A 102392-nucleotide genomic window follows, 5' to 3' on the forward strand; every position below is an offset into this window, starting at 1 on the left:
ATTCTCCGTTGCGGTTCAGGATCGGCACTGCTGTATAGCGGTGAAACTCCATCCGTTCCAGGGTCTGCCGCAGCGTCGAATCCATGGTAACACATGCGACCTCCTGCTTCGGAAGTAAAAAAAACGCAATGTTCATCTCTTAATCCTCCTCAAAGAATTCCGAAGGAATGCTACTTTACCTTCCTTGCACTAAAGCCCACCGTAGTTATACGTCTGCCCTCAGCAATAAGTTCCATTCCATTATAGCATGAAGACAGTAAACAGCAGCCATTAACCTTGAGGGAATGGCTGCTGTTTTTATAACGGGTCAAGAAAATCGGTTCTGATCCTTATTGTACTGCAGGTGTGGCCGAAGGCTCAAGCGCATTGCCGGCCTTGCCTGGCTCAATCAGCTGGTCAACCGGTGTGCTGGGGTTCATCCAATTGTCGATCAGCGCCTTGGCTTTATTCAGATCCTCTTCGTTCACTATATCGTAGTAGACCCCGTCCATCCGTTTGCCTTCCCCCATCACCGTGAAGCTGGAGATATCCATGTCCTTGCCGCCCATGAACTTCTTGGCGAGACTGATGATCATCGAGGGCTGAATATCCGTTTTGAAGTTGTCGCCCATGATATCCAGGAGCTCAGGAATATTGCCGATCTGGCTGATCGATAACATTTTATTCGCTACGACATCAATAAAGACCTGTTGACGTTTGGTCCGGTTGAAGTCGCTATCCTCACGGTAACGGGTATAGTTAAGTGCCTCTTCGCCGCTATAATTCGACTTATTGGCCTTAATGGTGAATTTCTCATGGTCTTTGCCTTTGTTGACAATATCCTTCTTGATCGGGAGCGGCACACCGCCAATGGCATCGACAGCATCCTTCAGCCCCTGAAAGTTGATGGTGGCATAATATTGAATATCATGGCCGAGGAGCGCTTCCAGTGTGTCCTTAGACATTTGCTGCCCGCCGAATGCATACGCATGTGTAATTTTATCCTTCTTATTGTCCTTGTATCCGATAATTTCCGTGTAGGTATCCCGGGGAACGGAGATCAGCAGAATTTTATAATCCTCCGGCCGGATCACCGCATACATCATGGTATCTGAGCGTGCGGTTTCATTCTTCCGCTGATCTGTACCAAGAAGCATCAGAGAGAACGGGTCGCTTTTGAGTGCCACGGGTTCAGCCTTAACGGAAGTCGGTGTCTTGCTGGTGTTATTCTCCAGAGGCACATAGGATGCATCCGTCAGCTTCTGCTCCACCTGATCGGATAAAAAGAGGTCGAATGCCAGCACAGCCAGCGGCTTCTGGAACAGAAACCCTCCGGCTGCAATCACCAGTACCAGAATGAGCGCAATGTATCTTTTTTTTATTTTTTTAAGCTTATTCATCATTTTTGATTCCTTCTTTATGGTGGAATGTACATATTATGAACGTAATCTATTTACAATGGCCGCCTGGGCTTCCAAGGCAGTCATGAGTGGGCTGTTCTAGCTGCTGTACGCCGCCCTGCTTCAGATGGTATTATTCCCCCTTTCCGGGATTCGGGTCGTTCTAATTGTAGAATAAACCTGGAAAACGGCTTTGACACATAAACAATATTTCTATTGTAATCACTTCACCACTAAAAAGAAACAACAAATAACGACAACTTTGACACTTAGGCCGCTTATATTCCATAAAGTATATGACGCAGCAAACGGCGTTTTGATTCTTTTTCAGCCAAAAAAAATAAAAAAAGACAGTCTGTTCAGCCACTTAACACAGCAGATCAGACCATCCTCTTAGCCTATTCAGTATCCTTAATCCACCAGCTCTGCGGATTGATGATATTGCTTAAAGCGTTCATTGTTACCCCTTGCAGGCGCTTATTCACCGCAGTAATATCCGAGCGTTCAGCAAAAAAGATCATTGGAACCTCATCATTGATCAGCTTCTGCCATTCATAGTAGATTTCCTTCCGGAAGTCCTTATCATACGCCTTCAGGCTAACCCCTTCCCGGATCAGGTCCTCACTGCGCTTCGACGTCCACCGGGGGTAATTCCACGAATCGGTAGCGCGCCATAAGCCCGAAGGATCAGGGTCGCTGGCCAGTCCCCACACGCCGTTGAACAGCTCCACTGCCGGATCATCCGACTCCACAGCTTCATAAAAGGTATTCAGCTCCTTGAGGCTTCCTCCGCTGAGCCGCACATCCAGCCCGACATCACGCCAATTCTGGAGAATGGCTGCCGTCCGGGCCTCAGCTGTCTTGCTGCCGCTCATCGCATCATAGTGAATAACGAGCTTCTTGCCGCCGGGATCTTCGCGGAGTCCATCCCCGTCTAGATCCAGATACCCGGCCTCATCCAGCAGCTTCCCAGCCTTTTCCGGAGAATAGGGATAGGTGTCGATCTCCTCATCCGCGATCTTGGCCCAGCTGGAGCTGGGGATAGGTGTCTCGATAAGCGTCCCAAGGCCATAGGAATATTTATCTAGAATCCCTTGCCGGTCAAGTGCATAATACATTGCCTTACGCAGTCGTTTATCCTTGAACTTGGGATTATCCATTACCACCTGACCGTCTGTCTCATCCCAGTGTCCAAACTTGAACCCGATATATTCAAACGACATTCCTGGTGTGACCCTAATCTCTACGTTATCCAATTGCCCTGCGGCCTCATAGGCATCACGCGGCAAAGCCGCCATATCGACAGTTCCTGCTTCAAGCAGAGAGGTAATATCCTTGCTGTCGATCGCCTTATAAGTAATCCCGTCCAGAAGCGCTCCGCCCTTGTAATAATTATCGAACCGTTTCATTTCCACCGTCTGGCCCGGCACAATGCTGGTTACCATGAACGGACCCGTGCCAATTGGCCGCTTGCGCACCTGATCGCTGTCCAGCATATCCTTAACTGCCACTCCCGCGAAGTACCGCTTGTTCATCGGGTAGGCCCACAGATTATCAATCACGTTCACCCGTGCTGAATTCATTGTAATGCGCAGCGTATACGGGTCCATCACCTTAAGCCCTGTAATTTCCTTCGCCTGGCCCTGGTGGTACGCTTCTGCGCCCTTGATCATCTCAACGCTATAGTATCTGGAACCCGTATACTCCGGGCTGGCGATAGTCTCCAGAGCAAACTTCCAATCCTCCACGGTCAGCTCATCCCCGTTATGCCAGCGGACCCCGGGCTTAATGGTGAATGTGAACACCGTATGATCCTCGGACTCCTGCCAGCTGGCGATATTAGGAGCGGTGGACAAATCATCCTTCACAGTGAACATGGCCTCAGTGGTGAACTCCAGCACATTGGAATCATCTTCTCCTTCGAAGAATGCCGGTTCAAAGATCCCTTGAAAAGCGGACGGGTAGCCGAAGGTCACAGTCCCGCCTGTAATGGGTTCATCGGCTGTTTGGCTAAGGCGCGCCACAACATTCTTGACGGCCGGGCTTGGCCCGCTGCATGCCGACAATGCCACCAAGAGCGCAAGCGGTAGCATCAGTCTGCCGATGAGTCGGTTTGACATATATTTCTTCCCTCCCGGGTTGGATCACACAGTAATGTAAGCGGTTTCTACACTAGATTTTACTGTAATGCCTATTATGCAGATTATGGACAAATAATTATTCCACATTATAGAGGATATACAATATTCACTGTAAAGTGAAGTCTTTAATTTATTTCGGGGCAGCCCAGAACCCTTCCGATGTAGAAAAAAGCCTGCCCTGACGGGCAGACTTCAGCTATAGCAGCGCCTTAATTTTCCTCTCCCGGATGGATGATGCTCAGGCCCTCTACATGCTTTTTCCGCATCAGCTTACGCTTCTTCCGGGTCTCCTTGCTCTCAAAAATAATATCAAAATCATAATCCTCGGGGTACAGCTCCTCCTTGGACAGATAAGGCTTCAGCCGTTTGTGGTTAATACTCAGCTTCTGCTTCTGGATCATCACTCCGACCCTCCCCCGGCTGTCCTTCTTCTCATAGACAATTCCCGTCCGCCCTAAAGAGCTGACATAGACAGCATCTCCTATCGCAAATTCAGGTACTGGAGTATGCGCCTCCTGTGATGCAACGTTTCCCTGCTGTCCTTCAGCCGTTCTATCCGCTTTTGCAGTTATTTCATTCTGCGCTGCTTTAGCTCTCTCAGCAGCTCTGATAGCGTCCTTCCAAGGGCTGTGGCCGCCTCTGTGTCCCTGCTGCTCTGTCACAAGCTGTTTGGCCCGCTCGATAACGGAATGGACAATACCCAGCTTCTCGGCGATCTGCAGCGCGTAGCTCTCTCCAGCTTCGCCAATCGTTAGCTTATACAGCGGCTGCAGCGTGTTCTTATCGAACTCCATCCGTGCATTCTCGAAGCCTGCCGTTGCCGCCGCGAAGGCCTTCAGCTCATTGAAGTGGGTCGTTACCACGATATTAGCCCCCTTTCGGTTCAACTCCTCCAGAATCGCGATGGACAGCGCGAACCCTTCACCAGGGTCTGTGCCGGCAGCCAGCTCATCAATCAGCAGCAGCACGCCTCTGCCGGCATCATAGAGCATTCCTTCAATACTCTTCATCTGTGCCGAGAAGGTGCTTAGGGACTGTGTCAGGCTCTGTCCGTCTCCGATAACGCTCATTACATTGGTGAAGACCGCGAAGTCACTGCCGGGATCAACCGGTACCAGCAGGCCGGACTGCGCCATTAATACGAGCAGGCCCAGGGTTTTGAGCACAACCGTCTTGCCGCCTGTATTCGGCCCGGTCACGATCAGCGATTTATACCCTTGACCGAGCTCCAGACTGACCGGCACCATATCCTTCAGCAGGGGGTGACGGCCTCCATTCATCCTTACATAACCGCGTTCGTTCAGAGCAACCGGCCCCGCATCCATTACCCGGGCAACCTTCCCTTTGGCGAAAATAAAGTCATACATGCCCGTCACCTCAATATTCAGCCGGATAGCGGCCTGTTCCTGCTCTAACAGCCCTGTCAGCATGCTCAGGATTATTCCTTCCTCACGAGCCTCGTCAGCAGTCAGGAGCTCGATTTCTCCCTGTAACGAGGCCACCTCATCCGGCTCCACGAATACCGTCTGCCCGCTGGTGGACTGGTCCAGCACCGAGCCCCTAATTTGCTTGTGATACTCCCGTTTCACCGGAATGACATACCGCCCGCCGCGCATACTGACCAGACTTTCCTGTAAAATGGATTTGTGGCGGTTCATAATACTCTCCAGCTTCCGGTGCAGGCGCTCCTTGGCGACTGCCAGCCGTTTGCGGACCCGTTCCAGTCCTTTGCTGGCGTGGTCATCAATGACGCCCAGCCGGATACACCGTTCTATCTCGTCCCGAACCCCATTCAGCTCCTGAAGGGATGCCCCGTAAGCGGCGATGCGCGGCGCTATCTGCTCCTTGGCGGCCATGTATTTCCTGAGCTGTCCGCAGCTGTTCAGAAACAGCGAGACTGCGGTGAAATCCTGCTCATTGTACATATAGCCGGTCCCGAGCAGTGACAGCACCCATTCAATGCCCTCCAGCGAGGGAATCGGCACACTGGCTCCGCGCTCCAGCAGCTCCTTCGCTTCTTGCGCCTCCTCAAGCGCCCGGTGTATCGCCGGCAGGTAGATCATTGGCTGAAGCTCTCTGACAACCCTTCTTCCCTCATAAGATACCGCATAACGCAGCAATTCCTGCTTAATCGTCTCATATTCCAATGTGTGCAGACTTTGCAGATTCAACTTGAGTTCCTCCTTGTATACAAGTATATTTCTTATCCCAATCCACTGCGCATAACGCAAAAAGAGGGCAAAGAACCGCCACCACGGCAGTCTTCGCCCTCTTTTTGCTGCTGCTGCTTCTCTTTGGCTTCAGAGTCCCGCCCCTTACGGGAAGACGACTAAAAACAGAAAAAACCGTGCTGCAAGAGCACGGTTAATCACAAAGAGAACAATAGCCGGATCAAGAGGCCATCATGACGCTTCGCGTGTGTTCTTAACTAAATCATTCATTCCAGCAGCCCGCAGTCTACTCAGTCAGAGATGTCATCAGGACAGACTCCAACAAGACATGCCCCCGGCAAAATCAGAGCATGCGGCGGCTAACAGCCGGAACGATATGAAATTGCTTAGTTAAGAACGCTCACCAACATCAAAATTTCCCCTTTAGTTATAGGATACCTGTAATTTACTACACCTGGAATCCGTTTGTCAATTATGGGTTATCCCATACAAAAAGCAGCCGGCTAAGCCGGCTGCTTCATAAAACGTCCTATTCTGTTGTGTAAGGCAGCAGCGCGATTTGACGCGAGCGCTTTACAGCAATAGTCAGAGCGCGTTGGTATTTTGCACTTGTACCCGTTACACGACGCGGCAAGATCTTTCCGCGTTCGCTGATGAACTTCTTAAGAAGCTCAGTGTCTTTATAATCAATGTGAGTAATCTTGTTCACAGTGAAATAGCACACTTTTTTACGCTTGTTGCGTCCACCACGACGTGCCGGTCTTTTGTCGTTGTCCGCACCTTCTCTTGGTTTGAAAGCCATGTTCAGTTCAGTCCTTCCTTATTAAAATGGCAAATCATCGTCCGATATATCGATCGGTTTTCCATCGCCCGAAAAAGGATCTTGGGTATTGTTGTTACGCGAGAAATTATTGTTGTTGCCATTTCCGCGAGCACTGTTCCCGCCGTTACCGCCGCCACCGAAGGCTGGCTCTTCAGGCATACTTCCACCACTTGATGCATTTCCGCCTTCACGGCTCTGCGCGGATTCCAGGAAACGGACATTATCGGCAATAACTTCAGTAACGTATACACGTTTGCCTTCGTTATTCTCGTAATTCCGTACTTGGATGCGTCCTTCCACGGCTGCCAGTCTTCCTTTGCGCAAATAATTGGCACAGGTCTCAGCCAGCTGTCTCCAGGTTACTACCGGGATAAAGTCCGCCTCGCGTTCACCGTTCTGGCCCGTAAAGTTACGGTCTACGGCAAGCGTAAACTGTGTTACGGCAACACCAGCAGGAGTATAACGAAGTTCCGGGTCACGGGTCAACCGACCGATCAGAATGATACGGTTCAACAATTAGGTCCCCTCCTTAATAGCGCGATTCGTTACAAAGCTTGTCAATATCTTAGGCAACGTCGTTCGTAATGAGATAACGAATTACTTCGTCAGAAATCTTCATGATACGCTCAAGCTCAGTAACTACTGCAGGTTCTGCATTGAAGTTAACCAAAACAAAAACGCCATCACGATGTTTCTTGATCTCATACGCAAGACGGCGTTTACCTTGCACATCGTGCTTTGTAATTTCTCCGCCGTTGGAGATGATGCCTTGGAATTTTTCGACTGCTGCTTGAACGGCTTCTTGTTCAATGTCAGGACGAATAATGTACATGACTTCATATTTGCGCATAATTTTCACCTCCTTATGGTCTGCGGCCCCTGATCAGGTCAGGAGCAAGGAACGAGCACAAACATAGACTCGCACCAAATCAATATACCAAACCCAGCAGAGGATTGCAAGTTTTATTAATACGTACCAGATGCTGGACCCCCAAAAAATGTTGGCGGATTCCGTAAGAACCTCTGAGTAATCCCTCATCGTCAAGGCCACAATATAACAGCTTCATCATTCGATTACAGGAGGTTATTCACCAATGGGCGAACAGACGGAGTATGAAAAGGGCGACAAAGCCCCCAACCCGGGCGTTTACACCGAGGTAGGCGAAGCGCGGAGCTTCCACACGGAGATTCAGAATCCGAAGCGGATTACAATGGAGAAAGGCGACACCTTCCCGGAGACCAGCAACCAGAACCGCAAGTGGAAAAAAGTCGAGAAGGCCCGTGTCCATTAATTTCAGCAGCCAGGTATAAAACCTTGAAGGCTGCGCATACTAGACCCAGGCAGTACAAAAGAGAGGTGTGGTTCCGTTGAACGTCGCAGACGAACACGATCACAGGGATTCTGAATTCAGCAGCTATCGTACCCGGGGAGAGTGAAGCTGGCTCTGTAAAAAGGAGTAACAGCTTTGGCATTACCCAATCACAGTAGTAGCTATAGACAGAGATTTCCGAACGTCATTGATGTACTGCCTCTGGAAGAGAGACCTGCGAAGGTCTCTCTTTTTGCGTATACAGACACAAAAAAGCCCCCGTATCAGAACGGAGGTCTCATAAATTAAGAATATAATTGCTGAAGTGGCGGAGAGGGTGGGATTCGAACCCACGCACGCTTTGACACGCCTAACTGATTTCGAGTCAGCCCCCTTGGGCCTCTTGGGTACCTCTCCGCAGCAAGAATTATCATATCATGCTAATCGCACAATTGCAAGCGTTATTCATTTGCGTTTCGCTTCCTGCGCCAGCTTAATTATTCTCCGCTCCACTATCCGCTGAATGCAGGACCTTCTTCAGATTCTTTTCGAATTTGGCGCGGGGAATGAGGACACTGTGCTGACAGCCGGTGCACTTAATCCGGATATCCATCCCCATACGGATAATCTCCATCTCGTTACTTCCGCAGGGATGCTGCTTCTTCATCTGCACAATATCACCCAGCCCGAATACCTTGCGTTCCATTACTCTTCCCCCTCCTCTGCCTCTTGCGCAGCAGCTACCTGCCTTCTTGGGCTGGCCTCTTGCTCCTCACGGGCTCTACGGGCTTCCTCTATGCGTTCCTGCTCACGGGCCGCCTCAGCCTCTCTTGCCTCCCTCTCCGCCTGCTCACGCGCCTCCTGCTCGGCCTTAGCAGCCTCCAGGGCGCTCTGCTTCTCCAGAGCATGCTTGATATCATTCTGAATCTGCCGCTCGGCAGCGTCTCTGGCATTAGGCAGGCAATTCGCCGCTATGCGGATGACATACTCTGAGGTGCTCATCGACTGGATTCCCAGAATATTAGGGTAGGCAATGACACTGGAGCTGCGTTCCTCGATGCCCTGAAGCGCCTCGCCGATCAGTGCCAGGGTGGCTTCGAGCCCGCGTTCGATTTTAACCGGAACATCTACTACAGCCAGTGCATTCGCCAGCGAATAATTCGTCACATTAACAATCGTGCCGTTAGGAATGATGTGTACCTCGCCCGTAGCACTTAACAGTCTGGTCGTCCTCAGGCCAATCATCTCTACCGTTCCCTTATAGGTTCCGCTCTGGATAACATCCCCGACTGCAAACTGGTCCTCAAAAATAATAAAGAAGCCCGTAATCACATCTTTGACCAAACTTTGTGCGCCGAACCCTATAGCCAGCCCGACTACCCCTGCTCCGGCGAGCAGCGGCTTCAGATCGAAGTTGAACTCCGACAGAACCAGCAGAATCATGGTGAAGTTACAGAAGAAGGTAACCACATTCTTCATCAGTCCGCCGACCGTGGAGAAGCGCCGGTTATTGACTAATGCCCTCCCCCTCGTCTCCCGCTCAAGCGACCGGTCAATCACATTGGAGACCACCTTGATAATCACCCGGGTCAGAATGAAAATTATGAGAATTCTGATTCCCGAAAACAGGACCGCGGCCCACATATCAGTATTGGTGAACCAGTCCCATAATTTATCTTTGAAGCGGACGGCATCATTAACAACACCGTCAACGCCGTCGGCCGCCAGTAAGCTGTTAATCATCGAACCCCTCCTTCTCCGTTATTTCCACATACCCTGCACCCTCAATGGCCTTGGCGAAGATCCCCCGGATCTCTACGTTCTGCTCTTCGACCAGGACCCTTACCTCATCCAACGCACTCCGGTAGAATTGGATCGACATCGCACAGCCGGCGGTGATCTCCTTGGGCGTAGGGAAGATATCGATTTCAATCTCCGCATATTCAAGCAGCATCTCGGCGCGCAGCGCCTGCTGGGTCGAATCAAACGCTAGCAGCAGTTCCTCCTCCACACTCCACGCCTCCTCTGGGCTATTGGTCCTATCTATTGCCGCCATAGTATAAAAAACCACTTCCATCCATATACTAGGATCATCAGAACACGCTCCCGCGGACGTAAGCCTTGCATAATCAGCAGCCTGGCAGCCTGATTGCTTTTTCAGCTGATTTTCCGTGATTTGCAGTCGCCGCCTCAGAAAGGACGATTATATGAATTTCTCTTCCAAAGCTCCACCGCTGCAAGAACCATCCTGTTTAAAAATATCACATGCCGACCCCAATATCTATTCTGCCATTACCCACCGTCTGCTGTTCCACTTTTCGCGCACCCGTCCGGATACGCCCATTGTCATTATCTGCGTGGGCACGGACCGCTCGACCGGCGATTCTCTTGGCCCCCTGGTCGGCACGACACTGGCCCGCTTTCACAGCCCGCTGTTCCATCTCTACGGAACGCTGGAGGAGCCGGTACATGCCATTAACCTGGAAGAGACAGTTAGCCTTGTGTACCAAAAGCATGCCAACCCGTTCATCATCGCCATTGACGCCTGTCTCGGCCAGTCCACCAGCGTCGGCTGCATTCAGGTGGTTGAAGGTCCGCTGCGTCCTGGCGCAGGGGTCAACAAGCAGCTTCCCCCCGTTGGCGATATCCATTTGACCGGCATCGTTAATGTGGGAGGATTCATGGAATATTTCGTATTGCAGAACACCAGATTAAGCCTGGTGATGCGCTTGTCGGATATTATTTCATCCAGCCTCTACTCTGCCTTGAAGCAGTGGAACCTGCATGCTAGATCTGCTGCAACGCGAGAGCAATAACTTCCTTCTCCTCCGGTGACAGAGCATACGGGGTCTCTCCCTGTTCAATCGGCTTAGCATAGATATATGAGTTCTCGCGGTTGTGCAGACTGCTCAGCACAATCCCGCTGTGGTTGTCATCCAGAATGGCAAGCGAGAAACTCAGGTCATTACCGCGTTCTCCAAAAGCATTATAGCGCTTCATGGCCACCTTCGACTTCATGCCGCGCATTTTGGTATGTGCCGCTTCAAGCAGCGTCTTCTGCTCCAGCTGGACCTCCTCCAGCATATCCCCCTGATTCTTCAGGTTGACCAGCAGATTCTCCAGATCCTCTATGCCATTCCCGCCCATCATGGCTTCGTACCGGCTCCGCATTCTGCGAAGCCTGGCACCCTGGACGATCATCATAATGGCCATCAGTATGATTACCCCGGCAAAGCCCATGATGAACGCCGATAAATACTCGCTTATGATTTCATTTAACTCCGACATGTTGAATCATCCTTTATACAAAAATAAGAATTCCTACGCTGTAACGACACCGACCTGTATAATCCACCTGAATCCTTATCCACTTATTAGCTTGAACGCGATACGCCGTACATTTCGTCCATAGCTAACAGCAGCCGCTGAACATCCGCTTCCGTGGAACTCACTCCCACACTCGCCCTTACCGCTCCGCTAGCCAGAGTATCCGCTGCTTGATGGGCCAGCGGTGTACAGTGCATTCCTGCCCGCACGGCAATCTGGTATTCGCGGTCCAGCCGGTGGGCAATATGCGCCGACTCCTGCCCCTCTACAACAAAAGCCACAATTCCGCTGCGTGGAGCGCCCGGTGCCGGGCCCAGAATCCGCATGCCCGGAATAGCAGCCAAGCCCTCCATCAACAGCTGTGTCAACTTCCATTCCTGCATATGAATCTGTTCCACTCCCAGCGCCTTAACCGCCTTCACGCCAGCCAGCAGACCAGCTATTCCGACGGCATTCTGTGTCCCTGCCTCATAACGGTCCGGGCGAACACTTGGCTGCTCGCTGTTCTCCGACTGACTGCCAGTCCCTCCATGCATCAGCGGTTCCAAATCCAGCCCAGGAGAGATATACAGCCCCCCGGTTCCTTGCGGACCGAGCAGCCCTTTATGTCCCGGAAATGCCAGCAGATCAATATTCATAGACGCCACATCAATATTAAGCGCCCCTGCACTTTGAGCGGCATCTACCAGGAACACAGCCCCATGCGATTTCACTATGTCACCGATATCCCCAATCGGCAGAATACTTCCCAGCAGATTGGAACTGTGATTGCAGATCACCATCCGGGTGTTAGGACGCAGAGAACGCTGAAGCTCGTGAAGATTGATTTGGCCCTCGCGGTCCACCTGTATATAATCCACTTCAATCCCGATGCTCTGGCGCAAATACTCCAACGGTCTGCGCACTGAGTTATGCTCTGTCATCGTTGAAACGACATGATCCCCTGGTTGAAGTGTACCCTTAATAGCCATATTTAGCCCCATAGTTGTGTTATGGGTGAACGCAATATCCTGAGCATTCGCTATACCAAACAACTCTGCCAGCAGCATTCGTGCACGAACTAATACCCGCCCCGTCCCGATAGCCAGTGAGTGGTTGCCCCGCCCAGCATTGGCCCCTGACTTTTCCAAGGCCTCCACCATAGCTGCAGCCACCTCCGGCGGCTTGGGCCACGAAGTAGCTGCGTGATCGAGATATACCAGCCTCTCCATCTTCCACCCTCCCTCTTTTCGATTTAAAAAACATACCCCTCCATATCCGTATTAAGGATATCTCAGGATATGTCTTCGGTACAAATATCCAAATCAGTTCCCCAGCAGCTCCAGCAATCTTTCCAGGTCTTGGGCACTGTAATAGTTTAATTCGATTTTCCCTTTTTCCTTGCCTTGTTTAATTTTGACTGTTGTCTTGAATCGCTCCCGTAATACTTCCTCTACATTATCAATATAAGGATCACGTTTCACAACCTTGGCCTTAATTCCATTAGCCGGTTTGCGGTCGAGATTCTTCACTACCTCTTCCAGTTCTCTAACACTCCACTGAAGCTCCACACACTGGGCAGCCAATTGCTTGATGACCTCCGGATCTTTCAGAGCCACAATTGCCCGGGCATGCCCCATCGAAATTGTTCCACGTGAAACATAATCCTTCACTTCTTCCGGTAAGCTAAGCAGCCGCAAAAAGTTGGCGATATGCGATCTGGACTTTCCGACTTTAAGAGAAAGCTCTTCCTGAGTTAGTGAGAATTGATCCATCAGTCCTTGATAAGCAACCGCTATTTCCATCGCGTTAAGATTCTCACGCTGCAGGTTCTCGATCAGGGCAATCTCCATCACCTGCTGATCACTGAGGCTGCGGACCACTGCCGGAATCGTAGCTTTGCCGCAATATTGCGAGGCCCTGAATCTGCGTTCCCCGGCAATAATCTCATACCCTTTCAACACACTGCGAACAATGATCGGCTGGATCACACCATGCTGTCTTATGGATTCTGCAAGCTCCTGAATGGCCTCTTCATTGAAATCCTTGCGCGGCTGATAAGGATTGGCTCTAAGCTGCGTCAACGGAATCTCTACTACCTTATCGTCTTCATTGATTGACAGAGAAGGTATTAATGCATCCAAGCCTTTCCCCAAACGCTTACTCATAAGAGATCACTTCCTTTGCCAACTCTAAATATACTTCCGCTCCCTTGGAACGGGAATCGTAGGTAATAATTGACTGTCCATGTGAAGGGGCTTCGCTTAGGCGTACATTACGCGGGATAATCGTTCTGTATACCTTTTCTTGGAAATATTTTTTCACTTCTTCGATAACCTGAATCCCGAGGTTCGTCCGGGCATCCAGCATCGTGAGCAATACTCCCTCTATTTTGAGATGCGGATTAAGATTCTTCTGAACCAGTCTTACAGTGTTGAGCAGCTGGCTTAATCCTTCAAGCGCATAATATTCGCATTGTATAGGGATAATCACTGAGTCAGCAGCCGTTAGAGAGTTAATGGTAAGAATCCCTAATGATGGCGGGCAATCTATGATGATGTAATCATAATTCGCCTTCACTGCATTCAGTGCCTTCTTCAGCTTCAGTTCCCGCGATATCGTAGAGACCAGCTCGATCTCTGCTCCTGCCAGCTGAATGGTTGCCGGAATAATATGAAGGCCCTCAATCCGGGTCTCCTGTATTGTATCCTGCGGATCCACTTCATTAATAAGAATATCGTAAATGCAATTCTCTACATCCGCTTTGTTGACGCCAACGCCGCTCGTAGTGTTGCCTTGCGGATCAATATCAACAAGCAGCACTCTCTTCCCCAGAGTAGCCATGCTGGCACCCAGGTTCACAGAGGTTGTTGTTTTACCTACCCCGCCTTTTTGATTTGCTATGGCAATAATCTTGGACACTTATTTCACCTCGAATTGTTTAGAAAGAATCATCTTGTAGTTCTTAGCTGTTAACAGCATAATAATCTGGATCTACGGCATCACGTTTGCGGAGATGTAGGTAAATAAGCAAATAGACAACAACTTATCCTTAGAGTGTATATGTGATAACGTTCGGAGCTAGTCATAGAAAAGGCGGCCAACACCTCAGGGCCGCCTTCAGCTTTTGTTGCCATTATCGTTTTGGAATTTGGATCACAATCTCATAATGATCTCCGCGGTCATTCTCGGAGGTCTTAATCTCCATTCCTGAGCCGGTCACCATGTCTATAGATTGACGAATTGTATTAAGAGCGAGACGGACATCTTTGGTATAGGAGGTCCGTTTTGATTTTTTGGTCTGGGTAACGGCCTTGTAGAAGGCGATACGTGCTTCTGTTTGTTTTACATTCAATTCCTTGGAAATAACCTCAGCCAGAACCTTAAGCTGCATCTCCTCAGTGTCCAGCGACAAGAGCGAGCGTGCATGACGCTCGGTGATTTTCCTTTCCATTAAAGCAGTTTTGACCTGTTCAGGCAAATTCAGCAAGCGGATTTTGTTGGCAATGGTGGATTGGCTTTTGCCAAGCCGCTGAGCCAGACTCTCCTGGGTCAATTGATGCAAGTCAATCAGCTTCTGATACGCGATCGCCTCTTCAATAGAGGTTAAGCCCTCACGCTGCAAGTTCTCTATCAGTGCGATCGATGCAGCCTGTGAATCATTGAATTCGCGGACAAGTGCCGGAATGGTGTCCATGCCCAGCTTTTTAACTGCCCGCCAGCGTCTTTCGCCTGCAATAATCTCATACTGGGAATCACGCATACGCACAACGATCGGCTGGATCACGCCATGAGTTTTGATAGTCTGACACAACTCGTCGATCTTCTCATCATCGAAAATAGTCCGTGGCTGATACGGACTGCTGATGACCTCATGAACCGGGATTTGTTTGATCTCTTCTCCGCTGCTCCGCTCGGTAAATCCAAAAAGCTTGGTGAATTGTTCTTTCATTCCGTTCATAACCACCTAATTTCGTTATAGTACGATCATCTTAACCTTTCATGCGAAAAGCTTATCGTACAGCGTAAGAAAAGTAACCCTAAGTCATTCTAAGCCACTTCTCTTAAAAGACGGCCTGGCATTCATTCTGATCTTATCTATTAAAAGTCTTACTATATTATTCTATCACTTTTCTGCTAATAATCCTATTCTCCATAATGACCTATTTTTCCTGCACACCAGCCTGAACTAGAGCAGCTTTCCGCACAAATAAAAAGACCAAGCTCATCAAAGATGAGCTTGGTCCACTATAACAGAAGACTGTCAAATGTTGTTTCACGTGAAACAATTAGATGAGCGGCGACTTCGCAGGTACGCCGGGCTTGCGCGGATACTTGGACGGTGTGGCCCCAGTCTTACGTACAAGAATGATATGCCGGGAAGATTCTTCCACCGGCAGACTGAAGGATTCTACCTTGTGCAGTTCAGCACGCAGCTCCTTGAAGCTGCGCTTGGCTTCTTGGAGTTCCTCCGTCGGATCGCTCCCCTTCATGGCAGCGAAGATGCCGTCCTTGCGGGTGAATGGCAGACAGAATTCATTCAGAAGCGATAAACGGGCCACCGCACGGGCAGTAACTACATCATAAGCATCCCGGTGAACAAACTGTCTGGCCACATCCTCTGCCCGGCCGTGAATGAGCTGTACACCCTTCAACCCCAGGGTATCACAGACATGCTGCAGGAAGGTGATCCGTTTGCTAAGTGAATCCACAATCGTCAGCTTAAGATCCGGGAAGCATATTTTTAGCGGAATACCAGGGAACCCTGCCCCTGAACCAATATCAGCAAGACTCTTCGTCTCCTGCATATTCACGTAGAAGGCTAAAGATAAAGAATCATAGAAGTGCTTGGTATATACCTGGCTCCGCTCTGTGATCCCGGTTAGATTCATCTTCTCATTCCAGGAGACCAGCTCCTGATAATAGAGTTCAAATTGTTCAAGCTGCTTCATTGAGAGTTCCAGCCCATGCTCCTTGAGCAGGTCGGTGAACTCAGCTACCGTTGTATCCATAGGTTATCCTTTCGCCGCTGTTACACGGTTATAGTGCTCCAGATAGACCAGCAGAATCGAGATATCTGCCGGGGTAACGCCTCCGATACGCGAAGCCTGCCCAATGGAGATGGGAGCGATTTTGGTCAGCTTTTGCCGGGCCTCCATTGCCAGTCCATGAATCTCATTATAGTTGATGTCGTCTGGAATCTTCTTCTTCTCCATCTTCTGAAGCTTCTCCACATGCAGAAGCTGTTTCTCAATATAGCCGGCATACTTAATCTGAATCTCCACCTGCTCCTTCATCTCTTCATCCAGCTCTTCTGGAGAAGGAGAGATCAGATCCACGAAGCTGTAGGCTAGCTCAGGGCGGCGCATTAAGGTCAGCAGATTGCTTCCGTCAACAATCGGTGCAGATCCATAACTGGCTAGCGCTTCATTCACTTGAACCGGTTTGACCTTTGTCTCCTGCAGACGGATAATCTCACGGTCGACCCGGCCCTTCTTATCAAGGAAGGCTTCATAGCGCTGCTCTGTAATCAGCCCAATATCATAGCCGATTGGCGTCAGGCGGAGATCCGCATTATCATGACGGAGCAGCAGCCGGTATTCCGCACGGGAAGTCAGCAGGCGATAAGGCTCATTCGTTCCCTTAGTGACAAGATCATCGATCAGAACGCCAATATAACCCTGTGAACGATCCAGCACGACCGGCTCTTTCTCCTGTACTTTACGCGCTGCATTGATACCGGCAATAACCCCCTGCCCTGCCGCTTCTTCATAGCCGGAGGTACCGTTGATTTGTCCCGCAGTGAATAGTCCCGGCAGACGTTTGGTTTCCAGAGACGGCCAGAGCTGCGTCGGAACCATGGCATCATATTCAATGGCATAGCCGTTGCGCATCATCTCTACCTTCTCCATACCGGGAATAGACCGCAGGACCGCCAATTGCACATCCTCAGGAAGACTTGTCGACAGACCCTGTACATAGTATTCCGATGTGTTTTTACCTTCCGGCTCCAGGAAGATCTGATGCTGTGATTTATCACTGAACCGGACAACCTTATCTTCAATGGAAGGGCAATAACGCGGACCCGTTCCTTCAATAATACCCGTGAACATCGGCGCCCGGTGCAGATTGTCATTAATGATCTGGTGAGTAACCGGGGAGGTGTAGGTCAGCCAGCAAGGCAACTGCTCATTATCCGAGGATTTGGTTTCAAAAGAGAAGAATTTCAGCTTCTCATCGCCCGGCTGGATTTCTGTCTTGGAGAAATCAATCGAATCCTTGTGGACACGCGGCGGCGTTCCGGTCTTGAAGCGGACCAAATCGAACCCCAGTTCGCGCAGATTCTCGGACAGGCGTACGGACGGCTGCTGATTATTTGGTCCGCTCTCATATGTCAGCTCACCCATGATCACTTTGCCGCGCAGGTAGGTTCCCGTTGTCAGAATAACGGTCTTGCTGTGATACACCGTCCCTGTCTTCGTCACCACTCCGGCGCAGCGTCCGTCTTCGACGATCAGCTCCTCCACCATCCCCTGGCGCAGAGTCAGGTTAGGAGTCTTTTCCATCGTTTCTTTCATTGCGTGCTGATAGAGGAACTTGTCGGCTTGTGCACGCAGAGCATGAACCGCAGGCCCCTTGCCTGTATTAAGCATTCGCAGTTGAATGAAGGTCTTGTCTATATTGCGGCCCATTTCTCCGCCGAGTGCATCAATTTCACGCACCACATGGCCCTTGGCGGGTCCGCCAATCGATGGATTACATGGCATGAAGGCCACCATATCCAGGTTAATTGTGATCATCAGTGTGCGGCAGCCCATCCGTGCAGCAGCCAGAGCTGCTTCGCAGCCGGCATGACCGGCGCCGATGACGATAACATCATAGCTGCCTCCATCATAATTCATAACGGTTCCCCCTTCTTATTTGCCCAAGCAGAATTGCGAGAAGATCTGGTCCAGCAGCGAATCCGCCGCCGTATCTCCAATAATCTCCCCGAGCTGCTCCCAGGCCAGACGTACATCAATCTGTATCATATCTATAGGAATCAGCATCTCCGCTGCTTCATAGGCATCCTGTAGTGATTTATGTGCCTTCTTAAGCAAGGCTATATGCCTTACATTGCTTACATAAGTCAGATCGCCAGATTCCAGCTTGCCTCCGAAGAATAGTGCGGAGATCGCCTCTTCCAATCTATCGAGTCCTTCCTCTTCCAGCACCGACATCGGTACAATACTCGCTTCAGCGAAAAAGGAGCGCAGCTTCTCCGTGTCCAGACGGGACGGTAAGTCCATTTTATTCATGATGACCAGCGCTTGTCTACCGTGGATTTGTTCCATCAGTGCCAGTTCATCCTCATGAAGCTCCTCATTGGCATTCAGCACCAGCAGAATCAGATCCGCATCGCTGAAAGCCGCCTTCGAACGTTCCACACCGATTCTCTCCACCACATCCATCGTCTCACGGATACCAGCAGTATCCAGCAGCTTCAGCGGGATATTATTAATCGTTACATACTCTTCTATCACATCACGCGTTGTTCCCGGAATGTCGGTCACAATCGCCTTGTTGTCGCGGGCAAGCGCGTTCAGCAGTGAGGACTTCCCGACATTGGGCCTGCCCACAATAGCTGTCGTAATCCCTTCGCGCAGAATCTTTCCTTCATTGGCGGTTCGAAGCAGCTTATCTATGCCTTGCATAACCTCTTGACTCTTATCCTTGATGAAATCGGCAGTTAAGGATTCCACATCATGCTCGGGGTAATCAATATTCACTTCTATATGGGCCAGTGTCTCAATTAGCGTGTGCCGAAGCTCATGAATACGTGCGGATAACGAGCCGCTAACCTGCTTGAGGGCAACCGAGAAGGCCCGGTCCGACTTGGAACGAATCAGATCAATTACGGCCTCGGCCTGCGAGAGATCAATCCGTCCGCCCAAAAAGGCACGCTTTGTGAACTCTCCCGGCTCGGCCAGCCGGATGTCCTGCTGCAGCAGCAGATCCATTACTCTTCTTACAGAGATTACACCGCCATGAGCGCTGATCTCCACCACATCCTCCGTGGTAAAGGAGCGTGGTCCCTTCATGACGGTTACCAGTACCTCTTCCAGCTGTTCCCCGTCCTGCAGACTTACGATATGTCCATAATGCACCGTATGAGAATCAGCTTCCGTAAGGGGGATACGGCTTTTGAACAAAGGGGCCACTTGGGGGATTGCCTGCGGTCCGCTAACCCGGATGATGGCAATACCGCCCTCGCCCAAGGCTGTCGATACAGCGGCAATAGTATCACTAAGCATGTTTGTAATTCACCTCTGGTTTTGGTCTCTTCAAAAAAACAATGACTCCTCGCATAGGTCAAGGAGTCATTGCGGCATATGGTTCTACTTCAAAGTTATAACGACGCGGCGGTTCGGCTCTTCACCCTTGCTGAGGGTGTTCACCTGCTTGTGATCCTGTAATCTGGAATGGATGATCTTGCGTTCCTGCGGCGACATGGGCTCAAGGACCACCTCTTTGCGGGTCCTCACCACACGCCCGGCCAGACGGTCAGCCAGCTCCTCCAGTGTCTTCTTGCGGCGCTCCCGGAAGTTCTCTGCATCCAGCACGAGCCGGATGAAGCTGTCAGAATACCGGTTGGCCACAATATTAGCCAAATACTGCAAAGCATCGAGAGTTTGTCCTCTTCTGCCAATCAGCAGCCCAAGCTCCGGACCGGAAATTTGCAGAACAGTAGATTCCTTGGCATGAACGATTTCAACTTCCACCTCAAGCCCCATGCTCTTGGCGACATCTTCAATGAAATGAACGGCCTGACCGTATGCTTCTTCTACCGGGTGTCCGGAATCCTGGCGCGGTACACCGCTGATCGCCTCTGTATTGCTCTCTCTTGTTGTCTGCTGAGACAGTAGCGGAGCACTCGCCGCTGATGCCGGTGCGGCTTCCGGGATTAAGGTCAATTCCACCTTGGCACCCTTCGCACCGATCAATCCAAGGAATCCTTTTGACGGCTGTTCAAGTACGTTGACCGTTACCCGGTCCTTGTGAACTCCAAGCTGATTAAGTCCCCGTTCTACAGCTTCTTCAATGGTTTTCCCTGTCGCGACGACTTTGCTCATTTTGACTTTTTGACCCCCTTCTTCCCATTGCTTCCGTTTCCTTTAGCAGCAGGAGTTACATCTTTGCGGGCGTTAGAGTTGCTGTTCTTGCTCTTCGTCAGGTTAACATCCTTAGCCTTGCTGTTGCCTGCACTCACCGTAGCGCTGGCAGCGGCAAGTGCTGCTTTGTGCTTATCATTGTTGCGGTACAAGAAGTAGTTCTGAATGATGGTGTACAGATTGCTATAGAACCAGTACAGCGGAAGTGCAGACGGGAAGTTGTAGGACATGATGAAGATCAGAACGGGATATACCATCATCATGAACTGCATTGGACCCTGCTGTTGTACCGGGTTCATTTTGGTCATCATACGGGTCTGGATAAATGTCGTAGCAGCGGCAAGGAGCGGCAGGATGAACAGGTGATCGGGTTTGCCGAGCTGCAGCCACAGGAAGTCATGTAATCTAAGATCCGGATTGTAGTAGATCGAGTTGTATAGGGCAATGAAGATTGGCATTTGCACGATCAGCGGCAGACAGCCCGCCATCGGATTGACCTTGTTCTCTTGGAACAGGCGCATTGTCTCCTGCTGTACCTTTTCGGGCTCATCTTTATATTTTTTCTTAATCTTCTCAAGTTCCGGCTGAATTGCCTGCATGGCACGTGAGCTCTTCACCTGCTTAATCGTAAGCGGAAGAATCAGCGTGCGGACAATGATAACCATTACAAGAACGGCTAGGCCATACTGGCCATTGAACCATTTCGCAAAAGTATCCAGGGCAATGGCGAAATAATACACAACATTACTCTGCCAGAAGCCTCCATTTTTCAAATCCTCCGTAGTGTGCGTCACTGTTGTCGCAGACGGAGAGCATCCCGACAGAACAGCAATCATTAGAACCATTAACCCGAGGAGAAGAAACATTTTTCCTCGCTTAGTCTTCATTAGAGACACTTCAAAACCCCTCTCATAAACATTCCATTGCACCGTAAATCATAACATAATTATGGATACAAATAAACAAGCCCTCTTCAGGCTCTTTTACTTGCGTAAAGCCTTGAGCAGCTTGGCTTTGCGCAGCACATGCAGCACGCTTTTCTCCAGTTCGGCGTAATCCTTGGAGAGCGCTCCTTTTCGGACAATGAAAACGATATCCAAATTGCCGGCAATTTCCGCCTCGTGGTGACGGACAATCTCCTTGACCAGCCTTCTCATCCGGTTGCGGACTACGGCATTCCCGACCTTCTTGCTGACGGATATGCCCACCCGGAATCGTTCCACTTCTCTTCTGGGGAACCAATACACCACATACTGATGATTCGCAAATGACTTCCCATGGCGGTATACGCGGCTGAAGTCGGCACGGTTTCGTAATCGTAAACTTTTGTGCACGGAAATCTCCTATTCAAATACCGGAATTGCTCCAGGCTCCGGAATTTCATCTTCTAATTAGTATTGTCATTCAAGGGAGACCATAAACAGTTACTGCGCCGGCCCTGGAGATCCCCTGCCAACAAACATAGACAGCTTGTGGAAGCTACAATCTAGTGAAATTGAATTCTTATATCTTTAAAAAAAGCCCCGCAGTAGCGTTAACATCCCCTGCAGAGCCTATCGTTTATTGTTGCAGCAGCAGAAGTAATGCGTGGGTTTCTGCTCACTGAGCATCATCCCATTCTGCGCTATATATAGTAGAGAAATAAAAACAGCTGATGCATTCTGCAAATAAAGCGTAAAAAAGGACCACAGCAGTGGTCCCAAAGTGGCCTATCTTACGCACTCAAAACTTTTCTGCCTTTCAAGCGGCGGGCTGCCAGCACTTTGCGGCCGTTTTTCGTGCTCATTCTTTTGCGGAAACCATGCACCTTTTTGCGTTTACTCACATTTGGTCTGAACGTCGGTCTCATGTATTGCACCTCCCTTACAGGAACATAATTACTGTCATATAAGCAGAAACGGACTAAGCCGTCCTTAAAGTAGGGACAGTATCTACAAGTATTATCAATTTAATTTGGAGACATATCCTCACAGAAAACACCTTTATATATTTAAACACATTAATGCGCCAAAAGTCAACCATGTCTCTTTCTCCCTCTTTTTCCGGCTGCTCCACTTTTGCCCCCGTTTTTTGGGACCAGCCGGAATCCGGAATCTTATCCCCAGCGTGTCCCGCTTCTTCACTAATCCTAACCCTAACCGCTTATCCACAAAGGAATACATCCAAAATAATAATCCACAGGCTTGTCCAGTTATCCACCTGTGATTAATTCCGGGCGGATTTTGCTCACAGGTGAGCACAACCTGTGTATAAAAAAATTGCCGCAGTCGCGGAAATTGTCGAACGGTAAACAAATTATCAACAATATGTAGTGGTGTGCCTAAAAATTATACACAAGTGATTGAATTTGTGGATAAAATGGCGTCGCTCATTGAAAAATAAGGGGCGTTTTGCTATGATAGTATTACTTTTGAATGTGAATAGATTTGTTTGTTCAATAAATTATCAACAAGCTGTGGATAAAGTTGTGAACAATTCAAATTTATCCATATTTTTTTGTCTCTTGAAGTTGCATACTGGGGATAAGATTAATCGCCAACCCATTTTCTTCGACATTTCCACTTCATGGCTGATGCCACATTTGGAAGATTTAAAGGAGTGACAGTCTGTGGACAGCCATACTTCCGAATTATGGCAGCAAATATTATCGATTATTCAAACCAAACTAAGCAAGCCGAGCTTCGATACCTGGTTCAAGGCCACCAAGGCCATGACATTCAATTCCCAGGCTCTTATCATCTCGGCGCCTACAACCTTTGCCGTAGAATGGCTGGAAAGTCGCTATACCAAACTGGTAGGAGCAACGGTATATGAAGTTACCGGACAGCAAGTGGAAGTCAAATTTGTCATTGAGGAGAACAAGCCCTCTGAGCCTGTGGTTCAGCAAAGTGCGCCCACTCCCGTTGTTTCGCGCGAAGAGGCACAGACACATTTGCTCAATCCCAAATACACCTTCGACACATTCGTGATCGGCTCAGGCAACCGTTTTGCGCATGCAGCCTCCCTTGCTGTAGCCGAAGCGCCGGCCAAAGCCTATAACCCTCTGTTTCTGTATGGAGGCGTAGGTCTCGGAAAGACTCACCTTATGCATGCGATCGGCCATTATGTGCTGGAGCATAACCCCAACAACAAGGTGATTTACATCTCCTCCGAGAAATTCACGAATGAATTCATCAACTCCATCCGTGATAACCGCGGCGAAAGCTTCCGCAACAAGTACCGCAATGTTGACATTTTGCTGATTGACGACATCCAATTCCTGGCCGGCAAGGAGTCCACGCAGGAGGAATTTTTCCATACGTTCAATGCTCTTCACGAAGAACGCAAGCAAATTATCATCTCTAGCGACCGGCCTCCCAAGGAAATTCCTACTCTGGAAGAACGGCTGCGTTCCCGGTTCGAATGGGGACTGATCACAGATATCCAGCCCCCCGATCTTGAGACGCGGATTGCCATTCTACGCAAGAAGGCCAAGGCGGAGAACCTGGATATCCCGAACGAAGCCATGATGTACATTGCCAACCAGATCGACACGAATATCCGGGAGCTTGAAGGCGCGCTGATCCGTGTAGTGGCTTATTCTTCCCTGACGAACCAGGATGTGACGACACATCTGGCAGCCGAAGCGCTGAAGGATATCATCCCTTCGAGCCGTCCGAAGATGATCACCATTAACGATATTCAGCAAAAAGTCGGTGAATACTACAATTTGCGCATGGAGGACTTCAAAGCGCGGAAACGCACGAAGGCTGTGGCTTTTCCAAGGCAGATTGCCATGTATCTCTCCCGCGAGCTGACGGATTATTCGCTTCCTAAGATCGGCGAGGCCTTCGGAGGACGCGATCATACGACCGTTATCCATGCCCATGAGAAGATTACGCAGCAATTAAAGGTGGACCAGGAGCTCTATAAAGTGGTAAATAATCTTTCGGAGAAAATTAAAAATCCTTCCTAAGAGGAACAAAGAGCCTATACACAATCTATACACATGTGGGTAGGCTTAATTTTATGCTGTTTAGCCACTTATCCACATAAACGGAGCCCCTACTACTAATACTATTAAATAACTATAATAATTCATCTTCTAAGAGCAGGTTTCAAAGAGCATTTACGTACACCCATTTCCCAATTTTTCAGCTAGGAGTGAAATCATGAAAATCAGCATTCTCAAAAACGAGCTTAACGAATCCATCGGCCATGTCTCCAAGGCAATCTCCAGCAGAACAACTATCCCTATTCTGACCGGTATTAAGTTTGAGGTTAGCCATCAGGGCGTTACACTGACTGCAAGTGATACGGATATTTCCATTCAGTCCTTCATCCCTGCCGAGAATGACAGCCAGACGATCGTCAAGGTAGAGCAGCCGGGCAGCGTAGTGCTTCCCGCCAAATTTTTCGTAGAGATTATCAAGAAGCTTCCCTCCAAAGAAATTCACATGGAAGTCAAGGAAGGCTTCCAGACCTACATCTCCTCCGGCTCTACGGAGATTCAGATTGTGGGCCTCGATCCTGAAGAATTCCCTGTTCTGCCAAGCATTGAAGAGAATGAAACCATCTCCATGCCCGGTGATTTGCTGAAGAATATGATCAAGCAGACTGCCTTCTCCATCTCCACCCAAGAGACCACACCGATCCTGACAGGCATTCTGTGGAATCTGGCCGACAATGAATTCAAGTTCACGGCTACCGACCGCCACCGGCTCGCAACCAGAGCTGCACACCTGGAAGGCACAGAGAATATCCAGTTCGCGAATATTGTCATTGCCGGCAAAACGCTGAACGAGCTGAGCAAAATTATCCCTGATCAGAATATGCTGGTGGATATTGTCGTCGCCGATAACCAGGTGCTGTTCAAAATCGACAAAGTGCTGTTCTATTCGCGGATTCTGGATGGCATTTATCCGGATACTTCTAGAATTATTCCAACCACCTACAAAACAGAACTAACTTTGGACACAAAAAAATTAAGCGAATCGATTGACCGTGCTTATTTGCTGTCCCGCGAAGAGAAAACGAACATCGTCCGGATGCAGACCCTGGAAAACGGTGATGTGGAGATCTCTTCCAGTTCCTCCGAGCTGGGGAAGGTCCGTGAAGAGCTGGAAGTTATCGATTTCAAAGGCGAGCCGCTGCGCATCTCCTTCAACTCCAAATATATGCTCGATGTGCTGAAGGTGGTGGAGAGTGAGCAGCTCGTGATCGCCTTCACCGGCATGATGAGCCCGATTATTCTCAGACCGCTCGATGAGAGCCGCAGCCTGTATGTGATTCTGCCGTACCGGACAACTAATTAACGCCCTGTTCATGAACATGTGGATAAGTGGCTGAGAGGATCAAAAACATGAAAAAAATAGTTATCCACAGTGGATATATTAAGCTCGACCAGTTCCTGAAGCTCTCCGATTGTGTATCCACAGGGGGAATGGCTAAGGCACTGCTGCAGGAAGGGCATGTGCAGGTGAACGGTGAGGTAGAAGAACGGCGTGGCCGGAAGCTCTACCCGGGTGATACAATCGAGGTACAGGATAACGGCGTCTTTGAAGTTGAGGGCGGCGGCGTCAAGGAGGAGTAACCCTAAGGAGGAACAGGCTCTTGTTTGTCAAAAATATCGGACTGCAGGATTACCGCAACTATGGGCTGCTGCGTCTTGAGCATCTGGGCGATGTGAATCTCATTCTCGGACAGAACGCCCAGGGCAAAACCAATCTCATGGAGGCTTTGTTTGTCCTTGCGATGACCAAAAGCCACCGGACCTCCAAGGACAAGGAGCTGATCTCCTTCGATGCCCCGGCGGGCTCCGCACAGATTGTTGCTGAAGTAGAGCGCAAATACGGAGATCTTAAGCTGGAGCTGACCCTGTCCCCGCAGGGCAAGAAGGCCAGAATTAACGGACTGGAGCAACGGCGGCTCAGTGAATTCGTAGGCTCGCTGAACGTTGTAATGTTTGCTCCGGAGGATCTGGAGATTGTTAAAGGCACCCCGGGCATCCGGCGCCGGTTCCTTGACATGGAGATTGGCCAGGTTCAGCCGAGCTACCTGTTTCATCTGCAGCAGTACCAGAAAATCCTCCTCCAGCGGGGCAATTTGCTGAAGCAGTTATGGGGCAAGGAGGCTGGCGGCCGGGAGCTTCTGGACATCTGGGATGCCCAACTTGTAGAACATGGTGTTAAAATCGTTAAAAAAAGGAAACAATTCATAAAGAAGCTGCAGATATGGGCAGAAAGCATCCACCGGGGCATCACAAACGGCGGAGAAGAGCTCAAGCTGCTCTATGTCCCCTCCTTTGGTGAGCGTGAAGAGGAAGATGAAGCTGTCTTATTGGACAAATTTATGTTAAAGTTATCACAAACAAGAGATCAGGAAATCAGGCGCGGCATGACGCTGACGGGTCCCCATCGGGATGACCTGTCCTTTTTTATCAACGGAAGAGAAGCTCAGGTCTACGGTTCCCAAGGGCAGCAACGTACGGCAGCTTTATCGCTCAAGCTGGCGGAAATTGAACTGATCCATGAGGAGATCGGAGAATACCCTGTGCTGCTTCTTGATGATGTTTTGTCCGAACTTGATCCCTATCGTCAGACCCAGCTTATCGAAACCTTTCAGAGCAAGGTGCAGACCTTCATCACTGCCACCGGTGTTGAGGGACTGAACGCTGATAAACTAAAGGGTGCAATCCTGTATCATGTTCATGGCGGCAAAGTGGGGTTATAAAGAGCGGAGGAAGACCATGTATATTCATTTGGGCGGAGAAAAAATTATTCGATCCTCAGAGCTGATTGCTATATTTGATATATCGATTGAGAAGTCCTCCAAGGTATCGAAGCAGTTTATGACTCATTCCCAGCAGGATAAGAAGCTGGAACGCATTGGTGAAGAGGAAGCGAAGTCTATTGTCGTGACCAGGAATACTGTCTACTACTCCCCGATCTCCTCCTCCACTCTCAAAAAAAGAGCCAAGATCTTGTTAGAAATATAGGTTTCGTAAGTTACAAGAGATAATCTGAAAGAAGTAGGTGAAGGCATGTCAATGAATCAACCGACATATGATGAGAGCCAGATTCAGGTACTGGAAGGGCTGGAAGCAGTTCGGAAACGTCCCGGCATGTACATTGGCTCCACCAGCTCCAAAGGTCTGCATCATTTGGTCTGGGAGGTTGTCGATAATAGTATCGATGAGGCGCTGGCAGGTTTTTGCGACCGGATTCAAGTCATAATTACTGAAAATAATAGTGTGACTGTTATTGACAACGGGCGGGGAATTCCTGTCGGTGAGAACGTCAAGCTGAAGAAGTCCACGCTTGAAGTGGTCATGACTGTCCTGCATGCAGGCGGTAAGTTCGGCGGCGGGGGTTACAAGGTGTCCGGCGGTCTTCACGGCGTGGGGATCTCTGTGGTTAACGCTTTGTCCGAGAAGGTAGTAGTGACCGTCAAGCGTGACGGGCATGTCTACCAGCAGGAGTACAACCGCGGCGTGCCGCAATATGACATCAGAGTGATCGGGGATACAGAGGAGACGGGGACCACCACCACCTTCCACCCGGACCCGGATATTTTTACCGAAACCACTACTTTTGAATACTCCACGCTCCTTACCCGTATCCGAGAGCTGGCCTTCCTGAACAAGGGCATTGAGCTGTCACTGCTGGATGAACGGACCGGAGTCAACAATACGTTCAAGTATGAAGGCGGTATTGTGGAGTATGTGAAATACCTTAACGAGAAAAAAGAAGCTCTTCATGAGGATCCGATCTACGTGGAAGGCTCACGGGATATGATCGCGGTTGAAGTAGCTCTCCAATATAACGATTCATATACAGAGAATATCTATTCATTCGCCAACAATATCAATACCCACGAGGGCGGAACGCATGAATCCGGCTTCAAGAGCGCTTTGACGCGGATCATTAATGATTACGCACGCAAGGCCGGCGTGATCAAGGATAGCAGCCAGAATCTGACCGGTGATGATGTCCGTGAAGGTCTGACGGCGATTATTTCCGTCAAAATCCCTGAGCCGCAGTTCGAAGGCCAAACCAAGACCAAGCTCGGCAACAGTGAAGTCCGCGGGATTGTAGAATCACTGTTCGGCGAGAAGCTGCAGGAGTTCCTGGAAGAGAATCCTGCCGTCTCACGCAAGGTGCTGGAGAAGTCATTGCAGGCTTCCCGTGCCCGTGAAGCGGCCAAAAAGGCCCGTGAGCTGACCCGCCGCAAAAGTGCGCTTGAAGTCAGCGCCCTGCCGGGCAAGCTGGCGGACTGCTCCTCCAAGGATGCGTCGATCAGTGAGCTGTACATCGTCGAAGGTGACTCGGCAGGCGGATCAGCCAAGCAAGGCCGGGACCGTCATTTTCAGGCGATCCTGCCGCTGCGCGGTAAGATTCTGAACGTCGAGAAGGCCCGGCTGGACCGGATCTTGTCCAATGCGGAAATCCGGGCGATTATCACCGCACTCGGAACCGGGATTAGCGATGATTTCGACCTCTCGAAGGCGCGTTACCACAAGGTTGTCATTATGACGGATGCGGACGTCGACGGCGCCCATATCCGAACACTGCTGCTGACCTTCTTCTACCGCTACATGCGGAAGATTGTTGACGCAGGGTATATCTATATCGCCCAGCCGCCGCTCTTCAAGATCGAGCGCAACAAGGTTGTGCGCTATGCACAGACCGAGAAGGAGCGCGATGAGATCATTGCTGCCTTTGGTGAGAACGTGAAGGTTAATGTTCAGCGCTACAAAGGTCTGGGTGAGATGAACGCCGCTCAGCTGTGGGACACGACGATGGACCCTGAGAGCCGCACCATGCTGCAGGTGACCATTGAGGATGCCATGCTGGCGGACAGCATCTTTGATACCCTGATGGGTGACAATGTCGAACCGCGCCGTGAATTCATTCAGGAGCATGCGCAATCGGTTAAGAACCTGGATATTTAAGCCGCACATAGCGAACCTCCGGATTATCCCTTGCGGATGAAGCCGGAGGTTTTTTAGTAATACAGAGGTTATATAGTCTGCCGTTTGAATACATAGAGCTAGAAGTTCGATATTCGCTTACGGCGGCTGGTCACGGACTTCCGGTTAGGCTTCAACCGTCCATAGGCCACAGCGTAACGGTGGATTTTGCGGTAAATAGCTTTGTTCGGGAATAATTTGAAGACAATGATGGAGGGTAAGGTGTTTACTTCAAGCAGCCATAGATCGTGATGCTGGTCTATGGCGACATCAAGCCCCAGCTCCTTAAGGCCTGGATAAGCCGTTTCGAGCTGCGCGCCGATTCGGACGCCCAGCGATTTGAGCTGCTGGGTAGTTGCAGACATTTCGTCAGAGGTCATATGCTCCTTGAACAAGGCACCTACCGGAAAAACACTGCCCCCGCTGTGATAATTCGTGATCACCTTCTGCGGTGCGGCGACCCGGCCAAGCATGCCTGTAGTCTCCCAGCTGCCCTGGGGATTCTTTTGGGTAAGCACCCGCAGGTCGAAGGGGCGCTCCTGATGCTGCAGCAGATCAATGCCCTGCTGGACCAGATAGCTGCGGTCTTTAATCCGGGGCACCAGTGCGGCATGAAGCTCTTCAGGGCTATTAAAGACCTCGGCGTCCTTCGCATACCTGAGAATATACATCAGCTTCGGCTCTGCCGGTACTTCTGCTTCAATGCCTGCAGCTGCTGTCTCCGGTTCACCGGTCTCCGGCTGCTGCCCGCTGGGACTTAAGTGTACAACCCTCTGCTCGGCTCTCATCACTCCGCTGCCATAGGTTCCGCGGTCGGGCTTTATATATACCGTGCCATGCAGATGCAGCATTTCTTTCAGATCCTCCAGGCCGTATTTGCGCGTTTCCGGAATATAGACCGAGAGCTGACGGTTTTGCAGAATGACTTTCGTTTTTGCCCATTTGCTGGACACGCGTTGAATCTTCATGTTCTGCCTCCGTTTCTTTACGCATAGCGAATTTTCAGGACAAGAAAGCAAAATAATGTTATAATATAAGGATATGAGATTATGCTTTTTGGGACGAAAACAGGGGCATGAAGCCAATTCTCTTGTCTCTACAGTCTATGTACTGAAGACAGCAGCGGAGAGGGCGTATACCCTTATCCGTACTAAAAGAAAATCAATATAGACGATAACAGGCTATCATGTTTAATTGTGCTGGTTTTGTGAAAGTAATATAATATAGGGTAGCGGTTTTTAACTGAAGGAGGTCCACCAACTCATGGCTGAACAAAATAACCCGCAAGTCAAAGATCGGGACATTGGCGTGGAAATGCGCGAATCCTTTATGGATTACGCAATGAGCATCATTGTAAGCCGGGCTTTGCCGGATGTGCGGGATGGACTTAAGCCTGTTCACCGACGCATTTTGTTTGCAATGTCGGAACTTGGTATGTCCTCGGATAAGCCACATAAGAAGTCAGCGAGAATCGTCGGTGAGGTTATCGGTAAGTATCACCCACACGGTGACTCAGCAGTCTATGAAACAATGGTACGTATGGCACAGGACTTCTCCATGCGCTATATGCTTGTAGACGGTCATGGTAACTTCGGTTCCATAGACGGAGACATGGCGGCTGCAATGCGTTATACAGAAGCACGTTTGTCCAAAATTGCCGGAGAAATGCTCCGTGACCTGAACAAGGAGACCGTTGACTTCGCGCCCAACTATGACGGTGAAGAGAACGAGCCTGTAGTCTTGCCGGCGCGTTATCCCAATCTGCTGGTCAATGGTGTAGGCGGGATTGCGGTGGGGATGGCAACCAACATTCCTCCGCATAACCTCGGTGAGGTTATTGACGGTGTGCAGGCGATGATCAAGAATCCTGATATTACGCCTATGGAGCTTATGGAATATATTCAAGGCCCGGATTTCCCGACGGCCGGATATATTCTGGGCCGTGAAGGCATCCGTCAGGCCTACCGCACTGGACGCGGATCGGTTACCATGCGTGCCAAGGCGACAATTGAAGAGAATAACGGCAAGGCCCGGATTATTGTGCATGAGCTTCCTTACCAGGTCAACAAAGCCCGGCTCGTGGAGAAGATTGCGGAGCTGGTGCGTGAGAAGCGCATCGAGGGAATTACGGATCTGCGTGATGAGTCTGACCGTAATGGAATGCGCGTAGTGGTTGAAATGAGACGGGATGTGAATCCGAGTGTGGTACTCAACAATCTCTACAAGCATACTTCTATGCAGTCCACCTTCGGGATCAACATGCTGGCTATTGTCAACAATGAACCGAAGACTCTGAATCTGCGCGATGTGCTATATCACTATCTGCAGCATCAGATCGAAGTCATCCGCCGCCGGACGATCTTCGACCTTAAGAAGGCGGAAGCACGGGCGCATATTCTGGAAGGTCTGCGTATTGCCCTGGATCATCTGGATGAGGTCATTGCCCTGATCCGCGCCTCACGCACTACCGACATTGCCCGGGAAGGTCTGATGGAGACCTTCAGTCTAAGCGTAGAGCAGGCCCAGGCGATCCTCGATATGCGGATGCAGCGTCTGACCGGTCTGGAACGCGAGAAGATCGAAAACGAATATAACGAGCTTTTGGCCAAAATTGCCGAATACCGTGAGATTCTGGCCAATGAGCATCTTGTGCTGGATATTATCAGCAATGAGCTGCAGGAGATCCGGGATAAGTACTCCGATGACCGCCGTACAGAAATTACCGTTGGGGAAGAAAGCATCCTTGACGAGGATCTGATTCCGCGTGAAGAGGTTGTTATCACGATTACCCACACCGGTTACATCAAACGTCTTCCGGTCAACACCTACCGCAGCCAGAAGCGCGGCGGACGCGGTGTCATCGGGATGGACACCAAGGACCAGGACTTTGTGGAGCATCTCTTCGTGAGCAACTCCCATAACTACCTGATGTTCTTCACTGATAAGGGTAAGGTGTACCGGATTAAGGCCTATGAAATTCCGGAGCTTGGACGGACTGCCCGGGGAACGCCGATCATCAACCTGATTCAAATCGAGCAGGGCGAGAAGATCAGTGCGGTCATCCAGGTGGAAGAAGCGGACAGTGACAAGTACCTGTTCTTCGCTACCCGCGAGGGAATTGTGAAGAAGACGCCTCTGGAAGATTACAACAACATCCGTAAGGGTGGCCTGATTGCAATCAATCTCCGTGAGGAGGATTCACTGATTGAGGTGAAGCTGACAGACGGTGAGCAGAATCTGATTATCGGTACTGCACGCGGAATGTCGATTACCTTCTCGGAGAATGATGTGCGTTCCATGGGCCGCAGCGCTACCGGGGTTAAGGGAATCACGCTTGATTCCAATGACCATGTTATTGGCATGGACTGCGTAGACCAGGAGCTTGAGGTGCTGATCGTAACCACCAAGGGCTATGGTAAGCGGACACCTGCTGCTGACTACCGGTCCCAGACCCGCGGCGGTAAAGGCATCAAGACCATTAACCTTACGGATAAGAACGGGCCGGTTGTCGGGCTGAAGGTCGTCAAGCAGGACGAGGATCTGATGATTATTACGACCAGCGGTACCCTGATACGTACCAGCATGGACGGAATATCCACCATGGGCCGTTATGCGCAGGGCGTTAAGCTGATTAATATCCGTGAGGATGATGCTGTAGCTACACTGTGCAGAGCGGACAAAGAGGATGAAGAGCTGTCTGAGCATGAGGATGGCGAAGACATTCAAGGAGTTCCTGTAGAAGACGAAGGCGAGATGGAAGCTAGCCAGTCTGAAGCGGATGCCGTGAACGAAGACGATAGCCTCGAATAAGGATGGCAGGAGAGCATGGGTTTCTGATGTATAGAAATCCATGCTCTTTTTTTATATTCTATTAACTGATGAACGGGGAATTCTCTATCTAGCCGCTTCCCGGGTTCCATACTATAATTAGAGCATCATAGGTGTCACCGACATAAAGGGGCTTGGGCTAATGCCAAACATATCCGTTGGAGAGATTAAAGCGGGTTCAAAGATTATAAAGGATGTAATTACTCCTTTAGGAGGAGTATTGTTCGGGAAGGGCAAAATCATTCTCCCCCGGGATATTGAGATTTTGCAGGCTTTTTTGATCGGACAGGTTGAGATTGAAGGGGCACAAGGGGAAGACAAATCGGCAGAGAGCGCTAAACCGGCAGTGAAGCAGCAAGCGGCTAAGGCGGGTGCTCTGATTAATGAGTCGGTGCTGGCCAAGAGTAATTCTCCGCTTCACGATGAGTATGAGAAAATGCTGGTGCTTATCAAGCAAAGCTACCGTGCAGCGGCCGCAGCGGCTCTTCCGATCTTCGAACTGCGGAGTCAACTGGAGCTGCTGATTACCCATTTGAAGGATTATCATGTCTTAAAGTTTGCGCCGCGTGTGCTGATTGACCAGGAATATAACTATCATAATGCGGTCTTGTCTGCCCTGACCTCCTATCGAATTGCCCAGTGGTGCGGATATCCGCAGAAGGACTGGATGCAGGCTGCTTTTGCCGGCTTGCTGCACGATATAGGTAACATTAAGGTAGACGAAGCGCTGCTGCAGAAGCCAACCCCTCTAAGCGGTGCAGAGATTGACGAGGTACGCAGGCACACTACATACGGTTATCAGCTGCTGCGCAATGTTACAGCCATTAACGAAGGGGTTAGACTCGCCGCCCTGCAGCACCATGAGAAGATAGATGGTTCAGGGTATCCACTTAGGCTGGATGGCAGCCAGATTCATTTCTACGCCAAGATTGTGGCAGTCGCCGATATCTTTCATGCCATGACGCTGGGAAAAGCCTACAGAAAGGCACAGTCGCCTTATCTGGTATTGGAGCAGCTGCAGAAGGAGAGCTTCGGAAAGCTCGATCCGGTAATCGTACAGACCTTCATTCAAAAGACGACAGACCTATATAACGGTACACGGATACGGCTCAGCGATGGGCGTCATGGGGAAATCATCTTTACCGATCGTAACAACCCGACAAGACCCATGGTTCAGGTTGAAGGAAACATCGTTAATCTGATCAATGAACGGGAGCTTCATATTCAAGAAATTATTGCTTAAGCACGCGGACAGAGGAGTAGAGCTATGCTAACTTGCTTGCCGGGTTAGGGCCGGTTAGGGGAAGCGTAGCTTTAGATAATGATTTAGAAATAATGCTTGCAATGAATGTCTATCCGTGATATATTCTATTTCTGGCCGCGAAACATCAAGTCCTGGCTCGAACAAGAAGATAAAAAAAGAGCTTGCATTGATCGGCTGGATGTGATATATTATAAGAGTTGCTGGTGACGACAACATCGTCGCTAACAACGAGCTTGATCTTTGAAAACTGAACAACGAGTGAGTATCGGAGACCGCTTCGGCGAGATCCAAAAATGAGAATGTAAATTCTCGTCAGATGTTTCAAAATGAGCAATCGCTCTTTCTAAATACCAATTTGGAGAGTTTGATCCTGGCTCAGGACGAACGCTGGCGGCATGCCTAATACATGCAAGTCGAGCGGAGTCTGAAAGGAAGCTTGCTTCCTTTCAGACTTAGCGGCGGACGGGTGAGTAACACGTAGGCAACCTGCCCTCAAGCCTGGGATAACTACCGGAAACGGTAGCTAATACCGGATAATTTCTTTTTTCTCCTGAGAGAAGAATGAAAGGCGGAGCAATCTGCTGCTTGGGGATGGGCCTGCGGCGCATTAGCTAGTTGGTGGGGTAACGGCTCACCAAGGCGACGATGCGTAGCCGACCTGAGAGGGTGAACGGCCACACTGGGACTGAGACACGGCCCAGACTCCTACGGGAGGCAGCAGTAGGGAATCTTCCGCAATGGGCGCAAGCCTGACGGAGCAATGCCGCGTGAGTGATGAAGGTTTTCGGATCGTAAAGCTCTGTTGCCAGGGAAGAACGTCCGGTAGAGTAACTGCTGCCGGAGTGACGGTACCTGAGAAGAAAGCCCCGGCTAACTACGTGCCAGCAGCCGCGGTAATACGTAGGGGGCAAGCGTTGTCCGGAATTATTGGGCGTAAAGCGCGCGCAGGCGGTTATTTAAGTCTGGTGTTTAAACCTTGGGCTCAACCTGAGGTCGCACTGGAAACTGGGTGACTTGAGTACAGAAGAGGAAAGTGGAATTCCACGTGTAGCGGTGAAATGCGTAGATATGTGGAGGAACACCAGTGGCGAAGGCGACTTTCTGGGCTGTAACTGACGCTGAGGCGCGAAAGCGTGGGGAGCAAACAGGATTAGATACCCTGGTAGTCCACGCCGTAAACGATGAGTGCTAGGTGTTAGGGGTTTCGATACCCTTGGTGCCGAAGTTAACACAGTAAGCACTCCGCCTGGGGAGTACGGTCGCAAGACTGAAACTCAAAGGAATTGACGGGGACCCGCACAAGCAGTGGAGTATGTGGTTTAATTCGAAGCAACGCGAAGAACCTTACCAGGTCTTGACATCCAACTAACGAAGCAGAGATGCATCAGGTGCCCTTCGGGGAAAGTTGAGACAGGTGGTGCATGGTTGTCGTCAGCTCGTGTCGTGAGATGTTGGGTTAAGTCCCGCAACGAGCGCAACCCTTGACTTTAGTTGCCAGCAGGTGAAGCTGGGCACTCTAGAGTGACTGCCGGTGACAAACCGGAGGAAGGTGGGGATGACGTCAAATCATCATGCCCCTTATGACCTGGGCTACACACGTACTACAATGGCCGGTACAACGGGAAGCGAAGCCGCGAGGTGGAGCCAATCCCAGCAAAGCCGGTCTCAGTTCGGATTGCAGGCTGCAACTCGCCTGCATGAAGTCGGAATTGCTAGTAATCGCGGATCAGCATGCCGCGGTGAATACGTTCCCGGGTCTTGTACACACCGCCCGTCACACCACGAGAGTTTACAACACCCGAAGTCGGTGGGGTAACCCGCAAGGGAGCCAGCCGCCGAAGGTGGGGTAGATGATTGGGGTGAAGTCGTAACAAGGTAGCCGTATCGGAAGGTGCGGCTGGATCACCTCCTTTCTATGGAGAATCGTCTTCTGCAATGAAGACATTCAAATCGGAAGCTTTGCTTCCACAATAGAACCCTTGGGTTCGAATACTCACTCGTTGGTCAGTTTTGAGAGTTTAAGCTCTCAAGTAAGAAACTTGATCCTTGAAAACTGGATACCGAAACGAATTTGCGTTTTAGAACATTCCTTTAAGCTGAACTTGTGTAAACAAGTTTTGAATTAATGGCGATGCTAGCGATTTTCCTTAGGGAAAACACATTGGTTAAGCTACTAAGAGCACACGGAGGATGCCTAGGCGCCAGGAGCCGACGAAGGACGTGGCGAACAACGAAACTGCCTCGGGGAGCTGTAAGCAAGCTTTGATCCGGGGGTGTCCGAATGGGGAAACCCAGCTGTGGTAATTCGCAGTTACTCATTTCTGAATACATAGGAAATGCAGAGGCAGACCAGGGGAACTGAAACATCTAAGTACCCTGAGGAAGAGAAAACAATAGTGATTCCGTCAGTAGCGGCGAGCGAACGCGGAACAGCCTAAACCAAGGGGCTTGCCTCTTGGGGTTGTGGGACGTCTCACATGGAGTTACAAAGGAATATGGTAGGCGAAGAGGTCTGGAAAGGCCCGCGATAGAGGTAAAAGCCCTGTAGCCCAAACTGTGTTCTCTCCGAGACGGATCCCGAGTAGTGCGGGGCACGTGAAACCCCGTATGAATCCAGCAGGACCATCTGCTAAGGCTAAATACTACCTGGCGACCGATAGTGAAACAGTACCGTGAGGGAAAGGTGAAAAGCACCCCGGAAGGGGAGTGAAATAGAACCTGAAACCGTGTGCTTACAAAAAGTCAGAGCCCTCTTTATGGGTGATGGCGTGCCTTTTGTAGAATGAACCGGCGAGTTACGTTTAATATGCAAGGTTAAGGTGAGAAGCCGGAGCCGCAGCGAAAGCGAGTCTGAATAGGGCGACTAAGTATGTGGACGTAGACCCGAAACCGTGTGATCTACCCCTGTCCAGGGTGAAGGTGCGGTAACACGCACTGGAGGCCCGAACCCACGCATGTTGAAAAATGCGGGGATGAGGTGGGGGTAGCGGAGAAATTCCAATCGAACTCGGAGATAGCTGGTTCTCCCCGAAATAGCTTTAGGGCTAGCCTCGGTGAATGGAGTGGTGGAGGTAGAGCACTGATTGGGTGCGGGGCCCGCAAGGGTTACCAAGCTCAGTCAAACTCCGAATGCCATTTACTTCTTGCCGGGAGTCAGACAGTGAGTGCTAAGATCCATTGTCAAAAGGGAAACAGCCCAGACCATCAGCTAAGGTCCCCAAGTGTGTGTTAAGTGGGAAAGGATGTGGAGTTGCACAGACAACCAGGATGTTGGCTTAGAAGCAGCCACCATTGAAAGAGTGCGTAATAGCTCACTGGTCGAGTGACTCTGCGCCGAAAATGTAACGGGGCTAAACACACCACCGAAGCTATGGCTAGATGCGTTGCATCTGGGGTAGGGGAGCGTTGTATGTGGGTTGAAGGTGTACCGTAAGGAGCGCTGGACAGCATACAAGTGAGAATGCCGGTATGAGTAACGAAAAGATCAGTGAGAATCTGATCCGCCGAAAGCCCAAGGTTTCCTGAGGAAGGCTCGTCCGCTCAGGGTAAGTCGGGACCTAAGGCGAGGCCGACAGGCGTAGTCGAAGGACAACAGTTTGAAATTACTGTACCACCGTAATCCGCTATGAGCGATGGGGTGACGCAGGAGGGTAGTGACGCGGACTGATGGATGTCCGTCTAAGCAGTGAGGCTGGTGTGCAGGCAAATCCGCACATCGTTAAGGCTGGGCTGTGATGGGGAGCGAAAATTATAGTAGCGAAGGTCATGATCTCACACTGCCAAGAAAAGCCTCTAGCCAGGAGAAGGTGCCCGTACCGCAAACCGACACAGGTAGGCGAGAAGAGAATTCTAAGGCGCGCGGAAGAACTCTCGTTAAGGAACTCGGCAAAATGACCCCGTAACTTCGGGAGAAGGGGTGCCTCGGTAGGGTGAATAGCCCGAGGGGGCCGCAGTGAAAAGGCCCAAGCGACTGTTTAGCAAAAACACAGGTCTGTGCGAAGCCGCAAGGCGAAGTATACGGGCTGACGCCTGCCCGGTGCTGGAAGGTTAAGGGGAGCGGTTAGGAGCAATCCGAAGCTGTGAACCGAAGCCCCAGTAAACGGCGGCCGTAACTATAACGGTCCTAAGGTAGCGAAATTCCTTGTCAGGTAAATTCTGACCCGCACGAATGGCGTAACGACTTGGGCGCTGTCTCAACGAGAGATCCGGTGAAATTTTAATACCTGTGAAGATGCAGGTTACCCGCGACAAGACGGAAAGACCCCATGGAGCTTTACTGCAGCTTGATATTGAATTTGGGTACGATCTGTACAGGATAGGTGGGAGCCGTGGAGGCAGGAGCGCAAGCTTCTGCGGAGGCGCCGTTGGGATACCACCCTGATCGTATCTAGGTTCTAACCTAGTGCCCTCATCGGGTACGGGGACCGTGTCAGGCGGGCAGTTTGACTGGGGCGGTCGCCTCCTAAAGAGTAACGGAGGCGTTCAAAGGTTCCCTCAGAATGGTTGGAAATCATTCGCAGAGTGCAAAGGCATAAGGGAGCTTGACTGCGAGACCTACAAGTCGAGCAGGGACGAAAGTCGGACTTAGTGATCCGGTGGTACCGCATGGAAGGGCCATCGCTCAACGGATAAAAGCTACCCTGGGGATAACAGGCTTATCTCCCCCAAGAGTCCACATCGACGGGGAGGTTTGGCACCTCGATGTCGGCTCATCGCATCCTGGGGCTGAAGTAGGTCCCAAGGGTTGGGCTGTTCGCCCATTAAAGCGGTACGCGAGCTGGGTTCAGAACGTCGTGAGACAGTTCGGTCCCTATCTGTCGTGGGCGCAGGAAATTTGAGAGGAGCTGTCCTTAGTACGAGAGGACCGGGATGGACGTACCGCTGGTGCATCAGTTGTTCCGCCAGGAGCATGGCTGAGTAGCTACGTACGGACGGGATAAGCGCTGAAAGCATCTAAGCGTGAAGCCCCCTCAAGATGAGATTTCCCAGTATGTAAGACCCCTTGAAGACGACGAGGTAGATAGGTTGGAGGTGGAAGTGCAGCAATGCATGGAGCTGACCAATACTAATCGGTCGAGGGCTTATCCAAAAAATAATTCGCAGATTCGTTTCGGATTCAGTTTTCAGGCGATCAAGCCTGGCAGGATGTTAAACCGATGGTTTGATATTTTCTGTAGCGATTTCGAGAAGCGTAGGCTTCGAAAAATCACGTTTGGTGGCGATAGCGGAGGGGTTCCACACGTACCCATCCCGAACACGACCGTTAAGCCCTCCAGCGCCGATGGTACTTGGACCGAAGGGTCCTGGGAGAGTAGGACGTTGCCAAGCACACATGAGCCATTGTCGACAATTCGACAATGGCTTTTTTGTATACCCGCATATATAAAAAGCGGGAAGGGGTGCGGTATTTTATTATAAAAACGCTTACAAACGAGTGACATTTTTGTTACCGACGAGGCGATGGTTCCAAGTATAATGGAAAAGTGCAATAAATAAGCAAAAGCCTTAATACGAATGAACTACGTATAAATTCTATCCTGGAATTTTCTTGCGTCTTTAGATGCATGGTAGAGGTAAGGAGGATTTAAGGTATGAAGCGAACTCAACCTTTGTGGATATTAGTTATTCTTTGTATAGTCGGAGTAATGCTGGCGGGTTGCGGAACGAAGGAGCCGGCTTGGGATACTTTTAACGGTGCACTTAATGAGGAAGATTTCCCCGTTCCCAAAGAGGCAAGCTCACCCGACAGAACAACTACAAATGTAGCCATGGACTATGTACGGTATTCTTTGCCGGGGTTGAAGGAGAAGAAAGGCGTGCCCGAGCCTTATCTTGCAGCTATTAAAGCGTGGGGCTGGGAAGAGCAGGAACAGAAAGCAGACGATTCCGGGAGCTCCCGTGTTTTTCAGAAAGAAGGACTTATTGTACACCTGACCGTTCATGATGACTATTTCATCGTGATGATTCCGAAGGAAAAGAAGGTTACAACCAAAGGCTTGAAGAACAGATAAAAAATCGCCGTCCGGTTATGGATGGCGATTTTTTATGCGTGCATGCTTGGCCGTTTAAATACAGCGCTATGTATATCTGGTTGTGATTACTGGGCGTAATAAGAGGCGTCTGCTGCATTGAACTTGAGCATCCCGTCTTTGGCTACACTGTTGAAGCGCAGCAGCGCATACAGACGGGGGAGCAGCAACCACAGGTGGCATACTGCCAGCGAAGCCGTGAAGGCGGGCGGAGCCCAGACGATGAAGAGTGCGGCTATACAAAGACCGATCCAGAGGTTATGCAGCTGTACGGTACGGAAGATGCCGTAATTGATATATTGATCGGGCATGTAACCGGGCCAGGGCAGGCGCAGGGATAATCTCCAGCGCTTGGCGATAGGGTGTCCGCTAATCAGCAGCACAGAGCGTGAGATGACATACTGAATCCACAGCATGACAGGTCCGGCTATAATCATGAACAGAACGCTAAGCCAGGAGAGAAAGACACTTTCGAGCACAAGGCATATAAAGGGCAGGGTGATATAGACCCGCAGCAGGAATGCTGTAATAGTAATTTTTTTGATAAGCTTGTATTGATAGAATGTAGCGGCACCTTTGGTGTTTGGTTCCATACCTGGAATTCGGACCTCCTCGCAAGTTCTCTTGTTATTATTATCGGCCTGCTCCTGCGTTTTATTAAACAACGGGCTCAGATTCACCGAATGGGCAGCGGGCGAATATATATATTTTAGGCTATGAAGGATTAGGAAAAAACTATGAAAAGGTTTAAAATGATAGAAGGTGTACCATACTGTTCTTAAAAGAGTCAAGGTGGGATGAAAATGGAACAGCAAACCGGGCAGGCCTGCATTATCTGCGGGCAAGAAAAGGAAGAAGGCATTGTGATTGTCTCGCACTTCATCTGTGAAGACTGTGAGAGTGAGATGGTGCGTACGGAGGCTGAGGATGTGAAGTACAACTTTTTCATTAACCGGATGAAGAAGATCAATCTGCGTATGCATGCTTAATGTTCGAATTGCAGTACCTGTAACAAGCAACATATAAAGAGCGGGCGGTGAATCTGTGTCGCGTTGGCTGCAAATACAAGGTTCTTCTTAACGGCTTCTCCGCCCTGACCGGGTGAGGGGAGCCGTTTTATTGCGTGCAATCCTTTGCGGAAGTGATAGGCGTTTGGGTGCATTTACGTTAAAATAGAAGGTAACCCCCAGGGGAGGAAGAATCTATGGACAAGCTACAGCCTGGCAGGGCACCTGTATACGAAATGCTGGAACAATATAGACATAAGGGTAATATATCTTATCATGTGCCGGGTCACAAGAACGGGGAAGCTTACCGGAGTACTGTCAGTGCAGAGAGTGCGGGGTATCTCACGGAAGTGATGCGTTACGATGTGACGGAGATTACCGGAACGGATGACCTTCATCATCCGGAAGGGGTAATAAGGGAGGCCCAGGAGCTGGCAGCCGATTGTTACGGCGCGGAGGACAGTTATATGCTGGTGGGCGGAAGCACCGCGGGTAATCTGGCTCTGATCCTGACGGTCTGTTCTGAGCCCGGAAGTTTGCTTATTCTGCAGCGCAACGTCCACAAGTCCGTGATCCATGGACTGATGCTGGCGGGAGCGCGTGCAGTCTTCCTGGAGCCGAAGATCGACCCGGGCAGCGGTCTTGCGGTGGCACCGTCTGCTGAGACGGTGCAGGCGGCGCTGGCCGCTTACCCGGAGGCTGCCGGGGTCCTAGTCACCATGCCGAATTACTACGGCATGGGCAGTGACCTAGCGCCCCTCGCGCAGGCCTGTCACGCTTGCTGCGTGCCGCTGCTGGTGGATGAGGCGCACGGGGCGCATTACGGGCAGCACCCCGCGCTTCCGGCCGGGGCGCTTGCCGGGGGCGCGGACGGCGTGGTGCAGTCCACGCATAAGATGCTGACGGCGCTGACGATGGGCGCCATGCTGCATGTGCAAGGGCCATGGCTGGACCGCGCGCTGCTGCGGCAGCGCCTGGCCATGGTGCAGAGCTCCAGCCCATCCTACCCCGTGATGGCTTCGCTCGATCTGGCCCGGCGCCTGCTGCACAGCCAGGGCGCCGGTGCCTTCACGGCGGGGCTCGCCGCCGTGGATGTCCTGCGGCGCGGCCTGGCGGCGCTGCCGCGCTTCGGGCTGCTGCAGCCGGCACAGCCGCAGCAGCCTGTCTGCGGCGAGGCGGGCGCCGCAGGAGTGAATACGCCGCCGCTGCGCGGGGCGGCGTACGTGACCCAGGACCCCTTCAAGGCGGTCATATATGACGCCGCGGGGGTCCTGGGGGGCTTCGAGCTGCAGCGCAGGCTCGAAGAGAGGGGAATCGTGCCGGAGATGAGCGACGACCGGCACGTGGTTCTGGCCTTCAGCCTCGGCTCGAAGGCTGAAGAGGCAGCGGAGCTGCTGACAGCGCTGCAGGACATTGCAGCGCAGACCTCCTTGGCAGCGCCGCAGACAGGCGGGAGCGCAGCTCCCTCAGACCTTGAACCTACCACTGGCGCTGATCATGTCACTGGCCCTGAACCTACTGCTGGATCTGATCATATCTCTGATCTTGAACCTGTCTCCGGCCTAGATCTTACCGCTGGTTCCGGTCCTGGCCAGTCTACTTACTCAGACACTGCCGCAGCTCCCGCTCCCCAAGGCGGAGAATCCTTCTCCAGCGCACGGACCGCAGCCCAGGCAGCGTCATATAATAGCAGAGAAGGGGAATTAACCTTCTCCGGTCACATTTCCACGTGGAACAATTTCGACATTCTGGCAGTCTCGGCTCCGGTCGCGTTCTCTATCCGGCCGGTGGCTGCCGGGGAGACAGAGAGTGTAGAGCTTGAGGCAAGCGCGGGCAGGATTGCGGCGGAGATGGTTATTCCCTATCCGCCAGGCATCCCGCTCTTATATCCCGGAGAGAGCATTACAGCGTCTGTCTGTGACAGGCTGATCCGTCTGAGAATAGGCGGGGCGAAATTTCAGGCCTGTGCTGATCCGGCCTTACAGCATATTATGGTATACAACATTCAGAAGGGCGGAGAAGCATAAGTGAAGCGAGAAGGATTCTTCATTACACTGGAGGGAGGCGACGGCTCCGGCAAAACAACCGTACTCGGCAGGGTGGCTGCTTATCTGCAGAACCATTCCATGCCCTATTTAATCACCCGCGAACCGGGAGGGATTGAGATTGCCGAGAAGATCCGCTCTATTATCCTCGACCCGGCGCATACGGCTATGGATGCCCGGACAGAGGCACTCCTGTATGCGGCGGCAAGAAGCCAGCATCTGGCGGAGGTGGTCGAGCCTGCCTTGCAGGAGGGAATTACCGTGCTCTGCGACCGTTTTGTAGACAGCAGTCTGGTCTATCAAGGGTACGCCAGAGGGCTGGGCATCGAAGAGGTGAGGGGGATTAACCGGTTTGCGACTGGCGGGAGAATGCCCGATCTTACCTTTTACCTGGATGTAGATCCTGAGGTGGGCCTGTCGCGGATTGCCGCCAACCAGAACCGGGAAGTGAACCGGCTGGATCTGGAGAGCCTGGAGTTTCATCAGAAGGTGCGGGCGGGCTATGAACTGGTAACCAGCTCTGATCCGCAGCGGATTGTGGTGCTTGATGCGGGTCGTCCCATCCATATGGTGGAGCAGGATATTGTACGTGTACTGAAGGACAGGATATTAAAGGATTTCTAAGGTGTTTTGTCAAATAAACAATAGAGGTATAATGATTGAACAGGGCTTCTCCGCAGATTGAATCGATGTTGTGCGGATAGCCTGTGAACATAACTAATTAGGAGGGGATACGAAGATGAATTTGATCATTGCAATTATCCAGGATAAAGACAGCAACCGGCTATCCAGTGAACTGGTGAAGGCGAACTTCCGTGCCACCAAGCTGGCCAGTACAGGCGGATTTCTCCGTGCGGGTAACACTACCTTTTTGATTGGGGTAGATGATATTCAGGTAGACGCTGTACTCAGTGTAATCCGTAACAGCTGTAAAGTACGCGAGCAACTGGTCACTCCGGTCACGCCGATGAGCGGCACGACAGATTCCTATTTGCCGCTTCCTGTTGAAGTGCAGGTGGGCGGAGCTACCGTATTCGTACTTCCCGTCGATCGTTTCGAGCATTATTGAGCATAATGAAGATCAACCCGGGCTACAGGCCCTTAAAAAGCGAAATGCTGACCACAGAGGCTGAGAGGCGTCCGGTCCAGCAAAAAAACTTCAACGATGTATTTCAACAGCAAAGCCAGCAGAAAACTATAGATGAGTTGAACCGTCAGATTAAAGATATCCAGCTGCAAGGCGACCGGCTCTCCAAATCCATGACTGTGCGTGAGCTATCCATCTACCGGAACCTGATCAAACGGTTCCTGGAGGAGACGGCCCGCCGCGGAGTGATCCTGAAGGATACCAAGGGCTGGGACCGGCGGGGCCGCGGCAAACGCTACAAGCTGCTCGAAGAGGTTGATGCCGCTCTGCTGAATATGGCAGATGATCTGCTGGACAGCGAGCAGGGCCGGATCGATCTCCTGGGACGGGTTGGAGAGATCCGCGGGCTGCTGATTAACCTTTCTTTCTGACAACTTGGAGGAATATATGTCTTTTCATGAACTATTAGGCCAGGAGGACGCCAAGCGGCTGCTTCAGAATGCCTTACGCAAGGATGCGGTCAGCCATGCCTATCTGTTCACGGGTCCGGCAGGCAGCGGGCAGGTGAAGATGGCTTTGACGTTCGCCCAGGCGATATTCTGTACCGCCAGCAAAGATGATGCCTGCGGAGAGTGCCTGGAATGCCGCAAGGTGGAGCATGGCAATCATCCTGATTTAACGCTGCTGCGCCCCGATGGGGCGAGCATTAAGATCGATCAGATTCGTGAACTTCAGCGTGTTTTTTCCTACCGCTCGGAAGGAATTAACCCGAAGGTTTATATTATAGAAGGAGCGGACAAAATGACGGTGCAAGCCGCGAATAGTCTGCTGAAATTCCTGGAGGAGCCGCCGGCCCCTGCGGTAGGCATTCTGATCTCCGATAACAGCAGTTCCCTGCTCCCGACGATCCAGTCCAGAACCCAGCGCATTCCGTTTAGCCCGCTCCATCCGGATATTATGCTTCAGGCGCTGTCCGGTGAAGGGGTTCCGGTGCCGCTGGCACGGTGCGCGGTGTCGCTGACTGCCGGTCTTGACGGCTGCAGGGAACTTTTGGCACAGAATTGGTTTGCAGAAATGAGAAATCTAGTGTTACAATTAGCGAAGGAGTCTCTGGGCAAGGGCAGCACTGCGGTAGCAACCGCGGGTTCGAAGCTGTTCAAGACCGGACTTGGTGAACATTTGGACACTCTATTCAGCATGTTCCACTTATGGTTCAAAGATATGCTCTACTTCCTGTACCGAAAGCACGAAAGTATCGTTTTCATAGATCAGTTAGACTTTATTTCGAGGGCTGCCCGTCAGAGGAGTACGCAGCAGTGGGTGGCTTATATGGAATACGCGGCGGAGAGCAAGCGGAAGCTGCGTTCCAATGCCAATGCCCAGCTGTGTCTGGAGCAGTTTTTAATCCGGCTGGAAAGCTAGAGGCTCGGGTTATTTATAATAGATCCTCCGGGATATAATCCTCAGCACCTGGAAAGACCGGGTATAGCGGACGAGGAAGGACAAGCATGGATCATCAGGGAAGCAGTCTTGCTTAAGGGTTCCTTTACCGTCAAACAAGGGGGTTAATTTTTGTACAGCGTAGTAGGTGTCCGCTTCAAAAAAGCGGGTAAAATATATTATTTCGATCCGCTTGATTTCCCGATTGAACGCGATCAATGCGTGATTGTCGAGACTGCAAGAGGGGTCGAATACGGTAAGGTTGTCGTTGGCAAAAAAGAGGTGCAGGAAGCTGACGTTGTACTGCCGCTCAAGAAAGTCATGCGCATTGCCGGTGAAACCGACGCGCGCGTGGTGGAAGAGAACAAGGGTGCAGCGAAGGATGCTTTTACCACCTGTTTAAATAAAATCCGCGATCATGGCCTCAAAATGAAGCTGGTGGATGTGGAGTTTACGTTTGACCGCAACAAGATTATTTTCTACTTTACGGCCGAGGGCCGCGTGGATTTCCGCGAGCTGGTGAAGGACCTGGCCAGTATTTTCCGTACCCGCATTGAGCTCCGGCAGATTGGTGTGCGGGATGAAGCCAAGATGCTGGGCGGATTAGGCCCATGCGGACGGGTGCTCTGCTGCTCCTCCTGGCTTGGTGATTTCGAGCCGGTGTCCATCAAGATGGCGAAGGATCAGAATCTGTCGCTTAACCCGACCAAGATCTCGGGATTATGCGGACGGCTGATGTGTTGTCTGAAGTTTGAGCATGATAATTATGAGAGCACGAAGGAAGAAATGCCGGCTGTAGGCAAAATGGTCGTTACTTCACTGGGTGACGGCAAGGTAGTCGGTATCAATGCCGGCAGCCGCACGGTTCATGTGCAGCTGTTTGAAGTGGGCAAAGTTAAAGAACTTCCAATGGATGATGTTGTCGTCAAGTAAACCATTATAAGGTTACTTTCGGGGTGGAAACTTGGAGAAGAAAAATATATTTGCACACATGCAGGAGATGGAAGCGCAGATGGATGAAATGCGCACCACTCTGGGCGATTGGAAGCAGACGGTCAAAGAGCTGATGGAAGCGAATCAGAAGCTGAGTCTGGAGAACGAGCAACTTCGTATCATATTGAAAAGGGAAGCACCTGTAGATAAGGCCGCACTGTCTGCGGAGGCGGAGGCTATACTTGCTGCCGAAGGGAAAGAGGAGGTTGTCGGGGAAGGCTACGATAATCTGGCCCGGCTGTATCACGAAGGCTTCCACATCTGCAATGTCTACTTTGGGCATTTGCGGACGGAAGGGGATTGTCTGTTCTGCCTTTCTTTTCTTAATAAATGAGGATATCCAGCCGTAGGAGATTGTCGCCTACGGTTTTTTTGAATGTAAGGCTATGCTTCCGAAGCATACGCTCAACAAAAACTTTTAGGAGATTACATTACAATGACCCATTCAATGAACAATACACCTGTACCCTTACATGAAGCAGAACGGGTCGATGACCTGCTCACCCATGATCTGAGAATTATCCAGAGTGACGAAGTGTTCAGCTTCTCGATGGATGCCGTACTGCTGGCACGGTTCGCCAGTGTACCGCCGCGCGGACGGGTGCTTGACCTGTGTACGGGTAACGGAGTAATTCCTATGCTCCTGACTACACGGACGAAGGCTTCTATTGAAGGAATCGAGATTCAGCCCCGTCTGGCAGACATGGCCCGGCGCAGTGTATCGCTTAACGGTCTGGAGGAGCGGGTACAGATTCATGAGGGCGATTTGCGGGAGCTTCATCTTACAGCGGGCTATGGCGTATACGATGCGATCACGGTGAATCCCCCTTATATGCCGCTGAACGGGAGCGATCTGAAGCTAAATTCCCATCAGGCGATGGCCCGCCATGAAATTGGTTGTACCCTGGAGGAGGTCATTCAGGCCTGTGTCCGGCTGGTCCGTACCGGAGGCAAAGTCAGCATGGTGCATAAGCCGCAGCGCCTCGTGGATATTATCAGTCTGATGCGGAAGCACCGGCTGGAACCGAAGCTGATCCGCTTTGTACATCCCCGCGCCCATCTGGAAGCGAATATGGTTCTGATCGAGGCCGCGCGTGACGGGAAGCCGGAGGTGCGTTTACAACCGCCTTTAATCGTATATAATGAGGACAATCAATATTGCCCCGAGATTATGGATATTTATTACGGAAACAAAGAGGATACGAGCCAATGACCATACAATGCCAAAGCAGCTTTCAAAATAATCATGACGGAGCGAAGCCCGAAGGATGCGGAAGTCTGTATCTGGTGGCTACGCCGATCGGCAATCTGGAAGATATGACATATCGTGCAGTACGCATGCTGAAGGAATGCGATATTATCGCCGCTGAGGATACGAGACAGACGCGTAAGCTGCTGAGCCATTTTGAAATTACACCGTCCATGCTGTTCAGTTACCATGAGCATAACAAGGCCGCCAGTGGGCCGGAGCTGATACGCTATATAATAGAAGGTAAAAATCTGGCACTCGTCAGCGATGCCGGTCTGCCGGCGATTTCCGACCCTGGTGCCGATCTGGTAGCTCTGGCTGTCAGCCATCAGATTCCGGTGATTCCGGTGCCAGGAGCGAATGCCGCCTTGTCGGCTTTGATTGCCTCAGGGCTGCCTACCGCCAGCTTCACGTTCGTCGGCTTCCTGCCTAGAGAGCGCAAGGACATAAGGGCCGTTCTGGCATCTCTGCGTTCTGCCCAAGGGACACTGCTCTTCTATGAATCGCCGCACCGAGTTGCCAAGACCCTTGTTCATTTGCAGGAGGCCTTCGGCAACCGCCGGATCACACTGGCGCGTGAGCTGACTAAGCGATATGAGGAGTTCCTGCGCGGAACGATTGAAGAATGCAGTAGATGGCTGGAGGAGCATCCTCCGCTTGGAGAGTACGTAATTATCCTTGAGGGAGAGAGTAAAGAGGAGGCCGAGCTGGCCGAGTCTTCCTGGTGGCGTCAGCTTAGTACCGGGGAGCATGTAGCCCACTATGAGTCTTCTGGTTTAACGCGTAAGGATGCCATGAAAAAGGCAGCGTCTGACCGCGGCTTGTCCAAGCGCGATATTTATAATGAACTCCTGGAGCGGAGTTAGAACACTGCTGTGCTGAAGTTATTCGAATTCCAGTGAAAACCTAAAAATGGTTTTATTCATCTGAGCATCCAATGAAATAAATGTATTCTATACACTTATATGGATTGTAATATTCCTTTTATTAGTTATAGTTGTAGTTTATACATTTATATGTATAGGAAAAGCCAGTAACCATCCAGCACCCAAGTCGCTAATCACTCTATGGTTAAGCGATTCTCGCAGAGAGAGCGGGTCTACGCAGATCAGTCGCACGAGAGCACCCGGCGCAGCCGACACAGGCAGCCTGCCTGTGGCGAAACCCTTCGACTGGCAAGGCCTGAGGAATCACCGCAGGGAGGCCGAGGAGGGCCGGTCCACCGCCAACCCCAGCTTCCTTCCGCGCCTGTTGCAGAGATCCGCCAAGCTTCCGGGTGTCCAGAGGGCCGGGGCCCTTGGGGCCCTCCCTGCAGGGAGGGTTTGGGAGGGTAAGAATCAGAGGTTTAAGAATTAGATGTGAGGTTTAGGAAGCAGACAGGGTAGGAAAAAGGGGCATCCGGGGAAAGTCCCCGAAAATAGCGCAAAAAAATACCTCCCGCGCGAACGGGAGGCCAAGGAGATATAAAAAGGTTAGAATTAACAATTGGATTAGTTCCTATTATACCCTATTTATTTTAGTTTGTCACAGGGGTAGGGATAGCCGAAATGCATTCATGACAAACAATTTTACCTTTGAAGTAAGTTACATTCTCAGCATTGCCGCAGAAAATGCAAGCAGGCTCGTATTTCTTAAGCATGATCCGCTCACCGTCCACGTAAATTTCGAGCGCATCTTTTTCTCCAATGCCCAGGGTGCGACGCAATTCAATTGGAATAACGACCCGTCCAAGCTCATCTACCTTACGTACAATTCCTGTTGATTTCATCATTACAATCGTTGCTCCTCTCAATGTTCAAAAGCGTCATTATTCGACATTCTTCACTGTTTTATGATATTTATAATACCAACCATTCCCAAAACAGTCAACCTTTTTTCAGGCTAATTTTAAGAAATCTTTTGAGACCACATTTATTCCGCGTTTGATCGGGCAAATCACTCTTAAAAAGCTTATGAAGATGTTTGTCGATTTGGCAGTATATGAATCGCTAATATTCGACAAATAGCGACAATATATTATATAAAACAAGAAAAGGAGATGATTTCATGAAGCAACCGCTGTCAGAAGAGAAGGTATTTAAGGACCCGGTTCACAACTACATCCACGTACAGGACACTATTATCTGGAGATTGATCAACACTAGGGAATTTCAGCGTCTGCGGCGCATCCGGCAGCTGGGCACCTCCTATTTGACCTTTCACGGGGCGGAACACAGCCGGTTCTCCCATTCTCTGGGGGTATATGAGATTACGCGGAGAATTATTTCCCAGTTTGAACGGAGCGGCTATAAGGACTGGATGCCGGAGGAGAGACTGCTTACCCTGTGTGCGGCACTGCTGCATGATTTGGGGCATGGCCCATTCTCCCATTCTATAGAAGAAGCTTTCGAAATGGATCATGAAGACTGGACCTGCCGTATCATTCTGGAGGATACAGAGATTACGGCTATTCTGCGTGATGTGGCTGAAGATTTCCCTGTTAAAGTAGCCTCGGTCATCTCCAAAACCTATGAGCATGAAATTGTTGTCAATTTGGTGTCGGGACCGCTGGATGCTGACCGGATGGATTATCTGCTCCGGGATGCATACTATACAGGGGTGAATTATGGAACCATCGACATCGACCGGATTCTGCGGATGCTGCGTCCTTATGACGGCCGGGTGGTTGTGAAGGAATCGGGGATGCATGCGATTGAGGATTACCTGATGTCACGGTACCAGATGTACTGGCAGGTCTATTTCCACCCGGTAACCCGCAGCTCTGAGATTATTCTCAGGCAGATTCTCCGCCGGGCCAAGGAGCTGGTGCAGCAGCAGCATGCCTTCCGCTTCATGATCGAGCCCTTAAGTGATCTGTTCAGCGGAGAGGTAACGGTAGGGCAGTACCTGCTGCTGGATGAAGCCTTGATGCAGACTGCCTTCATGCAGTGGACGCTGGAGGAGGATGACATTCTGAGCGACTTGTGCAGCCGGTTTATCCATCGTAAACTGTATAAATATGTGGAGATGGAGCATTTGGATTCTGACACGATTGACGAAATTCGCCGCAGCTTCGCCGGTGCGGGACTCCGGCCCGATTATGATCTGGAAATTGATTATCCCACCGATCTTCCCTATGATGTGTTCCGTCCGGGAGACGGCTTTGACAGCAAGCAGATCCTGCTTCTGGACAAGCATGACCGGCTAAGGGAAATCTCCGAGGTCTCGGATATTGTTCGCTCTATCAGTGGTATTCACCGCGGCAGATACCATCTGTATTTTCCGCAGGACAGACTGCAGAAAGCCCTTCCACAGCTGCCGCCGTCCATCGCAGAGATTTTTGCCAAATAAGCAGATCAAGCTTGGAATTATAGATACAATAACAGGCCGAAAGGATGTAATGTAATGCAGTTATTCGACACCCATACCCATCTGGATGCTCCACAATTCGACGAAGACCGCGAAGAGGTCATTGCCAGGGCGCTGGAAGCCGGCGTCAGCAAGATGATCAACATCGGTTTTAACCGGGATACGATACCGACTACCATGCAGCTTGCCGAGAAATATGATTATATTTATGCAGCCGTTGGCTGGCATCCCCAGGATGCCATCACGATGAAGGACGGAGACCTGGAGTGGATCGCCTCCTTATGCGCTCATCCCAAGGTGGTTGCCATCGGCGAGATTGGACTGGATTACTACTGGGATACCTCTCCTAAGGATGTGCAGCATGAAGTATTCCGCAAGCAGATCGGGCTGGCCCGAGAGCTGAAGATGCCGATCTGTATTCATAACCGTGATGCTCATGAAGATGTGATCCGCATACTCCGTGAGGAGAAGGCGGGCGAGGTTGGCGGCGTAATGCACTCCTTCTCCGGGAGCTGGGAAAGTGCCAAGATGTGTCTTGATTTGGGCTTCCATCTTTCTTTTGGAGGACCGATTACGTTCAAGAATGCCCGGGTGCCCAAAGAGGTGCTTGCCCAGACTCCGCTGGACCGGCTGCTGATCGAAACTGACTCCCCATATCTGACTCCGCACCCCTTCCGGGGCAAGCGAAATGAGACCGCTCATGTGAGGCTGGTAGCGGAGGCGGCCGCGGCAATAAAAGGGATTGAATTACAGGAATTGGCGGAAATTACGTATGCGAACGCACTGGAACGATTTGGGATACTCTGAAAACAGGAGTAAAAGCGGTGAAAAATGAAGTATAGCGGATATATTAAACTTTTATGACGGAAAAACGGCCGATTATTACAATATTTTAATCATTTTTTTACGTAAACGTGGTTGAATCGTCCTTTACAACATGTATCAAAACAGGATATCATCTTTTCAGTGCAGTGAGCTGTTGTAACTGTGACAGTCACTAATTTCATGGATCGTCTCGCTGAGTCTCCGTATGGAGAACGGGGGAACCAATAATGCGCTGCCGCATGAACGTACAAGAGTACTGGCACAGAATTGCCGCAGGCATTATTTGATTTCTTTACGTGGTCTTTGGGGTGAATTTGAGGGCAACCGCCGTGAGCGGGTGACCTGAGATAGGGCGTCTCTCTTATGTCCGAACCCGACAGCTAACCCCGTAAGCGCAAGTAAGAGAGGAAACCTCGTGCATAAGCATTCCGACGTATTCGACACCGGGAAGCCACGAAAGAGTCCTCTATGAGCTCTTTTTAGGCTTCTTTTGTTTTGAATAATGAGAATGCTCCCGGCATACTGTTATATAACAGATCTCCGGAGTAACTATGCCGAGCAGGCGATCCATGAGCAGGAAACGCTGAAGCAAGTGCGGGCGTATCCTGTTGCAAACTCAAACCTAGTTTCGTCAGAAGTGATACAGTCACCTTGAACTAACTTGGACGACGGGGCTATGTAAGGAGGATGGAGAGAGTGGGCGTATTCCAACCAGAGGTATCCCATGATTCGCAATCATCCAGCAGGTCTTTCGCATTACGGTTGAAGCAAGTGAATCCCCGCGTAGTTTTACTTGCCGGTGTGGCATCGATTGTTATCGCACTGTTAATACTGCTGTACGTACACGGTCAGAGCAAAAAAGAAATTACCCTAGTAATAGACGGACAGGTACAGACACTGGAGACGCGGGAAACGCTGTTCAGTGATGTGCTGGCTAAGGAACAGATTTCGCTGCAGGCGCATGATGAATTATCTATTGGCCTTAGTGATGAAATAAAAGACGGCGACCGTATCGTGATTAACACTGCGCAGAAGTTCGCTCTTACCGTAGACGGAAAGACCGAGACGTTATTTACGACCGAGGATACCATTGGTCAGGCCATCGACAAGCTGGGCTACAGCCTGGAAGGCTTAGACAAGATTTACCCTTCGCTAGAAACCGCAGTATCTGCAGACATGGAAATCAAAATTGTCCGGATTAACAAGCATGTGGTTCAACGGACAACTAATTTGCCTTTCCGGGTCATTAAGACAGCAGACCCCTCATTGACCAAGGGAACCGTAAGAGTGGCACAGGCAGGTAAGCCTGGCGTAATGGTCCAGCACATCGAGAAGATCTATCAAGATGGCGAGCTGGCATCCATGCGCATGATCGGCAAGGAAGTACAGACGGTTACCAAGGACAAAATCATTGCCATTGGAACCAAGCCGCTTCCTAAGCCCGTCGTAGTTACTGCCAAAGTTTCCAAACCTGTAACAACCTCCAAGTCATCTAAAGCCAGCGCAAAGGCCAGCAATGTTACCAGTAAGGCTGGTGTGGATTTCGAGTACAAAAGAATGATCAAAAACGTATCCATGACTGCATATTCGTCTCAGGAACCGGGTATTGGAACACGTACTGCCTCCGGCACACGCGTAACGGAAGGCCGCACTATAGCTGTAGATCCTAGTGTTATACCGATTGGCTGGTGGGTGTACATTGAAGGATTAGGGTTTCGCCGAGCAGAGGATACTGGCGGTGCCATCAAAGGCAACAAGGTGGATGTCTATTACGATTCACTGAGCCATGCCCGTAATTTCGGCCGCAAGTCGCGCACACTCTATGTGATCGGACCTGTAAAGCCGGAGCTGAACTAAATGTAAAGTCTTTTGCAAATTAGCGGTTAATACGATATAGTGAGGGAAGCACTTACGAAATTTTAGAGAGCTGCCGCTCATCACTTATACATTCTTTAGCCAAAAAGAAGGGGAGCGAATCCTCTTCTTTTTGCGTTCTGGAGTAAGGAGTAAAAATATTTATGATTAAAGAGCTAATTGTGGTTGAAGGGAAAAGTGATACCGTTGCCGTTAAGCGGGCGGTTGAGGCCGATACGATTGAAACCGGGGGTTCGGCAGTGGATAACAGGGTCATTGCCAAGATCAAGCTGGCCATGGAGCGCCGGGGTGTAATCATTCTTACCGACCCGGATCATGCCGGAGAGCGAATCCGCAAAATCGTCGCGGCCAAGGTGCCGGGCTGCAAGCATGCCTTCATCCCGGAGAAGGATGCAACCCGCAAAGGAGATATCGGAATAGAGAATGCTTCGCCTGAGGCTATCCGCCATGCGCTGGAGCATGTACATACCTCCTTCGAGGGGGCGCCGCCCATCATTGGGCTGGATGAGCTTATGGCCGCAGGGCTGATGGTGCATCCCCGGGCGGCTGAGCGCAGAATGCAGCTTGGCAATCTGCTCGGTATCGGTTATTGCAATGGCAAGCAACTGTACAAACGTCTGGCGATGTTCGGCATTACCCGCGAAGAATTCGCGCAGGCCCTCGCCCAAATTGATCAGGGAGGCATTACTTCATGAGCGGTATCGAGAATATCTCGTCCCCAACAAGAACCAAAGCGATAATTCAGCGTTACGGATTCTCCTTCAAAAAAAGCCTGGGCCAGAACTTTCTGATCGATCAGAATATTCTGGACAAAATCGTGGATGCCGCCGGTCTGGACAGCACAGCCGGTGCGCTTGAGATTGGGCCGGGGATCGGAGCACTGACGGAACGGCTGGCGTTGACGGCCGGGGCCGTCACTGCGGTAGAGATTGACCGCAGGCTGATCCCGATTCTTAGGGATGTCCTGTCGCCATATCCCCATGTAAAGATCCGTAATGACGATGTGCTGAAGGTGAATCTGCAGGAGCTGTTCGCTGAGGATTTCGCGGGGAGGGACCGGGTTAGTGTCGTAGCTAACCTGCCGTATTATGTGACTACACCCATCCTCATGAAGCTGCTGGAGGAGAAGCTGCCGCTGGATAATATCGTGGTCATGATCCAGAAGGAGGTTGCCGAGCGTATGGCGGCGTCTCCGGGCGGCAAGGAGTATGGCAGCCTGAGTATTGCCGTCCAGTATTACAGCGAGCCTGAGCTGGTCTGTATGGTGCCGCGTACGGTGTTCATCCCGCAGCCTAACGTGGAATCGGCTGTGATCCGGCTGAAGGTCAGAGAACGCCCTCCGGTGGAGGTAGCGGACGAGAAGCATTTCTTTGGTGTGGTACAGGCGTCCTTTACCCAGCGGCGCAAGACGATTGCCAATAATCTTAAGGCCCGCTACTTCCCGGAAGAAGGGCGGGAGCGCCTGGAGGCGCTGCTCTCCGAAGCCGGCATTGAACCCTCGCGGCGCGGCGAGACGCTTAGCATTGAAGAGTATGCGCGGCTCAGTGCGGTTCTTCTGGCTGCAGGCATCGCATAGAATACAGAAAACCCTCCCGGCGGATGAACCAACCGGGGCCTTTGCCCATAACATGGGGTAGAGGTGGTGTTGTGATGAATCTAGGAGACTTGGTCATTCGTAAATCCTATGGCGGCGATGTGACCTTCCGGGTAGACAATATATTGCAGAATAGAGCAGTCATTAAAGGCACGGAGTTCCGTCTGCTGGCGGATTCCCCGCTGGAGGATCTGGTGCAGGTGCCTCCTACACGGGTTACCGAGCGGGGAGCGCGTGCGCAGATCAAGGCAACAGAATCTCTAACCTGGTTGCGTAAAGACCGGCAGGTGCAGAGCCAGCGAAGCGGAGAGAGCGTGTCGGGGTCCACGGGAACCTGGGGCCCATCTCCGAAGGAAGCGGCTTATTTTGAAGTGCCGGGTAAGGTCCTGCATTTGGATGGTGATGCACTCTATCTGAAGAAGAGCCTGAGTCTCTACGAGCAGCTGCGCATACCGGCGGAGGGACATCATGTCAACGAATCCAAAATGGCGGAGACGCTGTACCGTCTGCTGCCCCGTGTGCGTCCCGATATCGTAGTGATTACCGGCCATGATGGAGTACTTAAGCAACAGCAGAATTATGATCTGTACAGTCTGAGCAGCTATAAGAATTCACAGAATTTTGTGGCAGCCATCCGGGTGGCCCGTGAATATGAGCGGAATTTCGATGCTTTGACGATCGTAGCCGGAGCCTGCCAGTCGCACTTCGAGGCTCTCCTGGGCAATGGTGCCAACTTCGCCAGCTCCCCGGGCAGAATACTCATTCATGCCCTGGACCCGGTGTATATTGCGGCCAAGGCCTCTTTTACCTCTATCCGGGATACGGTGAACTTAAGCGATGTACTGAGTCATACGATCAGCGGCAATCAGGGGATGGGCGGAATAGAGACGCGGGGCAGCTTCCGGATCGGAATGCCTCAGCTGCAGAACCTGGCTACGCTGAAGGTAGCGCCTTCGGTGCTATAACCGGGTAAGTGATAACTGAACAGCGGAAGGAATAGGGTAAGCATTCGTGCTTATCCTATTTTGCTGCCACGGAAGCCGCTTATGACACAAGATGGGTCAGGGAGCAGCCAGTCATTATTACTGATAACAAGGTGCTTAAGTCAGGAATTTCCCCGTCTAAAAAAATTCCGTTGACAACTTTTTTCTCATCATCTATAATTATTTATTTAATTTGACAAGTGGTTATAGAAGTTGTATAATGGACAAGGAAAGAGGTGGTCGTCAGGTAATGGCTAATAACGCGCTGTTAGAAATTAAACGCAGTCTTGAAGCTCACGTCGGTCATAAGATCACGTTGCGGGCTAACGGTGGCCGTCGGAAGACCGTTGAACGCACCGGTGTCCTGGAAGAAACGTACCCTTCTGTATTTATTGTCAAACTCGATCAGGAGCAGCAGACCTTCAAGCGTGTCTCCTATAGCTATGCCGATATACTTACTGAATCTGTGGAAATCACAGTTACCGAAGACGATGGGCAGATGCGGATTATGTATATCAAAGCTTAGCGTCATGACAGTCTCCCTGCGGGGGGGCTGTTTTTTGATAGAATTTTTATGTTTTGGGGTCCCCGCAAAGTACCTGAGTCATCACCTACGCTAAAGCCCCACTTTGTGGGGTTATTTTGCATGTAGGGGGTCTTCCTGAATTATGCTGCATGACACTGGCCTCCCGGCTGCATACTACATAGGCAGTACGTTCATCATAGAGCAGCACACAAGGGAGGCATTCGTAATGAGCCGCAGAAGACGAAGCATGATGTCGGAGGAATTGAAGACGGAGCTGGCCAAGGAGCTTGGGTTCTACGAAACGGTTGAGCAGGAGGGCTGGGGCGGAATCCGGGCAGTCGATGCCGGGAATATGGTGAAACGGGCGATTCAGCTGGCAGAGCAGGCTGCTGCGCGGAAATTGTAAGCGGCTATAGCGGTGTCATGCCGCACCGGGTATCGCCTGCGGGCGGTACCTTTTCTGCTTCCTAGAACCGAATGTATATTTAATGGACTTCACTGTCAGTTTCTCATATAATATGTTAAGTTGTTTTGTACGGGAAAAGCTGAGGGTGGGTGAACGCCTTGAAAATGTATGAGAAGGCACCGGCAAAAATTAATCTGATGCTGGATGTGCTGCATAAGCGGGCTGACGGATTTCATGAAGTGGAAATGATAATGACAATGGTCGATCTGGCGGACCGTCTGGAGCTGTCGGAGCTGAAGCGGGATTCGATTATTATCTCAAGCCAGGCCGGATATATTCCGCTGGATGAGAAGAATCTGGCCTTCCAGGCGGCAAGGCTGATCAAGGACCGGTATAACGTCAGAAGCGGAGTACATATCCATCTGGACAAAAGAATTCCGGTCGCTGCCGGCCTCGCCGGCGGCAGCAGCGATGCCGCGGCTACGCTGCGCGGCCTGAACCGGCTCTGGCGCCTGGGCATCCCGGTGCAGGAGCTGCAGGAGCTGGGCGCTGAGCTGGGCTCAGACGTCCCGTTCTGCGTCACAGGAGGCACTGCCCTGGCTACGGGCAGGGGCGAACGGCTGACCCCAATCGCGAATCCTCCGCAAATGTGGGTCATCCTGGCGAAGCCGCCGATCAATGTATCGACGGCTGAGGTATACGGACGCGTGCGCGCCGGCAACATAGCGGTGCATCCGTCCGCGCTCCGCATGCAGCAGGCTCTGGAGGCCGGTGACTTCTCAGCCGTCTGTGAGGGCCTTGGCAACGTGCTGGAGGATGTGACTCTGAAGCTGCACCCTGAGGTGCAGCAGCTCAAGGAAGCGATGCTGAAGCTGGGGGCGGACGGCGTGCTGATGTCGGGGAGCGGTCCGACCGTATTTGGCCTTGTCTCCAAGCACTCCAAGGTGGCGAGAATCTATAACGGGCTGCGCGGATTCTGCAAGGAAGTCTATGCAGTGCGTTCGCTGAGCTAAGCGGAGCGGGACCATCCTCTGATAACGGAGGCAAAGCGGTTTCCGCTTGTGCAAATCCGTACAATAATGATATTATTCATAGTAATATTCGGTTTTGTATAAAGTGAATTTAAGAATCAAGCATGCATTATTCTTAAATTCAGCTTATAAGGCGAGGAGCATTCCGTGAAAAAACTTAAACGAAGCCAACGGTTAGTTGACATGACCCAATTTTTACTGGAGAAGCCGCATGATCTGCTGCCTCTGTCCACTTTTGCAGAGCGGTACGGTGCGGCGAAGTCATCGGTCAGCGAGGACCTGGCTATTATAAAAGAGGTATTTGAAGGCGAAGGAATGGGCGAGCTGCAGACACTGGCCGGGGCAGCGGGCGGAGTGCGTTATATTCCGCGCATGCCTATGGATATGGCGCTTGCCTTCGTGAACCGTCTGTGCGGGCAGCTTGAGCAGAGCGACCGGATACTGCCCGGCGGTTATCTGTATATGTCGGATCTGCTCGGCCTCCCGTCCCTGATGGAGCAGGCCGGCAAGATCATTGCCACCGCCTTCTACGGCGTGGAGATTGATGTCGTCATGACGGTGGAGACCAAGGGGATTCCGCTGGCGTACGCAACGGCTGCGCAGCTGGGGCTGCCTGTCGTGCTGGTCCGACGTGACCATCAGGTAACGGAGGGCTCGGCTGTAAGCATCAACTATGTGTCGGGCTCCCATAAGAGCATCCATACGATGTCCCTGTCCAGACGGGCACTGCGCGAGAAATCCCGGGTGCTGATTGTCGATGACTTCATGAAGGCGGGCGGCACCGTACGCGGAATGGTCGATCTGTTGGGTGAGTTCAATGCAGAGGTCGCAGGTGTGGGCGTACTCGTAGAGTCCGGCGACGTGGAGAATGAAGAACGCCTGCTGCATGACTACGTGTCGCTGGTGAAGCTGACAGAGGTGGACTCCAAGGTGCGGCGTATTTCGGCGTTTCCGGGCAACTATTTCTCCTCCTGAACGAGGGATACTGCCGGTTCTGAAAAGACGGGCATAATGTCGAAATTATGAGGATTCTTAAGATAACTGCACGAAATCTGTCGAAATCGACGATTCTGCAAAAATAATCTTCTTAATCAGGCATTATTTGGAATGAAAAAGAAGGAATTCGCTTTGCTGTGTGGAATTATACACCAAGTCTCTGATGGAAAAAGGTGGTGAACACACACATGCAAATTACGGATGTCAGACTCCGCCGCGTCAACTCTGAGGGGAGAATGAAAGCAATCGCATCCATTACAATCGATAACGAGTTTGTTGTTCATGACATTCGCGTCATCGACGGGAATAACGGGATGTTTGTTGCAATGCCCAGCAAGCGTACACCTGACGGAGAATTCCGCGATATCGCACACCCGATTTCTTCGGGAACGCGCGAGAAGATTCAATCTGCGGTTCTGGCCGAGTACGAACGTGCCGCTACGGAAGAAGAGGAAGTTATTGAAGAGGGAGCTTAAGCGGTGAACCGCTGACTCTCTGAGAGTTGCTGCCTCCCCAGGGCGGCAATAGGCCATACCGTTTTATATGTTTCGGGGTCCCCGCAGAGTACCTGGGTCAGCCTCGGAGCCAAAGCCCCACATTGTGGGGGGATTTTATTGGGGTTCGAAGAAAAGGGAACCATGCCTGCATGGTTCTCTTTTCTTTTTGCCCGGAATGAGATATATTCAGTAGTGAGTTCAAGAAGTGGGAGGTTGGCATTCTTGAAAAGAATGGCTGTTGTACTTGCTGCAGGCCAAGGCAAGCGCATGAAATCTAAATTATACAAGGTACTGCACCCTGTCTGCGGTAAACCGATGGTAGGGCACGTGCTTGATACAGTGAAGGCGACCGGATGCCAGCATAATGTAGTTGTTGTAGGCCACGGCGCCGAGAAGGTGAAGGCATACTTAGGCGAGAATGCCGAATATGTGCTGCAGGATGTCCAGCTTGGAACCGGCCATGCCGTCAAGCAGGCCAAGGATCTTCTGGGCAGCGAAGAAGGAACCACCATTGTCATCTGCGGAGATACGCCGCTTGTCATGAGCGAGACACTCGAAGGCATGATGGCGCTGCATGAAGCGCAGAATGCTGCTGCAACTGTCCTTACTGCTGTTATGGAGCAGCCTGCCGGATATGGACGGATTATCCGCGGCGAAGACGGCGGAGTGCTGAAGATTGTGGAACAGAAGGATTGCACAGAGAGTGAAGCTGCGGTTAACGAGATTAATACAGGGACGTATTGTTTTGATAACGCGAAGCTCTTTGCTGCTCTCGAGAAGGTTACGAATACCAACAACCAGCAGGAATATTATTTGACGGATGTTATCGGCATACTCCGGGCGCAGGGCGATATCGTTCTGGGCTATCAGGCCCATGATGCAGCAGAGTCCATTGGTGTGAATGACCGACTGGCGTTGTCTGAAGCCGAAGGCTATATGCGTCAGCGCATCAACCGGGGGCATATGCTCGGCGGAGTCACTATCATCGATCCGGCTTCAACCTACATCGGAGCAGATGTTGTCATTGGAGCAGATACGGTGCTGTATCCGGGCACGGTACTCAAGGGCAAGACAGTGATCGGCGAAGATTGTGTGATTGGTCCGGCAAGTGAAATTGAAGACTGCGTGATTATGGACGGAGCGGCTGTGAAGCATTCCGTGCTGAATCAGGCTCAGGTCGGCACACGGGCTTCCGTTGGGCCTTTTGCGTATTTACGTCCCGGCACCGTTCTAGGTGAGGGTGTTAAGGTCGGCGACTTCGTAGAGATCAAGAATGCTACAATCGGCGACGGCTCCAAGGTATCTCATTTAAGCTATGTCGGTGATGCTGAGGTCGGTAAGAATGTCAATATCGGCTGCGGCGCCATCACCGTTAATTATGACGGATATAATAAGTTCAGAACCGAGATTGGCGATGATGCCTTTATCGGCAGCAACGTGAACCTTGTTGCTCCGGTTACAGTGGGCAAGGGCGCATTCATTGTCGCCGGTTCCACTATTACGCGTCCGGTTTCGGAGAACGATCTGGCGATTGCCAGAGCAAGGCAGGAGAATAAGCCGGGTTATGCAGAGAAGATCCGCTCCCGGGCCAAGGCGAAGAAAGACCAGCATAGTCCATCGTAAAGCGTGTAAGCAGAAAGCAGCTGTAGGCTTAGAGCGCCGGACGGACTTCTTGCACATCCGCGCCGGTGCTTTGGCCAGTTAAATTCCGTCACGGAGGGTTTATATTTTATGACTTATTGTGATTCCAAACTCAAGATTTTCACCTGCAACTCCAATCCTAAGCTGGCCAGCCAGATTGCTGATTATATCGGCATTCCGATGGGCGAGTCCCATACGACCAGCTTCAGTGACGGAGAGATTCAGGTTAAGCTGTCGGAGAGTGTCCGGGGCTGTCATGTCTATATCGTACAGTCCACCTGCGGACCGGTGAACGACAATCTGATGGAGCTTCTGGTGATGGTAGATGCGCTTAAGCGTGCCTCCGCGAAGAGCATCAATGTCGTGATTCCTTACTACGGGTATGCCCGTCAAGACCGTAAGGCCCGTTCCCGTGATCCGATTACGGCCAAGCTGGTAGCGAACCTGATTGAGAAGGCGGGTGCACATCGCGTCATTACTATGGACCTTCATGCGATGCAGATTCAAGGCTTCTTCGACATTCCTGTGGATCATCTGCTGGGTGTTCCGATTCTGGCTCAATATTTCCGTTCGAAGCAAATTCAGAACCCGGTGGTCGTCTCTCCTGACCATGGGGGCGTGGTGCGTGCCAGAAAGCTGGCTGACTTCCTTAACGCTCCGCTGGCGATTATCGACAAGCGCCGTCCTGAACCGAACGTCAGTGAGGTTATGAACATTATCGGTAATATTGAAGGCAAAACGGCGATCCTGATCGATGATATCATCGATACGGCAGGAACGATCGTTCTTGGAGCCAATGCCCTGATGGAAGGCGGCGTGAAAGAAGTCTACGCCTGCTGTACGCATCCTGTATTATCCGGTCCGGCGCATGAACGTCTGGAAAACTCTCCGATCAAAGAAATTATCGTGACGGATACCATTCCAATTCGCAGCAGCAACCCGACCTCCAAGCTCAAGGTACTGTCCGTAGCCCCGCTTATGGGTGAAGCTATCATTCGCGTGCATGAAGAGCTGTCGATCAGTAAGCTGTTCGAAATCGAATAGGCCGCAGGCAGATCAGCAGAAAAAGGGTTACACCTTTCGTCAAGCGGAAGGTGTAACCCTTATCGGCGTGATGCAGCGGCAGGGACTTAGGCTCGTATAAGCTTCAATATCCCGGACGGGAGATGAAGGTGAAGAGGCTGCGGTTGTACAGCGTACCCTGCAGCTCTACGAAGCCTTCGTCAACCGCTGTAATCACACCGATGTCTACGTGCGCGTTCCCCCTATAGACTTCAACAGGCACAGCATATTGAATATGGTACTGGAAATGGCGCTGCAGTGTTAAGATATCGCCCTGATGTGGCATGTTCATCACCTGTCTCCGGAGTATAAACTTATTGTACCAAAAACGGAACTCTTCTGCTGAGAGTACCGGGCGGAAAGGAAAAACCTTAAATATGAAATGGATTGTTGGACTCGGGAATCCCGGAACGCAATACGCGAAGACCAAGCATAATGTCGGCTTCATGGCCCTCGATGAGCTTGCGTCCAGACACGGAATTGCCTTTAACCAGAATAAATGCAAATCGGTAATCGGTGAAGGGATGATCGGCGGTGTGAAGACGGTGCTGATCAAGCCGATGACCTTCATGAATCTGTCCGGGGAAGCGGTACGGGCTTATATGGATTATTATAAGGTCCAGCTGGAAGATATGATTGTGGTCTATGATGACCTGGATACGGAGCTGGGTAAGATCAGGCTGCGTTATCAGGGCAGTGCCGGCGGGCACAATGGCATCAAGTCCATCATTCAGCACACGGGCACCCAGAGCTTTAACCGGGTGCGGATGGGCATATCCCGTCCGGAGCCGGGTTTTGCTATAGTTGACTACGTACTATCTACCTTCGCCAAGAAGGATGGAGCAAGGCTTGAGAGCATGATAAGTGATACTTGCGATGCTGTGGAATTCAGCCTGCAGCATACCTTTGAACAGACCATGGCCAAATTTAACGGATGAAATACAAGGCATAGGGTTCAGGGCCCTGCGGCTAAAGCCCTCCCGGGCGGGGCATACTGAAGGTATATACTACCTTCAGGAGGCATATAGATGGCAATACACTATGTATGCAGGCACTGCCGGACGTTCTTGGGAAGCATTGGCAGAAGCGATATTACAGAGATGCAGCTGGGGCTGCAATCCTTGACCCCTGCGGAGCGCAGAGATATAATAGCGTATGATTCAGAAGGCGAGATTACGGTGAAGGTGACCTGCGATTACTGCAAGCAGGCGCTGGATAACAACCCCGAGCTCAGCCTGCTGGCCAGTCCGCTTCAGTAAGGTGGAAGCGCCTGTCTCTATCGTCATCCGCAAGCCTTGGCCTTATCCGCTGAGGCTTGTTTTCGATTCCAATTATAATAGGTGACAGCGGCATTGCCGCTGTCAGCCTGTTTAGTAAGAGAGGTGCACCTGTTGTTACAAGGTCTTATAGAAGCTTTTTCCAAGGATACTGATTTCCAGTCTGTCACCCGTGGCATCGCAGCAGGGATGAAGGAACAGCTTATCTCCGGTCTGTCCGGCTCGGCCAGACAAATCATGCTGGCTGCCCTGCATGAGGAGACGCAGCGTCCGCTCTTGGTTGTGACCCATAATATGTTCTCAGCCCAGAAGATGGCTGATGATTTGCAGGAAGCGCTTTCCCCGGAGCGGGTGCTGCTCTATCCGGCCAATGAGCTGGTGGCGGCTGAGGCCGCTGTCTCAAGCCCGGAGACGCTGGCTCAGCGGATTGATGTACTGACGCGCTGCGCCCAGGGCTTCCGGGGAATTGTAGTTGTTCCCTACTCCGGCGTTCGGAGGCTGCTCCCCGCTCCGCATGTCATGGCTGAAGCCCAGCTTACGGTTTCGCAGGACGGAACCTTGCCACTGGATGACTTCCTCATGTCCATGATTGAGATGGGCTATGAGCGGGTGGAGCGGGTAGAGAACCGCGGTGAGCTTAGTGTACGCGGCGGTATTATCGACTTCTATCCCATGACCTCTCCACTGGCTTACCGGGTGGAGCTGTTTGATGATGAAGTAGACTCCATCCGTACCTTCGACCCTATGGATCAGCGCTCCATCGATAAGGTCCGCAGTGTGAAGATTACACCGGCCAAGGAGATTATATTCGATCAGCTCCGCCAGGATGCGGCTTCTACCGCTGCGTCTGCAATGCTGGAGCGGCAGCTTGAGAAGATGAGTGACCGTCAGGCCAAGCTGCGTCTGCGTGAGGAGATGGGCCGGGAGCTGGAGATGCTGCGGCAGGGTACCTATTTCCCGGAAGTCTATAAATATATCAGTCTGCTCTACCCTGAACGTATTCATCTGTATGATTATATGGCCCAGGATACCTTGCTTGTCCTGGATGAGCCGGCCAGACTTCTGGAGACCGCCAAGCAGCTGGAGCGGGATGAGTCGGAATGGAATCTGCACTTGCTGCAGAACGGCAAGACGCTGCCTGAGCTGCAGCTCTCTGTCGACAGCGAGGTTATTATGTACCAGCGTCCGTTCCAGAGCCTGTTTATGTCGATATTTCTGCGTCAGGTTCCACATATTCAGCCACAGAATATCTTAGGCTTCATCAGCCGCGGAATGCAGGACTTCCATGGCCAGATGAATGTGCTGAAATCCGAGATGGAGCGTTGGCACAAGTCCGGCGTGAAGGTGATCATGCTGGCGAACGGCGAGGAGCGGATGGAGCGTATCCGCCGGGTACTGGATGACTATGGCATTGAGGAGCCGACGATCCTGCAGGGCAACCTGGGCTCCGGCTTCGAGCTTCCTTCGATTCATCTCGCAGTGATCACTGAGGGTGAGATGTTCTCGCAGAAGCAGCGCAAGGCGCGGAAGGTCTCGAAGGGTATTGATAATGCCGAACGGATTAAGAGCTATACCGAGCTGAAGATCGGGGATTATGTGGTTCACCAGAATCACGGGATCGGTAAATATATGGGCATCGGGACGCTTGAGGTCAGCGGTATTCACCGCGACTATATGCACATCCTCTATGCAGGAGGCGACAAGCTCTCTGTTCCGATTGAACAGATTGACCTGATTCAGAAATATGTCGGCTCGGAAGATAAGGAGCCGAAGGTCTATAAGCTGGGCGGCAATGAATGGACCCGGGTTACCAGCAAGGTGCGGAGCTCGGTTCAGGATATCGCCGATGATCTGATCAAGCTGTACGCAGAGCGCCAGAGCGCACTTGGCTATGGCTTCGAGAAGGATACGCAGGAGCAACGCGAATTCGAAGAGATGTTCCCTTATGAGGAGACCCGTGACCAGCTGCGGGCGATCGAAGAGATCAAGAAGGATATGGAGCAGAACCGTCCGATGGACCGGCTGCTCTGCGGCGATGTAGGCTATGGCAAGACAGAGGTGGCGATCCGGGCTGCTTTTAAATCTGCTATAGAGGGCAAGCAGGTGGCTGTGCTCGTGCCGACGACGATTCTGGCGCAGCAGCACTACGAGACCTTCCGTGAGCGCTTCGCCAATTATCCGCTGAATATTCAGGTATTGAGCCGGTTCCGCAGCCGCAAGGAGCAGAATGAGACGATCAAGGGAGTACGCCAGGGGACAGTGGATGTTATTATCGGCACACACCGGCTGCTGTCACAGGATCTGGTCTTCAAGGACCTCGGCCTTCTGATTGTCGATGAAGAGCAGCGTTTCGGCGTGACCCACAAGGAGAAGCTGAAGCGGCTGAAGACCAATGTCGATGTATTGACTCTGACAGCCACACCGATTCCCCGCACGCTGCATATGTCGATGCTCGGGGTGCGCGACTTGTCAGTTATTGAGACACCACCGGAGAACCGCTTTCCCGTACAGACGTATGTGGTGGAGCATAGCCAGACGCTGACCCGGGAAGCAGTGGAGCGCGAGCTGGCCCGTGGCGGGCAGGTCTACTATCTGTACAACCGTGTACAGGGGATTCAGGAAATGGCGGCGCAGATCTCCATGCTGGTGCCGGAGGCAAGAGTGGGTATCGGGCATGGCCAGATGTCGGAATCGGAGCTTGAGAAGACGATTCTCGACTTCCTGGACGGAGAGTATGATGTGCTGGTCAGCACCAGTATTATAGAGACCGGTGTCGATATTCCTAATGTAAATACACTGATTGTTCATGATGCTGACAAAATGGGCCTGTCCCAGCTCTATCAGCTGCGCGGACGCGTCGGCCGTTCCAACCGGATTGCTTATGCCTACTTCACCTACCAGCGCGATAAAGTGCTGACAGAGGTGGCTGAGAAGCGCCTGCAGTCCATCAAGGAATTCACCGAGCTCGGGTCAGGCTTCAAAATTGCTATGCGCGATCTCTCCATCCGGGGAGCAGGCAATCTGCTGGGGGCGGAGCAGCACGGCTTCATTGCCTCGGTCGGCTTCGACCTGTATTCGCAAATGCTGGCGGAGGAAATCCGCAAACGCAAGGTGAGTGTGCTTGGCGAGGAGGATACTTCGCTGAAGCAGGGGAATACGGTCATTGATTTGTCGATTGACGCGTATCTTCCTTCCGAGTATATTTACGACAGTATCCAAAAAATAGAAATCTATAAAAAGGTTGCTGCTGTGGCTTCCTTCGAAGATGCCTCCGAGCTTGAGGATGAGCTGCTGGACCGGTTCGGCGAATTGCCGGAAGCCGTTATTAATCTGCTCTCTGTGGCCCGGTTGAAGGTGTATGGCAAGCTGTACGGCATGGAATCCATGGTCCGGCGCGGGGATGATGCCCTGCTTAATTTCCACGAGGGCAGCCTGGGGGCGTTTGATACGGCAAAGCTCGCCAAAGTTGGTAATAGCTTCGAAAGGCGTGTACAATTTGATAAGGATGCCAAGGCAACGATCCGGATCAAAGCGAAGGATTTAGGTGACAAGGAGCTGCTGGATGTGCTGGAGCAATTCCTCGCGGCAGCCAAACAGTCTTTAAAATCGAAGGGAGAATTACACAATGTCGTTAAATAAAAAATCCTGGAAGGTACTGGTGGTCTCGCTGACCGCAGCCCTGTCCTTCTCCATGCTTGCTGCCTGCAGCAATAAAAGTGATGATACTGCGGTGGCGACGTATAAGGGCGGCACCATTACCCAGAAGGAATTCAATCTGGATACCCGCGTAATGAAATTCCTGTCCCCCGAGCAGGCGCAGTATCTGGAGATTGATATGTTCAAGGAGTCCATCCTGAAGCAGGAGGTCGCGTTCGAATACTTGGCGGACAAGGCCACGGATGAAGCGAAGAAGGCTGCGGAGAAAGAAGTCGATACTCAGATCGGCTCTATCAAGACTGCGCTGGGCGATAAGTACAAGAGCACGCTGAAGGAACAGGATCTGAGCGAGTCGGACCTGCGTTCCTATATGCAGCGCGTACTTACCGTATATCAGGACATGCTGCTGAAATTAACGGACGAGCAGGTCAAGACCCATTATGAAGCCACCAAGGCTGATTATAGTGTGGCTACTCTGCGCCATGTCCTGGTTGGCCTGACCGATAGCGCCGGCAAAGAGCGGACGGATGCCGATGCGCTGAAGCGCGCCCAGGAAGTGAAGGCGAAGCTGGATGGCGGGGCGGACTTTGCAGCCGTGGCCAAGGAATACTCGGATGATACCGGCACGAAGGAAACCGGCGGTGAATACAAGGACAAGGCACTGGTAGATTATGTAGCAGAGTTCAAGGCTGCGGCCCACTCTCTTCCGCTGAATACGATCAGTGAGCCGGTCAAGACTACCTACGGATATCACATTATCAAGGTGGAAGCCCGCAAGGACACTACCTTCGATACGCTGACTGCCGACCAGCTGAAGGCTGTGAAGAACTCTGCCGCTTCTGCCAGCCTGGAGACCTTCCTGGAGAAGGAACTGGACAGTCTGGAGATTAAAATCAATCTGCCGAAGAGCTCAGCTGCTGCAGGCAGCGCGGGAGCCACAGCTACACCGGCTCCGGCTGCGGGCAGTGACACGCCAGCCGCTACAGATACACCGGCTGCTACAGAAGCCGCTAAATAAATTTAGGCTGGACAAGCCGCCTGATGCGCCATGCATCCGGGCGGTTTTTTTTGCCACAATAGAACAAAATGGGGAAAATACTGCGGCGGTATAGAAATGACTATTTGTGATCATAACTGGAATGATGCCGGGCCGGGGCGTTCTCATTCTCCATGAACAATTATATGCGGGCTGAGGGATGTATAAGGAACTGGGAAGAGATGAATACTATGGTCAGATATTACGATAAATCACCGGGATTAACCATTCCCATAATGGACAGTAGTTGGACCATACTTCTTAAGGAAAGCGGGGCAACATTTGAAATGAAAGCTACTGGTATTGTAAGACGTATTGATGACCTCGGACGAGTTGTTATCCCCAAAGAGATCAGACGCACCTTACGGATTCGTGAGGGCGATCCTCTGGAAATTTTTGTTGACCGCGATGGTGAGGTTATATTGAAAAAATATTCACCGATTGGTGAATTGGGCGATTTCGCCAAGGAATATGCAGAGTCGCTGTATGAAGGAACAGGGCATATTACCATGATTACGGACCGGGACACGTTCATCGCGCTCGCCGGCGGCTCCAAGAAGGATTATCTGGAGAAGCAAGTGGGTGTGCTGCTGGAAAAGGTAATGGAAAGCCGTAAAACGATGCTTGAGAATAATGCAGGCAGCTATGACATCAGCAAGGACCACACGGAGCTGTTATCCACGTATGTGGCAGCGCCTATTATCTCCGGAGGAGATCCCATCGGCTGCGTAGTGCTGCTGAATAAGGATGATTCGGTCAAGATGGCCCAGATGGAAGTGAAAATGGCGGAGACAGCCGCAGCCTTCCTGGGCAAGCAAATGGAGCAGTAATCAGCTGGTGCTGGAGAGTCCCGCTTTTCCTTAGGTTATTATGACCGTAGGGAATGGCGGGTTTTTGCTGTGAATCGGCAAGCTAAGGAATAGACGCATGGTCATTTACACTTCTACTCTTAGATAAGTTATAATATAGAAATTCATTTGCTTAGGTTAAAGTAAGCTCTATATTATGGCAGTTATGGCTGTAGAAGCAGGTAAACGATGACATCCAATTCGCAAGGCTCGAAGCTGCTGCAGGGCGCTTTTATTCTTAGCGCGGCAGCTATTTTCTCGAAACTGATCGGTACGCTTCAGAAGATACCGCTGCAGAATCTGGGCGGTGACGCCGCGTTCGGTATCTACAATACGGTCTATCCGCTGTATACCATTCTGGTTACGGTGGCGATGCTCGGGCTGCCTGCCGCCATCTCGCGGTTCGTGGCCGAGGCTTCGGCGGCACAGGAAGCGCAGAGGGGGCGGCGGGTCCTGTTGCTATCCGCCGGAATTACAGCGGCCAGCGGCCTTCTGCTCGGCATTCTGGTCTACGCCGGGGCTCCGCTCATTGCGGTATGGGTCGGCAGCTCCCATATAGTCCCGGCGCTGCGCAGCAGTGCCTGGGGGCTGGCGGTGGTGCCGCTGATGGCGGCGCTGCGCGGCTACTTCCAGGGACTGCATAATATGATGCCGACCGCCGTGTCGCAGGTGGTCGAGCAGTCGGTACGCGTGGCGGTCATGATCGCGCTTCTGCTGTATCTGACGGGCGCTGGCGCAGATGCGGCAGGAATTGCTGCCGGTGCGATGCTGGGTCCAGCCGGGGGCGGGATCGCCGGTCTCGGCGTGATGCTGCTGTATTGGCGCAGCCACCGCCGGGGCTTGCAGGATAGGCTGCCTCAAGCTCCGCTTCAGAACAGAACGGCATCGGCCGTACGAAGGGATAAGCAGGGCATTCCTGCCCGCGAGCTGTTAGCCTATGGCCTCCCGGTGATGCTTGGTGCGCTGGCTGTTCCGTTAATCGGACTGGTCGATGTCTTCACAGTTCCCCGTTTGCTGGCGGGGACCGGGAGCAGCGAGACGGCGGCGATGGCCCAGTTCGGCATCTATAACCGCGGGCTGCCGCTCGTGCAGATCGTAACGATGCTGGCGACCTCGCTCTCGGTCGTCTTCATCCCGGCACTGGCCGAAGCGAAGTACCAGCGGGATGAGGCCTTGATCCGCACGCGCATCACGCTGTCGCTGCGCTGGTTCTGGCTCCTCGGGCTGGCCGCCTCCGTAGGCCTGGCCGTGCTTGCAGAGCCGGTGAACACGGCTCTGTACGGGGACGCCGCCGGCAGCGGCGCGATGACCTGGCTGGCCTTCACCGCCGCGGGCGGCACGGTCAGCATCATCTCCGCCGCGCTGCTGCAAGGCCTGGGCGCCGTGCGCGCGCCGGCGCTGACCCTGCTGGCCGCCGCTGCGCTTAAGGCGGCCCTCAACCTGCTGCTCGTCCCGCAGCAGGGCATTACCGGTGCGGCCATCGCTGGCGTGGCCGCACATCTCTTCGCAGCAGCGCTGAACGTGCTGCTGCTCTACCGGCAGGGACATCTGCGGCTGCGCGCCGCAGATGTTCTGCTGAAGCCCGCGGCGCTGCTCGCGGGCCTGGGGCTGGCCGCCGCGGCCGTGAGCCACGGCGCAGCCAGGGCGGCAGACGCCGCCGGCTTCGGCGGCGGGCGGACCGCGGCCCTGGCGCAGAGCCTGCTCGGCGTGCTCGCAGGCTGCGCCGTCTTCGCACTCGGCGCAGTGGCGCTGCGGCTGCTCAGCGAGAGCGAGCTGCGCCAGCTTCCGGGCTTCGGCCCGCGCTTAGCGGACAAGCTGAAGAAGCTGCGCCTGTTCCCATAAGGCGCAGCTCAATAGATACATAGCGCAGCCGCCTTTCGCGAATAGCAGCAGGCGGCTGCCTGGAAGGAGTAGACTGGCATGAGCGCAACATTAACGATCGTCGGCCTGGGCTCCGGGAACCCGGACCGGCTGACGCTGGGCATTATCAAGAAGCTGAAGGCGGCCTCGGCCGTATACGTGCGGACCGCAGAGCATCCTGTCATGGCTGCACTGGCGGAGATGGAGATAGCCTGGGAGTCCTTCGACGGGCTGTATGAGTCGCTGTCGTCCTTCCCTGAGGTCTATGAAGCCATTACGGCAACGCTGATCGAGAAGGCTGCGGCCGCTCCGCAGGGCACGGAGATCGTCTATGCCGTGCCGGGGCATCCCATGGTGGCCGAATCCGCCGTCTCCCTGCTGCGCGGGCGCTGCCCGGAGGCGGGCATTGAGCTGAATATCCTCGGCGGCGAGAGCTTCCTGGATGAAGCGTTTGTCCGACTGGGCTTTGATCCGATTGAAGGCTTCCAGCTGCTGGATGCCTCCGGTATCCGCAGCTCCCAGCTTCACCCGGAGCTGCACACCCTGATCGGGCAGGTCTATGACAGCTTCACCGCGTCTGAGACCAAGCTTTGCCTGATGGAGCTGTACCCGCCCGAGTATGAGGTCATTGCCGCACATGCGCTTGGCGTGGAGGGCGAGGAGCAGATTCTCCGGGTGCCGCTGTACGAGCTGGACCGGCAGGACGGCTATGGTAACCTGTCGCTGGTGTATGTTCCGGCGAACCGTGCGGATGAAGCGCGTAACCGCACCTTTGCCCGGCTGCATGAGATTGTCGATATTCTGCGGAGCCCCGAGGGCTGTCCTTGGGACCGTGAGCAGACGCATGAATCCTTGCGCAAAAATCTGATCGAAGAGACCTATGAGGTGCTGGAGACGATTGACGAGGATGATCCGGACCATATGAGGGAAGAGCTGGGCGACCTGCTGCTCCAGATTATGCTGCACTCCCAGATGGAAGAGGAGCTGGGAACCTTCAGTGTCTACGATGTCATTGAGGGGCTGAATGAGAAGCTGCTGTTCCGCCACCCGCATGTCTTCGGCGATCAGGCGGCGGGCAATGCCGAGGAGGCGCTGCAGAACTGGGAAGGGATGAAGGCCGAGGAGAAGCGGCGCAAAGGCGTGAAGCCCGAAGCCCTGTCCGCACTCAGCGGGGTTCCGAGGGATCTGCCGGCTCTGATGAAGGCGTATAAGCTGCAGAAGAAGGCGTCCCGCGTCGGCTTCGACTGGGATAACACCAGTGATGTGCTGGCCAAGATCCGCGAGGAGGTTGACGAGCTTCAGGAAGCGATTGAGACGGGACAGTCCGCCGGGGAGCAGATGCTGGAGCTGGGCGACCTGCTGTTCGCAGCCACCAATGTGGCCCGCTTCATCGGAGCCGATCCGGAAGAAGCGCTGACCCGCACCAACCGCAAGTTCGTAGCCCGCTTCGAGTATATTGAGCAGCGTCTGCGGGATCGGGGGGTCCGGCTGGAGGACAGCCCGCTGGAAGAGATGGAGGCCCTCTGGCAGGAAGCCAAGGCAGAAGAGCGGAAGCAATAGATTTTAGAATTATAGTCTTCGGCGTATATCCCGCGCGTTTCACGGCAATGCTGTGACTATTGGCGCGAATCTCTGATTTAAAATGCATTGAGAGGTTTATAATGTTATAGTGCTATAACCCCCATATCCTACGCAAGATGTTACTTTTTCAAAAAAAACGGCGGATCGTGGCAGGAATTGAGGGCGGAATCCAGAATATCATAAAGACGAAATGACGATTTGCCGTGATTTTCCGGTAAACCTGATTTTCATTTATTTTTTGTATCCTAGGAGGAACTTCAAATTATGAACAAGACAGATCTGGTAAACAACATTTCCGAGAAAAGCGGACTATCCAAAAAAGACGTAGAAACCGTACTTAACGGAATGCTGGGCGAAATTACAGAAGCTCTCGCAAGCGGAGATAAAGTACAGCTGATCGGCTTCGGTACTTTTGAAACGCGCAAACGTTCCGGCCGCACCGGCCGTAACCCGCAATCGGGCACACCTATCGAAATTCCTGAATCCACAGTGCCGGCCTTCAAGGCAGGCAACAAGCTCAAAGAAGCCGTTAACTAATGCGTCTGGACAAGTTCCTGAAGGTCTCCCGTCTGATCAAGCGCCGCACCGTGGCCAAGGATGTGTCCGAACAGGGCCGGGTGTTGATCAATGGACGGGAGTCCAAACCGAGCAGCACGGTGAAGATCGGTGACGAGATTACCGTGCAGTTCGGCCAAAAGCTTGTGACGGTCAAAGTGGAAAAGCTGGTGGAAACCACCCGCAAGGACGAGGCCGCCGGAATGTATACCCTGCTCCGTGAAGAGCCGGTTGCCAAAAGCACGGGACTCGACTGGTAGCAAATGATTGCAGCATAAGGTTAAGAGGTATTCCTGAAGCCGGAAGACGGCGGAGCGGGATGCCTCTTTTTTAAAAGATAAGAATTTATATGTTTTGGGGTCCCCGCAAAGTACCTGAGTCATCATCTAAGCTAAAGCCCCACTTTGTGGGGTTATTTTGTTGTTTTCACCTGTTCTATACCCTGTCCTTCCTTCATAGATTAGAACCAAGAAGGAGGGGTACATGCTATGATGGAGCCAACTAAAGTCAACAAACAGCATGATCTGCACATGCGCAGCCGTAAGCAGATTGAGCTGACAGGTGTGCAGAATGTGGAGAGCTTTGACAACGAGGAGTTTCTGCTAAGTACAGAGCTCGGCCAATTGACCATTCGGGGGACTCATTTACATATCAAGAATTTAAGTCTGGAGAATGGAATGCTGTCCCTTGAAGGCAATGTTCATTCCCTGATTTATCTGGACCCCGGGGCGCAAGGCAAAAATAAAGGGATTCTCCGCAAGCTGTTTAAATGAATCCCTCCGTTCAATGGATCACCCTGCTCTATATGATTCTGTCCGGCATTGCCATGGGACTGGCCTATGACAGCTACCGGGTGCTGTCGCAGAAGCTGAGATTTCCCAATTGGCTGAATGCGCTGCTGGATTTGCTGTATTGGATAGGGGCTGCCCTGCTGGTCTTTCGCATGCTTTATGCCGGAAACCAGGGACAATTGAGGTTTTATGTCGTTCTTGGCCTCTTTCTAGGTGTATGGATCTATTTTTTGATCTTCAGTATTACAGTGCAGCGTTTTGTGGTAAGGTTAATTCAGTCAGTTCAGTATGTATGCAGGATGCTATGGCGGTTCATTACCATAGTCATCGGAGGTCCGATTCTCTGGCTGTGGCGCCTGGTTAAGGGAATAGTACTGCTGCTCGGCCGGGTCCTTCTTTATATTTTTAAGCTGCTGCTGCGTCTAACCAAGCCAATCTGGGTACTTCCTGTAAGGTGGGCCTCTCCGTATGCATCCCGGTTCGTTCATAGCGCCCGGATCGTGAGGATCACCGAGTGGATATCAGGGTGGCGGAAGCGCTGACCTTGAACCCTGGAACTGGAGGTAAGCTGAATGAACAGATTCTCTGCGGAAGAGAAGAATACGAATCAGAGTGCTTCGGCCGCAGGCGCGAAGAGAAGAAAGTTTATATGGATTCTTGTGATGGCTGTTTTCTTCGGCTGGGCCGGATTCACTTTCTTTGCCCAGAGCGCAGTAATCGCCGACAAAAGCGAACAGCTCGCCCGTAAGAAAGAGAACAGTGAGAGTGTAACAGCCACGATGAATCAATTGAAATATGAGGTCTCGCGGCTGAATGACGATGAGTATATCGGACAATTAGCGCGTAAATGGTACAATATGTATCCTGCAGGGGAATCCCCTATCCGTACCGAGCAATCCGGGCAATAAAAGCAGGCGAAAAGAGGCTTACGCTGTGTTGCCTTGCTTTGCTCTTTACTGTATAATCAAATCACCGCAGACAGGATGGACATTATATTCGTCTGTATATTTTTAAGGGAGGATCATTTTATTCTATGGCAATTGAAGTGGGCACCAAGTTAGAGGGCAAGGTGACAGGCATCACGCATTTCGGAGCATTTGTGGATCTGTCAGGAGGTGTCACAGGTCTCGTTCACATCTCGGAGATCGCCGATAACTACGTCAAGGATGTTAACGATCATTTGAAGATTGCGGATGTAGTAACCGTTAAGGTGATCAATGTTGACAAGGACGGCAAGATCGGACTTTCCATTAAGCAAGCCGTTGATAAGCCGGCATCGGAAGTACGTCCCCCCAGAGCTCCAAGACCTGAACGTCCAAGCGGTGGAGACCGTTTCGGCGGTGGTGGCGGCAGTGGCGGAGGCGGCGGTGGATTCAATCGTGAACGGGGTGGGCGTCCATTCAAGCCTGCAGCCGGTAAACCTTCATTCGAGGATAAAATGTCACGCTTCCTGAAAGACAGCGAAGAACGGATATCTTCGATCAAGAAGAACACAGAAGGAAAGCGCGGCGGCCGTGGAGCCAAGCGCGTATAATCTGAGTCTTGCACATCATAAATAACCGCAGGGGTGTTGCGCCCCTCGCGGTTTTTTTGTGTTTGTGCCCGCAGGCCGAATGTAGGCCAAAAACCGAACACCATCGGCAGCTTGGAGGCGCGTGAACCAAATGTAATCGGAAAACCGACTACAATCGGCAACGTGGAGGCGTACGGACCAAATGTAATCGGAAAACCGACTACAATCGGCAGCATGGAGGCGCGTGAACCAAATGTAATCGGAAAACCGATTACAATCGGCAATGGAGAGGTGTACGGAGCAAATGTAATCGGAAAACCGACTACAACTTGCTTGCAACGCAGAGTATGAGCAGCCCAGCCCGCCCCAGCTCTATACCGCGCGCCCAAGCTCCCGGCTATTTTTGTCGGGCTTTGAACAAATTGCCGACAGCATCTATGCCATTCTCACATAACTCTAGGGCAATCGCTGACGAATGTCCGCGCGGCCACTACCTGCAACCGGCAGTCTGACTGCGGCAGTCCGCAGCCGATCTTTTACCCCGTATGGGATTGGGGGGCTTTTCCACAGAATGTCGGGACAGGCTTTTTTGTCGGAAATTTTTTACAGATTGCTCTCCGTTTCTGACAAACTTTCTTAAGACCCCCGCTATATAATGAGAACCATAAAATTCATAAACGGGTGGTGCAGGGAATGAGTAAAAGCAATGTGGTGAATTTGCCGGAGTGGACAAGAGCAGGAAGCAAAGACAAAAATCAGAAAGAAGCCTTAGGTACACGCTTGAAGGTGTGGGGCCCCAAGCTGCCGGTTATCCAGTTCATCGCGGTCAAGAAGTGGGTGCTGCTGCTTAGCCTAATGGGCTTTTTGCTGGGACGGGCTATGATCCTGGATGAGCTTACCCCGTTTGCTGCTGCTTATTTCGCCGTCATTGTATTTATGCGCAGGGATTCCATGCTGCCTGTGGCCGCAGCCATCGTGCTCGGCAGTCTCTTCACCCCATTTCCGGGTGCCATCGTGGTAGCGGCAGAGCTGATTATTTTTTATCTGATCTACAAAGGGCTGGAGAACTTCCAGCGGGTGGATCTGTCTTATGCCCCTCTGATGGTGTTCGTAGCTTCGTTTATGGTGGGACTGTTCCAGGTCGTTATCGGTCCTTCGCTCACGTGGTATCCGCTGATGATGGCGGCCATTGATGCCATACTCGGATTCGTGCTGACGCTTGTATTCCTGCAGGCGCTTCCTTTATTCACCTATAAGCAGAAAAGCAGGGCACTCCGCAATGAGGAGGTACTCTGTCTGATCATCTTGCTGGCTTCCGTCATGACCGGCCTTGTCGGCTGGACCATCAACGGTCTATCGCTGGAGCATGTTTTATCGCGGTTTCTGATTCTGATCTTTGCCCTGGCCGGAGGAGCGCCGCTTGGTGCTGCGGTTGGTGTAGTGACCGGACTAATTCTCAGCCTGGCCGATATCGGAGCCATCTATCAAATGAGCCTGCTGGCCTTTTCCGGGATGCTGGCAGGCATGATGCAGTCCGGACGCAAAGGGGCGGTCTCCATCGGGATGCTGCTGGGATCAACGATTCTATCCGTATACTTCATGGGACCGGGCGATGTCATGAATTCTACCTGGGAGACCTGTGCAGCTGTAGTATTGTTTCTTCTAACACCTAAGGGGATGATTACTGCCATTGCCAAATATGTACCAGGCACAGCCGATCACAGCCGTTCCCAGCATGAATATGCCCGGAGGGTCCGGGATATTACAGCAGACCGGGTGACCCAGTTCTCGCAGGTATTCCAGCAGCTCTCCAGCAGCTTCGGGCAGATTCCCCGGGCCGCAGAGGCGGGCAAAAGCGACCGTGAGATGGAGGACTTTATGAATACGGTAACAGAGGGAGCCTGCGCCGGATGCATCCGGCGGACCCACTGCTGGGATGCCAAGTTCTATCAGACCTACAGGTATATGACGGACATGATGACCACGGTCGAGGAGTGCCCGGACATTACCGCTGCCCAGCTGCCGCCGGAGTGGAGCCGGATCTGCGGCAGGACGGGGGAGGTTCTTGAGGTGATGAAGGGCCAATATGAGCTATACCAGCATGATATGCGCTGGAAGCGGCAAATATACGACAGTCGCCAATTTGTGGCCGAGCAATTATCAGGCGTCTCGCAGGTCATGGAGGACCTGGCGAAGGAGATTAAGCGGGAAGGGCAGGCGATGTACCGGCAGGAGAGCCAGATCCGGGAGGCGCTGGAGAAGCTGGGCCTCTCCATTCACAGCATTGAGATTCTGAGTCTCGATCCCGGCCGGGTAGAGATTGAAGTCGTGCATGCCTACACCCGGGGCTTCGATGAATGCCGCAAAATGATCGCCCCGCTGCTCTCGGATATTCTGGAGGAGAATATCGCAGTGATCAGTGAGACCGCCGTCCATCCCCGCGAGGGCCTGTCGATGGTGACCTTTGGCTCGGCCAAGGCTTACGAGATTAGCTCCGGCGTAGCTGCCGCCGCCATGGGAGGCGATATGTTGTCGGGGGACAGCTTTAGTACGGTGGAGCTGGGTAACGGTACCTTTGCCGTCTCCATCAGTGACGGAATGGGCAACGGGGAGCGGGCCCGGATGGAGAGCAGCGCTGCGTTATCTATGCTGGAGAAGCTGCTGCAATCGGGAATGGATGAGAAGCTGGCGGTGAAATCCGTTAACTCCATTCTGCTGCTGCGCTCCCCGGATGAATTCTATGCGACAGTAGATATGGCGCTGATCGACCAGTATTCGGCGCAGACCATCTTCATGAAGATTGCTTCCGCTCCGAGCTTCATCCGGCGGGGCAGCGAGGTGATCCCTGTGACGGCCAGCAATCTGCCGATCGGCATCATCAAAGATATCGAAGTGGATCTGGTCACCATGCAGCTTCGCCCCGGTGATATTCTCATTATGATGACCGATGGTATTTACGATGCGCCCGGATATGCCGTTAATAAGGAGATATGGATGAAACGCCTGATTCAGGAGCTGGAGGGCGATGACCCGCAGGATATGGCGGACGAGCTGCTGGATAAGGTAATCCGCTATCAGGGCAATGAGGTCCATGATGATATGACCATCGTAGTCAGCCGTGTGGATCATTACCACCCGGAATGGTCCAGCCTGCATATGCCCGGCGTAGGCCGGATGGAGCGCCCGCGTACGGTTAGCTAACGCAGTTGCGATACGATTGGTGGGTATCACTTGAGTTTAAGTTTGATTAAGCTGAAAATGTTGTACGAAATGCAACCTGACGCTGAAGATACTTGGGTGTTGGAGTGGATTGCTGCATGAATTGCAAGATTTTTTACACTAATCTGCTTTAGGGAGGAGGATTCCTGCCTTTTGGTCAACAATTTCGTTATTTGAGTGGATTGATGGAAGGAATGTTGCATTTAAGGCAGGATTATTGGATTTGAGCGAGCCGAAAGCAAAGTGAGCGCTGAAAGGCCGGGTTTTGTCTTTAAATTATTCGGCGAGTGCATTCCAGTCACTCGCCAGCCCCTGCTCCTCTCCTTTTCAACCGCTGCTGGTTAGCGGACGAAAGTTGAGGTTGAAGGTTTATCGTAAAATAAACGGAATGGAGAGAATTTTGGAGCCGTAGAAGCGAAGCGTTCGCCTTTGTCTTCCGATTTCAACCGCGAGCTGCGGTACAATAAATCAAGAAATCGGAAGACAACAGCGATCGAAGGCCCAAAATTCTCGCAGAGACTCTTTTTTACGAGCTCATTCAGATCTAATCTTTCAGCGTTAGGCGGCGTTTGAAATCTCTCAACCTTGGCAATGCTAGTAACTAGACAAGGAAGGGAGGAACGGTCATGAAGCAAATTCTGCTGATCACGGACGGTTGTTCGAATGTGGGGGAGAGTCCGGTGCTGGCGGCAGCACACGCCCGTCAGGAGGGCATCACGGTCAATGTTGTAGGGGTCGTGGATTATGGAACCATCGGTGAGCTGGGCAGCCGGGAGATTGCCGATATTGCCAAAGCAGGAGGCGGGATCAGCCGGATCGTGGGAACCCCGCAGCTGGCCCAGACCATTCAGATGATGACACGCAAGACGGTGGTTCAGACCATTCAGCAGGCAGTTAATAAAGAGGTGCAAAAAATTCTCGGCGACGGCTCGCTGGCGGAGCTGCCTCCGCAGCAGCGTTCGCAGGTGGTTACCGTGGTCGATGAGCTGACGGAGACCTCGCCACTGCGCATTGCGCTTTTAATTGACGCAAGCGCGAGCATGAAGCCGAAGCTTGGCGCGGTGGAGGATGCTATCCGTGATCTGGCGCTCAGTCTGGAGGCCCGGGAAGGGCGCAGCGAGATTGCCGTGTTCCATTTTCCCGGACGCTCCGGCAGTGAGGATGCCATGCTGGATATCGACTGGACCCGGAATGTGTCCGAGGTCCGCTCCCTTTTTTCCAGACTGAAGATGCGGGGGGCTACGCCGACCGGACCGGCTATTTTCAAGGTGCTGGAACATTACCGTTATGATAAACTGGAAGAACATCGTAATTATCTTCCAGGGGAAGATGACGGGGCAAGAGAAGGGATGATTGATGGGTATGTCGTCTAATCCATCCTATCCGGCAGGCACAGTGATTACCGGCAAATGGCGGGGGAACCGTTATGTCGTGGAGCGTGTGCTGGGGAAGGGGGCAAACGGAACCGTATATCTGGTGCAGCGGGAAGGCAGACGGGAGCGGTATGCGCTCAAGATCGGATACGATACACTGGAGCTGCAGTCTGAGATTAACGTGCTGACCTCCCTGCAGTCCTGCCGTAAGCGCAGCGAGCACCGGGCCCGCAAGGAATCGCCGCTATCCTCCTACCTGCTGGAATCGGATGATTTCAAGGACCGGGACCATACTCCCTTTTATGTAATGCGTTATGTGGAAGGCAGGCCGCTGCACCATTTCCTGTCCAGGAACGGTGCCTCCTGGCTGGGGCTTGTCGGAATGACGATTCTGGAGAAGCTGCAGACGCTGCATGAGTGCGGCTTCGTGTTCGGGGACCTGAAGCCGGAGAATGTCATGGTATCCAGCTACGGGGAAGCCGAGCTGATTGATTACGGAGGGGCAAGCCCAATCGGACGGAGCGTGAAGCAGTTCACCGAATGGCATGACCGCGGATTCTGGAATGCCGGCAGCCGGACAGGCGACCAGAGCTATGACCTGTTTGCTTTTGCCGTCCTGTGCCTGCGTCTGCTTAATGAACAAGGGCTGAAGTCTGCCGCCCAGCAGCTGCCGCAGACAAGGAGCGTAGAGGAGCTGATGAAGCTGGCCCGGGAGCTGCCGGATAAGAAGCTGTCCTCCTGGCTATGCCTCGCGCTCAAAGGCGGTTTTCCCGGTTCCGCTCAGGCAGCAGAGATCTGGAGAAGCCACATCTACAGAGGACGGAAGACCGGACACGAGACGATGGCGACCCCGCGCTGGCTCAAAAATGCGTTCGCGCTGTCTTTATTTCTGCTGGCATTCACGCTATACTGGGTGTTCCGTTTCTGAGATCTGAAATCGTACATAATCCACAAGATGCTGACCGCCGGAGCAGGCCGTGTAAGGGATGGCAGGAAAGGAAGCCCCTATGGAGCACAGGAAGGAACTGGTGGAATCCGTAATGGAGGCTGCGGCTGAATATGAGCTGTGGGCGCCTCATGACACCATTGTAGTCGCAGTTTCCGGAGGGCCGGACTCTGTGGCTCTTTTGCGTATTCTGCATGAGATATCCCTGACCCGGATGCCGCTGACGCTGATCTGCGCCCATGTCAATCACGGGTTCAGAGCCGAGTCGGTTGAGGAAGCAGAGCTGGTCCGGGCCCTCGCGGCAGAGCTGGGTATTCCCTTCGAGCTGGGCGAATTCAATATTCCGTCCATCATTAAGGAGAGCGGGCTTGGCCCGGAAGGGGCTGCACGGGAGAAGCGTTACCAGTTCCTGATTGCTACCGCACACCGTTATCAGGCGCGTTCGGTGGCGCTGGCCCATCATGCAGACGATCAGGCCGAGACGGTGCTTATGCGGCTGCTGCGGGGGAGCGGGCCTTCGGGCCTTGCCGGCATGCGCTGGAAACGGACCGAAAAAAAGGTGGAACTCATCCGCCCCTTCCTGCGTATTAACAAAACGGCTCTTGTCGGCTTTTGCCGGGAGGAGGGCCTGGCTTATGCGGAGGATGCGACCAACCTCCTGACGCAGTACAAGCGGAATGCAGTCAGGCTGGAGCTGCTCCCTATGCTGGAGCAGCATAATCCGAGAGTGAGACAATCGCTTCTGCAGCTGGCTGAAATTGCCTCGGCGGAAGATGAATATATGGAGGCGAATGCGGCAAAATGCTTTGATGAGCTGGTTTTCACCGAGCATGGAAAATACACCTTGAAAAGAGCTGCCTTTGCGGCCATACCCTCCGCTTTACAACGGCGTTTGATTAAACTAATATTAAATTATCTGTCGGCGGATTCATCATTCATGGATTTTTCCAAGATTGAAGCAGTACGCCGGGGAACGCTGCAGGAATACCCTACCGTCTGGACGCTGGATATGGGTGGCGGTTATGTCTGCGTGCGGCAATATGATACCATTGTGTTCTCGTCCAAGCCCTTGACCCGGCAGGTAAGCTATACATACCGGCTGTCTTTGACTCATCCCCGGATTAAGCTGATGGAGATAGGAAAGGTTATGACGATGAGGGGGCTTGCGGGGGAAGTTTTTTCTGCACAGGAGGAGGATTACGGGAAGAACTCGGCTTGGTTTGACGGGGACGATCTTGTCCTGCCGCTCACCATTCGTTCCCGGTTGCCTGGAGATACCATAAGGGTTATGGGATTAAACGGAAGCAAAAAGGTAAAAGATATTTACATTGATGATAAAATACCTTCTTCCGAACGGCCTGCAATTCCCCTCGTATGTGATGCACTCGGCAATATCGTCTGGATTCCGGGCGTAAGGCGCTCGGTGCATGCCGCAGTTGGGCGGCACACGGCCTCAGTTCTGCTCCTGACCCTGGAAGACATGGAACAGGGCGAAGAATCGTAATGGCCGAAGTAAGTCTTTCATAAGTATATCTTAGGAGGTTCGCAAGTTGCAGAATGATATTCAGGAAATCTTGATCAGCGAAGAAGAAATTCAACAAAGAATCAGGGAGCTTGGCGCCCAGCTGAGCAAGGAATATGCAGACCGCACACCTTTAGTGATTTGTGTACTCAAAGGTGCGTTTATTTTTATGGCGGATCTGGTTAAAGTGATTACAGTACCCGTTGAAATGGACTTCATGGCGGTATCCAGCTATGGCGGTACAACCAAATCATCCGGCGTAGTCAAAATCATCAAGGATTTGGACACATCGGTTGAAGGCCGTGATGTTCTGATTGTCGAGGATATTATCGACAGTGGCCTTACACTCAGCTATCTGATTGACATGCTGCAGGGGCGCAATGCCGCTTCTGTCAATGTAGTCACTCTGTTCGACAAGCCCTCGGGCCGTGCTGTGAATCTTGAAGCCCAGTATACCGGCTTTGTGATTCCTGATGCATTCCTTGTAGGCTATGGACTGGACTATGCCGAGTTGTACCGGAACCTCCCTTATGTAGGTGTACTGAAGCCTGAGATTTATACCAAATGAACTACCCGACAGCCTTAGATCTACGGATCACTTTTCTGGATTTCCTGACAATTTGAGGAGTCCGGTCAGGCTATGGTACAATAACTTGAGCGTTGCGAGAGGAGGTAGGGGATGAATCGGTTCATCCGGAATTCTGGTTTTTATTTGATTTTATTTTTAGTCGTGGTGGGCATAGTCCAGTTTGTAAGCAATGGAAATGAATCCGCCGATCTCCCTAGATATGATGAGTTGCGGCAGGAGATCTCGAACAATAATGTGAAGAGCATGACGGTTCAGTTTGAGGGGAATGCATTTCTGGTTACTGGCGAATATAAAGAGCTGCCACCCGAGGCTAAATCGAAGAATTTCTCCACTTATGTTCCTCCTACAGACGAGGCCCTTAACGAGCTTGTGGCTGCCAGCGATAAGAACGGCATAGAACTTAGCCAAAAGAAAATGGAAGGTGACAGCATCTGGCTGACATTCCTCTCTTCCATGATTCCACTGGTTATCATGTTCATCCTGTTCTTCTTCCTGTTCAATAATGCACAGGGCGGCGGCGGCAAGGTGATGAACTTCGGCAAGAGCAAGGCCCGGTTATATAATGAAGAGAAGAAGAAGATCAGCTTCGAGGATGTTGCAGGAGCTGACGAAGAGAAGCAAGAGCTGGTTGAGGTTGTTGAATTCCTCAAGGACCCCCGCAAATTCGCAGCGGTGGGTGCCCGGATTCCGAAGGGGGTACTCCTTGTAGGTCCTCCGGGAACAGGTAAAACCTTGCTGGCCCGTGCAGTTGCAGGGGAAGCAGGCGTTCCGTTCTTCAGCATCTCCGGTTCCGACTTCGTGGAAATGTTCGTCGGTGTCGGCGCATCCCGCGTACGTGACTTGTTCGAGAACGCGAAGAAGAACGCTCCTTGTATTATCTTTATCGATGAGATCGATGCTGTGGGACGTCAGCGCGGCGCAGGACTTGGCGGCGGACATGACGAACGGGAACAGACCCTTAACCAATTGCTCGTTGAAATGGACGGCTTTGGCGGCAACGAAGGCATTATCATTGTCGCGGCTACCAACCGCGCAGATATTCTTGACCCGGCGCTGCTCCGTCCGGGCCGTTTCGACCGTCAGATTACGGTTGACCGCCCAGATGTGAAGGGCCGTGAAGCTGTACTGAAGGTTCACTCCCGCAACAAACCGCTGACCAAGGATGTAAGACTTGACGTTATCGCCAAGCGTACTACCGGCTTCACCGGTGCCGATCTGGAGAACCTGCTGAACGAAGCGGCATTGCTTGCTGCACGCCGTAACCGCAAGGACATTACGATGCGTGAAGTGGATGAAGCGATTGACCGTGTCATCGTCGGTACCGAGAAGCGCAGCCGCGTCATCAGTGACCGTGAGAAACGGATTGTCGCATATCACGAAGCAGGCCATACCATTGCCGGCTACTTCCTTGAGCATGCTGATGTGGTTCACAAGGTTACCATTATCCCGCGCGGCCGTGCCGGCGGATATGTTATTATGCTTCCTAAGGAAGACCGGATGATCGTAACCAAGCAAGAACTTCTGGATAAGGTTACCGGATTGCTTGGTGGACGCGTTGCTGAAGAAATGTTCATTGGCGAAATCGGCACAGGCGCTTACAGTGACTTCCAGCAGGCTACGCGCATTGTGCGTGCGATGATTATGGAATACGGAATGAGCGATAAGCTTGGGCCCTTGCAGTTCGGTGCAACCCAAGGCCAAGTCTTCCTGGGCCGGGATATCGGACATGAACAGAATTACAGTGACTCCATTGCTTATGAGATTGATCAGGAAATGCAGAACCTTATCCGCAGCAGCTATGAGCGCTGCAGAGAGCTGCTGACCAAGCATTCCAAAGAAATGCACCTGATTGCCAACACCCTGCTTGAGAAGGAAACGCTGGAGCTTGATCAGATCACAGAATTGATTGAGCAAGGCTACCTGAGCGAGGATGGCAAGCCAGAAGAAGGCGAGGCCATTACCAATGAAGCGGGCGAGCCGATCATTGATTCCATCGGTGATGTGCGTGTCCGGATTCAAGGCAAAACTGGCGAGGAATCCCCATTAGACCTGTCCAAGGATATTCCGAACAAGCCGGACCCAGAAGAGGGCAACGGACCGGATGACGGGAATAAGGGCGGCGGAAGCCTGGTCTAAGCTGTATCGCAGCAAATTATGTAATCTAGCCCGGAGAACCACTGGTTCTCCGGGCTTTTCTTTTAAAATATAAGAATGTATATGTTTCACACGGCAACTTGTCCTCCGGTTTCTCTCTGAAACAGAGCGCCCGCTTAGATTGACAGGGGGTGGAACGTTGTGTACATTAGTGAATAAATATTAAATTTATCATTTATAAGAAATGTATTGGCGTTAAGCCATGAAGACATAAGGGGGAGACTGACCGTGGAAGCTCTGGCGCTTGAGCGCAAGCAGGAACAGAATCGTGAACTTCGTGTGCGCCTCGAACAGCTTAAGAAGGAACGGAATGCTATTATTCTGGCTCATTATTATCAGCGTGATGAAATTCAGGAAGTTGCCGATTTCCGGGGAGACTCGTTTTTGCTGGCCCAGAAGGCGGCGGAGACAGAGGCAGATGTAATTGTATTCTGCGGCGTTCATTTCATGGGGGAAAGCGCCAAGATTCTGGCGCCGAACAAGACGGTCCTGATTCCTGATGAACGTGCTGGTTGCCCGATGGCTGACATGGTCAATGTGGATGGGCTGCGTAAGCTGAAGGCGCAGCATCCCAATGCGAAGGTAGTAACCTATATCAATTCCTCTGCAGAGATCAAGGCGGAGACAGATATTTGCTGCACCTCAGCGAATGCGGTGAAGGTGATCGAATCACTCGATGCTGAAGAAATCATCTGGGTGCCCGATAAGAATCTGGGTCAATATGTGCAGGATCAGACCGGCAAGAAGCTGATTATCTGGGAGGGCTATTGCAATACTCATGACATGCTTACCGTCAAGGATGTCATGGAGATGAGAGCCAAATACCCGGAAGCTGAATTTGTTGTACACCCCGAATGCCGCCCGGAAGTCGTGGCAATGGGGGACTATGTGGGCAGCACTACCTCAATTCTGGAATATTGCCGGAAATCGGACCGCCGGCAGTTTATTGTGGGTACTGAGGATGGAACCGGGTATCAGCTGCGGCTGGACAGCCCGGATAAGGAGTTTCATTTTGCCACCAAATTCCTGGTATGTCCTAATATGAAGGTAAATAATTTGAAAAAGCTGGTCAAATGCCTGGAGACGATGAAGCCGCAGATCTATGTACCGCCTGCAGTCGCCGACAAAGCCAGAACATCCTTAGAGCGCATGCTACAAGTCCGGTAGCATGCGCTACTCTTTCGTTGAAACAGGTGAAAAGCGGTCATGATTCCACAATATTTGGTTGATTTTGATCTTCAGGGACTTCCTGTAGTTAAGACAGACTGCCTGGTCATTGGTTCCGGTATTGCCGGGTTATTCACAGCGATCAAGGCCAGCGAAGACCGGAAGGTTATTATGATTACGAAGAAGACCGTAATGGAGAGCAACACACGGTATGCCCAGGGCGGAATTGCGGCCGTCATTTCGGAGGATGATTCGCCGGCGTATCACCGTCAGGATACCCTGATGGCCGGCGCGGGACTGAACTCCTCTGCGGCTGTGGATGTGCTGGTCAATGAAGGGCCCGAAGGCGTCCGAGAACTGATCCGGCTTGGCACGATTTTCGATAAGGAGAATGGTGTACTTGCCTTAACCCAGGAGGGGGCACATAGCCACCGCCGTATTTTACATGCAAATGGGGATGCTACAGGATATGAGATTGTCCGCGCACTCGCTGAACAGGCTGCCCGGCATGAGAATATTGAGACCTGGGATGACCATTATGTCGTTGACCTGATTACGGAGGACGGAGAGTGTCTGGGAGCGCTTGTACAGCGGCCTGACGGCGGGCGTTTATTCCTGCAGGCAGATGCAACAATCCTATGCTCCGGCGGAGCAGGACAGCTATACCGTTACACGACCAATCCTGAGGTGGCCACCGGAGACGGGGTAGCCATTGCTTATCGTGCCGGTGCCCATATCCGGGATATGGAGTTCATTCAGTTTCATCCGACAGCACTCAGCTATCCTGGCGCTCCGCGCTTCCTGATCTCGGAGGCTGTGCGGGGAGAAGGCGCTGTGCTGCGGAACATTAACGGTGAGCGGTTCATGGAACGTTATCATGAGCTGCAGGAGCTGGCCCCGCGGGATATTGTTGCCCGCGCCATTGTAAGCGAGATGGAATTGACCAAATCCACCTTTGTCTATCTGGATATTACGCATGAACCGGCGGATATGGTTAAACACCGCTTCCCGACCATTTATGCAACCTGCATGAGCTACGGGCTGGATATTACAAGTGACTGGATTCCGGTGGCTCCTGCTGCGCATTATATGATGGGGGGCGTGAAGACCGACCTGAGCGGAGAGAGCACGGTTGCCCGCCTGTTTGCCTGCGGTGAGGTATCATCTACTGGTGTGCAAGGTGCCAACCGGCTGGCCAGCAACTCCTTGTCGGAAGCTGTTGTGTTCGGCCGCCGGATCATTGAACGAATCCGCCAGCTTCCACCGCTTGACCGGGATAACCTACCCTCAGCCTATCATCAGGCAAGGGTAGAAGCTCCTGCACAGGCAATTGTAGAACGGCGGTTGAAGCTGCAAAAGGCTATGGTGCGGTACGCCGGACTGCGGCGGAACCGGGAAATGCTGAACAAAGGCTTGGATGAGATAAAGCGCCAACTGCCGATTTTTAATACCAAGCTGACAACACGGGAAGAATACGAGTTCGCCAATATGCTTACATGCTGTCTGCTGATCACTGAATCGGCCCTGGCACGGGAGGAGAGCCGCGGTGCGCATTATCGTGAGGATTATCCGCTGCGCAGTGACGCACAGTGGCAGAAGCATCTGCTCCAGATTCGCGAACTTGGAATAGTGGAGGAATTAAGTGATGATGTTTAACGGATACAATGAAGATCTGCTTAAGGCTATTAAGGGCTGGCTGCAGGAGGATGTCGGCTCGGGCGATATTACTACCCGAACAACCATTCCTGCCGGGCATGAGTCCAAGGGAATCATCCATGCCAAGGAAGACGGGATTATTTGTGGAATCCCCGTGGCCGAGCTGGTATTCGAAGTTGTTGATCCTGGGCTCGTATTCACGGCGCTGGTCCAGGAAGGACAAGCTGTCTCCAAGGGCACTGTGATTGCTGAGGTAGAAGGCAGCACTCATGCCATCCTGACCGGTGAACGGCTTGCCCTCAACTTGATGCAGCGTTTATCCGGTGTGGCCTCGCGCACGGCTTCTTTTGTAGAGAAGCTTCAAGGGCTGCCGACCCGCCTGGTGGATACCCGCAAGACCACACCGGGTCACCGGATGCTGGAGAAATATGCAGTCCGCATAGGCGGCGGAGCCAACCACCGTTACGGTCTGTATGATGCGGTAATGATTAAGGACAATCATATCAAGGGGGCCGGCGGCATCCGTCAGGCAGTAGGGCGTGCCCGTGCCAATATCCCGCACACCATGACCATTGAAGTAGAGACGGAGAGTCTGGAGCAGGTAGAGGAAGCGCTGGCGGCCGGAGCGGATATTATTATGCTCGATAACATGTCTCCTGAGCAGATGGCTGAAGCCGTGAGAAGAATCCGGACCAAGGCGAAGCATGTCACCATCGAGGCATCGGGCAATGTATCTCTAGAGACGGTCCGGGGCATTGCTGAATCGGGTGTGGATGTGATTTCGGTAGGACGGCTGACGTATTCCTTCGCGAGTCTCGATATCAGCCTGGATCTGAATGGCAAGAAGGAGGGAGCCCTCTGATGATACTTGTCGTCGATATCGGCAATACGAACATCGTGCTGGGCGTCTACCGGGGCAGTGAGCTGCTGCACCATTTCCGGCTGAGCACTGCCCGCGGGTCCACTGTCGATGAATATGGTGTGATGATTCATAATCTGTTCAGCATGTCGAATCTCTCGTTCAGGGATGTCGAGGGGGTCATCATCTCCTCGGTTGTTCCGCCGCTCGTGCAGGTCATCGTAGAGATGTGTGTCAAATTCATCGGCAAGGACCCGCTCCTTGTGGGGCCTGGTATCAAAACCGGGCTTAATCTGCGTTATGAGAACCCGCGCGAAGTGGGGGCGGACCGGATTGTGAACGCGGTTGCGGCGATTGAGCAGTATAAATGTCCGCTTGTCGTCGTTGATTTCGGCACGGCAACCACCTTCGACTGCATTGATGCCGGGGCCAACTATCTGGGCGGTGCTATCGTGCCGGGTCTGGGCATTTCCACGGAGGCCCTCTATCTGCGGGCATCCAAGCTGCCCCGGATTGAGCTGGAGAAGCCCAAGAAGGTAATCGGGCGCAATACCGTACATGCGATGCAGGCAGGGATCATTTTTGGCTATGCCGGTCAGGTTGAGGGTATCGTCAGACGCATCAAGCAGGAGATGAATGCTCCCGTTCTCAAGGTTATTGCTACCGGAGGGCTGGCCTCACTGATTGCCAGTGAGACAGAATGTATCGATGAGGTGAATCCGATGCTGACGCTTGAAGGATTGCGCATTATTTACAACCGTAACAAATAATCATAAAGATGAACCTATACAGAAGAGAGAGATAGGAGGAGTAGGCACCCAATGGATAATAAGAAGGACCGGCTGGTCCGGGGGACGGCGATGAGCGGAAGAGTCAGAGCGTTCGCTGTCCGTACCACAGAGCTTGTCGATGAATTGCGGCGCAGACATGATACGTATCCGACGGCTACGGCAGCGCTTGGACGTACGGTTACTGCCGCAGCTATAATGGGGGCCATGCTCAAGGGGCAGGAGAAGCTCGCGATTATGGTCAAAGGAAACGGTCCGCTCGGGCAGATTACAGCTGAATCCAATGCCCTGGGAGAAGTTCGCGGCTATGTGCGCAATCCGCATGTTCATCTGCCAAGCAACAGCATGGGCAAGCTGGATGTTGCAGGGGCGGTAGGCACGGAAGGCTTCATTGATATCAGCAAGGATCTGGGGATGAAGGAGCCGTATCGCGGCAGTGTGCCTATCGTTTCAGGAGAGCTGGGTGAGGATTTCACCTATTATTTTGCCCTCTCGGAGCAAACGCCTGCTGCTGTAGGACTTGGAGTGCTGGTGGAGACCGATAATTCAGTCAGAGTTGCCGGAGGCTTTATTATTCAGCTGCTGCCTGGCCTGACCGATGAGGAGATTACCGAGGTTGAGCAAGCGGTTGGAGCCATGCCTTCGGTTACGTCCGTGCTGGATCAGGGGCTTGAGCCTGAGGAAATGCTGCGGCTGCTGCTGCCGGATGCTGTGATCCTGGATGAGCTGGAGGTCCGATTTGTATGTCAGTGCTCACGGGAACGGATTGAGCAGACTCTGGTTAGTCTGGGTGAGCACGAGCTGGAACGGCTGATCGAAGAAGATGATACGGCAGAAGTTGTCTGCCATTATTGCAATGAGAGCTATGTATTTAACAAGGATGAACTGCAGGTAATCCTCGATCAAGCGAAGTCATAGGGCTATGAAATGGTGACAAGACAGGAGCGCGCGCTGCGCAATGCCGTTATATTACTTGCTGTGGCAACGCTGGTGCTGGGAGGGCTATTATTCTGGAGCCTGCGTGCCATGGCACTGCTGAAGGCAGAGACGGCTGAAGGAGAAGCCTCGGATGTCGCTGCTGCCGGAGGACAGCCGGTCACGGAACAGGAATGGATAGAGGAGCTTCAGAAGAAGCACGGGGAAGAAGTACTGCTGGGCATGCTGAATCATATCGTGGTGGGCAAGGAAGCCGCAGCGCTGGGAATTATGGTCACGGATGATGAGATTGAACGGGAACTGAAGCGGGGAATGTCCGGTTACAGCTCGGAGGAGCAATATTATCAGCAGATGCAGTATGAGCTTGGACTATCCCGTCAGGAGCTGCGTGAGGAGACGGCATACCGGCTGACGCTCCAGGCCATAGCAACGGCCGGCATTGCGGTCAGTGATGCGGAAATTGATGATTATCTGAAGCAAAATAGCGAGAGATTCATGCCCCGCAAGCAAATGCAGCTCTCTATCATCCAGACCTCCACCTATAACGAGGCCAGTACAGTGATGGACCGCCTGGAGCGGGGTGAGGATTTTGCAGTGCTGGCCCGTGAGGTCTCGATCGACGAGGAGAGCCGCCAGCATGGCGGCAGTATCGGAACGGTCGAGGAGAGGGACCCGTTCTGGCCTGAGGAGCTGCTGGAGACAGCAGCCGGGCTGGAGAATGGGGATATCGCAGGACCGCTGCAGGTTGACGGGGGGTATGCTGTGATCCGTCTGGAGAAGCTGATTGATCCTGTGAAGCCGGATCAGGAGGAACTGCGGCGGATGATCAGCCAGCAGCTGAGACTGGAGCAGGCAGCGCCCTTGCAGCAGGTAGAGCGTGAATTACGGGCCAAATATGATACAGCAATATATATTGACAACAGCCTGCAAGATTGATAATATGAAATTAAATATAAAACCTACTGATTTAGTCGGAAATATTAAGCGGTACAATTACAACTGTTAGTTACCCAGGCATTGTGAACCGGGAGCTACGGTAATATATGCTGATAGCATTTGTCATAAGTTCCGCACCCTAATTCATTTATCATTCCAAGGAGGTTTTTACTCATGGCTAAAGTCGTCAACAGTGTAACAGATTTGATCGGTGGCACACCGCTCGTCCGCCTGAACCGGATTGTTCCGGAAGGCTCGGCAGAGATCTTCCTGAAGCTGGAATACCAGAATCCAGGCTCCAGTGTGAAAGACCGTATTGCCATCAGCATCGTAGAAGAGGCTGAGAAAGAGGGCCTGTTGAAGCCGGGTGGCACGATTGTAGAAGCGACCAGCGGTAATACAGGGATCGGCCTGGCGCTTGTGGCAGCTGCCAAAGGCTACAAGGCCATTATTGTTATGCCGGAAACGATGAGCCTTGAACGCCGCAACCTGCTGCGCGCTTACGGCGCTGAGCTCGTATTGACTCCGGGATCAGAAGGAATGAACGGTGCGGTCAAGAAGGCCGAGCAGATTCTGAGCGAGAATCCGGATTATTTCCTTGCGGAGCAGTTCAAGAACAAGGCTAACGTGAAGATCCATCGCGAGACCACTGGACCGGAGATCGTTGAAGCGATCGAATCCGTAGGCGGCCCGCTGGATGCATTCATTGCCGGTGTCGGCACAGGTGGAACGATCAGCGGTGCGGGTGAAGTGCTGAAGAGTCAATATCCGGGCGTGAAGATCTACGCGGTAGAACCTGCGGCTTCACCGATTCTGGCTGGAGGCAAACCGGGCCCGCACAAGATTCAGGGTATCGGCGCTAACTTCGTGCCGGAAATTCTGAACCAGGATATCTATGATGAGATTATTCATGTTGAGAATGATGAAGCGTTCGAAACTGCCCGCCGCGTAGCCAAGGAAGAAGGCGTGCTGTCCGGTATTTCCTCCGGTGCGGCTGTATTTGCTGCACTGAAGGTAGCGAAGGAACTTGGCGCAGGCAAGAAAATTGTTGTTATCATCCCAAGCAACGGCGAACGTTACCTGAGCACTCCGCTCTATAACTTTGAAGTATAATTGCTGAGAATTCAGCTCTTACGAAGAGCCTGCCCTATCCGCTTTCACAGGGATACCGCAGGCTCTTTTTTCGGATAATAAGCATTTATAAGAATTGCGGGCTTTTCAAAGTAACCCTATGTACAGTATACTGACAGGCAATAAACTATCGATGAGACGGGAGAATGGTTGTGGAGATCTTAACGGCTTGGCAGGACTGGGAGCAGTGGGCAGAGGCAGATGAGGCCTGGAGCGTCCTTCCCCTGATCCTGAGGAAACGGCAGGACAACCAAGGCTTGCCCCGCAGCTGGAAGCAGGCCTGGGAACAGGCTTCCCCCTATTCGGTTGTCCTGGAGAGCGGCAAGGGCGGGCGCTATACCTATCTGGGCCTGAGCCCTGTCTCGATCATCGAAGGCCGGGGAGCCGTTGCGGAGAGCTATACTCCCGGAGCCAAGGCTTCGGGGCATATAGAGTCTGCCGTAACGGAAGGCCAGCCGCTGCAAGTGCTGCAGGGATGGATGAGCGAATATACGTCTCCCCGCCTGCCGCTTGACGGTCTGCCGCCGTTCACCGGCGGCTGTATCGGATTTCTTGGCTATGATGTGGCCCGTTCCCTGGAGAAGCTGCCGTCGCTTGCCAGGAACAACCCTGAGTTTCCGGATTATCTGTTCATGAGACTGGAAGAAGTGTGGATCTACGATGAGCAGGAGCACCAGCTCTACTGTGCAGTTCATATCTCTGTGCCGGATACTGTATCCGGTAACCTGGATGGGCTAAGGAGTCTGTATGAGGCTGCTGTGCACCGTGCGGAGCGCATGCTGGAGCAGTGGAGCCTTCTCTACGCACCGGCAGAGCCGGAAGAAGCAGCCGCTGCAAGGTACGCCGGGCTTACACGCAGGGTGGAGAGCGAGGGCGAGATCACCGGCGAGTGGCCCGGTATGAGCTCGGATTTCTCAGCCGCACCCTTCCAGCAGGCTGTGCTGAAGGTCCAGGAATACATCCGTGCCGGAGATGTATTCCAAGTGAACCTCTCGCTGCGCCAGCAGGCGCAGCTCAAGTCTACACCCGAGGACGTCTACGAATGGCTCCGTAGACTCAACCCGTCCCCGTACATGGGGCTGCTCCGCACGCCCGGCTTCGCGCTCTCCAGCGCATCGCCGGAGCTGCTCGTCAAGCTGCACGGGGACAAGGTCAGCGCCCGCCCCATTGCCGGCACCCGGCGGCGGGGCCATACTCCCGCGGAGGACGCCGCCATGGAGGCGGAGCTGCGCGGGAGCGAGAAGGAGATCGCCGAGCATATTATGCTTGTCGATCTGGAGCGCAGCGACATCGGCCGTGTCGCCGCCTACGGAACGGTCAGCGTGCCGGAGCTGCTGACCGTAGAGCGATACTCGCATGTCATGCATCTCGTCTCGCAGGTAGAGGGAATCGTCGCACCCGGCAGGGATGCGTACGATGTCATCGCCGCCTTGTTCCCCGGCGGCACCATCACGGGCGCGCCCAAGGTGCGCACCATGGAGATCATCGAAGAGCTGGAGCCGGTCCGCCGGGGGCCATATACTGGATCTATGGGCTGGATTGACTATAACGGCAATATGGAATTAAATATAATCATACGTACGCTCGCAGTGAAGGACGGAATCGGCTACATTCAGACAGGTGCGGGAATTGTGATCGATTCAGACCCTTACCGTGAGTACCGGGAATGCCACAACAAAGCCAAAGCGGTAGTAAAAGCCATTCTCTGCAGTGAACGCGAGCAGGAAGAGCGGGCTGCCCTCGGCGCCGAAGGAGGAAGCGCAATATGATCTTGGTCATCGATAATTATGATTCCTTTACGTATAACCTGGTGCAGTATCTGGGTGAGCTGGGGGAAGAAGTTAAGGTAGCGCGCAACGATGAGATCAGCATTGAGGAGATAGAAGCATTAGCCCCCGATCATATTCTGATCTCCCCGGGACCCTGCACACCGAATGAGGCAGGCATCAGCCTTGCGCTGCTGCAGCATTTCAAAGGCATCATCCCCATATTCGGCGTATGTCTCGGACACCAGGCGATCGGACAGGCTTTTGGCGGTAATGTCATCCGCGCAGAGCGCCTTATGCATGGTAAAACCTCACCGATCCACCATAACGGTACCTCCGTATTTGAGGGGCTGGAGTCTCCTTTCACGGCGACACGCTATCATTCACTGATCGTGGAACGAGAGAGTCTGCCGGATTGCCTGGAGATTACCGCCGAGACCGCTGAAGGCGAGATTATGGCCCTGCGGCATAAGGAATACCCGATTGAAGGGGTGCAGTTCCATCCCGAGTCGATTATTACGAATCATGGCCATACCATGCTGCGCAATTTCCTGAAACGGAGAGCCGGAGAACCGGCATGAAATATATAGGACTTAACAACAAAGCAGTCGACGCCAAAGACGCCGTGGTCTCCGCTCTGGATCACGGCTTTTTGTACGGCATGGGTCTGTTCGAGACCTTCCGTACGTATGGGGGACAGCCCTTCCTGCTGGAGCGCCATCTGAGCAGAATGGCAGAGGGCTGCCGCCAGCTGGGCATTCCCTTTGAGCCGGACGTACAGGAGCTGCGGGAATGGATTCGGCTTGTAATGGACAAGAATGAGCTTAGTGAGGCGTATATCCGCTACACCGTTACGGCCGGTGAGGATATTCTGGGTCTGCCATCCGCAGCCTATAAGCAGCCTAATCATCTGCTCTATATCAAAGCCCTGCCGGTCACACCAACCGGCTTATACACGGAAGGCAAAGAACTTCAGCTTCTGAACCACCGGCGTAATACCCCGGAGGGTGCGGTAAGGCTTAAATCGCTGCACTATATGAACAATATTCTGGCAAAACGTGAATTGTCCGGTTATCCGTCCGCAGAGCGAGGAGCCGAGGGACTGATGCTGACCGCACAGGGCGAGGTCGCCGAAGGGATTGTGAGTAATATTTTTTTTATCTCCAATAAGCGGCTCTATACCCCCGATATCTCCACCGGGATTCTTCCGGGAATTACCCGGGAAATGGTGCTTGAGCTGGCAGCGGCCAGCCATCAGCCTGAACAAGGCTTTTACCGCTGGGAACAGCTTGCGGCTGCGGATGAAATCTTCCTCACCAATTCTGTGCAAGAGATCGTACCGGTAAGCACATTATGGAATGGAGACCGGCGGGTAACCATAGGCAGCGGGCGTTGTGGAGAGCAGACGGCTGCACTTATGAGGCTGTACAGAGAAAGGACGGATATGCTGATATGAAGCCAATGATCTATGAGCGGACTTACCGCTGCGGAAGCAGCGAGCTGAAATTGGGCAAGCGCACGCTAATTATGGGCATACTCAATGTGACGCCGGACTCTTTTTCAGATGGGGGCCTGTGGACAGAGCGGGATAGAGCGGTAGAGCATGCATTGCAAATGGCGGCAGAGGGTGCCGATATTATCGATATAGGCGGGGAATCCACGCGTCCGGGTCACCAGCCGGTAAGTACTGAAGAGGAATTGGCCCGTGTACTTCCTGTCATTGAGCGTATCCATCAGGCCGCCCCGCATCTCCCCCTCTCTATAGATACCTATAAGGCGGAAGTCGCCCGTCAGGCGATTCAGGCCGGTGCGCATATCATCAATGATGTATGGGGAGCCAAGGCCGATCCGCAGATGGCGGCGGTTGCTGCGCAGGCAGACTGTCCGATCATTCTGATGCATAACCGCCATGACCGTGAGTATAAGGACTTGATCAGCGATATGACGGATGACCTGAGCGAGAGCATTCACCTGGCGCTGGCAGCCGGAGTGAAGCCGGACAATATTATTTTGGACCCGGGAATCGGCTTCGCCAAGGACTATGAAGAGAATCTTCAGGTCATGACCGGCCTCGGCGCACTGACGAAGCTGGGATATCCGGTGCTGCTGGCCACTTCGCGCAAAAAATTCATTCGTACCGCCCTAGGTCTGCCCGCAGATGATGTCCTGGAGGGGACCGCAGCTACTGTCGCCTTCGGGATTGCCCAGGGCTGTCAGCTTGTGCGGGTTCATGATATTGCGGCAATGAAACGTACCGTAGAGATGTGTGACGCCATGTTATATGCAGGTTCACCTGTGCTCTGCGTATAGACTATATTCTTCAAGAGAAGGCAGGTACCCTTAATGGATAAAATGAAGCTGCACCGCATGGAGTACTACGGTTACCATGGCGTGTTTGAAGAGGAGCGGAAGCTCGGCCAGCGTTATTATATCGACCTTGAGCTGGAGCTTGATTTGCAGGGAGCAGGGCTCAGCGATGATCTGGAGCAGACTGTGAATTATGCTGAAGTTCATGTTGTAGTCAAAAAAATTGTCGAAACCCAGTCCTTCAAGCTGATAGAAGCTTTGGCGGAACATATTGCATCCGGGTTACTGGACACTTATACTGTTATCAATGCAGTAACGGTCCAGGTGACCAAGCCGCATCCTCCTTTTGATATTCATTTCCAGGGAGTCACTGTAGAATTGCGCCGGACGAGAAAGTGAGACAGACTGATGAACATACCTTCTACCTCTGAGGCATCAGAGGCTTATATTGCTTTAGGGGCTAACCTGGGTGACCGTCAAGGCACCTTGAGAGAAGCCCTGCACCGGCTGGAGCATCACGACAAGATTGAAGTTATGCGCACCTCCCGGGTCTACGAGACGGAGCCTGTCGGATATCTGGATCAGCCTCAGTTTCTTAACATGGCGGCTGTTCTGCGCACCACACTAGCACCGGAGGAGCTGCTTCATGTGATGCTGGACACGGAGACCCAGTTAGGCCGGGTCCGGGATGTGCGGTATGGACCGAGAACGGTAGATTTGGATTTGCTGTGGGTAGAGGGGTTGACCCTGGACACGCCGGATCTGACGCTGCCTCATCCGAGGATGCTGGAGCGGGCGTTTGTCCTTCTGCCGCTGAGTGATATCCTATCGCAGAACGAAGAGTCTTCCGGTTTCCGCAGATTAATTACAACAGCGCTGCAAGACATAGACGGAAAGGCAGGAATTCGCCTGTGGACAACAAACGTATGGGAATGCGGGTCAGAGCGTTCCGGAAGCTGAAGGGCTACACGCAGCAGGAACTGGCGGATTCTGTCGGAATATCACTTGCTGTGCTTGGCGCAGTGGAGCGGGGCAACAGACGTTTGGAAGATCAAATTTTAAATAAAATTGCGGATTTTCTGGAAGTGACGGTAGAGGAATTGGCTCATCCGGCACCCTAAGACCGGGCTGAACGTTACAAATTGAGGTAGGGAAGTGATTGGGCCATGCTGAAGATTGGTGATATTGAATTGAAGAATCAGGTCGTGCTGGCGCCTATGGCTGGCGTATGTAACCCGGCATTTCGTCTGATTGCCAAAGAATTCGGGACTGGCCTGGTCTGTGCGGAGATGGTCAGCGGCAAGGCGATCGTACATGGCAACCAGCGTACGCGTGAGATGCTCTTTGTCGATGAGCGCGAGAAACCGCTGAGCCTGCAGATTTTTGGCGGTGACCGGGAATCGCTGGTGGATGCGGCGAGAATTGTCGATAAAGAGACGAATGCCGATATCATCGACATTAATATGGGCTGCCCGGTGCCCAAGGTGACCAAATGCGATGCCGGAGCACGCTGGCTGCTGAATCCGGACAAAATCTATGAGATGGTATCCGCAGTAGTGGAGGCCGTGGACAAACCGGTCACCGTGAAAATGCGGATCGGCTGGGACAGCGAGCATATCTTCGTTGAAGAGAATGCACGTGCGGTGGAACGGGCCGGCGGAGCGGCGGTCAGCGTACATGGGCGGACCCGCGAGCAGCTCTATACGGGACGTGCCGACTGGAATTATATCCGTATGGCTAAAGAGGCAGTATCGATCCCGGTAATCGGCAATGGCGATGTGAATACGCCGGAGGATGCGCGGGCGATGCTGGACCAGACCGGCTGTGACGGTGTAATGATCGGGCGTGGCGCACTGGGCAATCCGTGGATGCTGTACCGGACGATTCAATATTTGGATACCGGTGTTCTGATGCCTGAGCCTGGCGCTGAAGAGAAGATTAAGGTAGCCATTCTTCATATGGACCGCCTGATTGCTCTTAAGGGTGAAGCTGTGGCTGTCCGCGAGATGCGCAAGCATCTGGCCTGGTATTTGAAGGGCTTTAAGGCGGCGGCACGCGTGAAGGACGTTATTATGGAAGAAACGAAACGTGACGAGATGGTGCGGATTTTGAATGATTTTGTCGGTCAGCTTAAGCAGGATGAGGAGCAGAACAGCGTGGATAGCGAGCTTTTTGCCGTATGAGCCTCACGTATTCCTGGGACTAAGCCCCGTTCCTGTGTGCTTTATTGGTTATTGCTAAACATTATATGGGGCGTCATTGACATTTTGTAGCGGTTCCAATATAATTTCACAGTATAAAATCGCCGTTACAGCAGGAGCAATGGTGAAGGAGGGTTCTGATCCCTCCGGATTCGCATATAGTATGGTGTTTTCAATAAATGTATACGACAGGAGAATCGGTTAAGATGAGCGATAAAGAAGTCATCCTTACACCGGACGGACTTAAGCGTCTGGAAGAAGAACTGGAGTTCCTCAAATCCGTTAAACGCCGCGAAGTAGCGGAACGTATCAAAGTGGCCATCGGCTACGGAGATATCAGTGAGAACTCGGAATATGAAGACGCGAAGAATGAACAGGCCTTCATTGAAGGACGGGTTCTTACTTTGGAGAAGATGCTCCGCAATGCCCGTATTATTAATAGCGATGAGATCGTGACAGATGTGGTAAGCATCGGAGTAACGGTGAACGTTGAAGATATGGAGTATGGCGACATTATGGAGTACACCATCGTGGGTACTGCCGAATCCGATCCGCTGAACAACAAAATTTCCAATGAGAGCCCTGTAGGCAGAGCGATCATCGGCAAGAAGATTGGTACGATTGTGGATGTTAGTGTCCCTGCAGGCGTCATTCAATATAAAATTCTTGATATCAAAATGAAGTAAGACGGTTCCGAAAGCTTCCTTAGGGAAGCTTTTTTCAAAAGATATGAATACCAGCCGTAAAATATGGGTGAACACATACAGCTTATATTTTGTACCGGAACGGACTGTCCTCTAGATCGGGGCGGAGCCGTTTCTTCTTTTGTATAGTGAGTAAGAGAGGATGAAGAACATGACGGAAGAAATCAACAACGTCGAAGCTACAGAGAATGAATTAAGTGAATTGCTGCAGATCCGCCGGGGCAAGCTGGACGAGCTCCGCGCACTCGGGATCGACCCGTTTGGCAAGAAATATGAGCGTACCGCTGCTGCAGGCGATCTTCTGGCCAAATACGACGGGCAAACCAAGGAAGAGCTGGACGAGCTGGCGCTGGAGGTTAGTGTGGCCGGACGCATTATGGCGAAACGGGTCATGGGCAAGGCAAGCTTTTCTCACATCCAGGACCTTAGCGGCAAAATCCAGATCTATGTGCGCCAGGACAGTATCCCTGAGTCGCAATATGCAGCCTTCACGATCCTTGATCTTGGCGATATCGTCGGTATCCGGGGAACCCTGTTCAAGACAAAGACCGGCGAAACCTCTATTAAAGTGGATAACCTTGAGGTGCTGTCCAAGTCCTTGCTTCCGCTTCCCGAGAAGTATCATGGTCTGAAGGATGTAGAACTCCGCTATCGTCAGCGTTATGTGGACCTGATCATTAACCCTGAGGTACAGCAGACCTTCATCATGCGTTCACGGATTATCCAATCGATGCGCCGTTATCTGGACTCGCTGGGCTATTTAGAGGTGGAGACTCCGACCCTGCATGCCATCGCTGGCGGAGCAGCGGCCCGTCCGTTTATTACACACCACAACACGCTGGATATGCAGCTGTATATGCGGATTGCCATCGAATTGCACCTGAAGCGTCTAATCGTCGGCGGTCTGGAGAAAGTCTATGAGATTGGCCGTGTATACCGTAATGAGGGTATTTCAACACGCCATAATCCGGAATTCACAATGATCGAGCTGTATGAAGCGTATGCGGATTACAAGGACATTATGCATCTGACAGAGAGTCTGATCGCTCATATTGCCAGCGAGGTGCTGGGCTCCCAGGTAATTAATTATCAAGGACAGGAAGTGGATCTGTCTCCAGGCTGGCGCCGCGTTACTATGGTGGATGCCGTTAAGGAAGTAACCGGAGTAGACTTCGGTGTTCAGATGACGGATGAAGAAGCACAGGCTCTGGCTAAGGAACACCGGGTACCGGTAGAGAAGCACATGACCTTTGGACATATCCTGAATGCGTTCTTCGAGCAGTTTGTTGAAGAGACGCTGATTCAGCCGACATTCGTAATGGGACATCCTGTAGAGATCTCACCGCTTGCCAAAAAGAATGAAGAGGACCCGCGCTTCACCGACCGGTTCGAGCTGTTCATTGTGGCCCGCGAGCATGCCAATGCGTTCAGCGAGCTGAATGATCCGATTGACCAGCGTCAGCGCTTCGAAGCACAGATTCACGAGAAAGAGCAGGGCAATGATGAAGCCCATGAGATGGATGATGATTTCATCCGTGCTCTGGAGTACGGCATGCCGCCAACAGGCGGACTGGGCATCGGGGTAGACCGTCTGATCATGCTGCTGACCAATTCAGCATCTATCCGTGACGTGCTGCTGTTCCCGCATATGCGTAATAAAGACTGAGTATTTCTCTGATTCCAGACCCGGATAACCAAGGGAGCTGCTCAGGCAGTTCTCTTGGCATCGGGGATTGAATACTCTGGTCAAATGATTTAGAAATAATGCTTGCAATGAATGTCTATCCGTGATATATTCTATTTCTGGCCGCGAAACATCAACGCCTCGCTCGAACAAGAAGTTGAAAAAAAGAGCTTGCATTGATCGGCTGGATGTGATATATTATAAGAGTTGCTGGTGAAGACAACATCGACACTAACAACGAGCTTGATCTTTGAAAACTGAACAACGAGTGAGTATCGGAGATCGCTTCGGCGAGATCCAAAAATGAGAATGTAAATTCTCGTCAGATGTTTCAAAATGAGCAATCGCTCTTTCTAAATACCAATTTGGAGAGTTTGA

Annotated in this window: 96 protein-coding genes, 1 tRNA gene, 3 rRNA genes and 1 riboswitch (1 of these 101 cut by a window edge); of the genes, 73 read left to right on the forward strand and 27 right to left on the reverse strand. The window is 52.1% G+C overall.

Features of this window, described 5'->3' with window-relative positions:
* From NST26_RS33195 to rpsF, 7 genes are all read right to left on the reverse strand, one after another.
* Nucleotides 1-136 carry the 5' portion of a CBS domain-containing protein gene (locus tag NST26_RS33195; protein ID WP_036728036.1) on the reverse strand. The gene continues 290 nt to the left of window position 1, outside the view, so the window shows 136 of its 426 coding nt (coding positions 1-136); its start codon is at nt 134-136; its stop codon lies off the left edge, out of view.
* A 193-nt stretch (nt 137-329) separates the two neighbouring features.
* The gene (locus NST26_RS33200; protein WP_036728037.1) at nt 330-1382 is read right to left on the reverse strand and encodes an LCP family protein; all 1053 of its coding nucleotides are present in this window, start codon (nt 1380-1382) and stop codon (nt 330-332) included.
* Between the two features lie 395 nt (nt 1383-1777).
* Complete coding sequence (opp4A, locus tag NST26_RS33205) at nt 1778-3499, reverse strand: oligopeptide ABC transporter substrate-binding protein (protein WP_339252635.1); 1722 nt, start codon at nt 3497-3499, stop codon at nt 1778-1780.
* A gap of 230 nt (nt 3500-3729) precedes the next feature.
* The gene (locus tag NST26_RS33210) at nt 3730-5691 is read right to left on the reverse strand and encodes an endonuclease MutS2 (protein ID WP_339252637.1); all 1962 of its coding nucleotides are present in this window, start codon (nt 5689-5691) and stop codon (nt 3730-3732) included.
* Nucleotides 5692-6220: 529 nt separating this feature from the next.
* Complete coding sequence (gene rpsR / locus NST26_RS33215) at nt 6221-6493, reverse strand: 30S ribosomal protein S18 (protein ID WP_036699837.1); 273 nt, start codon at nt 6491-6493, stop codon at nt 6221-6223.
* A 21-nt stretch (nt 6494-6514) separates the two neighbouring features.
* Complete coding sequence (gene ssb, locus NST26_RS33220) at nt 6515-7030, reverse strand: single-stranded DNA-binding protein (protein ID WP_036728041.1); 516 nt, start codon at nt 7028-7030, stop codon at nt 6515-6517.
* A gap of 49 nt (nt 7031-7079) precedes the next feature.
* Nucleotides 7080-7364, reverse strand: a complete 285-nt coding sequence (rpsF, locus tag NST26_RS33225) for a 30S ribosomal protein S6 (protein WP_036728042.1) — start codon at nt 7362-7364, stop codon at nt 7080-7082.
* 244 nt (nt 7365-7608) lie between these two features.
* On the opposite strand from rpsF, the gene NST26_RS33230 reads away from it, so the two are divergent.
* Nucleotides 7609-7806, forward strand: coding sequence for a YjzC family protein (locus NST26_RS33230; RefSeq protein ID WP_036728044.1), 198 nt, complete (start codon nt 7609-7611; stop codon nt 7804-7806).
* Between the two features lie 344 nt (nt 7807-8150).
* Here the strand turns inward: NST26_RS33230 and NST26_RS33235 are convergent.
* The 4 genes from NST26_RS33235 to NST26_RS33250 all read right to left on the reverse strand — a co-directional run bounded on the left by NST26_RS33235 (nt 8151) and on the right by NST26_RS33250 (nt 9835).
* Nucleotides 8151-8241, reverse strand: a tRNA-Ser gene (locus tag NST26_RS33235).
* Nucleotides 8242-8317: 76 nt separating this feature from the next.
* Nucleotides 8318-8530 carry a DUF951 domain-containing protein gene (locus tag NST26_RS33240; protein ID WP_036728045.1) on the reverse strand — a complete coding sequence of 71 codons (213 nt, stop codon included), beginning with the start codon at nt 8528-8530 and terminating at the stop codon, nt 8318-8320.
* The gene (locus tag NST26_RS33245; protein ID WP_339252640.1) at nt 8530-9567 is read right to left on the reverse strand and encodes a mechanosensitive ion channel family protein; all 1038 of its coding nucleotides are present in this window, start codon (nt 9565-9567) and stop codon (nt 8530-8532) included. The genes NST26_RS33240 and NST26_RS33245 overlap by 1 nt, the downstream gene beginning before the upstream one ends.
* Nucleotides 9560-9835 carry a DUF3343 domain-containing protein gene (locus tag NST26_RS33250; protein ID WP_339252642.1) on the reverse strand — a complete coding sequence of 92 codons (276 nt, stop codon included), beginning with the start codon at nt 9833-9835 and terminating at the stop codon, nt 9560-9562. The genes NST26_RS33245 and NST26_RS33250 overlap by 8 nt, the downstream gene beginning before the upstream one ends.
* Nucleotides 9836-10031: 196 nt before the next feature.
* Here NST26_RS33250 and yyaC point away from each other — a divergent pair, with 196 nt between their 5' ends.
* Nucleotides 10032-10640, forward strand: a complete 609-nt coding sequence (gene yyaC / locus NST26_RS33255) for a spore protease YyaC (protein ID WP_036728050.1) — start codon at nt 10032-10034, stop codon at nt 10638-10640.
* Here the strand turns inward: yyaC and NST26_RS33260 are convergent.
* The 12 genes from NST26_RS33260 to rpmH all read right to left on the reverse strand — a co-directional run bounded on the left by NST26_RS33260 (nt 10612) and on the right by rpmH (nt 22131).
* Nucleotides 10612-11112: a DUF4446 family protein gene (locus NST26_RS33260; RefSeq protein ID WP_209879288.1), complete on the reverse strand. Its 501-nt coding sequence runs from the start codon at nt 11110-11112 to the stop codon at nt 10612-10614. The genes yyaC and NST26_RS33260 overlap by 29 nt on opposite strands.
* Before the next feature lie 86 nt (nt 11113-11198).
* A complete protein-coding gene (locus NST26_RS33265) occupies nt 11199-12362 on the reverse strand; it encodes an aminotransferase class V-fold PLP-dependent enzyme (RefSeq protein WP_339252645.1) in 1164 nt (387 codons plus the stop codon).
* A 93-nt stretch (nt 12363-12455) separates the two neighbouring features.
* Nucleotides 12456-13298, reverse strand: a complete 843-nt coding sequence (locus NST26_RS33270) for a ParB/RepB/Spo0J family partition protein (protein WP_036728055.1) — start codon at nt 13296-13298, stop codon at nt 12456-12458.
* A complete protein-coding gene (locus NST26_RS33275; protein WP_036728056.1) occupies nt 13291-14052 on the reverse strand; it encodes a ParA family protein in 762 nt (253 codons plus the stop codon). The genes NST26_RS33270 and NST26_RS33275 overlap by 8 nt, the downstream gene beginning before the upstream one ends.
* A 214-nt stretch (nt 14053-14266) precedes the next feature.
* A complete protein-coding gene (noc, locus tag NST26_RS33280) occupies nt 14267-15082 on the reverse strand; it encodes a nucleoid occlusion protein (protein WP_036728058.1) in 816 nt (271 codons plus the stop codon).
* A 337-nt stretch (nt 15083-15419) separates the two neighbouring features.
* Nucleotides 15420-16142 carry a 16S rRNA (guanine(527)-N(7))-methyltransferase RsmG gene (gene rsmG, locus NST26_RS33285; RefSeq protein ID WP_076081916.1) on the reverse strand — a complete coding sequence of 241 codons (723 nt, stop codon included), beginning with the start codon at nt 16140-16142 and terminating at the stop codon, nt 15420-15422.
* Between the two features lie 3 nt (nt 16143-16145).
* Nucleotides 16146-18032 (reverse strand): tRNA uridine-5-carboxymethylaminomethyl(34) synthesis enzyme MnmG, encoded by a 1887-nt coding sequence (gene mnmG, locus NST26_RS33290; protein ID WP_036728061.1) that lies wholly within the window; start codon nt 18030-18032, stop codon nt 16146-16148.
* A gap of 15 nt (nt 18033-18047) precedes the next feature.
* On the reverse strand, nt 18048-19424 hold the full coding sequence (gene mnmE, locus NST26_RS33295; protein ID WP_036728062.1) for a tRNA uridine-5-carboxymethylaminomethyl(34) synthesis GTPase MnmE: 1377 nt from the start codon (nt 19422-19424) through the stop codon (nt 18048-18050).
* Between the two features lie 84 nt (nt 19425-19508).
* Nucleotides 19509-20243, reverse strand: coding sequence for an RNA-binding cell elongation regulator Jag/EloR (gene jag, locus NST26_RS33300; protein ID WP_339252651.1), 735 nt, complete (start codon nt 20241-20243; stop codon nt 19509-19511).
* A complete protein-coding gene (locus NST26_RS33305; RefSeq protein ID WP_209879294.1) occupies nt 20240-21178 on the reverse strand; it encodes a YidC/Oxa1 family membrane protein insertase in 939 nt (312 codons plus the stop codon). The genes jag and NST26_RS33305 overlap by 4 nt, the downstream gene beginning before the upstream one ends.
* A gap of 87 nt (nt 21179-21265) precedes the next feature.
* On the reverse strand, nt 21266-21616 hold the full coding sequence (gene rnpA, locus NST26_RS33310; RefSeq protein WP_036699878.1) for a ribonuclease P protein component: 351 nt from the start codon (nt 21614-21616) through the stop codon (nt 21266-21268).
* Between the two features lie 380 nt (nt 21617-21996).
* Complete coding sequence (gene rpmH / locus NST26_RS33315) at nt 21997-22131, reverse strand: 50S ribosomal protein L34 (protein WP_039295761.1); 135 nt, start codon at nt 22129-22131, stop codon at nt 21997-21999.
* A gap of 759 nt (nt 22132-22890) precedes the next feature.
* On the opposite strand from rpmH, the gene dnaA reads away from it, so the two are divergent.
* The 6 genes from dnaA (at nt 22891) to gyrB (ending at nt 29214) form a co-directional block, all read left to right on the forward strand.
* Nucleotides 22891-24237, forward strand: coding sequence for a chromosomal replication initiator protein DnaA (gene dnaA, locus NST26_RS33320; RefSeq protein WP_036699882.1), 1347 nt, complete (start codon nt 22891-22893; stop codon nt 24235-24237).
* Between the two features lie 196 nt (nt 24238-24433).
* Nucleotides 24434-25576, forward strand: coding sequence for a DNA polymerase III subunit beta (dnaN, locus tag NST26_RS33325; protein WP_036728067.1), 1143 nt, complete (start codon nt 24434-24436; stop codon nt 25574-25576).
* Between the two features lie 47 nt (nt 25577-25623).
* A complete protein-coding gene (yaaA, locus tag NST26_RS33330) occupies nt 25624-25854 on the forward strand; it encodes a S4 domain-containing protein YaaA (protein WP_036699885.1) in 231 nt (76 codons plus the stop codon).
* Nucleotides 25855-25874: 20 nt separating this feature from the next.
* Nucleotides 25875-26993 carry a DNA replication/repair protein RecF gene (gene recF, locus NST26_RS33335; RefSeq protein ID WP_036728069.1) on the forward strand — a complete coding sequence of 373 codons (1119 nt, stop codon included), beginning with the start codon at nt 25875-25877 and terminating at the stop codon, nt 26991-26993.
* Nucleotides 26994-27009: 16 nt separating this feature from the next.
* Nucleotides 27010-27258, forward strand: coding sequence for an extracellular matrix regulator RemB (gene remB / locus NST26_RS33340; RefSeq protein WP_036728071.1), 249 nt, complete (start codon nt 27010-27012; stop codon nt 27256-27258).
* 45 nt (nt 27259-27303) lie between these two features.
* Entirely contained in the window at nt 27304-29214 is a 1911-nt protein-coding gene (gene gyrB, locus NST26_RS33345; protein WP_209879303.1) for a DNA topoisomerase (ATP-hydrolyzing) subunit B, read from the forward strand.
* A gap of 98 nt (nt 29215-29312) precedes the next feature.
* Here the strand turns inward: gyrB and NST26_RS33350 are convergent, their stop codons facing one another.
* Nucleotides 29313-30200 (reverse strand): YheC/YheD family protein, encoded by an 888-nt coding sequence (locus tag NST26_RS33350; protein ID WP_340956923.1) that lies wholly within the window; start codon nt 30198-30200, stop codon nt 29313-29315.
* A 295-nt stretch (nt 30201-30495) separates the two neighbouring features.
* On the opposite strand from NST26_RS33350, the gene gyrA reads away from it, so the two are divergent.
* The 6 genes from gyrA to NST26_RS33380 all read left to right on the forward strand — a co-directional run bounded on the left by gyrA (nt 30496) and on the right by NST26_RS33380 (nt 40335).
* Entirely contained in the window at nt 30496-33042 is a 2547-nt protein-coding gene (gyrA, locus tag NST26_RS33355; RefSeq protein WP_036728076.1) for a DNA gyrase subunit A, read from the forward strand.
* 160 nt (nt 33043-33202) lie between these two features.
* Nucleotides 33203-34303, forward strand: coding sequence for an HD-GYP domain-containing protein (locus tag NST26_RS33360; protein WP_036728078.1), 1101 nt, complete (start codon nt 33203-33205; stop codon nt 34301-34303).
* Between the two features lie 373 nt (nt 34304-34676).
* Nucleotides 34677-36237 (forward strand): 16S ribosomal RNA (locus tag NST26_RS33365).
* Nucleotides 36238-36487: 250 nt separating this feature from the next.
* Nucleotides 36488-39413: ribosomal RNA gene (locus NST26_RS33370) — 23S ribosomal RNA — on the forward strand.
* 122 nt (nt 39414-39535) lie between these two features.
* Nucleotides 39536-39652, forward strand: a 5S ribosomal RNA gene (rrf, locus tag NST26_RS33375).
* The 16S, 23S and 5S rRNA genes sit together here, the layout of an rRNA operon.
* A gap of 263 nt (nt 39653-39915) precedes the next feature.
* Nucleotides 39916-40335, forward strand: coding sequence for a hypothetical protein (locus tag NST26_RS33380; protein ID WP_036723990.1), 420 nt, complete (start codon nt 39916-39918; stop codon nt 40333-40335).
* A gap of 86 nt (nt 40336-40421) precedes the next feature.
* Here the strand turns inward: NST26_RS33380 and NST26_RS33385 are convergent, their stop codons facing one another.
* A complete protein-coding gene (locus NST26_RS33385) occupies nt 40422-40946 on the reverse strand; it encodes a hypothetical protein (protein WP_340980747.1) in 525 nt (174 codons plus the stop codon).
* 210 nt (nt 40947-41156) lie between these two features.
* Between NST26_RS33385 and NST26_RS33390 the strand changes: the two genes are divergently transcribed.
* The 10 genes from NST26_RS33390 (at nt 41157) to rsmI (ending at nt 49040) form a co-directional block, all read left to right on the forward strand.
* Nucleotides 41157-41342: a sigma factor G inhibitor Gin gene (locus NST26_RS33390; protein ID WP_036723987.1), complete on the forward strand. Its 186-nt coding sequence runs from the start codon at nt 41157-41159 to the stop codon at nt 41340-41342.
* A gap of 215 nt (nt 41343-41557) precedes the next feature.
* A complete protein-coding gene (locus tag NST26_RS33395) occupies nt 41558-43387 on the forward strand; it encodes an aminotransferase class I/II-fold pyridoxal phosphate-dependent enzyme (RefSeq protein WP_340980748.1) in 1830 nt (609 codons plus the stop codon).
* On the forward strand, nt 43388-44029 hold the full coding sequence (gene tmk / locus NST26_RS33400) for a dTMP kinase (RefSeq protein ID WP_036723984.1): 642 nt from the start codon (nt 43388-43390) through the stop codon (nt 44027-44029). It abuts the gene before it with no gap.
* Between the two features lie 115 nt (nt 44030-44144).
* Nucleotides 44145-44474, forward strand: a complete 330-nt coding sequence (locus NST26_RS33405) for a cyclic-di-AMP receptor (protein WP_036723983.1) — start codon at nt 44145-44147, stop codon at nt 44472-44474.
* A 5-nt stretch (nt 44475-44479) separates the two neighbouring features.
* Nucleotides 44480-44923: a YaaR family protein gene (locus tag NST26_RS33410; protein WP_036723982.1), complete on the forward strand. Its 444-nt coding sequence runs from the start codon at nt 44480-44482 to the stop codon at nt 44921-44923.
* A 16-nt stretch (nt 44924-44939) separates the two neighbouring features.
* Nucleotides 44940-45914 carry a DNA polymerase III subunit delta' gene (gene holB / locus NST26_RS33415; RefSeq protein ID WP_036696363.1) on the forward strand — a complete coding sequence of 325 codons (975 nt, stop codon included), beginning with the start codon at nt 44940-44942 and terminating at the stop codon, nt 45912-45914.
* A 150-nt stretch (nt 45915-46064) separates the two neighbouring features.
* Complete coding sequence (locus tag NST26_RS33420; protein ID WP_036696365.1) at nt 46065-46865, forward strand: PSP1 domain-containing protein; 801 nt, start codon at nt 46065-46067, stop codon at nt 46863-46865.
* Between the two features lie 31 nt (nt 46866-46896).
* Entirely contained in the window at nt 46897-47259 is a 363-nt protein-coding gene (gene yabA / locus NST26_RS33425; RefSeq protein ID WP_036723981.1) for a DNA replication initiation control protein YabA, read from the forward strand.
* Between the two features lie 102 nt (nt 47260-47361).
* The gene (locus NST26_RS33430; protein ID WP_200869522.1) at nt 47362-48138 is read left to right on the forward strand and encodes a tRNA1(Val) (adenine(37)-N6)-methyltransferase; all 777 of its coding nucleotides are present in this window, start codon (nt 47362-47364) and stop codon (nt 48136-48138) included.
* The gene (rsmI, locus tag NST26_RS33435; RefSeq protein ID WP_340956920.1) at nt 48135-49040 is read left to right on the forward strand and encodes a 16S rRNA (cytidine(1402)-2'-O)-methyltransferase; all 906 of its coding nucleotides are present in this window, start codon (nt 48135-48137) and stop codon (nt 49038-49040) included. The genes NST26_RS33430 and rsmI overlap by 4 nt, the downstream gene beginning before the upstream one ends.
* A 650-nt stretch (nt 49041-49690) precedes the next feature.
* Here the strand turns inward: rsmI and NST26_RS33440 are convergent.
* Nucleotides 49691-49945, reverse strand: a complete 255-nt coding sequence (locus NST26_RS33440) for an AbrB/MazE/SpoVT family DNA-binding domain-containing protein (protein WP_019914502.1) — start codon at nt 49943-49945, stop codon at nt 49691-49693.
* Between the two features lie 275 nt (nt 49946-50220).
* On the opposite strand from NST26_RS33440, the gene NST26_RS33445 reads away from it, so the two are divergent.
* From NST26_RS33445 to NST26_RS33505, 13 genes are all read left to right on the forward strand, one after another.
* A complete protein-coding gene (locus NST26_RS33445) occupies nt 50221-51504 on the forward strand; it encodes an HD domain-containing protein (protein WP_340980751.1) in 1284 nt (427 codons plus the stop codon).
* Between the two features lie 54 nt (nt 51505-51558).
* On the forward strand, nt 51559-52329 hold the full coding sequence (locus NST26_RS33450; protein ID WP_076082763.1) for a TatD family hydrolase: 771 nt from the start codon (nt 51559-51561) through the stop codon (nt 52327-52329).
* 199 nt (nt 52330-52528) lie between these two features.
* Nucleotides 52529-52757, forward strand: a riboswitch (cyclic di-AMP (ydaO/yuaA leader).
* Between the two features lie 286 nt (nt 52758-53043).
* Complete coding sequence (locus tag NST26_RS33455; RefSeq protein WP_340980752.1) at nt 53044-54204, forward strand: 3D domain-containing protein; 1161 nt, start codon at nt 53044-53046, stop codon at nt 54202-54204.
* 161 nt (nt 54205-54365) lie between these two features.
* Nucleotides 54366-54917: a ribonuclease M5 gene (gene rnmV / locus NST26_RS33460; protein WP_036723973.1), complete on the forward strand. Its 552-nt coding sequence runs from the start codon at nt 54366-54368 to the stop codon at nt 54915-54917.
* Entirely contained in the window at nt 54914-55798 is an 885-nt protein-coding gene (rsmA, locus tag NST26_RS33465; protein ID WP_340980754.1) for a 16S rRNA (adenine(1518)-N(6)/adenine(1519)-N(6))-dimethyltransferase RsmA, read from the forward strand. The genes rnmV and rsmA overlap by 4 nt, the downstream gene beginning before the upstream one ends.
* Nucleotides 55799-55872: 74 nt before the next feature.
* Nucleotides 55873-56781, forward strand: coding sequence for a sporulation peptidase YabG (gene yabG / locus NST26_RS33470; RefSeq protein ID WP_036723969.1), 909 nt, complete (start codon nt 55873-55875; stop codon nt 56779-56781).
* 268 nt (nt 56782-57049) lie between these two features.
* Nucleotides 57050-57325 carry a biofilm formation stimulator Veg gene (gene veg, locus NST26_RS33475; protein ID WP_036696386.1) on the forward strand — a complete coding sequence of 92 codons (276 nt, stop codon included), beginning with the start codon at nt 57050-57052 and terminating at the stop codon, nt 57323-57325.
* Between the two features lie 226 nt (nt 57326-57551).
* Nucleotides 57552-57731 (forward strand): small, acid-soluble spore protein, alpha/beta type, encoded by a 180-nt coding sequence (locus NST26_RS33480; RefSeq protein ID WP_036723967.1) that lies wholly within the window; start codon nt 57552-57554, stop codon nt 57729-57731.
* Nucleotides 57732-57889: 158 nt separating this feature from the next.
* On the forward strand, nt 57890-58744 hold the full coding sequence (ispE, locus tag NST26_RS33485; protein ID WP_036696392.1) for a 4-(cytidine 5'-diphospho)-2-C-methyl-D-erythritol kinase: 855 nt from the start codon (nt 57890-57892) through the stop codon (nt 58742-58744).
* A 165-nt stretch (nt 58745-58909) separates the two neighbouring features.
* On the forward strand, nt 58910-59737 hold the full coding sequence (purR, locus tag NST26_RS33490) for a pur operon repressor (protein ID WP_036723965.1): 828 nt from the start codon (nt 58910-58912) through the stop codon (nt 59735-59737).
* A gap of 209 nt (nt 59738-59946) precedes the next feature.
* A complete protein-coding gene (spoVG, locus tag NST26_RS33495) occupies nt 59947-60234 on the forward strand; it encodes a septation regulator SpoVG (RefSeq protein ID WP_036696395.1) in 288 nt (95 codons plus the stop codon).
* Between the two features lie 243 nt (nt 60235-60477).
* Complete coding sequence (glmU, locus tag NST26_RS33500) at nt 60478-61878, forward strand: bifunctional UDP-N-acetylglucosamine diphosphorylase/glucosamine-1-phosphate N-acetyltransferase GlmU (RefSeq protein ID WP_036723963.1); 1401 nt, start codon at nt 60478-60480, stop codon at nt 61876-61878.
* Nucleotides 61879-61986: 108 nt separating this feature from the next.
* Entirely contained in the window at nt 61987-62940 is a 954-nt protein-coding gene (locus tag NST26_RS33505; RefSeq protein WP_019914487.1) for a ribose-phosphate diphosphokinase, read from the forward strand.
* A gap of 103 nt (nt 62941-63043) precedes the next feature.
* Here the strand turns inward: NST26_RS33505 and NST26_RS33510 are convergent, their stop codons facing one another.
* The gene (locus tag NST26_RS33510) at nt 63044-63250 is read right to left on the reverse strand and encodes a hypothetical protein (protein ID WP_379254216.1); all 207 of its coding nucleotides are present in this window, start codon (nt 63248-63250) and stop codon (nt 63044-63046) included.
* An 85-nt stretch (nt 63251-63335) separates the two neighbouring features.
* On the opposite strand from NST26_RS33510, the gene pth reads away from it, so the two are divergent.
* From pth to lysS, 36 genes are all read left to right on the forward strand, one after another.
* Entirely contained in the window at nt 63336-63896 is a 561-nt protein-coding gene (gene pth, locus NST26_RS33515) for an aminoacyl-tRNA hydrolase (protein WP_076082772.1), read from the forward strand.
* Between the two features lie 90 nt (nt 63897-63986).
* The gene (locus tag NST26_RS33520; protein ID WP_036696405.1) at nt 63987-64217 is read left to right on the forward strand and encodes an anti-sigma-F factor Fin family protein; all 231 of its coding nucleotides are present in this window, start codon (nt 63987-63989) and stop codon (nt 64215-64217) included.
* A 132-nt stretch (nt 64218-64349) separates the two neighbouring features.
* A complete protein-coding gene (gene mfd, locus NST26_RS33525) occupies nt 64350-67874 on the forward strand; it encodes a transcription-repair coupling factor (RefSeq protein ID WP_340956914.1) in 3525 nt (1174 codons plus the stop codon).
* On the forward strand, nt 67861-68910 hold the full coding sequence (locus NST26_RS33530) for a peptidylprolyl isomerase (protein ID WP_340945759.1): 1050 nt from the start codon (nt 67861-67863) through the stop codon (nt 68908-68910). The genes mfd and NST26_RS33530 overlap by 14 nt, the downstream gene beginning before the upstream one ends.
* A 305-nt stretch (nt 68911-69215) precedes the next feature.
* Nucleotides 69216-69758 (forward strand): stage V sporulation protein T, encoded by a 543-nt coding sequence (gene spoVT / locus NST26_RS33535; RefSeq protein ID WP_036696414.1) that lies wholly within the window; start codon nt 69216-69218, stop codon nt 69756-69758.
* Between the two features lie 207 nt (nt 69759-69965).
* A complete protein-coding gene (locus tag NST26_RS33540; RefSeq protein WP_340980755.1) occupies nt 69966-71618 on the forward strand; it encodes a putative polysaccharide biosynthesis protein in 1653 nt (550 codons plus the stop codon).
* A gap of 78 nt (nt 71619-71696) precedes the next feature.
* The gene (gene mazG / locus NST26_RS33545) at nt 71697-73196 is read left to right on the forward strand and encodes a nucleoside triphosphate pyrophosphohydrolase (protein WP_076082784.1); all 1500 of its coding nucleotides are present in this window, start codon (nt 71697-71699) and stop codon (nt 73194-73196) included.
* 285 nt (nt 73197-73481) lie between these two features.
* Nucleotides 73482-73754 carry an HU family DNA-binding protein gene (locus NST26_RS33550; RefSeq protein WP_076082787.1) on the forward strand — a complete coding sequence of 91 codons (273 nt, stop codon included), beginning with the start codon at nt 73482-73484 and terminating at the stop codon, nt 73752-73754.
* Nucleotides 73754-74032 (forward strand): RNA-binding S4 domain-containing protein, encoded by a 279-nt coding sequence (locus NST26_RS33555; RefSeq protein ID WP_036723951.1) that lies wholly within the window; start codon nt 73754-73756, stop codon nt 74030-74032. The genes NST26_RS33550 and NST26_RS33555 overlap by 1 nt, the downstream gene beginning before the upstream one ends.
* Before the next feature lie 228 nt (nt 74033-74260).
* A complete protein-coding gene (gene yabP / locus NST26_RS33560) occupies nt 74261-74545 on the forward strand; it encodes a sporulation protein YabP (RefSeq protein ID WP_076082791.1) in 285 nt (94 codons plus the stop codon).
* Nucleotides 74542-75105, forward strand: coding sequence for a spore cortex biosynthesis protein YabQ (gene yabQ / locus NST26_RS33565; protein WP_076082795.1), 564 nt, complete (start codon nt 74542-74544; stop codon nt 75103-75105). Before yabP ends, yabQ begins: the two co-directional genes overlap by 4 nt.
* 30 nt (nt 75106-75135) lie before the next feature.
* Entirely contained in the window at nt 75136-75471 is a 336-nt protein-coding gene (locus tag NST26_RS33570; RefSeq protein ID WP_036723947.1) for an FtsB family cell division protein, read from the forward strand.
* 125 nt (nt 75472-75596) lie between these two features.
* Complete coding sequence (locus tag NST26_RS33575) at nt 75597-76097, forward strand: S1 domain-containing RNA-binding protein (protein ID WP_036696437.1); 501 nt, start codon at nt 75597-75599, stop codon at nt 76095-76097.
* A 672-nt stretch (nt 76098-76769) separates the two neighbouring features.
* Nucleotides 76770-79277 (forward strand): stage II sporulation protein E, encoded by a 2508-nt coding sequence (gene spoIIE, locus NST26_RS33580; RefSeq protein WP_340956904.1) that lies wholly within the window; start codon nt 76770-76772, stop codon nt 79275-79277.
* 644 nt (nt 79278-79921) lie between these two features.
* On the forward strand, nt 79922-80668 hold the full coding sequence (locus NST26_RS33585; protein WP_036723943.1) for a hypothetical protein: 747 nt from the start codon (nt 79922-79924) through the stop codon (nt 80666-80668).
* The gene (locus NST26_RS33590) at nt 80658-81596 is read left to right on the forward strand and encodes a serine/threonine protein kinase (protein ID WP_425355138.1); all 939 of its coding nucleotides are present in this window, start codon (nt 80658-80660) and stop codon (nt 81594-81596) included. The genes NST26_RS33585 and NST26_RS33590 overlap by 11 nt, the downstream gene beginning before the upstream one ends.
* A 79-nt stretch (nt 81597-81675) precedes the next feature.
* Complete coding sequence (gene tilS, locus NST26_RS33595) at nt 81676-83118, forward strand: tRNA lysidine(34) synthetase TilS (protein ID WP_340980758.1); 1443 nt, start codon at nt 81676-81678, stop codon at nt 83116-83118.
* 46 nt (nt 83119-83164) lie between these two features.
* Nucleotides 83165-83704: a hypoxanthine phosphoribosyltransferase gene (gene hpt / locus NST26_RS33600; protein WP_036696450.1), complete on the forward strand. Its 540-nt coding sequence runs from the start codon at nt 83165-83167 to the stop codon at nt 83702-83704.
* Nucleotides 83705-83815: 111 nt separating this feature from the next.
* Nucleotides 83816-85861, forward strand: a complete 2046-nt coding sequence (gene ftsH, locus NST26_RS33605) for an ATP-dependent zinc metalloprotease FtsH (RefSeq protein ID WP_036723935.1) — start codon at nt 83816-83818, stop codon at nt 85859-85861.
* Between the two features lie 246 nt (nt 85862-86107).
* A complete protein-coding gene (gene nadA / locus NST26_RS33610) occupies nt 86108-87046 on the forward strand; it encodes a quinolinate synthase NadA (protein WP_036723934.1) in 939 nt (312 codons plus the stop codon).
* Nucleotides 87047-87085: 39 nt separating this feature from the next.
* Nucleotides 87086-88702 (forward strand): L-aspartate oxidase, encoded by a 1617-nt coding sequence (gene nadB, locus NST26_RS33615; protein ID WP_209879221.1) that lies wholly within the window; start codon nt 87086-87088, stop codon nt 88700-88702.
* Entirely contained in the window at nt 88692-89564 is an 873-nt protein-coding gene (gene nadC, locus NST26_RS33620; RefSeq protein WP_036723928.1) for a carboxylating nicotinate-nucleotide diphosphorylase, read from the forward strand. Before nadB ends, nadC begins: the two co-directional genes overlap by 11 nt.
* Nucleotides 89564-90331 carry a type III pantothenate kinase gene (locus NST26_RS33625; protein ID WP_036723925.1) on the forward strand — a complete coding sequence of 256 codons (768 nt, stop codon included), beginning with the start codon at nt 89564-89566 and terminating at the stop codon, nt 90329-90331. Before nadC ends, NST26_RS33625 begins: the two co-directional genes overlap by 1 nt.
* 51 nt (nt 90332-90382) lie before the next feature.
* Nucleotides 90383-91267, forward strand: a complete 885-nt coding sequence (gene hslO / locus NST26_RS33630; RefSeq protein WP_340980760.1) for an Hsp33 family molecular chaperone HslO — start codon at nt 90383-90385, stop codon at nt 91265-91267.
* 9 nt (nt 91268-91276) lie between these two features.
* Nucleotides 91277-92221 (forward strand): peptidylprolyl isomerase, encoded by a 945-nt coding sequence (locus tag NST26_RS33635; RefSeq protein ID WP_340980761.1) that lies wholly within the window; start codon nt 91277-91279, stop codon nt 92219-92221.
* A gap of 174 nt (nt 92222-92395) precedes the next feature.
* The gene (gene cysK, locus NST26_RS33640; protein ID WP_209879227.1) at nt 92396-93334 is read left to right on the forward strand and encodes a cysteine synthase A; all 939 of its coding nucleotides are present in this window, start codon (nt 92396-92398) and stop codon (nt 93332-93334) included.
* 164 nt (nt 93335-93498) lie between these two features.
* Nucleotides 93499-95121: an anthranilate synthase component I family protein gene (locus tag NST26_RS33645; protein ID WP_445323356.1), complete on the forward strand. Its 1623-nt coding sequence runs from the start codon at nt 93499-93501 to the stop codon at nt 95119-95121.
* Nucleotides 95118-95699: an aminodeoxychorismate/anthranilate synthase component II gene (pabA, locus tag NST26_RS33650; RefSeq protein WP_076082822.1), complete on the forward strand. Its 582-nt coding sequence runs from the start codon at nt 95118-95120 to the stop codon at nt 95697-95699. Before NST26_RS33645 ends, pabA begins: the two co-directional genes overlap by 4 nt.
* The gene (locus tag NST26_RS33655) at nt 95696-96574 is read left to right on the forward strand and encodes an aminotransferase class IV (RefSeq protein WP_340980764.1); all 879 of its coding nucleotides are present in this window, start codon (nt 95696-95698) and stop codon (nt 96572-96574) included. The genes pabA and NST26_RS33655 overlap by 4 nt, the downstream gene beginning before the upstream one ends.
* The gene (gene folP, locus NST26_RS33660; RefSeq protein ID WP_340980766.1) at nt 96571-97428 is read left to right on the forward strand and encodes a dihydropteroate synthase; all 858 of its coding nucleotides are present in this window, start codon (nt 96571-96573) and stop codon (nt 97426-97428) included. The genes NST26_RS33655 and folP overlap by 4 nt, the downstream gene beginning before the upstream one ends.
* Nucleotides 97429-97461: 33 nt before the next feature.
* Nucleotides 97462-97824: a dihydroneopterin aldolase gene (gene folB, locus NST26_RS33665; protein WP_036696480.1), complete on the forward strand. Its 363-nt coding sequence runs from the start codon at nt 97462-97464 to the stop codon at nt 97822-97824.
* Between the two features lie 9 nt (nt 97825-97833).
* On the forward strand, nt 97834-98385 hold the full coding sequence (gene folK, locus NST26_RS33670; protein ID WP_036723913.1) for a 2-amino-4-hydroxy-6-hydroxymethyldihydropteridine diphosphokinase: 552 nt from the start codon (nt 97834-97836) through the stop codon (nt 98383-98385).
* Nucleotides 98337-98546: a helix-turn-helix domain-containing protein gene (locus NST26_RS33675; protein WP_036696484.1), complete on the forward strand. Its 210-nt coding sequence runs from the start codon at nt 98337-98339 to the stop codon at nt 98544-98546. Before folK ends, NST26_RS33675 begins: the two co-directional genes overlap by 49 nt.
* A gap of 45 nt (nt 98547-98591) precedes the next feature.
* Complete coding sequence (gene dusB / locus NST26_RS33680; protein ID WP_340980767.1) at nt 98592-99608, forward strand: tRNA dihydrouridine synthase DusB; 1017 nt, start codon at nt 98592-98594, stop codon at nt 99606-99608.
* A 224-nt stretch (nt 99609-99832) separates the two neighbouring features.
* Nucleotides 99833-100312, forward strand: coding sequence for a transcription elongation factor GreA (gene greA / locus NST26_RS33685; protein WP_036696487.1), 480 nt, complete (start codon nt 99833-99835; stop codon nt 100310-100312).
* 169 nt (nt 100313-100481) lie between these two features.
* Nucleotides 100482-101996 (forward strand): lysine--tRNA ligase, encoded by a 1515-nt coding sequence (lysS, locus tag NST26_RS33690; protein WP_036723908.1) that lies wholly within the window; start codon nt 100482-100484, stop codon nt 101994-101996.
* Nucleotides 101997-102392 lie beyond the last annotated feature (396 nt).

The organism is Paenibacillus sp. FSL R7-0128, from assembly GCF_038002245.1.
Classification (GTDB): Bacteria; Bacillota; Bacilli; order Paenibacillales; family Paenibacillaceae; genus Paenibacillus_AQ; species Paenibacillus_AQ silagei.

Bases quoted from the DNA above. Each gene is read 5' to 3' on its own strand.
- NST26_RS33200 (WP_036728037.1), bottom strand. From the start codon at position 1,382: ATGATGAATAAGCTTAAAAAAATAAAAAAAAGATACATTGCGCTCATT.
- opp4A (WP_339252635.1), bottom strand. From the start codon at position 3,499: ATGTCAAACCGACTCATCGGCAGACTGATGCTACCGCTTGCGCTCTTG.
- rpsR (WP_036699837.1), bottom strand. From the start codon at position 6,493: ATGGCTTTCAAACCAAGAGAAGGTGCGGACAACGACAAAAGACCGGCA.
- rpsF (WP_036728042.1), bottom strand. From the start codon at position 7,364: ATGCGCAAATATGAAGTCATGTACATTATTCGTCCTGACATTGAACAA.
- NST26_RS33230 (WP_036728044.1), top strand. From the start codon at position 7,609: ATGGGCGAACAGACGGAGTATGAAAAGGGCGACAAAGCCCCCAACCCG.
- NST26_RS33240 (WP_036728045.1), bottom strand. From the start codon at position 8,530: ATGGAACGCAAGGTATTCGGGCTGGGTGATATTGTGCAGATGAAGAAG.
- NST26_RS33245 (WP_339252640.1), bottom strand. From the start codon at position 9,567: ATGATTAACAGCTTACTGGCGGCCGACGGCGTTGACGGTGTTGTTAAT.
- yyaC (WP_036728050.1), top strand. From the start codon at position 10,032: ATGAATTTCTCTTCCAAAGCTCCACCGCTGCAAGAACCATCCTGTTTA.
- NST26_RS33260 (WP_209879288.1), bottom strand. From the start codon at position 11,112: ATGTCGGAGTTAAATGAAATCATAAGCGAGTATTTATCGGCGTTCATC.
- NST26_RS33265 (WP_339252645.1), bottom strand. From the start codon at position 12,362: ATGGAGAGGCTGGTATATCTCGATCACGCAGCTACTTCGTGGCCCAAG.
- NST26_RS33270 (WP_036728055.1), bottom strand. From the start codon at position 13,298: ATGAGTAAGCGTTTGGGGAAAGGCTTGGATGCATTAATACCTTCTCTG.
- noc (WP_036728058.1), bottom strand. From the start codon at position 15,082: ATGAAAGAACAATTCACCAAGCTTTTTGGATTTACCGAGCGGAGCAGC.
- rsmG (WP_076081916.1), bottom strand. From the start codon at position 16,142: ATGGATACAACGGTAGCTGAGTTCACCGACCTGCTCAAGGAGCATGGG.
- mnmG (WP_036728061.1), bottom strand. From the start codon at position 18,032: ATGAATTATGATGGAGGCAGCTATGATGTTATCGTCATCGGCGCCGGT.
- mnmE (WP_036728062.1), bottom strand. From the start codon at position 19,424: ATGCTTAGTGATACTATTGCCGCTGTATCGACAGCCTTGGGCGAGGGC.
- jag (WP_339252651.1), bottom strand. From the start codon at position 20,243: ATGAGCAAAGTCGTCGCGACAGGGAAAACCATTGAAGAAGCTGTAGAA.
- rpmH (WP_039295761.1), bottom strand. From the start codon at position 22,131: ATGAGACCGACGTTCAGACCAAATGTGAGTAAACGCAAAAAGGTGCAT.
- dnaN (WP_036728067.1), top strand. From the start codon at position 24,434: ATGAAAATCAGCATTCTCAAAAACGAGCTTAACGAATCCATCGGCCAT.
- yaaA (WP_036699885.1), top strand. From the start codon at position 25,624: ATGAAAAAAATAGTTATCCACAGTGGATATATTAAGCTCGACCAGTTC.
- remB (WP_036728071.1), top strand. From the start codon at position 27,010: ATGTATATTCATTTGGGCGGAGAAAAAATTATTCGATCCTCAGAGCTG.
- gyrB (WP_209879303.1), top strand. From the start codon at position 27,304: ATGTCAATGAATCAACCGACATATGATGAGAGCCAGATTCAGGTACTG.
- NST26_RS33350 (WP_340956923.1), bottom strand. From the start codon at position 30,200: ATGAAGATTCAACGCGTGTCCAGCAAATGGGCAAAAACGAAAGTCATT.
- gyrA (WP_036728076.1), top strand. From the start codon at position 30,496: ATGGCTGAACAAAATAACCCGCAAGTCAAAGATCGGGACATTGGCGTG.
- NST26_RS33360 (WP_036728078.1), top strand. From the start codon at position 33,203: ATGCCAAACATATCCGTTGGAGAGATTAAAGCGGGTTCAAAGATTATA.
- NST26_RS33380 (WP_036723990.1), top strand. From the start codon at position 39,916: ATGAAGCGAACTCAACCTTTGTGGATATTAGTTATTCTTTGTATAGTC.
- NST26_RS33385 (WP_340980747.1), bottom strand. From the start codon at position 40,946: ATGGAACCAAACACCAAAGGTGCCGCTACATTCTATCAATACAAGCTT.
- NST26_RS33390 (WP_036723987.1), top strand. From the start codon at position 41,157: ATGGAACAGCAAACCGGGCAGGCCTGCATTATCTGCGGGCAAGAAAAG.
- NST26_RS33395 (WP_340980748.1), top strand. From the start codon at position 41,558: ATGGACAAGCTACAGCCTGGCAGGGCACCTGTATACGAAATGCTGGAA.
- NST26_RS33405 (WP_036723983.1), top strand. From the start codon at position 44,145: ATGAATTTGATCATTGCAATTATCCAGGATAAAGACAGCAACCGGCTA.
- NST26_RS33410 (WP_036723982.1), top strand. From the start codon at position 44,480: ATGAAGATCAACCCGGGCTACAGGCCCTTAAAAAGCGAAATGCTGACC.
- holB (WP_036696363.1), top strand. From the start codon at position 44,940: ATGTCTTTTCATGAACTATTAGGCCAGGAGGACGCCAAGCGGCTGCTT.
- NST26_RS33430 (WP_200869522.1), top strand. From the start codon at position 47,362: ATGACCCATTCAATGAACAATACACCTGTACCCTTACATGAAGCAGAA.
- rsmI (WP_340956920.1), top strand. From the start codon at position 48,135: ATGACCATACAATGCCAAAGCAGCTTTCAAAATAATCATGACGGAGCG.
- NST26_RS33440 (WP_019914502.1), bottom strand. From the start codon at position 49,945: ATGATGAAATCAACAGGAATTGTACGTAAGGTAGATGAGCTTGGACGG.
- NST26_RS33445 (WP_340980751.1), top strand. From the start codon at position 50,221: ATGAAGCAACCGCTGTCAGAAGAGAAGGTATTTAAGGACCCGGTTCAC.
- NST26_RS33450 (WP_076082763.1), top strand. From the start codon at position 51,559: ATGCAGTTATTCGACACCCATACCCATCTGGATGCTCCACAATTCGAC.
- rnmV (WP_036723973.1), top strand. From the start codon at position 54,366: ATGATTAAAGAGCTAATTGTGGTTGAAGGGAAAAGTGATACCGTTGCC.
- rsmA (WP_340980754.1), top strand. From the start codon at position 54,914: ATGAGCGGTATCGAGAATATCTCGTCCCCAACAAGAACCAAAGCGATA.
- yabG (WP_036723969.1), top strand. From the start codon at position 55,873: ATGAATCTAGGAGACTTGGTCATTCGTAAATCCTATGGCGGCGATGTG.
- veg (WP_036696386.1), top strand. From the start codon at position 57,050: ATGGCTAATAACGCGCTGTTAGAAATTAAACGCAGTCTTGAAGCTCAC.
- NST26_RS33480 (WP_036723967.1), top strand. From the start codon at position 57,552: ATGAGCCGCAGAAGACGAAGCATGATGTCGGAGGAATTGAAGACGGAG.
- spoVG (WP_036696395.1), top strand. From the start codon at position 59,947: ATGCAAATTACGGATGTCAGACTCCGCCGCGTCAACTCTGAGGGGAGA.
- NST26_RS33505 (WP_019914487.1), top strand. From the start codon at position 61,987: ATGACTTATTGTGATTCCAAACTCAAGATTTTCACCTGCAACTCCAAT.
- NST26_RS33510 (WP_379254216.1), bottom strand. From the start codon at position 63,250: ATGAACATGCCACATCAGGGCGATATCTTAACACTGCAGCGCCATTTC.
- pth (WP_076082772.1), top strand. From the start codon at position 63,336: ATGAAATGGATTGTTGGACTCGGGAATCCCGGAACGCAATACGCGAAG.
- NST26_RS33520 (WP_036696405.1), top strand. From the start codon at position 63,987: ATGGCAATACACTATGTATGCAGGCACTGCCGGACGTTCTTGGGAAGC.
- NST26_RS33530 (WP_340945759.1), top strand. From the start codon at position 67,861: ATGTCGTTAAATAAAAAATCCTGGAAGGTACTGGTGGTCTCGCTGACC.
- spoVT (WP_036696414.1), top strand. From the start codon at position 69,216: ATGAAAGCTACTGGTATTGTAAGACGTATTGATGACCTCGGACGAGTT.
- NST26_RS33540 (WP_340980755.1), top strand. From the start codon at position 69,966: ATGACATCCAATTCGCAAGGCTCGAAGCTGCTGCAGGGCGCTTTTATT.
- mazG (WP_076082784.1), top strand. From the start codon at position 71,697: ATGAGCGCAACATTAACGATCGTCGGCCTGGGCTCCGGGAACCCGGAC.
- NST26_RS33550 (WP_076082787.1), top strand. From the start codon at position 73,482: ATGAACAAGACAGATCTGGTAAACAACATTTCCGAGAAAAGCGGACTA.
- NST26_RS33555 (WP_036723951.1), top strand. From the start codon at position 73,754: ATGCGTCTGGACAAGTTCCTGAAGGTCTCCCGTCTGATCAAGCGCCGC.
- yabP (WP_076082791.1), top strand. From the start codon at position 74,261: ATGATGGAGCCAACTAAAGTCAACAAACAGCATGATCTGCACATGCGC.
- yabQ (WP_076082795.1), top strand. From the start codon at position 74,542: ATGAATCCCTCCGTTCAATGGATCACCCTGCTCTATATGATTCTGTCC.
- NST26_RS33570 (WP_036723947.1), top strand. From the start codon at position 75,136: ATGAACAGATTCTCTGCGGAAGAGAAGAATACGAATCAGAGTGCTTCG.
- NST26_RS33575 (WP_036696437.1), top strand. From the start codon at position 75,597: ATGGCAATTGAAGTGGGCACCAAGTTAGAGGGCAAGGTGACAGGCATC.
- spoIIE (WP_340956904.1), top strand. From the start codon at position 76,770: ATGAGTAAAAGCAATGTGGTGAATTTGCCGGAGTGGACAAGAGCAGGA.
- NST26_RS33585 (WP_036723943.1), top strand. From the start codon at position 79,922: ATGAAGCAAATTCTGCTGATCACGGACGGTTGTTCGAATGTGGGGGAG.
- NST26_RS33590 (WP_425355138.1), top strand. From the start codon at position 80,658: ATGTCGTCTAATCCATCCTATCCGGCAGGCACAGTGATTACCGGCAAA.
- tilS (WP_340980758.1), top strand. From the start codon at position 81,676: ATGGAGCACAGGAAGGAACTGGTGGAATCCGTAATGGAGGCTGCGGCT.
- ftsH (WP_036723935.1), top strand. From the start codon at position 83,816: ATGAATCGGTTCATCCGGAATTCTGGTTTTTATTTGATTTTATTTTTA.
- nadB (WP_209879221.1), top strand. From the start codon at position 87,086: ATGATTCCACAATATTTGGTTGATTTTGATCTTCAGGGACTTCCTGTA.
- nadC (WP_036723928.1), top strand. From the start codon at position 88,692: ATGATGTTTAACGGATACAATGAAGATCTGCTTAAGGCTATTAAGGGC.
- NST26_RS33625 (WP_036723925.1), top strand. From the start codon at position 89,564: ATGATACTTGTCGTCGATATCGGCAATACGAACATCGTGCTGGGCGTC.
- hslO (WP_340980760.1), top strand. From the start codon at position 90,383: ATGGATAATAAGAAGGACCGGCTGGTCCGGGGGACGGCGATGAGCGGA.
- NST26_RS33635 (WP_340980761.1), top strand. From the start codon at position 91,277: ATGGTGACAAGACAGGAGCGCGCGCTGCGCAATGCCGTTATATTACTT.
- cysK (WP_209879227.1), top strand. From the start codon at position 92,396: ATGGCTAAAGTCGTCAACAGTGTAACAGATTTGATCGGTGGCACACCG.
- NST26_RS33645 (WP_445323356.1), top strand. From the start codon at position 93,499: ATGGTTGTGGAGATCTTAACGGCTTGGCAGGACTGGGAGCAGTGGGCA.
- pabA (WP_076082822.1), top strand. From the start codon at position 95,118: ATGATCTTGGTCATCGATAATTATGATTCCTTTACGTATAACCTGGTG.
- NST26_RS33655 (WP_340980764.1), top strand. From the start codon at position 95,696: ATGAAATATATAGGACTTAACAACAAAGCAGTCGACGCCAAAGACGCC.
- folP (WP_340980766.1), top strand. From the start codon at position 96,571: ATGAAGCCAATGATCTATGAGCGGACTTACCGCTGCGGAAGCAGCGAG.
- folB (WP_036696480.1), top strand. From the start codon at position 97,462: ATGGATAAAATGAAGCTGCACCGCATGGAGTACTACGGTTACCATGGC.
- folK (WP_036723913.1), top strand. From the start codon at position 97,834: ATGAACATACCTTCTACCTCTGAGGCATCAGAGGCTTATATTGCTTTA.
- dusB (WP_340980767.1), top strand. From the start codon at position 98,592: ATGCTGAAGATTGGTGATATTGAATTGAAGAATCAGGTCGTGCTGGCG.
- greA (WP_036696487.1), top strand. From the start codon at position 99,833: ATGAGCGATAAAGAAGTCATCCTTACACCGGACGGACTTAAGCGTCTG.
- lysS (WP_036723908.1), top strand. From the start codon at position 100,482: ATGACGGAAGAAATCAACAACGTCGAAGCTACAGAGAATGAATTAAGT.